This is a genomic window from Marinobacter sp. ANT_B65 (genome assembly GCF_002407605.1).
Classification (GTDB): domain Bacteria; phylum Pseudomonadota; class Gammaproteobacteria; order Pseudomonadales; family Oleiphilaceae; genus Marinobacter.
On sequence record NZ_NXGV01000005.1, the window covers coordinates 1 to 114265 of the forward strand.

Below are 114265 nucleotides of genomic sequence, written 5' to 3' on the forward strand. Positions count from 1 at the left end.
GGACCGGAGTGGACGAACCGCTGGTGTTCCAGTTGTCTCGCCAGAGGCATTGCTGGGTAGCTACGTTCGGACAGGATAACCGCTGAAAGCATCTAAGCGGGAAGCCCCTTCCAAGATGAGATCTCCCTGAGGCCTTGAGCCTCCTGAAGAGCCGTTCAAGACCAGGACGTTGATAGGTCGGGTGTGTAAGCGCTGCGAGGCGTTGAGCTAACCGATACTAATTGCTCGTGCGGCTTGACTATATAACACCCAAGACAATTGCGGATTTCGCAACGAAAAAATCATTATTACTGTTCTCTCTCATCCCCCAGTGATCGACCGTTTTGTCTGACGACCATAGCGGCCTGGTACCACCTGATCCCATCCCGAACTCAGAAGTGAAACAGGCCTGCGCCGATGGTAGTGTGGCATTGCCCATGTGAGAGTAGGTCATCGTCAGACTCTTAATACCAAAAACCCCCTGCGGAACACCGCAGGGGGTTTTTTTTGTCTTTTTATCGTTCTTGGCCATTGATGGCTTTGGCGCTACACCGGTACCCCAACCCGATAGACCACTCGTGGTTTGTCAGAACCTGGCGGTTTACCGGGGGGGCAACCTCGCTATATATTGAGCTTTATGGTCTGAGGCCGTCACCAGAGTTAAGGTTTTGCATCAACCCTGAGTAACCCTCTCTGATCCTCCCACTTCACTTGTACCTCATCCGGGCTGAACTGATAGAGGTAATCAGGAATGTCTCGACCTTCAAACTGCCGCTGGACAAAGTCGTATACCTGAGGCTCCAGAATGGGGCCGGGATAGAGATAGCCGTGCGGCGCTCCCTGTTTAACGAAGAGTACAGAGCGAGGCGTGGCAGCGACGTTAAGCTCGATCGGAAGTGCGGGGGTGGCTGCCTGTGAGTTCTGAGTAAAAAAGGCCCAGTTGTCACCAGCGGAGGCGGCGAAGTCGTTAAGGTAATAGGCGAAGTCGCCATAGGCCTCATCGGTGTTGCCTGGGTTGGGGTTGAGGGTAACTACGATGGCCTTGCCAGAGACCCAGGCTTCCGCCATTGACTGGCTGGAGGTGCCGGCCGACGCGCAGGCGGATATCAGGAGTGCCAGACCCAGAGTGATTGATGAACGTAGCAGTTTCATGGTCATTTCAGGCTCTTTAACGGGATAGGCAGATTGTTGGAAATGGTGCGCTGATTGAAGAAAAACTTGAATTCGTAAGCAAGCCCGTAAGGGTCCAGCCGTTTGTCGAAGTGGGGGGTGTCCGGATTAGAGAAATCTCCGCCCCAGCGAAAGCCAGCAGCTTTCAGATCGCTGATAAAATTGGTGGCTCCTTCGGACTGGCGACCGGCGGCAAAAGTGCGACTGTTGTTCCAGTTGCTACCGTCAACAATGTTGCAGTCGATGGCGTGGCCAATCAGGTGTTGTGAGCGGGTTGCAGGAGGAACCACTGATCCGGAAACTGGAGCACCGTGCACCCGGAAGGCCTGATTCAGCACGATTTTCACCGAGCGTTCTCCGGCTTTCTTGTTGGCAGTGGTAAGCAGGTCTACGGCGGCTGCCGCTATTACCACATCGTCGTCACGAACCGAGGCGTGGCTCAGTACCCGGAAGCCGTCGCCAACCTCAACGTGGTCGAGTTGTTTGCTGTCCAGCCTTACAAGATCGCCGGTGCTGGTGTATCCCTGTTCTCGCCAGCGGCTGAGTTCTCTGGATGTCTGGGTATCCAGGCGCCCGTTCAGAGCCTGGGTCACCTTTTGGGTGTCGGTAACCAGAGATTGATTGAATCGTCTGTAAGAATGTGCAGAGAGACACCACTGGAACATTTTGACCGCACGTTCAGTGCCAGGGCCAAATTCCCCATCCACGAGGGTCAGGGGGATGTCCAGTGCCTGAAGAGCTTCCTGCAATGAGGTTATATAGGTCGCGACGTTTGGGCGTTTATGACCGCCCCAGATCTGTTTTTTGTCGCTGTCACCATTTTTGAGCTCGAATGGGCCGAAGGGTGAAGGTGTTGCCATTGGATATCCTTATCTGTCTTCAGATCAGAGGCAGAGTCCGCCAGTGACCGGGTCCGTGGAGTTTCTGTAGGGAGTTGCACCATGACCAGCAGGAAAGAGGCGGTTTGGTGAGATCACTCCGTGTGATCGGGGGCAGACTCCTGCGATGGACAATAGGGGGCACTCTCAAGGCTGTCAATGACGTTTTAGGCTGCACATTACTCACTAATAAAAAATAACTTCTCCAACAATTGACACCCGATTCAACCTACACTAACGTTGATTTTCAAATTAGCCAGGAAGGCGTCACGTTCAGGGATCAGGAACATATAGTCACTTTCGGTATGCCGTGAATAAGGTTGAAAGTGCCCCGTCTTGAAATGCCAATGTTCTTCATCTGCTGACTCTGTGCCTTCTTTTCCGGGACGGTGTTGTCGTGCTTAAGCGCTTCTGTATTTTGTCCGTTATTGTATTGGCCGCCTCGGTTGCGACGGGAGTCTACGCTGGTATGTTTGGATTTCTTAAAAAATATGATGTTCACCTTTTCCCCCCTGTTGAGGGGCGCCTCTTGCAGAACGGTAAGCCTCTGGAAGGTGTGGAGGTTATCAGGGAGGCGGCATACGACGAGGTGGAAACCGAAACGGTTATTACCGATGCTGATGGGCGTTTTTCCTTTTCCGAATGGACCACTCGTTCGAGTACCCCAGGCAAGCCCTTGATTGAAGCTCGGCTTCGTCAGGTGGTGGCGGCAAAGTATCAGGATGAATTTTATATATTGTGGCAGTACACAACAGATCAAGTTGTGCCGGAACCTGTGATTACGGCTCTTCTGGGGGCTCTTGATTGCGATATTGCTAATGAGGAAACTGATCATTATTTTCCGATTCCGGACAATCCCGGTTTTGAGCACATTATCGGTAGTATATGTAGGTGGGAAATTAAACCATAAGGACATGATATGCTGGCACTTTCACCACGCCTTGCCGCAGAGTTGGCGGATCTGGTATACGAAATTCAAGCTCCAAGCACTATTCCGAATCTTGGCCTGAAAAAGAGCCAAGAGCTAAAAGCCTCCTTTGATATTGATATCTCCAATGGGCCAGTAGCCGGCACTACGGGGGGCTTTTTCGGGCTGTTTTCAAAAACGTCGGGCTTTGCTTTGGTCGGTCATGGAAAGGGTCGCTTTCAGGGGCATCAGGTAGTAGCCATACGTGGCACTCAGGATGGTCATGATTGGTTGACCAACGGCAATGTAGGGTACTCAACCTGCTCAAGTGGCTCCACTGTGCATGCAGGTTTTAATACAGCTTTTGAGAGTATGCGGTCCGGTATTGAGTCGAGGCTGGCTCCACAAATGGCTTCAAGCGGAGTGCAGGGCGTCCACTGTGTTGGTCACAGTCTTGGTGGCGCGCTTGCCTCTCTGACTGCGGACTGGATTAAAGATCATTATCGCAAGCCGGTTAATTTGTATACTTTCGGGGCGCCGAGAGTCGGACTTGATGGATTTGCTCAGCGCTCTACTCATGCAACGGCTCGAATGTTTCGTTGTACTCACGGTGCGGACCCTGTGCCCAATGTGCCGCTCTGGCCGTTTATTCATGCACCTGTAAATGGTTTTGAATACCGTCTGGATAACGGTTCAGGGATCAGTGTTGATGCTCATGGGATGGGTAAAAGCAAGCGGCCAGGCTACAGGAATACTGCCAACACCCATGATTGGTCTCGGCTTCATCAGAGCTCACTGGACTATTTAAAGCAGCCAGTTCGGTTGGATTATGAGCGTCGCAATGAGGCTTCATTTTCGTCGTACTGGGCTGAGCGTATCTCTGCAGCACTGATTACCCTTTTGAAAGACGCGGGCTACTATGGTGCTGTGCTGGCACAGGCTGCGATCAGTTCAACCCTTACGTTCTACGATCTACTTGCCAGAACTATTCAACAGATTGCAGCAGCGTCTCAGAAGTTGGCAGATCAGGCTCGTGGCTTATTAGGGCATATGCTGGCATTTGCTCGGATGCCCGTAAACACCGTGGGGGAGCTAACCTTCACTTTTATTCGCTGGGTTTTTGATAAAACTGTAATGGCGCTCTATCGGGCTGTTCAGAGCGCCCTGCGGGGGACCTGGGAATAATTCTATGTCGTTAGATGATTCGTTCTATTTGCGTAATGAGTTGAATCAGACAGTCGTTTTCACGGCTACACCTAGACTTGATGAATCTGGCGCGCCGGAAAGTGAGGCATTCTTGCCTCACGCCACTTATGCCAGGGAAGCATTGCGTGCGATTCTTGATGCACAGCAGGACCCCTTCGCCAATCTGCTGACGGAGCTTTGGCTGTACGTCTACCAAAAGCCTTGGGCTGTGCCGGATACTGTGGACAAGTTAATCGTGGATATTGCAGACAAAATTGAGTACAGAGAGCTGTTCGTATATCTGGATTGAACTGTGTTTTATTGCGGGGGTAACTTGAAATTTCGGGCACAAAAAACTCAATAACAGAGTTATTTGTGCCCGAAAGCTTTATTTCAGTTTCGGACCGGCAGCTACAATTGCGTCGGAAACATCAAATTTCTTGAAGTTCTCCACGAACTGAGTGATCAGTTCCTTGGCCTTGCCATCATAGTAGTCGGCGCTGGCCCATGTATTACGTGGGTTCAGCAGACCTGAGTCTACGCCCGGTATGTGCTTGGGCACATCTACGTTAAGGGTAGGCAGGTGCTCGGTTTCCACATCGTCCAGGTCGCCGTTCTGAATCGCGCTGATGATGGCGCGGGTTGTCGGGATGCTGAAGCGAGTACCTTCTCCGTGCGGGCCACCTGTCCAGCCAGTGTTGACCAGGAAGACCTTGCTGCCGTATTCATCGATACGCTTCATGAGCAGCTCGGCGTATACGCCGGCCGGACGTGGGAAGAAGGGCGCACCAAAGCAGGTGGAAAAGGTAGATTTGAGTTTGGATGATGACCCCATTTCCGTAGAGCCAACCAAAGCCGTGTAGCCACTCAAGAAGTGGTATGCGGCGCCTTCGCGGCTCAGTATGGACACGGGAGGCAGTACTCCGGTCATGTCACATGTAAGGAAGACGATGTGCGACGGTTCGCCGGCCCGGTTTTCCAGAACGCGCTTTTCTACGTGCTCAAGCGGGTAGGCGCAACGGGAGTTTTCGGTCAGGGATACGTCGCTGTAATCCGGCTCGCGGGTTTCCTGATCAATGGTTACGTTCTCAACAATTGCGCCGAAACGGATCGCGTCCCAGATGATCGGTTCGTTCTTCTTGCTGAGGTCAATGCACTTGGCGTAACAGCCACCTTCGATGTTGAAGACAGTGCCGGGGCCCCAGCCATGTTCGTCATCGCCAATCAGGAAGCGATGGGGATCAGCAGATAGCGTGGTTTTGCCAGTGCCGGACAGGCCGAAGAACAGGCAGGTTTCGCCATCTTCGCCTACGTTGGCTGAGCAGTGCATTGGAAGAACGTCTTTTTCCGGCAGCAGGAAGTTTTGCACGGAGAACATGGCTTTCTTCATCTCACCGGCATAAAGCATTCCGGCCAGAAGCACTTTGCGACGTGCAAAGTTGATGATCACGCAACCTTCACTGTTGGTTCCGTCGCGTTCCGGCACGCATTCGAAATTGGCGGCATTCAGAACCTGCCATTCCTGTTTGTCTGCCTGGTTGTAGACTTCCGGGCGGATAAAAAGGTTACGGCCAAAAAGATTCTGCCAGGCAGTCTCGGTGGTCATTTTGACCGGCAGATAATGTTCGGGGTCGGAGCCGACGTGAACCAGGGAAACAAAGCTGTCTTTTTCAGCGATGTAGGCTTCTACGCGATCCCACAGGGCGTCGAATTTCTCGGCGTCGAAAGGGCGGTTGATCGGCCCCCAGTGGATGTCGTCAGAGGTGCTAGGCTCTTCAACGATATAACGATCCATTGGGGATCGTCCGGTACGTTTTCCGGTTTTTACAACCAGTGAGCCGTTGGCAGCTAGCTGGCCTTCGTTACGCGCCAGTGCTTCTTCGACCAGCCGTGCTGTACTCAGATCATTATAAGTGTTGCTCACTTCGACCTCGCCCTCGGGATGTCTTAGTGATTGCTCAGACCTCCCCCTGAAAGCTGGCGGAACACTGAACAATCGGGTCAATTCAGGCGCGTAATTATGCCAGATGCGCCGGTAAAAAACGACTGCTCCAGAAGCCGCGTGTTTGCAGGCTTCTGTGCGAATGCTTAGTCAGCCTAGTGTAACGTATGGCCAGTAAAAAGGTGGTCGATATCATTTCTATCGAACCGATAGTGTGCGTGACAAAACTGGCAATCCATCTCTATGGAGCCCTGTTCCTCCAGTATGCTGTAGCACTCTTCCTTGCCAATGGCTTCAAGCGCGTTGAGCGTTCTTTCTGTGGAGCAACTGCAGTGAAAAGCCACGTTTTCAGCATCAAAAAGTCGTACGGTTTCTTCATTGAACAGGCGGTGCAGCAGGGTTTCGCTGTCCAGTTCCAACAGCTCATCTGCTTCTACAGTGCGTGCAAGGTGATTAACCCGCTCCCAGAGCTCATTATCTTCGTCAGTTGCTCCGGGCAGGCGCTGAAGCATCAGGCCGGCGGCGCGATGTTCACTGGAAAACAGGAACAGGCTGGTGGGAATTTGTTCTGAGCGCTCGAAATACTCCTCAATGCAGCCTGCGAGGCTGTCGCGCTCCCGGGGGACCACTCCCTGATAGCGGTTGCCCTGCTGCGGGGTAATGGTGATGGCCATGCGTCCGTCGCCCAGCAGGTTGTGAAAGCTTTCCTCGCTTATTGCATGCTCATCAAATCGGGCCAGGCCACGAATTTTCCGGTCATGGCTGCATTCCGCCATCAGTGTCCGTAACGGGCCTTCTCCTTGTGCCTGAATGGACAGGGTGCCTTCAAATTTCAGGCTGCTGCTCATCACAATGCTTGCCACAAGGGCTTCGCCGAGCAGGCCCCGTATGGACTCCGGGTAAGGTGCCTGGCTGGTGATTTCACGATAGCTTTCGTCAAGCTGCACCCAGGCTCCGCGCACCTGGCTGTGTTCAAATATAAAACGCTGGAACTGATCGCGGGATGCCATGCTGGTTCTCCTGAAAACTGGGTGCTTGCATCGATAAATGACGGCAGAACTGTCTGTTCAGATACCGTTTTGATCACGGAATCGTTGAATATTGCGACGATCTTTCTTGGAAGGTCGCCGGGCTGGTGGCAATTGAGCCGCTTGCATGGTTTTACGCTGCCACGAAAGGTCTTCCCGTTTTTTAATGCTATCTTCAGTTTCGTGGTAAAGCTTTTGTGCTTCAGGTGCGCCGCGCCGGCGTTCACTTACATCGTCAACGACAACAACCTTTTCAAGTAACCCCAGGCGCAGGGTGAGTGTTGCGCCGGGCTCCACCAACCGGCCAGGTTTGCAACGCTGGCTGTTGTAGTGGACTTTGCCGCCTTCTACAGCTTCTTTGGCCAGGGAGCGGGTTTTGTAAAAACGTGCGGCCCAGAGCCATTTATCGAGCCTTACCCGTTGATCGTCTGAAGTAGATGCCGTCATGTCTCCTCACCTGATGGGCGTATGTCGGGATTATAGCGCTCTCAGCCTGCAGATGGCAGAGGGCTTTTCTGGGTAGGAGGCCTCTGCTGGTCCAGGGGTCTTTGCTGAAGGATGGAGCCCAGGATTTCGTTAAAGTGATGGATGCAGGGTATGTCGGGATGGGTTTCGCGGGGGTCTTGTTTGCTGTCCGGTGCCAGAATGCCCAGGCATTGGGCTATTCCGGCGGATCGGGCACTTTCCAGTACCGGGAAGCTGTCATCTACCATTAACGTTGTCGCGGCCCTGTAGGGTGCCAGTTGCTGCAGGTCTTTCCAGAACTCTACGTCTTCTTTGGGTTTGCCGAGTTGATGGCTGGAAACAATGCTGTCCACGAAGCCGTCCAGGCCCGTACGTTGCAACTTGAGTTTTAGTGGATCCGGGTGGCAGTTGGTTACGATCACGGATTTCAGGCCGGTTTTCCTGAGTGCCTGGAGAAAGTCAGCCACATGAGGGCGATAGCCGATGCGGTCGCCGACCTCAGATTTGAGTCCGGTGATGTCCATGGCAAGCCGTTCACTCCAGTAGTCGGTGCAATACCAGTTTAGAGTACCTCTCTCGGCCATAATCATGTTGATCAGCTGGGTTCGGGCTTCTCCAGGATGCAGGTCATAGTGTTCGGCGTAACGCTGGGGCAGATGTGTCAGCCAGAAATGATTATCAAAGTGCAGATCAAGCAGTGTTCCGTCCATGTCAAGGAACACGGTATCGAGGGATGTCCAGTTAATCATAAACAAAAACAGCCTGGGAAATTTTCTTCAGGCTGCCGCAGATCCAGATCTGAGGCAAGTCTGGATGTTACTGATTCTCTGCAATACCAGGGTCGTGTCTTGAAGCCCGACCCCTGGTTTCACACTTTCTTTAAATGGGATTTTCGGTTCAGGCCGCGTATTCCAGCGTGGTTTGGGGGGGTAGTACGCAACTATCGCTGGCAGCGGGAGCAGTAAACCGTGGACCGGCTGCTCAGGCGGATTTCTTTCAAGGGTATTTCGCATTCAGGGCAGGGCTCACCGGCCCGGCCATAAACCAGTAATGACTGGGCGAAGTAGCCCGGCTTCCCGTCGCTGTTCACGAAATCCCTGAGGGTGGTTCCGCCCATCAGGATTGCGGCGCTCAGAATTTCCTTGATGCCCTCCGCAAGCCGGTTATAGCGATCCAGACTGATCCTCCCGGCTTTACGGCGGGGGTGGATCCCGGCTTTGAACAAGGCTTCATTGGCGTAGATGTTGCCCACTCCAACAACCACGTGGCTGTCCATAATGAACGATTTTACCGGAGTGTTTTTGCTCCGGGATAACCGGAACAGCATCCTGCCGTTAAACTCAGGTGACAGCGGTTCGGGTCCGAGACTGGCGATCAGCGGATGGGTTTCTGCTGCGTCAGTCCAGAGCCAGCAACCGAACCTGCGAGGGTCATTAAAGCGCAGAATGACACCGGAATGTAACAGAAGATCGATATGATCGTGTGTCTGAGCCGGGGTGTTGTCGGTGATGATGCGAAGACTGCCGGACATACCGAGATGAATGATGGCTGTGCCCTGGTCCAGGTTCAGGAACAGGTATTTTGCCCGTCGATCAACAGTGCGGATAACCCGGCCTTCCATATGCGCGGCTATATCCCCGGGCACTGGCCAGCGCAGATTTCCATTGCGCACCTGGATCCGGGTGATGGTTTGTCCTTCGCAATGGGGTGCTATTCCCTGTCTTGTGGTTTCAACTTCGGGTAATTCGGGCACTCAGCCTGTCTCCGGTCGGGTTTGTGGCGTGTGATGGCGCGTATGTGTGAACAGTAACAAAATTGAGCTTAAGGTCTGTTGTTTTAGCTAACACCTGTACGCTAGAGTAAGGCTGTTGGTGTCTTTTAAGTCGCCACAGATTCCGAATTGAGGATTAAATATGTGGTTTAACGGTCTCCTTGACCTGTCGGTGATGCAGCTCGTTCTGGTAACTCTGGGCATGACGCACATCACTATTATCAGTGTGACGCTCTATCTGCATCGCCATTCGGCTCACAACTCACTGGATCTGCATCCTGCTCTTAAGCACTTCTTCCGCTTCTGGTTGTGGCTGACTACTGCGCAGAATACCAAAGAATGGACAGCGATCCACCGCAAGCATCACGCCAAATGCGAAACCGCTGAAGATCCACACAGCCCGGTAGTGCTCGGGATAAAAAAAGTACTTTTTGAAGGCGCCGAGCTCTATGCCTCGGCAGCTACGCCCGAGACGCTTGAGCGGTATGGCCAGCGGACTCCGGAAGACTGGATTGAGCGAAAGGTATACAGCCGCTACAAGATGTTGGGCATTGTATTGATGGCGGTGATTAATCTGGCACTTTTCGGAGTGCACGGAATCTGGATATGGGCAGTACAGATGGCCTGGATTCCTTTCTGGGCTGCCGGTGTAGTAAACGGTGTCGGCCACTGGATGGGCTACCGGAACTTTGAGTGTGCAGATAATGCCCGCAATATTTCGCCATTCGGGTTGCTGATTGGCGGTGAGGAGTTGCACAACAACCACCATACGTATCCGAATTCGTCCAAACTTTCGCGCCGCTGGTATGAAGTGGACATTGGCTGGGGGTACATTCGGCTGTTCCAGCTGTTTGGCTTGGCGAAGCCCAAAGGATACCGGCCAATTGCGCATTATATTCCGGGAAAACAGGATGTGGATGTGGAAACGGTGCAGGCCATTGCCAATAACCGCTTCGATATCATGCGCCAGTATCGCAAGCGGGTAACGGAGCCGGTGCTGCGTCAGCAAAAGAGCCTGATGGAGGAAGAAATCCGTTCCGGCTACGGCAAGTTAAAGCAGCTTCTGTCACGTGAAGTAACGCTGATCAAGCCGCGCGAGAAGGAAACTCTGGAATCGGTTCTGGAGAGTAATGCGGTTTTACGCCAGATTTATGAGAAAAGTCATGAGCTGCAGGCCCTTTGGCGCCAGCGTGGACTCAAGCCTCAGGACAAGCTGCAGGCACTGATGGAGTGGTGCAAAGAGGCTGAGGCCAGCGGCATCCGGTATCTGGAAGACTTTGCTGCCCACTTGCGGGCTTACTCGTTGCGTCCGGCGGCCTGAGCTACCCGGTATAAACAGTAAGTAACCTGGCCAGCAGTTTTCTGACGGTGCAGGTGCCAGGTGGAAGGCGCATCCGGTGCCTGGATTTCGCTCTCATGTTCTACGTAGACCCAGCCGCCGGGTTTTACCCAGCCTTGAGTGTCCAGCAGGGGAAAGAGGGTGGGCAGCCAGCCCTGTCGGAACGGTGGGTCCATAAAGATGATGTCGAACGGTTGCCGGTTTCGCTGGCTGAGGTAGGCGTCCACACCAGCGCATATCACCGTGCCTGCATCGGAACCAAGCAGCCGAAGGTTGTCCCGCAGAGCTGTTGCGAGGGCCGCATTGTTGTCAACAAGCGTGGCTTGTGTCGCGCCTCTGGAAAGCGCTTCCAGCCCCAGTGCTCCCGAGCCGGAAAACAGGTCCAGGCAATCGCTGCCCGCCAGGTGAAATGAAAGCCAGTTAAACAAGGTTTCCCGCGTGCGCGCCGGCGTCGGGCGCACACCGCCGGCATCGGGAAACCGGAGTTTCCGGCTGCGCCAGTCACCGCCGATTATGCGCAGTTCCCCCGCTGCGCTCTGATTTTGCTTCTTCCCCCGGGCGATTCCCTTTGGGTGGGTGTTTGGGGGCCGCGGGCCGGCGGATTTTCTGCGGGTCATCTTGTTAACTCCGGAAGCGGATCACGTTCACTGTGTGTGGTGTATCTTAGCGGAAACCACGCCGCCCATGACAATCTACGCGATCCTCACTTCCCGCAGACTCTCTGCTAGAATGTGCGCTCTAATTTGTCCCGCCCATTCAGACTGATGGTATGACTTTATGATGGCAGAGTGGATTTCAGTCGGCCTCCTGGCCCTTCTTGTGTTCGTGTTTGTTCTGGATATCGCCAGCAACCGTCGCCGTGTGCCGCGGCCGAAGCCTGTGCCCCAACGCAAACCGGAGGCCGCGAGAGGCCCGGCGCCTGCGGCACTGGCTGAGAAGAAAACCGCAGAAACCACCCCTGAGCCCGTGCCTGAGGAAACCGTTGAAATAACGGCAGCGGTCGAGCCAGAGGTCAGTCCCGCACCAGAACCTGAGCCGGAAAAAGCTCAGGAGCCTGAATCTGCGCCTCAGTTGAGTGTTTTTGAGCGGATAAAGCAGGGGCTGGGAAAAACCCGCGCAGGTCTGACCGGCGGTATGGCAGATCTGTTCTCCGTTGGTAAGAAAATTGACGAAGATCTGCTGGAAGATATTGAAACCACGCTGCTGATGGCGGATGTGGGTGTTACCGCAACCTCGGAAATCATTGAGTCCCTCACAGAAAAACTTCAGCGCAATCAGCTCAAGGACGGCGAAGCCTTGCGCAAAGCCCTGCGAGATGAACTCCAGGGACTGCTCAAGGACGTTACAAAGCCGCTGACTCTGGACTCGGCTGAAAAGCCATACGTGATTCTGATGGTTGGTGTGAATGGAGTCGGTAAGACCACGACTATTGGCAAGCTCACCAAAAAATTCCAGAGCGAGGGCAAGTCAGTAATGCTGGCGGCTGGTGACACTTTCCGTGCGGCTGCCGTTGAGCAGCTCCAGGTATGGGGGGAGCGTAATAATGTTCCTGTCGTGGCCCAGCACACGGGGGCTGACAGTGCTTCGGTGATCTTCGACGCGATTCAGTCGGGTAAATCCCGCGGTGTGGACGTGGTGATTGCCGATACTGCTGGCCGATTACAGAACAAAGACAACCTGATGAGCGAGCTGGAAAAGGTTGTCCGGGTAATGAAAAAGCTGGATGAAACCGCCCCCCACGAAGTGATGCTCGTGCTAGATGCCGGCACGGGGCAGAATGCCCTGAGCCAGGCTCAGGTTTTCCAGAAAGCTGTCGGCGTTAGTGGGATTACCTTAACGAAACTGGACGGCACCGCTAAAGGCGGTATCGTGTTTGCGATTGCCCGCCAGTTACAGCTTCCCATTCGTTTTATCGGCGTTGGTGAGCAGGTTGATGATCTGCGCAGTTTTGACGCTGAAACCTTCGTTGATGCGTTGTTTGCCGAATAACCCGGCTTTGTGGAGCAGTAGCCCGCTATGATCGAATTCCGTCAGGTGACCAAGCGGTACGACAGCGACCATACTGCGCTGCGCCAGGTGAATTTTCACCTGGGGCGCGGTGAGCTGGCATTTCTGACCGGGCATTCCGGTGCGGGCAAAAGCACCCTGCTTAAACTGCTCATGGTTATGGAGCGACCCAGTGCTGGTGAAGTGGTTGTCGGTGGACAGGTGCTCAATAGCCTGCCAAGGCGCCAGATTCCCTATATTCGCCGGCATATTGGTGTGGTGTTCCAGAACCATCAGTTACTCTTTGATCGCACAGTGTTCGATAACGTAGCCATGCCGCTTGAAGTAATGGGTGCGTCTCCCCGTGATACGGGCCGGCGGGTGCGCGCAGCGCTCGATAAGGTTGGCCTGCTTAGCAAGGAAAAAATGAACCCCTTACAGCTCTCTGGTGGAGAGCAGCAGCGCGTGGGAATTGCCCGTGCGGTGGTGAACAAGCCGCCCTTGCTACTGGCCGATGAGCCGACCGGAAATCTGGACCCGAAGCTGTCTGCAGACATCATGAACCTGTTTGCCCAGTTCAGTCAGGTGGGTGTAACCGTACTGATTGCCAGTCACGATATTGCCCTGATCAACGAAATGGGACGGCGTATATTGACGCTGGACCACGGCAATCTGATTGCAGGCGGGAATCCGTTGCAAGGAGGTTCCGGTGGCCGCTGATCCAACGCTCAGGTCGCGCAAACCGGATCCTGCCCGTGGGGCAAGGGTCTCCCGGTCGCCATGGCGTGAGCAGGCAGAATCTTATTTCGTCCATCATCGTAAAGTGGCCAGTGACAGTGCTGTGCGCATGTGGCGCACGCCGGTAGCAAGCTTGATGACGTGGGCCGTTATGGGTGTTGCACTTGCGTTGCCTGTGGCCTTGTTATTGCTATTAACGAGTCTTCAGGGGGTGAGTGCCGGCTGGGAGAGCAGCGCCCGTGTAACCGCTTATATGCAGCTGGATTCAAGCCTTGAGCAGACTCGGGAGCTTGCCAGTGAGATAGGGTCGGATGGCCGTGTGGCCGGGCTGGAACTGATAGACCGGGATCGGGCGCTTGAAGAATTCCGGGCTTCATCCGGCCTTGACGAAGCTCTGGATTACCTGGATGAGAACCCGTTGCCACACACCTTGCTGATCACCCCCGAGGAGAATGCCCGGTCTGCCGAGGGTGTTGCTGCGCTGGTGACCTTTATTGAAGGAATGGGCGGGGTCGAAAGGGTTCAGGTGGATCTGGGTTGGCTGCAGCGTCTCAATGCCATGACTGACCTGCTTGCGCGAGCTGTATGGGCCCTGGCAATACTGCTGGCTGCGGCTGTAGTACTGGTGATTGGCAATACCGTAAGGTTGTCCATTGAAAGTCGCCGTGATGAGATTCTGGTGGCCAAGCTGGTTGGCGGGACTGACGGTTTTGTGCGTCGGCCTTTTTTGTATACGGGCGCCTGGTTTGGTTTGGGCGGTGGCGTTGTTGCATGGATACTTCTGCAGCTTTCGCTGTGGTGGCTGAGTGGTCCTGTCGAACGTCTGGCGGGGCTGTATCGCAGTGACTTCTCGCTCAACGGTCTGAGTTTTGACGGTGGGCTTGCATTGATTATTTCAGCGATGCTGCTAGGCTGGCTGGGCGCCTGGGTCGCGGTAAAGCGCCATCTGGATGACATTGAGCCGGGAGAAATTGCCGGCGGCTGATGATTTGAATTGTGACAATATTGTATTGAAATTGTGGTAATACCGTATTGAATAGGAAGCTTGTTTTGGAGTAGTTTCTTATCTATAGGAATAGCCATGGTGAATTTCCCATTTTGTTGATTTAAAACGTTTTATTGGGAAATTTTGGAACTTTTTAGGTTCTTGGCGGTCTAAGACCTATTCGCATGCTCTATGCGATCGTCAGGTTCGGAGGTTAAAGCATGAGTACGAGCTTACAACTTATTGAAAGACTGGTTCCGGGCGCAAATCTCGAGGCCTATATACAGGCCGCGAGCCGTATTCCGGTATTGACCGTGGATGAAGAGCGGGAATTGGCGGAGCGCCTCCATTACGATGAAGATGTGGATGCTGCGCGTCAGTTGGTTTTGTCTCACCTGCGTTTTGTTATTCACATTGCCCGTAGTTATTCCGGATATGGTCTTGCACAGGCAGACCTGATTCAGGAAGGTAACGTAGGCCTGATGAAGGCCGTCAAGCGTTTTAATCCGGAATACGGTGTCCGGTTGGTTTCTTTCGCCGTGCACTGGATCAAGGCAGAAATTCACGAGTTCATTCTGCGTAACTGGCGCATTGTGAAAGTGGCAACCACCAAGTCACAGCGTAAACTGTTTTTCAATTTGCGTAGCCAGAAGAAAAAGCTGGCCTGGTTGAGTCACTCTGAGCTGCACGCAGTAGCGGAGGACTTGGGTGTCGAGCCAAGAGTTGTTCGGGAAATGGAGGGCCGTCTGTCTTCCCATGACACCGCTTTTGATGGTCCTATGGATGATGACGACGACAGTGCTTACAAGGCGCCGGCGCATTATCTGGAAGATCACCGTAGCGACCCGGCTGTTCAGCTTGAAAACTCTGACTGGACGGAGGACTCTAACGGGCGCCTGATGCAGGCATTGGAAACGCTTGATGAGCGTAGCCAGGATATTCTGCGTGAGCGCTGGTTGTCTGAAGGTAAAGCAACGCTGCATCAGTTGGCTGATAAATACGGTGTATCCGCAGAACGTATTCGCCAGCTCGAAAAGAATGCGATGAAAAAAATCCGGTTGCAGATGGTCGAAGCTGCCTGACCCGTCGATTTATCCTGAAGTGCTCAGAAAAGCCACCGCCGTTCAGGTTGGTGGCTTTTTTGTTTTTATAGTGTGTAATGAACACTCACGTTATAGAGGCGGTCGGGCTGGCCCGGTCGTCTCCTTTACTGATGCTGAATAGAGTTTCACTCCTATGACCAAAAAACTTCCTCATATCGCGTTCCTCGGTATTGGCCTGATGGGTGCTCCGATGGCCCGCAACCTGCTGGATGCAGGCTTCCCGATGACCTTGTGGAATCGCACTGCCGGCAAATGTGAGCCATTTGCCAGTGCGGCAACCGTTGCCGGCACTCCCGCTGAAGCTGTGCGAACTGCAGATGTTGTTATCACCATGCTTGAAAACAGCGATGTGGTGGAGCAGGTGATGATTGAAAGTGGAGCTATGGATGCCATGACGCCAGGGGCCCTGGTGATCGATATGAGCTCCATCCAGCCTTCAGTGGCTCGTCGTCACGGGGCACTTGCGGCTGAGAAAGGTCTGGGTTATCTGGATGCTCCGGTTTCCGGTGGCACCCTGGGAGCGCAGGAAGCTCGCTTGAGTATTATGGCTGGAGGCTCTGAGGAAGATGTATCCAGGGCTCTGCAGGTGTTTGACAGGTTGGGCAAGTGCACCAGGATTGGCCCTGTGGGTTCCGGGCAGCTGGCCAAGCTGGCTAATCAGGCAATTGTCGGGATAACCATAGGGGCGGTCTCTGAAGCCCTGTTGCTGGCCGCCAGGGGTGGCGCGGATCCGGCAGCAGTTCGCGAAGCCTTGATGGGTGGGTTTGCTGGCAGTCGGATTCTGGATCTGCACGGTCAGCGCATGATTGACCGGGATTTTGCTCCCGGTGCACCTGCACGCATTCAGCTAAAAGACATGCGGATGATTCTGGATGAAGCTCGCGCAGAAGGTTTGACTCTGCCGCTGGCGCAACAGGTGCATAATGAATACCTGTCTCTGGTTGCCAATGGTCACAGTGATGCAGATCACAGCGGCCTGCTTCTGGAACTGGAGCATATTAACAGTACCCGACTGGGGGCAAATGTCTCCCCCTTAAAATCAGATCGAAAGGAGTGAACTGTCATGCCGCGTTTTGCTGCCAACTTGTCGATGCTGTTTACCGAGGTTCCGTTTCCCGAACGTTTTGCCAAAGCGGCCGAGGCGGGATTCTCGGGTGTAGAGTTCCTGTTCCCCTATGAATGGCCTAAAGATGTGCTCAGTGGGGCCCTGAACGATAATGATCTTACTCAGGTATTGTTCAATATGCCTCCCGGTGACTGGGACGCTGGAGAGCGCGGCATTGCCTGCCTGCCAGACAGGGTTGATGAGTTTCGTGACGGGGTATATCAGGCCATTGAGTACGCCCGCGCGCTGGGTTGCAAGCGGCTGAATTGCCTGGCCGGACTAAAGCCGGTCGATCTGGATGAAACAACGGCCTGGCAGACATTGGTAGCCAATATTGCCTGGGCGGCTGACAAACTGGCTGCCGAGAACATTACACTATGCCTGGAGGCGATCAATTCGCGCGTCGATATGCCCAGATTTTTCCTTGATACGTTGGGTAAGGTCATGGCGCTGATTGAAGAAGTTGATGCGGATAACCTGCGCCTGCAGTACGACATCTACCATATGCAGATCATGCAGGGTGACCTTTTGCGATCTATGGAGTGTCTGTTGCCCTGGATTGGCCACATACAGTTTGCCGATAACCCTGGCCGACATGAACCGGGAACCGGTGAGATTAACTTTTCGAATGTTTTCGCTGCCATAGATAAAATGGATTATGACGGCTGGGTAAGCGCGGAATACAAGCCCTCAGGCGCTACCACGGAAAGCCTGAACTGGCTTCCGGTATAAGTCCGACCGTCGCCATTGGCGACACCCTCTTACAAGATCGTAACTGGCCGGTGTCACGAGTTATTCGTACTCTGTTGTTAATGTAATCCGTTATTGGAGGGGATCCGGTGAAAGCACTGGTAATCGAAGACGATCAGGACGTAGCAAATTATCTTGTCAAAGGTCTGAAGGAATCAGACTTCGTAGTCGATCATGCTGCTGACGGCAAGGAAGGCATGATGATGGCCGCCAGTGAAGAATACGACATCATGATTGTCGACCGCATGCTCCCCGGGATGGACGGGCTTTCAATCATCAAGACAGTTCGTGCCACGGGCAACCAGGTGCCGATTCTGATTCTGAGCGCGCTGGGCGATGTAGACGATCGGGTTGAAGGCCTGCGGGGCGGAGGTGATGATTACCTGACCAAGCCTTTTTCCTTCACTGAACTTCTTGCACGGATTGAGTCGCTGGTACGCCGGAACCGTCAATCTGCGGAAACTGAAACCGTGTTGCGTGTAGCTGATCTCGAAATGGATCTGCTGGCCCGAACAGTAAAGCGTTCCGGCCAGAATATTGATGTTCAGCCCCGGGAATTCCGGTTACTGGAATATCTTATGCGTAATGCGGGTCAGGTGGTTACCCGGACCATGTTGCTGGAGAAAGTATGGGACTATCACTTTGATCCCCAGACTAACGTGATCGACGTGCACATCAGTCGTCTCCGGGCAAAAATCGACAAGGAATTCGAGACACCCTTGCTGCAGACCATCCGGGGTGCAGGGTACATGTTACGTGAAACTGCTTAGCCAGCTCAGGACATCGTCCTTTCAGCTTGCCCTGCTGTACATGGTGGTGTTTGCCACCTCGGTATTTTTATTACTGGCCTTTATTTACTGGCGTACAGCGGGATTTATGACCGCTCAGACCGACGAGACCATTGAAGCGGAAATTGCAGGGTTGGCGGAACAGTATAGGGGGCGTGGTGCAAACGGCCTGATCACGATTATCCGTGAGCGGGTGGCACGTGATCCTAATGCCAAAACTGTTTATCTTCTGACTACCGAGGATTTCCTCAAACTTGCCGGCAATATTGAAACCTGGCCGGAGGGTTCCCGTTCAGAAAGTGGCTGGATTAATTTCACGCTCGGTCCGGCCGTTGGGTGGACAGGTTCGGAGCGGCTCGCTCGCGCCCGCATTTTTGAAGTTCAGGGCGGTCTGAGACTGCTGGTTGGTCGTGATGTGGACGAGCTGACCAACCTCAAGAGAGTTATTGAAACTGCCATTAACTGGGGCATGGGGATTACCCTTGCACTGGCGTTGCTTGGCGGTTTTCTCATGAGCCGAAGTACAACCCGCCGTATTGAAATTATCAACAATACCTCCCGCCGAATCATGAATGGGCACCTCTCTTTGAGGATACCTACCCGTGGCACAGAGGATGATTTTGACCAGCTCGCGGAAAATCTGAACCAGATGCTGGACCGGATCGTTTATCTGATGGAAGGGATCCGGCATGTGTCTGACAGCATCGCCCACGACCTTCGTACACCTCTTACACGGCTGCGGAACCAGCTTGAAAATACTCTGATGTCCGTAGACAACGACGAGGCCCGGGAGCAGGCCGGCCGCGCTGTTGCTGAGGCAGATCAGCTGCTGGCAACCTTTAATGCCCTGTTGCGAATTGCACGCCTTGAAACCAAAGGCAATTCCGCGGATATGAAGCAGGTCACCCTGGATGCACTGGTATCCGACGCCTGTGAACTATACGAGGCGCTGTCTGAAGATAAAGAGCAGACGTTTGAGCAGTCGCTGGAAGAGGGGGTCATCATTGAGGGTGATCGTGATCTGTTGTTCCAGATGATCAGCAACCTGATTGATAACGCCATCAAATATACGCCGGAACACGGCACCATTGGTGTCGCTGTCCGGAAAGAAGGCGATGAAGCGGTATTTGAAGTAAAAGATAGCGGTATCGGTATTCCCGATGATGAAAAAGATCAGGTATTCCAGCGTTTCTATCGGGTTGGAAAGAGCCGTTCACTTCCGGGGAACGGCCTGGGGCTCAGCCTGGTGAGTGCCGTTGCAGACATTCACCAGGGGCAGATTGTGCTTAGCGACACCTCTCCGGATGAAGTACCACCCGGGCTGACGGTGGCTGTGCGGATGCCCGCCTTTACCCGTTTACGCAAACGTATCAAAGCTGCATCGACTGATCAGTCGGCAGACTCGTCTGACGGCGACGCACAAGCCCCTGCTGAAGCCGGCCGCGCCTGATTTTCAGTGGTTCGGGCGGAACCGGTTTACCTGTGACTTTATCGGGCCAATCAGTGCGTCGGTGCGTGCTTCAATCTGCTGTGTAATCCGCTCAAACTGTGAACGGCGTAGGTTGAGGCGAACCTGAATGCTGTCCCACTCACCTTCCAGGTGTTTCTGTTCTGACATCAGAAAAGCAGCCAGGTTATGGCGGTTAATCTTTCCGGTAATGCCCATCTGGTCGAGGCGGTAGCCCAGAGCGTCGACGCCTTCAAGAGCCTTGTTCAGGAGCTTTTGTGTGTTCATTCTGCTATCTCCGTAGCTGGCGGATATAAGGTTTGATGCGCGAAAGCTATCGACGTTCCCTAGAGTGTGCAACCTAATTCGCTGAAAGAACTGCCTGGTTCACTCTGACCAAAAGGTAATCCATCGGCAAGGGCGCGGTAATAACAGGTGTGGAGAATAGGTATTGTAGACAGAGGCAAGCATCAGTAGCCGCTTGTTTCTTCCTCCAGCACAGCGCTAGCCTTACCCCGTTTTTACGGGGTTTTTTTATACCTGATTATTAAAGCCCGAAGGAAGGATTCTGCTACCTTGGCTACGTCACGTATTCGATAGCGTTGATATACCAGGTCACTGTTCCGGCCTTGGTTTTCACTTCCGCTTCATCACCTACTTCTTTTTTCAGCAATGCCCGGGCCATCGGTGAGTCGATGGAAATATAATCGGTGCGATTGAATATCTCGTCATAGCCGACGATTCTGAACTTCAGTGTTTCGCCGTCATCATTTTCGACATCTACCCAGGCACCAAAAAAGACCTTTCCTTCTTGCTCCGGGCGTTGATCAACCACTTTGAGGTTGTCCAGGCAGCGCCTCAGGTAGCGAACCCGGCGGTCGATTTCACGGAGCCGCTTCTTGTTGTACTGGTAGTCAGCATTTTCACTTCGGTCACCCAGACTTGCCGCCCAGGTCACTTTTTTTGTGATTTCCGGGCGTTCAAACCGCCAGAGCTCATCAAGCTCTTTTTGCAGGTCATCGTAACCCTGTCGCGTAATAAGTGGTGTCTTCAAGACAGAGCCTGCTATTGCCAGGAGGTGTGTTATTTAAGGGCTTCGAGTTTGTCGATGTACTTCTGCATGGCTTCGTCTGCTGACATGCCTTTGCACTTTTCCCAGGCGTCATACTTGGCGCGGCCAACAAAATCCATCATGCCCGGGCGTTTACCGGATACATCGCCTTCAGTCCCCTGTTTGTAAAGGGCGTAGAATTCCAGCTTCATTTCGTTGGAGGGTTTGAAGTCACCTTCCGCAGTCTGGATATAGTTCACTGCTTCGTCGAACCTGGTTTTCAGGTCGCTCATATCAGATTCCTTCTTGGTCAAGATGATAATGCCGTATGGCTTCGTTAAGGTTTAGAGGAGTATAGCTATGGCATTGCTTGCCGTCATTGACCGATTCCCGGGTTGTTGTTGTCTGCAGGATACAGGTATGAACTTGTGGCCTTGTGCGTTTTATATAGCTGTTCTGGCGAAATTTTCCTGCGTATACAATCCGCTGACTTGCTTGCCGGCTTTTGCCTGAAAAGCGAGAATTATCTGGACTGAGGTCTGACGCTGCCTGCCAGGAAGGCGGGCGTCAGGATTGAATAACTGCAAATGAATTGCTCAGGGAGAGAGCCATGTCGTCTACAGACAATTCTGTCGTGCAGAATAAACGAACCAATATCAAAAATGCCCCCGCTACCTCTCATGAAGGCCAGTCGCTTATCACGCAGACTTTGTTGATGCGTACGAAAAGCAGGGAAGGAATACAGACATGCCAGGTGTGGCGGGCTTTCAGCCTGTTGCTGGCGATTATACTGCTGACCCTGGTGCGCGTAGCGCAGGCGAGCCCGCCGCCAGTGCCTCTGGCCAATACCTATCAGCAAGGAGTCCGGCTGCAGGAGTACTGGGTCAGTGAGAAGCTTGATGGTGTCAGAGCATACTGGGACGGCGAGCGGTTATTATCACGCAAGGGGAATGTCTATCGGGCTCCGGCCTGGTTTGTTGCAGATTTCCCCGGTATTCCCCTGGACGGTGAACTCTGGATGGGGCGCCAGCGCTTTGCAGAGCTTTCCGGAGCGGTGCGTAAGAGGGTGCCGGTAGACAGCGAATGGCGTGAGATCCGCTTTCATGTGTTTGATCTGCCTGCCCCCGGACCTTTTCACTCCCGGTATGAGCAGCTGAAGACTTGGGTAGAAAAGGCGGATTCTGCTTATCTGAAGCTGGTTGAGCAGGAGCCCGCAACCAATCATGCTGCACTGATGGCACGCCTGGACAGGATGGTTGCAGACGGCGGCGAAGGATTGATGCTCAAACGGCATGAAAGCCGTTACGAAGCTGGCCGCTCTGATGACCTGTTGAAGGTGAAAGCCTTTGAAGACGCCGAGGCAGTCGTGGTTGCACACGTTGCCGGGAAGGGACGTCTGAAGGGGCTGATGGGAGCTCTGCAGGTGGAGTTGGCGGATGGTCGCCGTTTTCGGATAGGGTCCGGGTTCAGCGATGAACTGCGTGCCCGGCCACCGGCCCCCGGAACCCGTATAACCTTCAAACACTATGGTTTCACGGCGACTGGGCTGCCTCGTTTCGCAAGTTTCTTGCGTGTGCGTGACGATGAACCGGAGCAGTCAGAGGGTAAGCTCTGAACAAAGCCACCGTGATGTCTGGGAGATCTGTGTACAGTTACGAACTCCTGGTGCTGTGCTAGAGTGTTTTTGAGCGGTTGTGCAGGCCAGGTTATATCAGACCTGGGCTGGCCGTTGTCGAATGAACTCAGGAACCGATCAGGAGACAGCTCATGGAAAAGCAAACTGCAAAAGGTGATTATGACCACGTCAAAGAGGACCTTCAGTTACTTCGGGAAGATCTTGCAGCGTTGACCAAAGCGGTTGCGGAAGGCCAGAAGTCCAATGCCAACAGCCTGAAAGATGAAATAAGCCGTGAAACTCGTGCGGCTCTGGAACAACTCCGCAAGCGCGGCGACGCAGCTCTTGCCCGCGCTACTGAGGCCGGATCACAGACCGTTGAGAGCGTAGAGCACAAAATTGAGGAGAAGCCGTTTCTCAGTATTATCCTCATGTTCCTGGCCGGTATCATCGTGGGTAAAATGCTTGATCGCTGATGCTGCCTGATTCCGCCACTATCCAGAGTACTCTTCGCAAGGCTGTCGCGGCTATTACCGGGATAGTCCTGGCGTTGGTGTTGCTCACTGCGTTGCTGATCACCGGCTTTTATCTGCTGGTCCATGCAGCGACCCTGGCCCTGGCCCCCGTTGTGGGTAAGCCGGGCGCCATGGCAATCATCGGGTTAGCCTGTTTGTGCCTGCTGGCCCTGTTTTTTTACCGCATGACCCGTCCGGCCAGAAACTTGCGGGATACAGAGAGCAAATCGTCCGCTTCAGGCTCTGGTTCCCCTGTTAACGCCTTACGCTCGTTGATTACCCGTAACCCGCTGGAGGCGGCTGTATTGGCATTTGCTGTTGGCATAGCAGAACAGGGCGACCCGAGGTTGAAAAACCTGTTGCTTCAAGGGGGAATGACTCTGATGCGGCAGTCATCTGGCTCTGGTAATCCGGATAGCAGTGAATCAGAAGATGCGCCTGCGCGCTCTGCGGATACCTCTCCCACCGAATAGTCTTTTACCTCCTGATAACTCCGTTAATTTTGTTTCTGCAAGCCTGGCAGCTTCGCTGTCTCTGGTATAGGTGTGCGTAGAACATGGAGTTTTAATTTGCTGATAGTAATAGGTTTTTTTGATTATCCAGCGGAAAGTTAAGAGAAGATGAAGAGATTTTAGTCCGGATGTAACCCAAACCCGGGGGCAGAATCACTAGGGTAGTGGCACGTGTTTCGGGGACAGCAAGTAATCATCTCTGTGCCCCTGGGAACGCAACGATGAATGGAACCTTTACTAGCGAGGAAGAAGCATTATGAACTCTAACTCTCGTATTGCATTAGCAACTGTTTTGTCCGCCAGTGTCTTTGCTGCTCCTGTAGCTTTTGCTCAAGGCTCCACAGATCGTGATTCATCTGGCCCCTACATTAAAGGTAGCTACGGTGGATATAAGTCTCACGGTGGAGACTTTGATGATTCCAACGATTTGTACGGCGCAGGCCTTGGCTACCAGTTCAATGAATTCTTTGCTCTGGAAGCAAACTATGTAGACTTTGGCAATTTTGGTAAGGATGATGTTGACGGCAAGCTTAAAGGTGGAGCTGTGGTAGCCATTGGCCGCCTTCCGGTAACCGAGAGTTTCGGCGTTTATGCCAAAGCCGGTGCTTTTGCTGCAGCACTCGACGTGGATGCATTTGATGAGGATGAGACCTACGACGATGTAAGCCCTGTTGTTGGTGCGGGCGTCGATTTCCGGATTACCGAACATCTGACCACGTTTCTCGAGTACAACCGTTACAACGTCGATATAGATGAGAACGATTTCAATGGCCAGCTGAATAACGATGGCCCGGACTTTGATACTGCGCAGGTTGGCCTGAAGTTTCAGTTCTGATCTTTCGTAGTCTGACCCCTGAAAAAGTGCAGAGGTCATGCCTCTGCACTTTTTCATATGCCCTTCCTGATAGCTCCAGTGCAGCCTGTCCAGATATACTGTCGCCCGATTCGCCTCCAACGAGCTCGCGCATAAATCTGTAAACAGCTGAACAGGAACATAATTTATGTCTGGAAATGAACCTTTTGACTGGTCATCCACGCCCGCCGCAGTGTGGCGCCGCCATCGCTCAGGTCTGCGCGCAGTGCGGCGCCTTGACCCGGTTCAGTGGAGTGACCTGACCGGCATTGATCGTCAGCAGCAGGCGCTGGCACGTAACACTGAACGCTTTCTTGCCGGAGATCCTTCAAATAATGTGCTGCTTTGGGGGGCGAGAGGAACCGGCAAGTCATCTCTGATCAAGGCTTTGCTGAACCGCTATAAAGAACGCGGCTTGCGAATCATCGAAGTGGACAAGGATGATCTGGTGAACCTGCCAGAGATAGTTGACGATATCTGCGATTTACCGTTCCGCTTTATCATTTTCTGCGACGACTTGTCCTTCGATGCGGGCGAAACCGGTTACAAGGCATTGAAGACCGTACTTGAAGGCTCGCTGGAACTGCCGCCGGAAAATGTCCGGGTTTACGCCACTTCTAACCGTCGACACCTGATGCCGGAGTTTATGTCCGACAACCTCAATACCAGGGTTCAGGACGGAGAACTCCATCCTGCGGAGGCGATAGACGAACAGGTTTCTCTGGCCGATCGCTTTGGCCTGCAGCTTTCTTTCTACGCATTTTCTCAGGAGGTCTATCTGCAGGCGATTGATGACCTGTTTCCGGATGTTGCGGAGCGTGAGGATCTGCACCGCGAAGCCATTCGCTTTGCAACCTCCAAAGGTGTGCGTAATGGCCGTACTGCGCAGCAGTTTTTCCGCCAGTTTTCCGGAGATGATATTACGCGCTGAGGTTCGTTTTATTGCCGTTTTGCCATGCGTATAAAGTGGTGGTGGACAAATCGTATGCTCAGATACACCAGTGCCAGAGTGGCAGGAATGGCAATACCCAGTGTCAGGGTTTTGTTAAAAATGATCCCGGCTTCGTAAACTGAATCCAGAACCAGCTTGAGAAGGCCTATCAGGTAATAGGTAATAGCGACAACGGAAAAGCCTTCAACAGTGTGCTGCATCATCAGCTGGATTTTGGAGCGCCTGTCCATGGAGCTCAGTAGCTGTTGGTTCTGACTCTGGATAGCGAGTTCTACCCGCGTACGCATCATATCGGAAGCCCTGTCCACCCGTCTGGACAGGTCTTCGAGTCGCTCGCTGACTGCTTCGCAGGTTTTTACCGCTGGTGTCAGGCGGCGGGTCATGAATTCTGTGAGGGTGAGGTGCCCGGAAAGCTCATCTTCCCTGAGTTCCTCCAGTCGCGTCAGTACCAGGCGATGGTAGGCGCGAGTGGCAGAAAAGCGGAAGGTAGCAGTGGCCCGGAATGCTTCGATGCGCGCGGCAATATTGGTTAGCTGAGCAAGCAGCGTCTGTTCGTCTACATCGTGCTCATCCGCCAGTGCCTGGGTGATGATCGCCAGCTTCTGATCCATTTCATTGAGAGTGGGGGAGATTTTCCGGGCAACAGGCAGTGCCAGAAGAGACATCAGCCGGTAGGTTTCAATCTCCATCAGGCGCTGGGTCAGACGGCCGAGCTGGCTATCCGACATGTTGTGATTTACCACCATAAAACGCCCGAACCCGTCTTTGTGCAACCTGAATGTGCTCCAGACTTTTGCTGCGCCTTCTTTGGGACTGCTGCCCACCAGTCGCAACCCTTCGAAGTGCTGGCGTATGTCTTCAGGATCACCATTAACCCCGTATTCAGCAGGCAGAATGTCCAGATGAAAGGCTGCAACCACTGTGCCTGGAAGTTGCGCAAGCCAGCCTTCCGGCAGGGGGGTTATACCGGTATCAGCAAAGGGCTCTGAGTCGCTGGCTGTCAGGTTGATGAAGGTGTAAGAGGCGAATTCCATGTGCATTTCCCTGCGTACCCGCAGGGTGCCAAACGTCTGCTCGAAACAACCAACTTCCTGTTCCGGAACCGGGCAGCCCATCTGCCGGGAAAGCAGTTGCAGGTGCTCAAACTGCTGCTGGCGCTGCTCCGGCGTTGTCAGCACCGCAATATGAGTCACCCGGGCAGGGGAGGGAATAACCTGAAAAGGCCGGGAATGCAGCTCGTTGTACAGATCATCTCTGAGAGGGTGAATCTCGAGAGACTCAAGTAGCGCGCTCACGGTAAGGGCCTTCCTGTAGTTAAAAATGGGCAGCTGGAATCATAACCCGGAAGCAGACACCTTCAATACTGCTTTGGATCCCATTTTCTGCTTCTATGCGCCCACCGTGAAAATCGGCGATCAGCTGAACAATCAGCAGGCCCTGGCCGAGATGGCCTTCTTCGCTGCCCTCCCTCACTGACACGAAGGGGCTGAAAATACTGGTGTCCTGGCTGGCTGGTAGCTCTGACCCTTCGTTGAAAACAGACAGGCAGATCTCGTTCCCGGTATGTTCCAGGCCCGTGATGATCCGGCCATTTGGCGGCGTAAAGTCCCTGGCATTATCCACCAGTTTGTCCAGTAGCTGTACGATCAGTTCCGGGGAGCCGGTCAGACTGACACCGGAAGCCGGGCCGGTGTACTCAAACCGGTGATCTTCATCCAGCGACTGGTAAGCCGCAGTTGCCTGGCCAATGACTTCGGCAAGATCAAACACTTCTTTATCTGCGTGGTCAAAGCTCTGCTCCAGACGCGTAGCTTCGCTCATGCCATGAAGGATCTGGCGCAAACGTTCCGTTGCTGCAGTTGCGCGCCCGATATACTGGGAACGTTCTTCTTCTGTTTTGCTGTGTGGCAGGTTTTCCAGTGAGGAGCGTACAACGGCGACCGGTGTTTTGAGTTCATGGGACAAGCGCTTGGAAAAGCTCTCAAGATACCGGTTGTAGCCATGTAGCCTGTCAGCCATCTGGGCGAAGTGGTTTTGCAGTTGGCCCAGCTCATCCCTGGCTCTGGCGCCAGGCAGAGTGGCAATAGTGCCGATAATCCGGCCATCCTGATCAATGCTGCTGCTGACAGCGCGCTGTAAACGAGTAATACGCCAGGATAACCAGCTCGCATAACCCAGTAAAACCAGAGTCAGGCCGATAATCATAATCGTACTGCGGGCAATAACGGAGCCCAGGGTAGAGCCTGACAATGTCAGCAGCTGATCCAGAGATTGCTCAAGCACCAGAGTCCGTCCACCAAAAACCGGGTGTGTAGTCATCAGCCAGATGCTGTCATCTGTATGGCGGACAATGCCGTCTTCCGGTAAAGCACTCATTTCAAGCCGGTTCGTGCCCATTGCCAGGGTCGCTGGTCTGGGTTGATAAAACTGTACCAGAGCCCGCAGGGCATTGAGGCTGATATGCTCAATAACCTGCAGCGGACTGAGCCCTTCAAACTCTGGCTGTTGTTGCCGGGATGGCGTTGACTGTTGTGCAACCACCCAGCCCGCCGGCTCAATCAGTCGGGCTATCTGCCCTCTGCCCATTCCCGGAGTGAGTTGCCGTTCGAGTTCGGGTTTGCGTTCAACCAGTATCGGAAGCGGATCTGTAGATGTTGAGGTATGTGTTGCTTCCGGGTTGTTGTTCCACAATGCGGCAAACCCCAGCCGGCTGCCCTGGGATGGTTTCGGCAGTTGCAGTTCAAGCTGCCAGCCATTGCCTGCCGGCTGCCAGATTCCGCTAACCCGATAATCCGGCTGGTGCTCAGTTCCTCCTGCGTTGGCATAAACCCTGCCGGGTGCAGGTGTGCGAATCATCCAGGAGGTAACCCGGTTGTCCGGATTCAGGTTGCCGTCCGCAGGCTCGAGCCAGAGTATGAGCTGATCGTGTGGTTGTTCAGGCGCGCCGGGATTGAAGAAAATGGGCTGGTGGTTACTGACGCGTATCAACAGGTACAGGTGACGCTGATCGGTTGCCGCTTGCCAGTGCATGGTGGGAGAACCAGAGGTTTTTTCGGGCGACTCAGGATGTCCGGCCGTCTGCCAGGGCTGGAACTGTTCCGCCTCGTCGTAACCGGGCCAGTCATCACTGTACCCGTCCAGATTGAGAGGGCTGCTGATGTTTTCCACATAAATGGCTGGCGCCTGTGATGCCACGGAGGGAAGCCCAAGGCTGAGGTCCCCGGCGGTCTGTGCCAGCCGTTCAGCCTGGTCCTGCAATTGCTGGAGTGCCTGTTGTCGCAGAGCATGATCGAGTTCCAGTACGAACTGCAGGCCGGCCCAGGGGATCAGCAGCATCAACAGGCTGGCAACGAAGAGCTGGCGTTTGAGTGTCACGAATCAGAGCTCACGGGCATTCCAGCGATAGCCCATGCCATAGGCGGTCTGGATGCTGTCAAAGGTATTGTCCAGTTGCAGGAATTTGCTCCGGATGCGTTTGATGTGGGAGGTCACCGTATTGTCGTCCAGAACCGTGCTGGCTGCCTCCATCAGTTGCTCGCGACTGCGCACGTGGCCTGGATGCTGTACCAGAGCATGAAGCATCCAGAACTCGGTCACGGTGAGGTCTACAGCAGCCTGATCCCAGGCGGCCGTCATACGATCAACATTGAGGTTCAGGCGGCCACGGCTTACCACTTCGTCAGGTTTTTGCCGGGCTTCGGCCCATGCATCGGCGCGTCGCAGCAGGGCAGTGACCCGCGCCAGCAGGTGCTCCATGCTCATATCTTTGGTGACGTAGTCATCAGCACCCAGGCGCAGGCCGTGGACGGAGTCTATGTCACTGTCCCGGGCTGTCAGGAAAATGATAGGCAGCGTTCCGGACAGCGAGCGCAAATCCTGGCACAGGGTAAACCCGCCTTCTGGCTCGTCCCCCAGTCCAACATCAATAATGGTGAGGTCAGGCAGGTTCTGACGTAACACCTGCCATGCGGATGCTCGGTCACCGTATGTGGATACATGATAGCCCCGGCGCTCAAAGGCCGCGCGGTAGTTATCCCGGATGGCGGGTTCGTCCTCTATCAGGACAAGGTGTTTTTTCATGTTTCTGGCTGTTATCCGTGGGCGATGAAGGCCTATTAAAACATGGCAGGCAGTAAGAGCAAGGTTAGCTCAGGGTGTTGCCATAATTCATCATTTTTTGTGGGTGGAATGTTTGATTCTGCCACGGGAGCGCCTTTTCGGATTGTTCAAATGGTCAGGTCTTTTTGAATCATGTAGCTCAAGGATCTTGCCATGATGTTTTCCGCAATATTGTCTAAACACAGTGCTTCATTGTTTTGTCCGGCTTCGCCATCCAAGGCTTTGCACGGTTACAGAAGGGCTTCCGGCCAGATGGGCGGGCTCAGTGCGCGCCGGGAGTCTCGGGTCCAGAGCATTATGGAGGGCGTCAGTCTGTGGCTGGCGGTCTTGTTGATGCTGTTTGTCCAGCCTCTTTATGCCGAGGCCAGCACCGGCAGTGAAGATTCAGCGGGTGTGCTGCACTTTGTGAATGCCAAAGGGCAGTGGCAGGAGCCAGCATTGGTTCTGGGCAGCGATTTCGATGTGCGGGTCAGTGGGCTGATTGCCGATAGCCGTCTGGTGCGCACCTTCAGGAACACCAGCGACCAGTGGCGCGAGGGCGTGTTTGTGTTTCCACTTCCGGAGACGGCCAGTGTATACGGGCTGACCATGAAGGTGGGGGAGCGCACCATTGTGGGGGAAGTTCAGCCCCGTGAGGAAGCAAAGAAAACCTATGAGAAAGCCAGGGATTCCGGGCGTCATGCAGCGACGGTTGAACAGCAGCGGCCGAATCTGTTCACAACCCGGGTGGCGAATATACCGCCTGGAGCAACGGTGAGTGTGGAGTTGAACTACCAGCAGTTGGTGGACTATCAGGACGGGATTTTTGAACTCAGTGTGCCGACGACTCTGACGCCGAGGTACATGCCGGGCGAGCCTCTGGCTACGTCGTCACAGCAGTGGGAAGGTGGTTGGGCGGTACCCACCACGGAGGTTCCGGATGCGGATTCCATCAGCCCGTTCACGGTGGATGTGGCAGACGTGGCTGCTGACAGCCACCGGGCTTCGCTCAGGTTCATCATTGATGCCGGGCTTCCGTTGGCTCAGGTGTCGAGCCCCAGCCATCAGCTTGCAACTGAGCAGGATGGCGGCGTGGTGACGGTTAAGCCGCAGGCGGGGACTATTGTGATGAATCGTGATTTTGTTTTGCGCTGGCAGCCTCTTGCCGGTCAGGAACCCGGAGCTGCTGTTTTTCAACAGCGCTGGGAAGGAGAGGACTATCTGTTGGCTATGGTGGTGCCGGGACGGGCTGGTAAAACCCGTTTGCCGCGAGAACTTACGTTTGTGATTGATACTTCCGGTTCCATGGCAGGGGAATCAATCCGGCAGGCGAGGGAAGCTCTGCAAATGGGGCTGGAGACACTGGCACCCGGTGACCGGTTCAATGTGATTCAGTTCAACTCCCAGCCCCACGCCCTCTTTGTACAGCCGGGAATGGCAACGCCCAACAACCTGGCCCGCGCACGCCATTATGTAAGCCAGCTACAGGCCGATGGAGGCACGGAAATGGCGCCGGCGCTGTCTATGGCTCTGCAAAGCCATGGCCGGGACGCGGGTGAACTTGCGGAAGATGCATCACCAAGAGTACGGCAAGTGGTATTCATGACTGATGGTGCGGTTGGTAATGAGTCTGCATTGTTCAGCCAGATCCGTCGTCAGCTTGGCGATCAGAGGCTGTTCACCGTAGCCATAGGTTCAGCACCTAACAGACATTTTATGCGTGAGGCTGCGCGCTGGGGTCGAGGCAGCTATACCGCAGTACAGGATCTTGCGGATATCAGCGGCCCTCTGGCCAGACTGTTCACGGCTATGGAAGCGCCGGTACTGACGGATATTGAGGTGAATTGGCCGGGTCAGTCAGCATCTACGCAGGAAGACAGTTTTCCGCTACGCCCAGGGGATCTGTTTCAGGGTGAACCCCTGTTGCAGGTGGTGCGAGGTGTGCCTGCAGCCGGAGAGCTGAGTGTTTCCGGGCGTTTGCCGGGTGGTGGTAAATGGCAGCGAAGCCTGGATTTGCAACAGGCGGCCATAGGTACGGGGCTGCACCGCTACTGGGCACGGGAGAAGATCAACAGTTTGCTGGATGAGGCGCGGGTTCAGGCGCAGGAGCCGGACAAGGAGCAAATCACCAGACTGGCAGTTGAACACAGCCTGATGTCGCCCTACACCAGTTTTGTGGCGGTCGATACAACGCCGGCCCGTGATCTGGAAAGCGCTTTGTTAAAAGACAATCTGCCGACGCTGTTGCCTGCTGGCTCCCAGCCCGGTATGGCACGCTACCCACAAACGGCTACCGCAGCGCCTTTGCTTGTTGCTCTGGGGCTGTTTGGCCTGATGCTCTGCGTCGCTATCGCTATGATGCAAAGGCGGTCGTATCCATGAGCCGCCTGCTTCTGTTGCTCATAACAAGCTCTGCAACCCTGCTGGTCTTCGGGCTATGGATTCCTTTAAAGGCTGTGGTTGCTCAGGAGTTGCTGGAGATTGCCTGGGCTGAAAGCCAGACGCGGCAGACAGCATCCCGGCCGTGGCCCTGGGCGGATACCTGGCCTGTCGCAAAACTGTCCATGCCGGATCTGGGCGATTCCATGATTGTGCTTGCGGGTGTCCACGGGGAAAGCCTGGCCTTCGGGCCAGGGCAGATGATGGGGGCCTCTGATCCCCACGGCGCCGTCATAATTGCCGGACACAGGGATACACATTTCCGGCCCCTGAAGTACCTGGAACCCGGTAACGAACTTCGGCTGCAAAGCCGGGACGGCAGGTGGCAGAGCTATCGGGTGCATGAAACCAGAATCGTGGATAGCCGCTCGGAGTTTATTGATACCCGGCAACTGCCTGAGGATACCCTTCTGCTGGTTACCTGCTATCCGTTTGACAGCATGGATCCGGGCGGCCCCCTCAGGTATGTGGTTGAGGCCCGGTTGCAACAAACTGATACTGTTGCAGGCCTATAAACTTGGCGTACACTTGTGCGCCAAAATCCTGTTGCAGAGTTTTCCTCATGGGTGCTTTAAGAAATGTTCTGGCCTGGTTCAGTGTTCCGGTGATCTGTATGTTCGCCCTGCCGTTGTATATTTTCAGGCCGTTCAATCCCGATAATAACCGCCTGCTGGCCATAGCACTGGCTAGGGTTGGCCGCGCCATACTGGGCATGAAGCGCCCCGTGGAGGGTGCTGAGCTTATGCCTCGGGATCGCCCTGTGGTTGCTATCGCCAACCATCAGTACAACGATGACCTCTTCGTTATGGGTGATCTGGTGCCGCCACGCACTGTAACTGTAGGTAAATCATCACTGATCTGGGTTCCGTTTTTTGGCCAGGTATTCTGGCTTGGTGGCAATGTGATGCTGAATCGCGCCAGGTCACGCAAATCCATAGCGGCGATGCAGTCGACCGGTGATGCAATCACCCGTGATAACAAGAGCCTCTGGGTTTTTGTGGAGGGCACGCGGAGCAAGGGGCGTGGGCTGCAGAAGTTCAAAAAAGGGGCTTTTTACGCTGCGGTAACTGCCGGGGTGCCCATTGTTATGGTATGCAATGGGGAGTATCGCAAAAAGACTCTGGGCTGGTGGGGCAAACGTGAGCCTGTCACTATCCGGATCCTGCCTCCGGTGGAAACCACAGGCCTCACCGCTAAGGATGTTCCCGCTCTGATCGAGCGCTGCCATAAAGCGATGGCGGAAGCTATCTCCAGTCTCTGAGTTGCAAGGGATCTCTGGTTTGGTATGTCCTTGGTGTGGTTGAACCATCAGTAAAAACAGGGCAATCTTTGTTGGCCTTGGTTATCTGTGCAAGAACGCCCTCAAAAGTCCCCTGAAGAGAGTAAAGCGATGAACCTGATTCTGTTTTTGATTATCGGTGGTGTTGCCGGCTGGCTCGCCGGCCTGATCATGAAGGGCCGTGGCTTTGGCGTACTGGCCAATATCGGTATTGGTATTCTTGGCTCGTTTATCGGCGGTTTTGTTTTTCGCCTGTTAGGGTTAGCTGCTCAGGGTGCTATTGGTGAGCTGGTGACGGCTACCGTAGGCGCGGTTTTACTGCTGGCGATTGTCAGCAAAATCAAGAAGGGCTGAAGATGATCGTACCTGTTACCGGAGTGTTTGCTGCTGTACTTGGGATTCTGTTGTTGGTGCTGTCTGTTCAGGTGGTGAAATTCCGTCTGAAGTTCAAGAAGGGTATGGGCACTACAGGTGATCGCGATTTCGAGGCCGCCGTTCGTGCTCACGCCAACCTTGTAGAGTATGCACCCCTGGGTCTGATCATGCTGGGTATTGCAGAACTGAACGGTGTTGCCAGCGGTCTTGTTTACTGGACGGGCATGGCCCTGGTCGTCGGCCGGCTCCTTCACGCCTGGGGTATGATCAATGGCAGCGGCGGGCCACATAAAGCCCGAATGATCGGTATTTTACTGACCTGGCTGGCCATTCTGGCTGCTGCGGTTCTGTTGTTATGGAATGTATGGCAGGTATACGGCTGATCGTACGCTCAGCCTCTCCGCTCTCCGGGGCCACACCCATTCTGGCCCCATATATTTCCCTTCTGCTGTGCCTTTGGCATGCCCGGCCGGCCTAGAGTGCTCTGGCCATATCGTGGGTCAGGTATTCCAGTTCTATACGGCGATTGGCTGCCCGGTCGTCAGGCGTAGCCAGCGGGCGGTCTGATCCCCAGCTGGAGACCAGAATACGGGACTCGGCAATACCTTCGTCCATCAGAAGTCTCGCGACAGAGTTGGTCCGCAGTCTGGACAGGAAACGGTTATAATCCTCTGCACCAAAATTATCCGAGTGGCCATGAATCCGGACGTTGATGGTTGGGTGTTGCCTCAGGTACACAGCATGTTGGCGCACAATCACCTTGTCTGAACTGTCCAGAGAGTGCTTGTTGAAACCATAATGAAATCTCATCCGGTGTGGGCGCCTGCCTTCAGTCATAAGGGTGGCCGCATTAAAGCCGGATGCTATAGCGGCTTTGGCAATCAAATCCGGGTTGTCCAATACGAGTACGGTCATCTGCAGTATCCTTGTTCCAGGTCTCTGGTTTTTCTTGTTATTCCTGCCCACTATTGGCCGGGACAGAAATAACAGCAATTGGCGGATGGTCGACATGACATTCACGCTACAGACCATTTAAGCGCGAAAATAAGACACTGATATGATAAAAAGCATTTTTTCAGGGACAGATTATGATGAATTGTGACCGCCCATGCTGATTATTCCTGCTGAGAACGCAGTTAACTGGAAGCGCCCACCCTGGGTTACCCTCGGATTGATGCTTACCTGTGTCCTGGTTTTTCTTTTTTACCAGGCAGGAGACTCCCGCAAGCTTGAAGAAGCTGTTGATACCTATGTAGATTTCGGTTTGCCGTTACTGGAGGCTCCCGCCTATGAGGATTATCTGCAGCGGAAGATTCGCTTTGAAGGTGACGATGAACTGGTTTTTGAACTTCAGAGGTTTCAGAAGCTGAGGGAGGATGGCGAGGACTTCTGGCTTGCAGGCAACCTGCTTATGGACCGTGAGTTCTACCAGTATCTCCTTCTGAACAGCGATGTTATCTGGACTCCGGCAGACCGGGCGCGGTGGCTGGAACAACGAGCGATCATAGAAGAAACCTATATCCAGCGCCTGAGCGCTTTGCAGCTTGGTCTGATTCCGGCACAGCTGTCGCTATACACGCTGGTTACCTATCAGTTTCTGCATGGTGGCTGGGGGCACATTATCGGTAACCTGGTTTTCCTGTTCCTGCTTGGCTTTACCGTTGAAAAAGCCCTTGGTCCCGGGCGCTTCCTGCTCGCTTATCTTGTCTGCGGAGCACTGTCTGGCGTTGTTTTCACCGCCTTCTCGTTGGGTAGCCATATCCCGCTTGTGGGTGCGTCCGGCTCTATATCGGGGCTGATGGGTATGTACGTGGCAATCTATGGCTTACAGAAGATCCGCTTCTTTTACTTCATTGGCGTGTATTTCAACTATTTCCGGGCGCCCGCTTTAGCGATATTGCCGGTTTGGCTGGGCAAGGAAATCTACGATTACTGGTTTGCTGGTGCTACAGGTGTTGCCTATATGGCGCACGCTGGGGGACTGCTTGCCGGTGCAGGGTTGGTGTGGCTGCTGGGCAAAAGCTGGTTGCAGGTGCGCGAGGAATTTTTTGAGCCAGAAGAGGCTGAACGGGATGATCGCTTCACAACGGGTTATGCTCAGGCCATGGCAAGCCTGGGGCGTATGGATTTTGACGTGGCGCGGCGACAGTTCGAGGCATTGCGAGAGCGGTACCCTGACAGGCCGATCCTGTTGCAGCACTTGTATAACCTCGCAAAACTACGCCCGGACCTGCCTGAATACCTGTCTCGTACCCGCGAGCTGATGAATGATGCCCTGCGCCGCCGCCAACCGGACCAAATGATAGCTATATGGCAGGAATACCTGAGCAAAGGGGAGAGCTGCCACCCCCTTGAGGCGGAAGATCACAACCGGGTGCTTTTCGCGTGTCTTAGACAGCATGATCTCAAGGCTGCAGAGAAAGCTTTTGAGCGCCTGCGCAATGCTGATGCTCCCTTGCTGACCGCTGAGGCCTGCCGGTTGCTTGCAGAAGAATTCGAGAAGCTGGAGATGGCGCCCAAGGCACGTCACTATCGGCAGTTGCTTCAGGTGAGGTGATGGTGTCCGGGCAACTGCGGCGAGGGTGTTCCAAAACTCGCTGTAAATACTTCCCTGTACGCTCGGCTCCGCCATCCATGGCTCCGCACGGTTTTGAACACCCTCCCCACACTTGCCTTAATCCGGTGTTACAAACGACGCTTTGGGGCCTTTAAGAGGTTCCCGCTTTCCCGCCTGTTCCAGAAATATAGGGACTTGTTCGTGCAGGGGGTGTTTAACGCACCGCTTCTGGATAAATGTAAGAAAGGCTGTCGCCTTTTCCCACTGATCCATTCCGTTGGCAAGGGTTTGTGCAACCAGCAGATAGGCAGGAGCTAGCTGCTCGCTGTCCGGAAAGCGCTTGTGGAAGTCCTGCAGCAGCCGCAAAGTCGGTTTGAATTGTTGCCGGTGATAAAGGCAGCGGGCACAGCGGACGGTCAGATCCGGGTCGTCCAGCCTGAAACCAGGCTCCTCCTGCTCAAGCATGCCAAGAACAGACGCAATGCTTTCCCCATCATTCCGGTCGGCCAGCCAGCCCAGAATCCGTGGGTGGTACTGGTAAAGCTCTGCCGAATCGTTCTGTGCTATCAGCATCTGGTAGAGCTGGCCAATGCGCAGCGGGTCGTCCCTATGTCTTTTCAGCGCCTCTTTCAGCATGCCCAGAACACGGTCATAGTTGCCGTCTTTCAGGTTCATATCTATGTCTGCGTCGAAACGGGTGCTGCGGTCCCGCTGTTGCATATCCACTTCAGGCGACTCGTCCTGAATGTCTGACGCGAATCCCAGCTCTTCCTGATACTGGAAAAGCAGGTAGCCCAGCATATGGAACAGAATCAGCGTAAAGGTACTGTTCAGGAAGCCCGACAAAGGTTGTGAAAGCCAGAACGGAAACTGATTGATAGCGAAATCCTGCGCAACACCGGATGCCAGAGTGAGCAGGATCAGATAGCCGTACAGGAGAAAATAAGGTGTGCCGATGCGGGAAATCAGGACAGCCAGATTCATCGGGTTGACCGCGGCCCCCACAGATCGCTCCATGGCCAGAACCATGATGCTGGCAGGCAGTGCCAGTACCACGAAAGCCAGTGCCAGCATCATCAGTAAAGGACCGCCCAGCATAGCGGCTGCACCAACCAGACCGCCCATCAGAATAAAAACCAGCAGCTGAAGAATAACAATGCTGAACCCGCTGCCGGTAAAGGCGACGGATACCGAAGGCGGTTTCAGGTGGCCTTCGGCTGTGTGGTTGATGACTGCATAGGTGTACTTGAACAGGGCCAGAGCCAGCACCAGCCAGATCAGGATTCCGATCAGATTGGCTGGCGCAATAACGGGCACCAGTGTGCAAATAGCGATAACCATCAGCGGATCAGAGTGGAACGGATAACGAAAAAAGGCCCCGAGCCGGTTCCAGAAAGGCACCACTTCGGTCGCGGCGCCCAGATAACGCATGGCTTTGCTGCATCTTGGGCACAGCGCCTGGCGGCGGCGGATATCAGCATCGGGCATGCAGCGGGTGCAGTAGTGCATCTGGCACTCACCACAGTGCCATTTGGCAGGTTCGCCCGGATGGTAGTGGCAATCGTGTTTCATTGTGGAAGCAGATCCTGCCTGGAAAGTAATAGATGTTTATGATCGCAAAAATAAAGCCTAAAGAATACGCCAGGGCGGCCGTTTACTGCCGTAAGGATCACCATTGGCGGAGAAGACTCGTCATAATACTTGAGGCATGATGCCGCTATGAAACCCGCCTCCTTCATTTTTATTCTGATCGCTTTGGTGCTGGCTGTGGCTTTGCCGTTCGCGCAGGGTCTTTTGAACGAACTCGATGGGAAATCCGGATTTTACGGTTACAAGACGGATGTGTCTGTGCCCTCCCTGCCGGGAGCTGAGGTACCCGGGTCCGGGTTGAACCTTGTGTTTTTCGGTTACCGGAGTTGCGGCACTGTCTGCCCACTGCAGTTGGTTAATCTGAAATCCTTACACGATCGCTGGCACGACTATCCTGTGCAGTTTGTATTTGTGACTCTCGATCCTGAAAACGATAGCCAGGAAGAACTGAACAGGGTGATGGCAACAATGGGATCGAACTTTCGCGCTGTACGCCCGGCAGACTTCCGGCAAGCGCAGGAGCTCGCCCGCCAGTACGGTGATTTTTCGGCCCGCGAGGGTGGTGTGAGTCGGGAAATCAACCATGGCGCACGAATTTACGTAGTAACAGAAGATGACCGACGGCAGCTTTTGTACGCCTCGCCCGATCTGGATTTAGAGAGGGTGAGTGCTGATCTTGAGCGTCTTATGGAACATGCCAGAGGCTAAAAATGCCTGGGCGAACATGTAGTTTAATTGGTGGGCAGAAAGGCTCGAACCAGGTTTAAAAATGGAGCGTCATCGTGGGTTCAACGGATAATATTCAATATCTGCAACAGCAGGAATTACTCAGTACAGACCTCAACATGCTCTGGCTGTTACTGGCTCATGTGCCGGTAGTGGCTTTGATTGTGCCCTGGGGCTATGGAACCTACAGTTTTGCAATTACCGCATCTCTGGCCTTAGGTATTCTGGCCATCGCCGGTTACAGCATGTTGCGGGGTACCCGCGCTTGCGGTGTTCTGTTCAGTATGTGCCTTATGCTGTTCTCGGCTACCATGATCCAGGCTCAGCTTGGGCGCATCGAAATGCATTTTCATATTTTTTCGGCACTGGCTCTTACCATCGCCTACCGCGACTGGTTGCCCGTTCTTGCAGCTGCTGGCCTGATAGCTGTGCATCACCTGGTGCTGACGGCATTACAGCTGTCTGAGGTCTCTATCGGTGGCATGCCGGTGATGCTGTTCAATTACGGCTGTAGCTGGTCCATTACCGCAGTACACGCCGCCTTCGTGGTTTTCGAGGCAGGGATATTGTCATTTTTCGCGATCAAAATGGCCGCTGAGCAGAAGCGTTCCCGGGAAATTATTGCGCTGGTTAACGCCTTTGATCATGAGCGCGATTTGCGTGGTCGCCTGAATAACGCCAAGGGCGATCTTGCTGCTACCGCCTTTAATACCATGATGACCCGCTTTGCAGAGTTGATTGATTCGGTTCGTGGGCTCTCCGGGCAGCTGCATACCAGTGCCTCGGCCCTGACGGCTGCGGGCACCACTACCTACCGGATCATAGATGCTCAGCAAGCCCAGACTGACCAGGCAGCTGCAGCAACCAATCAGATGACAGCCACCATTCAGGATGTAGCCCGCAACGCACAGTCTGCGGCTGAGTCATCGAACCGCTCTACCGAGGCGTCAGCTGAGGGTGCTCGCCACATCCAGAGTGCGATTGCCATGACGGAAGCTACCAATTCTGCGCTGGCGGATTCATCGCACATGGTCTCTGAGCTGGTAGATAAAGTGCAGTCTATTGGTGCATTTATCGCTTCAATCAATGACATTTCAGATCAGACCAACCTGCTTGCCCTGAATGCGGCCATAGAAGCTGCACGTGCGGGTGAGCACGGGCGTGGCTTTGCCGTAGTGGCTGATGAAGTCCGCAATCTGTCGCGGCGCACACAGGACTTCACAACTGAAATCCGTGCCACGATTGATGGTCTTGCCAATGTTTCCGAAGCGACTCTGGCCGCTATTGAAATGGGCCAGACCCGCTCGCGGGAAACCCTGGGCGCAATGACTCAGACAGGTAAAGCCATTGCGGACATTGAGGCAGCAATTGCCCAGGTAAGTGGGATGAACCTGCAAATAGCCTCGGCTACAGAGCAACAGGCTGTGGCATCGGGTGAGATTAACCAGAGTGTTCAGCAGGTTGCCGAACAGAGCCAGGAGGTCGCGCAGGAAGCGGCGAAATCCCAGGCTATGGCTGGAGAAATCAGTCGTATGATCGCAGAAGTAGACGCGCTGATAACTGAGTACAAAACACGTTAACAGCCCTGCGGGGAGCTGCTTTGTCCGGGCTCCCCATTCACAGGCTGAATAGTGAACATTGATGGCTGTGAGTTGAAGTCTGCCAAAACGATGCAATAGTAAAGGGATCTCTACTCATCGTAGGAGGCGCACCATGTCGAGTGACACTCACAGTCAGGATAGTCTGAATACCTTCAGCAGTCTGCAGGCAGGCAACCGTACCTACCATTATTATAGTTTGCCGAAAGCGGCTGAATCACTAGGTGATCTCAGCCGCCTGCCTTTTTCACTGAAAGTGCTACTGGAAAACCTGTTGCGCAACGAAGACGGCGTAACGGTTGACCAGACCCACATCAAAGCCATGGCCGCGTGGCTGAAAGACCGGCACTCCGATACCGAAATCCAGTTCCGCCCTGCCCGTGTTCTGATGCAGGACTTTACCGGTGTACCCGGTGTGGTTGACCTGGCCGCCATGCGAGAGGCCGTGAAAAAGGCGGGTAAGGATCCCGCGCTGATTAACCCTCTGTCACCTGTGGATCTGGTGATTGATCACTCGGTGATGGTCGACGAGTTCGGTACAGCTACTGCTTTCTCCGACAACGTAGCCATAGAAATGGAGCGTAATCAGGAACGGTACGAATTCCTGCGCTGGGGTCAGCAGGCCTTTGATAATTTCCGGGTAGTGCCGCCGGGAACGGGTATCTGCCATCAGGTAAATCTTGAGTACCTGGGCAAAACCGTGTGGCACAAACAGCAGGACGGTAAAACCCTGGCCTACCCGGACACTCTGGTTGGAACAGATTCCCATACCACCATGATCAACGGCCTCGGCATTCTTGGCTGGGGTGTTGGCGGAATTGAAGCCGAAGCCGCCATGCTCGGGCAGCCAGTGTCCATGCTGATCCCGGAAGTTGTGGGCTTTAAGGTTTCCGGAAAGTTACGCGAAGGTATTACTGCGACCGATCTGGTGTTGACTGTAACCGAAATGCTCCGCAAGAAAGGTGTGGTTGGCAAGTTTGTGGAGTTCTACGGCGATGGTCTCAAGGATATGCCTGTGGCAGACCGCGCCACTATCGCCAATATGGCGCCGGAGTACGGGGCAACCTGTGGTTTTTTCCCGGTGGATGAACAAACCCTTAATTACCTGCGCCTGACCGGTCGCGAAGACGAGCAGGTAGAGTTGGTAGAAGCCTATGCCAAGGCTCAGGGGCTTTGGCGTGAGCCAGGCCATGAGCCGGCTTACACTGCCACTCTGGAACTTGACATGGGTGAAGTTGAAGCCAGTCTGGCTGGCCCGAAACGGCCCCAGGACCGGGTTGCGTTGAAGAACATGAAGTCGACCTTCGAGTTGCTGATGGCAACTGCCGAGGGCGCACCGGATGCCAGTCAGATCCGTGAGGGCAATCTTGAGTCCGAAGGCGGCCAGACCGCGATAGGGGTGGATGACAGCTACCACCACCCGTCGAGTCAGCATCTGGAACTCAACGGCGAGCAGACGCGACTTGACCCTGGCGCGGTGGTTATTGCCGCTATTACCTCATGTACGAACACCTCCAACCCCAGCGTCATGATGGCAGCGGGTCTGGTTGCCCAGAAAGCGGTTGCCAGAGGGCTTGAAACCAAGCCCTGGGTGAAGACTTCGCTGGCTCCCGGTTCCAAAGTGGTAACCGATTACCTGCGGGTTGGCGGTTTTCAGGATGACCTGAACAAGCTCGGGTTCAATCTGGTGGGTTACGGTTGCACCACCTGCATTGGTAACTCCGGGCCGCTGCCAGAGGCAGTGGAAAAAGCCGTTATTGATGGTGACATCACCGTAGCCTCTGTTCTCTCTGGCAACCGCAACTTTGAAGGCCGGGTTCACCCTCTGGTGAAAACCAACTGGCTGGCATCGCCCCCTCTGGTTGTAGCCTATGCGCTGGCGGGTAACGTTCGGCTGGATCTGGATAAGGAGCCTCTGGGAATTGATAAAGACGGGACTCCTGTGTTTCTTAAAGACCTCTGGCCCAGCCAGCAGGAAGTCGCCGAAGCGGTACAGAAGGTGAAAACCGACATGTTCCATAAGGAATATGCGGAAGTGTTCGATGGCGATGACAAATGGAAGTCAATCAAGGTGCCTGAGAGCAAGGTTTATGAGTGGTCTGATAGTTCAACCTACATTCAGCACCCGCCTTTTTTTGAAGGTATGGGGGAAGAGCCTGAGCCGATTGAAGATGTACAGGGGGCGCGCATTCTTGCGCTGCTGGGTGATTCAGTAACCACTGACCATATCTCTCCGGCTGGATCATTCAAGGCGGACTCTCCTGCAGGCATATACCTGCAGGAACATGGCGTAAAACCGAAGGACTTCAACTCTTACGGCTCGCGCCGGGGTAATCACGAAGTGATGATGCGCGGTACTTTCGCGAACGTGCGCATTCGCAACGAAATGCTTGAGAATGTTGAGGGCGGTTTCACGAAATTTGTGCCCACCGGGGAGCAAATGCCCATCTACGATGCCGCCATGAAATATCAGGAGCAGGGAACACCGCTCGTTGTGATTGCCGGTAAAGAGTACGGAACCGGGTCCAGCCGTGACTGGGCTGCAAAGGGTACGCGCCTGCTCGGTGTCCGCGCGGTGGTTGCCGAGTCCTATGAGAGGATTCACCGCTCAAACCTGATCGGCATGGGAGTCATTCCTTTGCAGTTCGCAGAAGGCACGGACCGCAAGAGCCTCAGGCTGACCGGTGAGGAAACCATCAGTATCAAGGGATTATCCGGAGATATAGAGCCGGGCCAGACACTGAGTATGACGGTAACCTACAAGGACGGTGTCACTGCAAGTTGTGAGCTGATATCGCGGATCGATACTGCCAATGAAGCGGTGTATTTCCGCCATGGAGGCATACTGCACTATGTGGTGCGGGAAATGCTCAAGTCTGCCTGAACCTCAGCTTGGCTGATTCTGGAAAAAGCCGGCGGCCTGTTAAAGGCTGCCGGTTTTTTTATGACTATTCGCAGGTCGCCACCGGCAGGCGTATCCAGAAGTTGGCACCCTGCCCCGGAGGGGACTCAAAGCCGACCTCACCATCCATGGCTGTAACCAGTTCCCGGGTAATGGCCAGCCCGAGGCCAGTCCCGCCCTGGCTGCGGGTGTTCGAGCAGTCGGCCTGGGCGAAGCGCTGGAAGATCTGACTCCGGAACGCCTCGGGAACACCCTCTCCGCTATCCTGAACGGCGATGGTGACAGCAGGATTTCCTTCGCCTGCCTGCAGTCGGGCAGAAAGGTCAACGCGGCCATTATCCGGAGAGAATTTTATCGCATTGGATATCAGGTTATTCAGTGCCTGCAATAGCCGCTGTTCGTCTACGCATATTTCTGTTTTCGGCACTCCGGGAGCAAGGTGGATGGTAATTCCCCGTTGTGCACCATAAGGCTGATTGATGCTGACGGCCTGTTCCAGAAGAGGTTGTAGTGGCTGCTTCTGCATGTGGATGTTCAGTTTACCCGCGACCAGTTTTTCAATGTCCAGAAGGTCATTGATCAGAGTAGTCAGTTGCCGGGCATTGCGCTCGGCAATGGACATCATTTCCAGCGCTTTGGGTGGGAGTGCTCCGGCAGCGCCTCCAGCCAGAAGTCCGATGGCTCCTGCAATGGAGGTGAGTGGTGTTCTTAGTTCGTGACTCACCGTAGAGACAAACTGGTTTTTCATGCGCTCAACTTTTTTGCGCTCGGAAATATCATCCACCAGCACCCAGAGCCGTTTGTGGCCTGAAGCATCACGAATCAGCATGCTGTGAATAATTGCCGGATAGCTGTCGCCTTTGCAGTCGACTATTTCCTGTTCAATGGGGCCGAAATATCCATTTTTCGTTAACTCTTCCAAAACTCTGGACCGTAATGATGTATGCCTGGGGTTGAGTAACTGGCGATGGTTGAGTTTCAGGAATTCACTTTTGCGATAGCCCGTCGACTTCAGCATGGATGCGTTTACATCAATGAAGGCGCCGGAGTGATAGTCGACGAGAATGATACCGCTGGGCGCCAGTTCGAACAGGCGCCGGAGCTGCTGTTCACTTTCCTGCAGCCTCAACTGCGCCCGTTTCTTGTCGTCGATATCTTCCAGATAGCCGTGCCAGATAATGCTGCCATCTTCGAGCTTTTGGGGGGTGGAATGGCCCTCAATCCAGTGAGGTCGCCCGTCTTTTCCGTATGCCCGGAACTGGCCAGACCATGTGCTGAGTTGTTTTGCCGATTCTTTGATTGAGTTCAGGACCGTCGGGTAGTCTTCGGGATTGACCAGCATTAAAAGCGTATTTGCATCCTCTCTGGCCTGTTGTCCGGTTACGCCGAAAGAGCGCTCGACCCCCTTGCTGGTGAAGGGAAAGCTCATGCGGCCATCCGGATGAAGACGGAACTGATAGAGGCCGCCGGGTACAAGATCGGCGAGCTGTTCGAGCATAAGCAGGGATTGGTTCTTGTCACGCAGCTCCTGTTCACGATAGTGGATGGCCAGTTCGCGGGCGCTGATCTGCTCTTCGGCGCAGTCGGCAAGATCCCGCAGGGACTGATGATCTGCTTCGGTCAGTGTACGTGGCACCCGGTCAATAACGCACAGGGTGCCGAGCGCGAGGCCATCCGCGCTGTATAACGGTACACCCGCATAGAACCGGACGCCCGGGTCGCCTGTTACCAATGGATTATCGTGGAAACGTTCATCTTCCCATGTATCGCTGACCACCAGAGGCTGCCTGTTAACTATGGCGTGACTGCAGAACGAAATGCTCCTGGGAGTTTCGCTGAGATCCACGCCGACACAGGATTTGAACCACTGGCGATCGCGGTCCACCAGGGAGATCATGGCAATGGGTACATCAAGTATTTTTGCAGCCATTCGCGTGAGCCGGTCAAAACGTGCTTCCGGAGGCGTATCGAGAATTTTCAGTTGATCCAGTGCAGCCTGTCTGGAGCTTTCATTATCCGGCAATTCTGGTGTTTTCATGATTTCTGCTCCCGGTCCGCATCCGGTTGGCGGACGGGGAGTTCTACCCAGAAATGTGCTCCTTCATTGTTGTAGAAACCAACCTCGCCATTCAGCAGAGTGGCCAGTTGTCGGCAAATGGCCAGCCCAAGACCGGTTCCGTTGGTGGCTCTGGCTGTCCCCACTTCTGCCTGGGTAAAGCGCTCGAAAATCCGGTCCTGGAAACTGTCAGGCACACCTTTGCCCTGATCACTGACAGTAATGCGTAACCGGTCTGTCTCTTTTTCTTCTGCGTGAATTACGACCACACCCGCAGGTGGCGAGAACTTGATGGCATTGCTGATAAAATTATCCAGGATTTGCGTTAGCCGGTGTCCATCGGTTGTCAGGCACAGTTGGGGAATGTCTTTGGCAATTAACGAGACAGAATGGTCACTGGCCATTAACTGATTGCTGACAACAGACATTCTGATTAATTCTTCAATCTGCACGGCTTCGAAGTTTACGCGCATTTCACCCACTGACAGTTTGTTGAAATCCAGCAAGTCCGCGATGAGTAGCTGCAGGCGTTCACTGTTACGCAGGGCAAGGGTCGTCATTTTTTGAGCGCTTTCAGGCAGTTCTCCGGCTGTTCCTGATTCAAGAAGCCTGAGTGCACCGTTAAGTGAAGTGAGAGGGGTGCGCAACTCATGGCTGACGTTGGAAACAAAACCGTCTTTGAGCTGATTGATGACGTCCCGTTCATCCAGTAACTGGTTAAACGCCTGAGCCAGATCCCGCACCTCCGGCGCGCCCTGTTCTTTAAGGCGGCGTGAGGATTCCGGTTTCCGGATCATGGAGCGTATCCGCCGGGTCATATTGGTAAGGGATGCTGTTGTTGACCTGAGCGCCAGGTATGTCAGCAATAATATGCTGAGGGTTAACCCCGTGCTGATCAGAAAGAACCGGACAAAAGCCTGCTCGGCGGGCGCGGTCGCCAGGGATTTGGGAACGGCCCGGATAAACAGCCATCCGAGACGCGGAAGGTGGCTGGTTGCATAGATCAGTGTTTCTCCGGATTCAGCTTCAACCTCACCAAAACCCGTGCCGGAAAGGGCGGCGTCGATCAGTAAATTCTCCCCGGGATCTGGAAGGCTCTGGATAGCTTTGTCTTCGCCGGAACCTTCTACAAACAGGAAGTTCTCTGTATCTATCACCAGGAAAACAGCATCTTTATTGGCATTGTTTCGTATGTGGTCCGGTATCAGGAACGACCGGTCCATTTGCAGTGTTCCGCTGAGAAAACCGAGGAGTTTTCCATCATCACTCTCAATCGGCGCGATAAAAACCATCAGCGGAACGCCCGTTGCCCGGCCTATAATAGGGCGGCTGATTACCGGGCGACGGGTTTCAATGGCCGCTCTCCAGTGGGGCCGGTCAGCGTAATAGGTGCCAACCCGCCCTGGAACGAAAATATTTTCAGCGATCAGTGTGGCGTTTGGAGACAGAACGGTCAGGCTGTGGGGGAACAACTCACTGAGTTTTTTCTGTTTTTTCAGGAGCGTTGAAAGCTGCTCCGGAGGTAATAACTGATCATTGTGGCCCAGCATAGTGGCAAACTGGGCCATCACACTTATACGAAGCTCCAGGTCCTGGCTCACCAGGTTGGAAATGTGGGCTGTTTCGTTTGCCTGTTGTGCCGTGAGATTGCTTTCAAAGTCCTCAAGCAATGCATCGTATGCGGCATAGATAACAAAGCCTACGGTTGCCAGGCTGCCAAGAATGATTATCACGGCAAGGCGAGTTCCCAGAGATAAATGACCCAAAACGTGCTCCTGTCTGGCTATTTGCCGAAAAACTTGCTTTGATTGAACATCAATTGAAAGAGAATTCACAGCGTTTACACGCGTTAATCAGCAAGAGTTTTTATGCCTCAAAGTCCTTCGTCCGAGGTACGGAAAAAACTGGAGACACTTCGTAGTCGTTTTCGGGATAAAACGATACGTGAACTTGAGGAGTTGGTCTCCAGTATTTCCAGTGCGTCCCGGCATTCCGAGTCGATTGGAAAGCTGGTTGGTGCCTACCAGTTATTCCACCGGCTGGCAGGCTCGGCAGGTACTCTTGGGTTTACTCAGCTGGGTGAGCAGGCCCGCAAGCTCGAGATTGCCATAAAGCCTCTGGCAGATCAGGTTACCGCCGGGGATAACAGCGAACGCATCCGTATTCAGTTACAGCAGTTGCTGGCGGCTGGTTATGAAGATGATATTGCTGGTCTTGGTGATCTTTTGGGCGCGGCCGAGCCGGTATCAACCGGCTGGCATCAGTACCGGCCAGCAGACGCCGGCAATCGGTCTGTGTTGATGCTCATGGAGCCTGACAAAGAGCTTGCAGGTCTGATATCACAGGGGCTGGCTCTGTATGGACACAGGGTGCGAACCCTGAGCGCAGGCCCGCAGTGGACAGACAGCATGGATGATGTTGATCTGATCATGGTCCGGGATACACTTTTGCAGGATGAGGAAGCGGACTGGTTGCCCAGACTGTCCAGCCTTCCGGTTATCTGCTTCAGTGAGGCTCATGATTTTGCCACCCGTTACCGGTTAGCCGGCCTGGGAGTTGATGCCTGTCTGGAAGAACCCCAGGATATTCCCGCACTTGCGGACCGGGTAGAGCAACTTCTGGCTGAAGGTCTGGCAACGCTTACGGGCCGGGTGATGATTGTGGATGACGACCGTGAGCTGCTTGAGCACTACCGGTTGGTTCTCACCAGTGGCGGGCTGCAGGTGCGGACTCTCGACGACCCGGCAGGCCTGCTGTCAGAACTGGCGGAATTCCGACCGGACATTCTGCTTATGGATGTGCAAATGGGACGTTACGAAGGCCCGGCATTGGCGCGGATGCTGAGATTTCAGGCTGAATGGCTCAGCCTGCCCATTATCTTCTTCTCATCTGAAGAGGATCGGGATCTGCAGCTGGATGTTCTTGCCCGTGGCGGCGATGATTTCGTGACCAAACCCGTATCTGACGAGTTCCTGCTGCGCACGTCGAGGATACGCTGCTACCGTGCCCGGCAGCTTGGCAAGCTGGTATCGCTGGACAGTCTTACCGGTCTGTTGAAGCACGCACTTGCCAAAACAGAATTGAGTCGCGAATTCGCGCGTTGTACCCGCACAGGGCATGATTCTGTGGTAGCCATGCTTGATCTGGATAACTTCAAACAAGTCAACGACACCTATGGCCACGGAACAGGCGATATGGTGATCAAGGCTTTGTCCAACCTGCTTCGCCACAGGTTGCGGGATACAGATATTATCGGTCGTTATGGCGGCGAAGAATTTGTAATTGTGTTACCGGAGTGTTCGCTGGGCAAGGCAGTTGAGGTGCTTGAAACGCTCTGCCAGGATTTCTCCCGGCTGGTGTTCAACGGTGGAAGTGAAGAGTTTTCAGTAAGCTTCAGCGCCGGTGTTGCCGCATTGAATGCTTATGAGTCGGGTGAGCAGGCTATTGAAGCAGCGGACAGGGCACTATTCGAACGTAAACGTTCGGGGCGCAATGGCGTTAGCGTGGCACCCGAGGGTGGTTGTGACCGTTTAACTGAAAATTGAGACCGCCAAGATGTATGTATTGATTCTGGATGATGACGAACTGATGGGGGACCTGTTGGAAACCGTCGTGGCGAGTGCCTGCCCTGGCGCGAGAATCCAGGTTTTTGCCCAGTTGCAGCCTGCACTCCTCAGCTGGGAGAAGCAGCCTGCGGATCTGGTTATCGCAGACTGGAACCTGCCAGATGGCTCAGGCCTGGACCTGGTTCGTTCGGTAAGAAAGACCGGCGGTGATATTCCTGTGCTCATGATCAGTGGCCGCACGGACCGTGATTCCATTCTGGCGGCAGCCCACCTGGGTATCAATGGCTATGTCAGCAAGCCGTTTCAGGTAGACGTGCTGCACCAGAAGCTAACAGAGCTGGTTTCAGCTTCGACCATTCATGGGAAAGGCAGCGGTACTCTGGATGAGAAAATGGAGGCGGCCTGTAACTCGGCGATTCAGTTACCTGGCCAGATTGATACCGCCGAAGTTCTGTCCCTCATGGAAAAACGTGACGAGCTGGACGCCATTGCACTTGCGCAACAATGGAAGCGGGAACCCGGGTTAAGTGCCAAGTTGCTGGATGTTGCGAACAGTGCTTCATTCCGGCGTTCCGGAACGTCGGTTAAAACGCCAAGAGAGGCGATCAGCGTGATCGGTGTTTGGATGGCTCTGAACCAGGCACTTGCGCTGTCGCTGGATATTGCCGGAAAGCTTTCGTGCCCGCGACTGGCCGAGCGTGCGCGCCTTGAACAGGAACAGGCGGTACGGGTTGCGGAGTCTGCCGGTGCGCTGGCCAGAAAGGTTGGTGATAACCCTGCCGTCTATTATACGGCGGGTCTCTTGAGCCGGGCCGGTGAGCTGGCAGCCTTGAAGGTGTTGCAAAATCATTGCGACCAGATCGGTGAGCTGCTTGAGGTTGAGCAGATTGATTCAGCCATTACCTGCTGGGCGGAAAAGCTGGGGAATCAAATCAAGGTGCAGTGGCGTTTACCTCTGGATCTGAGGGAGCTGATTGGTGCAGTGTATGTGTTGAGCAGGACCAACGTCAGTCGGTCAAAGCTGGTAATGCGGACGGCTGCTTTGCTGGCTGCGGAGCAGGCTGAAAGCCCGGAATGTCGCACACTGTTGCGCAGGCTGGGTATCGAGCACAAGGACACGGAGAAAAGTGATGCCAGACCACAGCCTTAAACGCATTCTGATGGTTGAAGACGAGCCGGATATCCGCACCGTAGCTGCACTGGCTCTGGAGTCCATTGGCGGGTTTGTACTGACGGCCTGTGACTCCGGACAACAGGCGCTGGAACAGATCGGAGAATGTCAGCCCCAGCTGATCCTTCTCGATGTCATGATGCCAGGCATGGATGGTCCGGCAACTCTGGAAGCAATCCGGCGTTTACCGGATTATGCTACGACCCCCGCTGTGTTTATGACCGCAAAGGTTCAGAGTGATGAGGTTCAGGGTTATCTGGCGCAGGGTGCCGCTGGCGTTATTCCCAAACCCTTTGATCCGCTCTCACTGGCAGACCAGATAAGGGAAATCTGGAACGAGGCATGTGCAATCGGTTAAGCTCTTGCCGGTTTTTACTGTCACTACCTGAAAAGGCTGTCATGTCGTCCTCTTGTAATAATGATGAAATCAGAACCAGGCTTAACCTGGAAACCTCCCGTATCCGCTGGCATGAACTTCAGACCTACTATGCTCGCGGGCAAGTAGTGCTGGTAGGTAATGGTCTGGACCTGCTGGATGTGGCCTCCGAGCTGACTGCGGATAACCGCACCCTCTTTGAGCACTGGCTCGCCACTGGCGATGTTGGCGATGTTTCGCCCGACATCGCACGGGCCTGGTACGACTGCGATGCCGAACTATGGGCTGTGGTTGTAGCGCCCTGGGTGCTGGTTCAGGATCGTCCTGACGCGCCGGTGCACTGATGCTGACCGGTGCCTTGCTGATTCTTGCTCCATTGTTCATGGGGTTTGCCTTACCGCTGAAGAACCGCAGGCTGATGACTACTATTCATTACCTGGTTGAAGCGCTGGTGTATTTCATTCTGGCGTTGTTAGGGCTAGGCCTGGGCCAGATGGAGGGCCTGGTGAATCAGCTTGGAACCATGGCGGGCCAGGTATCGGCTCTGGTTGTGGTTCTGTTCGTCGCCAACATGGCTGGCCTGTGGTTGCTGCACCGGCACTGGCCAATGGTCCCTGAGCCTCGGGACGTATCGTCAGGCGGAGTGGGTTACCTGAGATTGTTCATGGCAGCGTTGAAGCCTCTGCTGGCGGTGTTAGTGGGCCTGCTGGCGGGCTATTACCTGCTGCCAGTCATACCACAGGCGGAGCAGCTGGCTACCTGGTCCCTGATGTTGCTCTTGTTTCTGATTGGTCTGCAGTTGCGTAATGCCGGGCTTTCATTGCGTAAGCTGCTGATGAACACTCAGGGGCTGGGTATTGCTGTGGTGCTTGCGCTCAGCTCTCTACTGGCTGGCGCGTTGCTGATTCCTGTACTGGGGCTGCCCTGGAATGATGTGCTCGCACTCGCTTCAGGGTTTGGCTGGTATTCCCTTTCGGGCATTGTGATCGGTGACGCTCTGGGGCCTGCATGGGGAGGCGTCGCCTTTCTGAATGACGTGTTTCGCGAAATCATCGCACTGGCTATTATACCGCTGGTTATAGGCAGCCGGCCTGCCATGGCCATAGGTTATGGTGGAGCAACCGCTATGGATTTCACCCTTCCGGTGATACGCAGTAACGGCGGTCTGAGTTGTGTGCCGGTTGCTATTGCCTCCGGCTTTCTGCTGTCTTTTCTGTCGCCGGTTCTGATGGGTATTTTTCTGGCTCTCGGCTAGAGAGGTTCAGGAAAGGAACTTTCGCACATCAATCCTGTACTCGTCCGGGTCAACGGAGCGCAAAATACGGTCCTGACTGGAGGGTTTCGAGAGATCAATGGTTGTAAGGGTAATCGGCATCCGGAACTTTGTATGGTACATCACCCGTACAATTGGCAGCCGTTGATCTTCCTCGTTGATTTCAACCACAACTCCAAGCCGACCACTGTCCAGAAGAACCAGGGAGCCTACAGGGTACAGGCCGATACATCGGATGAACTGCCTCACCAGGGCAGGGTCCAGATGGCTGCCGCTCCATTCCAGAAGTTTCTTGAGCCCCTGTGTGGGGGTCATTCCCCGGTGATAGACGCGATCGGCTGTAATCGCATCATAGACATCGGTAATGGCGACCATGCGCCCGTACTCAGAAATTGCCTCGCCTTTGAGGCCTTCCGGATATCCGGTGCCGTCCATCCGCTCGTGATGCTGTGCGGCAGTGATTACAGTGAGCTCGCCGATGCCCTCCGTTGCAGACAGAATGTCACGGGAGTGCCGGGCATGAAGCTTCATGACTTCATACTCTTCCGGTGTCAGGCGCCCGGGCTTGTGCAGTACCTCATCGGGAGTCAGGATTTTGCCGAGGTCGTGGAGAAGGGCCCCTACAACAGTCTGGTGCATTACGTCTTCAGACAGTTTTCGATATTGCCCGAAAATACTCATCAGAACGCTCAGGTTTACTGAGTGTTCAAGCAGGTAGTTGTCCTTTTCACGAATTCGGCCCAGGCAACCCAGTGCATTGGCATTGCGCGTGACCGAGCTTTGCAGCTCGTCTGCAAGCTTGTGGATTGGAGCCACGTCAATGGCAGCGCCGATCTTGGCGCTGTTCATGAAATTTCCAACCAGTTCCTGTGCCTCAGAATGAATGCGCAAAGCAGCCACCATCTCTTCGGGAAGAGACACTCGTGGTGCAACGCCGGGCTTTTGTTCTCCGGCTTTTTGCAACGCCTCTTCATTGCGCTCGTCTACGGCTGCCGCAGTCTCTGAATCCTGGGTGTCCGCGCCTTTCACAGCATCGATATAGACAAACTGCACGCCCATTTTGCGGATTTTTTCGATGGTTTCTTCACGCTTGATAAGCCCACGCCGGCGCTGAGTGTTGTGGGGAATCCAGTCGTTGTTCATGTCGGTGATATACATGCCGACTTTCAATGCGGATATAGGGATGCGCTTGATCATTACGCTGGGAAAAACGTTTGCAGGCTGTTTTTGTAGGTCTGCACAATTACGTCTTCCAGGGGCAGTTCTTTTACATCTGCGATCTTTTCTGCAACGAATGGCAGATAGAATGGCGCATTCTCCCGGCCACGGTAGGGTACAGGCGTGAGATACGGTGCGTCAGTTTCCAGAAGAATCTGGCTGATGGGGGCCATTCGAACAATATCCCGCACGTTCTCTGCCTTGTTGAAGGTCGTAATGCCATTAAACCCGAGATTCCAGCCCTGATCCAGTGCATATATTGCAAGCCCGGGGCCGGACGTGAAGCTGTGAATGACCCCACGACGTTTGAGAGACAGCTCAAATTCCTTGAGGATAGCGATCATGTCGTCGTCTGCCTCACGGCTGTGGATAACCACCGGGCGGTCGTTATCGCAGGCAATCTGGAGCTGACGCCGGAAGACCTCACGCTGAACAGTGCGGTCTGCTTTGTCATAGAAGTAATCCAGCCCGATTTCGCCAACTGCGACGATCTTGTTGTCCCGGATGTGAGCGCGGATTTCTGTTTCAACGGCGTCGCTGTAGCTTTCCGCCTCATGGGGATGAATGCCTTGAGTTCCGTAAAGCCACGGAGCTTTTGTGCTGAGCTCGCGCACCTGCGCCAGGTTGCCCGGTGCCACAGCAATGGTAATCACACGCTCGATATTAACCCTCTGCGTCTGTTCCAGGGTTTCCTCCAGGGGGCGGTCCTTGAGGTAATCCAGGTGGCAGTGAGTCTCAATGATCGGATGGTCGAATACGGGAATCTCGCGACGTTTTTTGCTCATGGACTGATGCTAGGCTCCGATACAGGCTGTGATTCCGATTGCTAATCCGGGATCTGAAGTTAACAAGTTTACCAGTTGTCCGTTTGTTGGCCTACAGTGACTGATAAGGGCTTTCCTTGATGCGGATCGTTCGCTGGTTTCACTATGGCAGGAGGCGCAGATGCACGTTGTTGTTATTGGTGGTGGCGTAGTGGGTGTTACTACGGCGTGGGAGCTGAGCCGTCGTGGTCATCAGGTTACGGTGCTTGAACGCCACGGTATTGCGGGCAATGAAACCAGCAAAGGTAATGCTGCACAGCGTTCCTATGGTGTGGTTTATCCCTGGGCAGACCCAAAGATGGTATTCAAGGCGCTGCCCTGGTTGCTCAAACAGGACGGGCCTCTGAAGCTGCGGGTGCCGCCTTCCCTGAACGCTGTGCGGTTCATGTTTTCTACTTTGCGTTATGCCTGGTCACCGGGTCTGTTCGGCTTTAACAAGCGTGCCATGTTGCGCCTTGGTATACATAGCCGGGAGCGTTTCCTGAATCTGGAGGACGAATTAAACCTGGCATTTGATGGTGGCCACCGTGGGCTGCTGCATCTTGCCAGTACTCCAGAAGAGCTGGAAGGGTACCGGGGTACGCAGCGGGTACTGAACGAAATGGGTATAGCTTCCCGTTTGCTGACCCCGGATCAGGTGTACGAGGCTGAACCGGGAATGGCCCGGAGTGGCCCGCTTTTTGGCGCCTTGAGTTATGACACAGATGGTACTGGTGATTGCCATCTGTTTTCTCAGGAACTGGCGAGGGCCTGTGAGGACAAGGGCGTTCGTTTCCGTTACAACGTTCAGGTCGAGCGCCTGGTGGATAGCGGACGGACTGTCGAGTCGGTCGTTCTGTTTGACGAAAACGGCCAGAAGGAGACCTTTTCTGCCGATGCCTTTGTGGTCTGCGCGGGTTGCTGGTCTCCGGAGCTGGTAAGGCCTTTGGGCCTTGAATTGCCGATATATCCGGTCAAGGGTTATAGCATTACTGTACCCCTGAAAAATCCTGATAATGCGCCAGTTTCTACTATCCACGATGACAATTACAAAGTCGTGTCCACACGCCTGGGTGACCGTTTGCGTGCAACCGGGTTTGTGGAGTTGGCTGATTTCAATAGAGACATTCCGGAAGCGCGCATCACCACCATCCGGAAATCCGTCGAATCCCGCTACCCGGGATGTGCAGATCTGGACGCCGCCGAAACCTGGACCGGTTTCCGGCCCATGACCCCGGATGGCCCTGCCATCATAGGCCGTGGCCCCCGCGATAATTTGTACCTCAACACCGGCCACGGGACTTTCGGCTGGACATTCTCAGCGGGCAGCGCGGATGTGATTGCGCAGGTGATCGATGGTGAGGAGCCAGCGGTGTGTCTGGATGCGTTCCGCCCCGGGCGCTATCAGGAGTAGGTGTTGAGCGCCCTGTACCAGGGTGGTCAGGGTTTGCGGTGCTCTACTCGCTCCACACATCCGTCTTTGAAATAGACATAGGTCAGTTCATAGAGGGCACCGTAATAGCGAGTCTGATAAATCCACACTTCCCGGGGCGCGCCGTAGGTTTCTGGCGGGTTGCCAAATGCTTTGCGGACATGCTCCCGGGTCATGCCTTTGACTACTTGTTCCCGGATCAGATACCGGCGCAGATCCGTAGAGTTGATAAAACGACAGGTCCCGGATTCTGATTCTTTTCGGGACGCCCCGGGATTGTTTTCTTTAGCTCCTGATTCAGGAGTTTCAGGGGGTGGCAGGTTCAGGTTGAAACTTCCACCTATATGGTTTTCCCTGATCTGAATGGGCTCTGCATTCTCGCCACAGGGCGTGTCGGCATACATAGTGTTGCCCATTACGTCTTTACAGCGGAATACCTGAGCCTGAGCTGGAGTGGCAAGTGTGAGCAGAAAGGCCAGACTGGCCAGTAATCTGAGCATGAAACACTCCTCTCATCAAAACAAAGCCGCCAAAAAGAAAGGCGCCCGAGGGCGCCTTTCCTGACTTCACTTACTTCTTTGTGCGCTCAGGCCGTATTAACGAATAACCTGAATGCGGGCTTCAACGCGGCGGTTTTCTGCACGGCCAGCAGCCGTATCGTTAGAGGCAACAGGCTCATTTTCACCATAGCCTTTTGCGCTCACTTTTGCAGGGTCGACACCGAGCGCATCAGTCAGGCGTTTTGCTACTGCTTCAGCACGACGTTGTGACAGGAGCTCGTTGTAGCTTGCTTCGCCCCGGTTGTCAGCATGGCCGGCGATTTCCACAACAGTGCCCGGGTTTGCCTTGAGGGCATCTGCAACACGGCGGATTTCCGCATCGTAGGCGTTGCTGATCACGGAACTGTTAGTCGGGAACTGAACCTCAATGGTAAAGGTATCGATGGTTTCGGTGATGCCTTCACAACCGGTTTCATCTACTTTTGCGCCAGCAGCAGTATCCGGGCAAAGATCCTGACTGTTGACGACGCCGTCATTGTCGCTGTCGAGTTCGCAGCCGTGGCTGTTAACTTCTGCGCCGCGCGGGGTGTCAGGGCATGTATCGCGTACATCGGCTACGCCATCGCGATCTGCATCCGGCTCACAGCCAGTGCTGTCCACCGATGCGCCAGCAGGAGTGCCAGGGCATTGATCACGGGAATCGGGTACACCGTCATTGTCGGTGTCTGTCGGAGCCATGGGTGCTGCACTTCCAGCCGTACGGTTGAATGCAAAGCTGATTCCCAGAGAAACCTGGGTATCAAAGGTGCTTTCGTCGATGCCGTGGAATTCGCGCAAGTCACCACGCAGGGAGATCGCGTCGCTTATGTTGTAGCGCACACCGGTACCCAGGTTAACGCGTGTTTCGTCGTGGTTGGTCCCGGCGGTACGGACACCGCTGGCATCGTTTACGCCAAAGTCAGCATGGCCGGCTCCCAGAGAAACGTACGGGTTCCAGGCTTCATCCTGAGGAGCGAAGTAATAAGTGCCATCTACGCGGAGTTCTTCAAAGTCTGATGAGCCGGAGACGTATTTGCGGTCTGCATCGGCCCGGGAATACATTGCCTCAATGGCCCAGTTTGGCCTGAACCGGTATTCCAGACCGAAGCCAAACGTGCCCGTTTCACTCAGATCACGGTCGTCGTCAAAAAGCTGATAGGCGGCGAAGGGATTGATATAAACCGTTTCTGTGCGTTCAGCCAGAGCTGGAGCCGCAAAAGTACTGGCGATGGCAACCATCGCGATCGGACGCATAATGTTCATGCAGAACCTCCTGTTCGATTATCGTTGTAAAACTGCTGCTGTATCGTTTAAGTGGCCTAAATGCACACTGCGCGCAAAGTAAACGAAAGAGTCACAGAAAATAAAGAATCGATGAGCAATGTTACATTGGGAATTATACGTGCCCATCTCTTTGTTTGCCCAACTTTACTTGGATTTATGTGGATGGAACGCTGAAATAGAGGTGGGCGCTTTTTTTGCTGAAATTCATTTTTTCGCCACTGGCAAAATGAACCTCGAAAGAACTTTCATCTTCTGCGACCACTGTGCCCACGCCGAAAATAGCGTGATTGAGGCGCGGCTGATGCCACAAGGGTGATGTGGTGCTGGTGTTTACCTGAACTTCGCCCTCCAGGGTAATACCTTCCTGTGTCGCGTAGCGTGCACTTACGGGTGTCAGCGGCGCGCCAAGAGCCACTGATGTGCTGCTGTCCGGCGACCGTTCATCCAGCCACCGCCCGAACTCGTCGGCCAGTTCAAAACAGCATTCTTCGATAAAACGACTGGGGCCCTGATCGCCATCCAGGTGAGGCTGTTTGCTTACCGGCCTGGTGATCAGATGCAGCGTCTGCCGGGTGCGCGTCATGGCGACGTACAACAAACGCCGCTCGCTTTCCAGGGTTGCGCGGGCATCATCCTGGGATCGAGGGCTGTGAGGCAGATATTTTTCCTGCAACCCCGGAATGATCACTCTTGCCCATTCCAGCCCCTTCGTGCGGTGAATGGTAGAGAGCAGAACGCCTCCGACGCCTGGTTGCTTTGCGTCGGCCTGCTGCCGCAGTGCCCTGAGGTGAGCGAGGGTGCTGCCTGCGTCAACATCGAGGCTTTTCAGGTACTCGCGAAACCCGTGAATTGTATCAATCCGTTCCTCGGCACTGTCATAAGTCAGAGCCAGGCTGCGAATACCTTCATAGAGGTCGGTGTGTTCTGCGTAAACTGTAATCAGCCCTGCTACCGGGCCGGAATAGCCTCGCAACTGCTCCAGAACCTCACCCAGCTTGCGCAGTTTGCGGGCCGCCATGGGCGCCAGTGCACCAAAATCCAGTGCCAGCAGATGTTTGTGCCAGTCGTTGGCGAATCCGGCAAGGAATCGCGCCAGCTGTTCCAGTTCTGGCTCCTTGAGGCCAACGTGAGGAAAACGCAGGAGCTGTCGTGCCAGTTCCAGCCGGTTGTCCTCCGCGTGCTTTTCCAGTTGCCCTGTAACCACTGTCAGCAGCGCAGTGATGGCCTGTACTTCACGGCTGAACAGAGCGCCTTTGCCTGCATCAATCCGATAGGGAATCTGCCGGGCCAGCAGCTTCAGTTCTATGGGTACACTCTGGCTCCAGACCCGGAACAGGATTGCCGTATCCTCCGCAGGGCCTGCGGCTTTCTCCAGAGACGTACCTTTTGCTTCGGGGCTCAGGATCTGCAATATGGTATCTGCATCATTCTCGGTTCGGTGCAGGGTAATTTCTGTCGCCGGCGTCGAAGGATGTGAGTGACATAATACGTCCTTGCGCCCCGTATTGTGGCAGATCAGATGGTTGGCCAGTAAAGCTACACGGTGGCCATAACGGAAGGTGTAACTGAGTGTCTGCTCCAGTGGGCTTTCATACTCATCGCTGAAACGTTTGAGAATGAACTCGGGCTTGGCACCCCGGAATTCGTAAATAGTCTGATCCGGGTCTCCCACCACTGTTACCCGGGCCCGGTCGCCCGCAACATAGCGCAGGAGCAGATGCTGAATTTCGTTGGTGTCCTGATACTCATCCACCAGGATCAGATCCATCTTGTTGCCCACCAGTCGCTGCAGGGGCTGGTTCTGATGAATTGCCATTACCGGTTCATATAGCATGTCCGCAAAACTGATCCGGCTTTGTCCTTTACGCCATTGCTCAAAGCTGTGAAACAGGTCTATGAGGTAGCGATGCTTCTCCGAGTAACCCAGCTCCTCAAACACAATCTCTGGGGGAGACAGAGTGGTTTTTACCAGATCAATGAACCCAGTTGCCGCCTCCACAAAATCTTTCTTGTTTCGTCGAATTTCGTCTGCCAGATCTTCCGGCGCCAGCCGTCGTGTCAGCAGCCAGACCTGAAAGCTTATCTCCTGCTCTGTCAGGATCTTTTCGGAGAAGCCTGGCAGGTAGCCCTCACGGACAAAGCGCTTGTACAGCCGCAGCCCCATGGCGTGATAGGTGCGAATCTCCGGCAACGCCAGACCGCTCTGGTGGCATGTCTCCTGCAGTTTTCGTTCGAAATCCATCCGGGCGCTGCGGTTGAACATAAGTACCAGTATTCGGCTGGGGTCATGGCCCTGTTGCAGCAGATAGCGGATACGCCAGGCAAGTGTGGACGTTTTGCCACTACCGGCTACTGCCGTGATCACCGAATGTTCGTAGCCAGCGGTAATAATTGCCCGCTGTTCGTCGGTGAGAAAGTCGGGCAGATCGAGAGCGGGGGATCCGGGGGTTTTGTTTGGCATAGGTGCTATTGTACGGGCCAACTGGAAGCGGGGGTACCTGTCCCGTTAACATGAATGATTAACATATCGAATCCACCTCAAGAGATGGAGATCAACAAGGCAGAGTCTTATCCAGAATCGTGCGGAGCCATGGATGACGGATCCGAGCGTACAGGGATGTATTCACAGCGTATTTTGGAAAAGACTCTGCCTTGTTGCCAGCTCCCGAAGCCAGAGAAAATGACTATGCAGACTGAAGAATCAATTAATGTCCTGGGTGAAAAACTGGAATCCTGCAGCACCGATCCGGAAACAGGCTTTTATCGTGATGGCTGCTGCAACACCGGCCCGGATGATCATGGGTCGCACACTGTCTGTGTCGTAGTGACGGATGAGTTTCTGGAATTCTCCAGGGCTCGTGGCAACGATCTGAGCACTCCTGTGCCTGATTTTGGATTTCCGGGTTTAAAGGCCGGGGACAGCTGGTGCCTTTGTGCTGCGCGCTGGCATGAAGCCTTTGAAGCGGGCTGTGCACCCAGAGTAAGGCTGCGCGCTACCCATCGGGCCGCACTGGAACATTGTGCTCTGGATAACCTGAAACGCCACGGTGTAGATCTTAGCTGATGAGTTCAGGAATCCTGGCTTCTGAGCCTGATACTGCTGACTGGCGCTCATTACAGGCTGGCCTTGCGGCCCGGGGCGAACGCCGGCTGGTGTTGCTGGAAGGAGCGCGTGATCTCTCCATACAGTGGCTGAAGGCACTGATGCCGTCTCTTGAACTGGACGGGGGCCTGTGGGTTGGCGTGGCAGCCGATGCACCAGACGACCGCCTGACCGCAATTGAACCCGTAAAAGCACGACAATGGCTTGGCCGGGAAACGTCGCTGGTCGCATGGGATGGCTGGCAGGGTAATCCTCCGGATGCTTTTGCGGCTCTGGCCGGTACGCTTAAAGCAGGCGGATTGTTGTTCTGGCTGATGCCTGAGCTGGAGAATTGGGGGAGTTTTCCCGACCCGGATTATGGGAGAACCAGCCTGGATCACGGTCAGGTTCACCCTTTTGCCGGACGCATGGCCAGAATTCTGGAGGCGGATTCTTCGGTGATCCGGGTGAACCCCGGTGTGCCTGCCGCGACGGCTCTTCCAAAACTGTCCATACCGGCATCTGAGTTTGAGGTTGCCACGACATCCGATCAACAGGATCTGATCCGGAAACTGGTGGCGTTTGGGTTGGGACGCCGGCGCAGGCCGCTGGTGGTAACCGCTGACCGGGGCCGGGGTAAATCCGCAGCGCTGGGAATGGCCGCAGCGCAACTGCTGCAACAGGGGCGGCGGCAGGTTCTGGTGACTGCCCCGTCCATTGAGAATGTTAATGCCCTGTTCCATCACGCCCGGGAAACCCTTGGCGCCGAGGTAACCGATGCCAGTGACGACTGGCTGGAAACTGTATCCGGCGCAAGGCTACGTTTTCTCTCCGTCCGGGATCTGTTGCGGGAGAAACCGGAAGCTGAAGTGGTTATGGTCGACGAAGCTGCAGCTGTTCCGGTGTCTCTGCTGAAACGTGTTCTTATGGGCTGGCCCCGGGTGGCTTTTGCGTCCACGGTTCATGGGTACGAGGGTGCTGGGCGCGGGTTTGCCATTCGTTTTCGTCAGATTCTTGATCAAGCCACGCCGCAGTGGCAGTCACAAACGCTTTCCCGGCCGGTGCGCTGGGCCCGGGGGGACCTGCTGGAGCCTCTGATATCCAGCTTGTTTCTGCTTAGTGCCGATCATAACCCGGGTGATGTTCCGGAAGCTGCGGCTGGTGACGTGGTCATCGAGCCCTGGTCGCCTGCCCGGGCTTCCGGGGCGGAGCTTGCTGATGCATTTGGCCTTTTGGTGGATGCTCACTACCGGACCACGCCTGCAGACCTTCGGCAATGGATGGACGATCCCGCCGCCAGAAGCTGGCGAGCCCTTGTTCACGGAAAAACAGTGGGTGTGCTCTGGGGCGCCGTGGAAGGCGGGTTGAGCAGAGATCTGGCAGAGCAGGTGGCAAGTGGAAAGCGCCGGGTGCGCGGGCATCTTCTGCCCCAGTCTCTGGCCAGCCACAGCGGGTTCCCGGAGGCGGCAAGCCAGCGTGGATTGCGAACTATCCGTATAGCCGTCACCGCAGGAGCAAGACGTCTGGGTATCGGGCGCAGTCTGGTTGCTGCCGCAACTGCTGGTGCAGCAGAGGAAGGGCTGGATTATACCGGCACCAGTTTTGGGGGCAGTTCTGATCTGTACGCTTTCTGGGGCTCTTGTGGTCTGGAACTTGCGCGCATTGGGTTGCAGCGCGAGGTCACCAGCGGAGAGTATCCGGTGCAGATGGTTCATGCCCTGAATGCTGAAGGAGCAGTTTTGCTTGAGCAGGTGCGGGCGCGGCTGGCTCGCCACTGGCTGGTACTCGTGCCTCTGAACTGGAAGCATCTGGATCCCGGACTGCTGGCAGATATGACATCCGGACTGCCACCGACGTGCAGGCCGGATGCAGCGGATATCCGGGATTTGCAGCACTACGGTAATGGCTATCGGGGTTTCCGGCTGATGGTTCCGGTGCTGCGGGATTTGAGCCTGGTCCGCGGGGTTATGAGCTGGATGAGGGGGCATGCAGAGGCGCACCTGTGGTGCCGGGCCGTGCTGCAGGGGTGGAGCTGGCCAGAGCTGCAGGAAGAGGGGCTGTGCTCTGGTCAGCGTGATGGCGAGGACCGTTTGCGCGGCCTGGTTCGGGAACTCCTGAAAAGCTGGCAGGAGGTGTGACCCGCTTCATTCCAGCTGCATGGGATCTGTCTGATCATTCCATACGGGCAGAAAGTGGGCATCAATAACCGCGTCGGGTACGTCTTCGATGCGAGAGAAAGACCATTGCGGGTTCTGATCGCGATCAATCAGCCTGGCCCGGATGCCTTCAGTCAGGTCCGGCCGGCGCAGGCACTCCCAAACCATTGCCAGTTCCATTCTGAATACATCTTTCAGTGACATCTGCTGGGCCTTCCAGAGCTGATTCCAGATCAGCCATGCTGATACCGGACAGCCTCCCTTCAGTGTTTTCATGCTGGCCTGCCACCAGTCACTGTCTATGCGGGCTGTCAGCAGCTGATCGACGATCCGGGGTAAGCTGGAGCCGGCACACAGCTTTGCAATATCCCGTTCGTGCAGCTCCAGTTGGCTGGCGGGCAATGCCCGGTAATCCTCGAGCTCATGTTGGTTCAGTATGCTGAACAGGCGGCTGTCATCAGCCTCTTTGTGCCCACTCCAGTGCTCCTCCTGTAACCGCGACAGCAGGCCTTGCTGGTCGCTGGCCGGGAGTGCCATATCAGCCAGCCCCACTCTTAGCGCATCCGAAATATTCAGGCGACAGCCTGTCAGGCCCATGAATAATCCCAGGCGCCCGGGCAGGCGATTAAGAAACCAGCTTGAGCCTACGTCGGGGAAAAGGCCTATGGTGATTTCCGGCATTGCCAGAGTTGCGTCAGGCGTGAGCAGCCGGTACCGGCAGGCAGAAAAAAGGCCCAGGCCACCTCCCATGATAATTCCGTGTCCGATACCGACAACAGGCTTGGGAAATCTGTGCAGGGTATAGTCCAGTGCATATTCATGGCGAAAAACACTGAATGCCGCTTCGGGATTTGCCGAACCCGTTAATGACTGATACAGGTCCCGGATATCGCCGCCTGCGCAGAAGCCTTTTTCTCCAGCACCCCGAATAACGACGATGCAGATGCGTTCGTCGGAGGCCCAGCGCTCCAGGCTGTCGCTGATAACGACAATCATCTCCTGGGTGAGGGCGTTCACTGTGGCGGGGGAATTCAGAGTCAGCAAGCCTATATGGCCTTGGCGACAGGGGATTTCCTGGACCTCTACGGACATTAAAGGTGTCTCCGGGCTGTAAAATAATCTCTGATTCGGATTTTATACGTAATGTCTCTTTAACTGGGTGGAAGTTATAGAGGACGAACGTCGAAACAATCGCATTGATCTATAGCATTTGCGCGACTGCAAGGCTGTGCTATAAGTTTCAGCCAGTTATTGTCCGGTTCAGAATACCGGTTTGGAAAACTTAAAACGATGATGAGAGGCCAATTATGATGAAACTTAAACACTATGCCATTGCCGGGCTTTTTGCTCTTGGCGCAGCAGTTCCTGCAGTATCTTCTGCCGCAGGTGATGCGGCAGCGGGTAAGGCAAAAGCTGCAGTCTGTGCAGCTTGCCATGGTCAGAACGGAGTTGCTCAGATCCCGATGTACCCGAATCTGGCGGGTCAGCACGAGCAGTATCTGGTCTCATCCCTCAAGGCTTACCGGGACAAGCAGCGTAATGGCGGCATGTCAGCCATTATGCAGGGCCAGGCCGCAGCACTGAGCGATGCCGATATCGACAATCTGGCGGCTTATTTTTCAAGCCTGCCAGCCGGCGGCAAGTAAGCAATCTGTATCAGCACAGCAGCTCAGGCTGCTGTGCCAACAATACGGTAACTCGGGCTGTAAGCCGAAGTCCCGGGCAGTTTCATGCGGTTCTGGATTACGAATTGCTCCAGCATGGCCTCCAGAGGCTTGATCAGGGTCGGGTCGCCGGATATCTCAAAGGGCCCTTTTTCCTGAACCTTTCGAATCCCCCCTTCTTTAACGTTACCCGCAACAATGCCGCTGAATGCTTTTCTCAGGTTGGCTGCGATCAGATGCACTGGTTGATCACGATGTAATTCCAGAGCGAGCATGTTCTCGTGATCGGGCTCGAAGGGCTGTTGGAATACCGGGTCGATTTTCAGCACCCAGTTAAAGTAATAGGCGTCCTGCATGGCGCGGCGGAAGGTTTCAACTTCCTTCATGCCTCTTTTCATGGCCTGAGCTACCCGAACCGGGTCGTCTATGATGATTTCATATTTGCTGGCGGCTTCATCTCCGAGGGCGTTACGGATGAACTGATCGATCATTTCGAAATATTCGGCATTTTCCGGCCTGCCGGTGAAAACCACAGGAAAGGGCAGGTCGGCGTTGTCCGGATGCAGAAGAATGCCAAGCAGGTAAAGGATTTCCTCAGCAGTGCCCACGCCACCCGGAAAGACAATAACTCCATGACCGCAGCGGACAAAGGCTTCCAGGCGCTTTTCGATATCTGGCAGGATCACCAGTTCATTAACAATAGGGTTGGGGGCTTCTGCGCCAATAATGCCCGGCTCGGTAATGCCGATATAACGGCCATTTTTTACCCGCTGTTTTGCGTGACCTATGGTGGCGCCCTTCATTGGCCCCTTCATGGCGCCAGGGCCGCAACCGGTGCAGATGCTGAGCTCGCGAAGGCCAAGCTGGTGGCCCACTTCCTTACTGTACTGGTATTCCTTATCGCTGATAGAGTGACCTCCCCAGCAAACAATCAGGTCCGGTTGCCGGCCAGGTTGCAGAGCTCTGGCGTTGCGCAGGATGTGAAACACCATGTTTGTAAGGTCGTCCGGCTCGTTGCTCTTCATGATCCGGGCAAATTGCGGAGAGGAATGGGTATAGACAATATCCCGCAATACCGAGAACAGATGCTCGCGAATGGCCCGGAGCATTTCGTCATCCACAAACGCATGTGCTGGCGCGTTGATCAACTCCAGCTTCAGGCCTCTGGGCTGGGGTATCAGGCGTATATCGAAGTCCCCGTGCGCTTCCATAAGACTCTGACAGTCATCGGTCACAACGCCGGTATTCAGAACCGCAAGGGCGCACTGCCGGAAAAGCCGGTACAGGCCTCCTTCGCTTCTGTCCTTGAGCAGATTGACTTCGTGGTTGGAGAGTATTTCCAGGCTGCCCTCAGGTGATACGAGGGCATTGATGGTCGGTGCGGTCATGAACGGAAAAGCTCCTGAAGTGTTGCGGTAATACCCGATTTTGAGGCATGGCGCCAAAACGTTACACTAAGCGCCTTTCCTATCATATACCATCCGACAAAACGCCGATTTATGAAACTGCTTATTCGTCCTGCCCCGGAAGTTGCAATCAAGAGCAAGCCTGTTCGTCGGCAACAGATGCGTCATTTGCGCCAGAATGTCCGTAAACTTCTGGCTCGCCTGGATCCCGAAATTATTGTGGATGGTAGCTGGGACAGGGTGGACGTGGATGTTCCCGAAAGCAGAAGTCTGGAGGGGCCGGTGGTTGATGCGCTTTTACGTATTCCCGGTATTTCCACCATTCAGGAAATTGTGGCGTTTCCGTTTCTCAGTCTTGATGATGTAGCAGACAAAACCGCTGCAGCCTATACAGGTCGTCTCGACGGCAAAACCTTTGCTGTCCGGGTCCGGCGCAATGGTAAACATGATTTTCGCTCAATTGATCTGGAGCGTTCGGTAGGTGCTGCTCTGTTGCAGGCATCTCCAGGTGCCCGTGTCGATTTGAAGTCACCTGAAGTGCTGGTTCGTATCGAAGTACGGGATGATCAGTTCCACATTGCCCACCGCAGGCACAGTGGCCTGGGCGGTTATCCTCTGGGTAGTGCCGAGAACGTACTGACATTGATGTCAGGAGGTTACGATTCTTCAGTAGCTGCTTACCTGATGTTGCGACGGGGCATACGCAGCCACTTCCTGTTTTTCAACCTGGGTGGTGTGGCCCACGAGGTGGGTGTTCGGCAGGTGGTTCACTATCTGTGGGATCGCTACGGAGCCTCTCACGGCGCAAAGTTTATTTCCGTGCCTTTTGATGGTGTGGTGGAAGAAATCATGGGATCCGTCAGTCATCGGCACTGGGGTGTGGTGCTGAAGCGGCAGATGCTGAAGGCGGCCAGTGAAATTGCGCGGAATAACAATGCTTCCGCGCTGGTGACGGGTGATGCTGCGGGCCAGGTGTCGAGCCAGACCCTGACCAATCTGAACGTAGTGGACCGGGCGAGTGATGAGGTAGTTCTGCGGCCCTTGATTGTCATGGACAAGGAAACCATCATCGGTATTGCCCGGGAAATTGGTACAGAATCTTACGCTCGTACTATGCCCGAGTACTGTGGAGTGATATCCCAGAAGCCCGCAACCCGGGCCCGCCTGCACCGGGTGGAGGAAGATGAGGCGGCCATGGACCCCGAGGTTTTAGTCCGTGCCATTGAGGCTCGTGAAGAAACACCCGTCAGTGAACTGCTGGAAACCACGACAACGCCAGAGGATGTAGATCTGGTAAAAACGCCGGGCGTCAGGGATGTCATTATTGACGTGCGCCACCCGGCAGAAGGCGAGCAGTCTCCGCTGCAACTCACGGGCAACGAGATTCTGACGATTCCGTTTTACGAACTGAGCCGGAAGATGCAGGAGCTCCCCGCCAACCGGCAATATTTGCTGTATTGCGACCGCGGCACCATGAGTCGCATGCATGCTGTAAATCTGAAGGCTGAAGGGCACGGAAACATCAAGGTTTACGCGCCCGGTTCATAAAACGTCAGCCGGCCAGTCCTTTGAAGAATTGCTGAACGTTCTCACTCAGCATATCCAGATCGTAGCCGCCTTCCTGAACCACCAGCATCGGCAAGCCTAGCTGACGCATACGGGTGCTGAGGCGAGAGAAACCTTCAGAGGAAACCGATACCTTGGCCTGGGGGTCGTCTTTATAAATATCGAAACCCAGAGTCAGAATCAGTGCATCTGGCTGAAAAAGCCGGATAGCTGCCATGGCCTCATCAAGCTTCCCGAAAAAATCTTCTTCGGATGAACCGTGGGGCATTGGCAGGTTGATGTTGTAACCATACCCTTCGCCTTCGCCGCGCTCATTTTCAAACCCGGTAACGACAGGATAGAAATTGGTCGGGTCGCCGTGAATGGAGATATAGAGCACATCGCTGCGGTCGTAGAAGATTTCCTGAATGCCCTGGCCGTGGTGCATGTCTGTATCCAGAATGACCAGTCGGGGAAAGCGGGATTTCATGTGCTCGGCAGCAATAGCCGCATTATTGAGATAGCAGAAACCGCCAGCTGAATCCTTGCGGGCGTGATGACCTGGGGGCCGGCAGACAGCGTAGGCAGTGCGATCACCTGCCATCAGTGCATCAGCAGCACCAAGGGCCGTCTGGGCCGACCAGTAAGCTGCGTGCCATGTGTGCTCTCCGATGGGGCTGCTGCCGTCTGACTGGTATCGGGCAGCTTCTGCGAGAACCCCCGTCAGATGATTCGGAGAGCGGACAAAAATATTGGACATCACTTCCTCACCCCAGTCGTCCATTTCCTTCCAGCGGCGGTGAGCTGACTCAAGGAATCGCAGATACCCCAGATCGTGCACTCTGGAAATCGGCCCTGCCCCGTGATCAGAAGGTTGCAGTACCGGGATGCCGGTTTTTTTCAGGCCTTCCAGCATCTGACTGGTGCGATCTGGCACCTCCTGAGGCTGGCGCATCTGGCCCCTGGTAAAATAGGTGAGGGGCGTATGCTTGTCTTGAGCGGGATGGAAAAATGCTTTCATTATCCGAACTCCTGAATTTCTGGTTCTCCGAGTATAGGCGCCGACGGAGGATGGTCAAAAGCCGGTTCACCGACTTTACAGGTAGAGATTCAGCATCCACTATGGAAGACATATTCAACCGACGCAATAGTGCACCTTATCGGGTGCCGTTACTTACAGTATAGGAGCCGAAATGATCGAGTCACCATTGCTGGAGAAGCTGACTGGCTACATCGGCGGTCGCTGGACTGACAACGAACAGGGCCGCACCTTTGATGTTTATAACCCCGCAACGGGCAAGGTAATTGCACAGGTTGCCTCCATGTCTGAAGGCGAGGTCTGGGCTGCGGTCGATGCAGGTAAATCTGCACTGCGACTGACCAGCCCTTACTCTATCGAAACCCGTAAAAAGTGGCTTGAGGATATCCGTGATGCGCTCAGGGCGAACAAGGATGAAGTCGGCCGGATTCTATGCCTGGAGCATGGCAAGCCACTGAATGAAGCTCAGGGGGAGGTCGATTACGCTGCAGGATTTTTTGACTACTGTTCGAAACACATTCAGGCGCTGGACGCTCACACGCTTCCGGAAAGCCCCAAGGATTGCAGCTGGACCGTACATTACCGGCCAATCGGCGTTACCGGGTTGATCACACCCTGGAATTTCCCGATTGGCATGATTGCCAAAAAACTCTCAGCGGCTCTCGCGGCAGGCTGTCCTTCCGTGATCAAGCCGGCCAGCGAAACGCCGCTGACCATGATTGCTCTTTTCAAGCTGATGGATAAACACGTCAACCTGCCTGAGGGTATGGTAAATCTGGTGATGGGCAAGGCCAGTGTAATCGGTAAGGTTCTGTGTGAAAGCCCGGATGTGCCCATGTTGAGCTTTACCGGATCCACGGAAGTGGGCCGGAAACTGGTTGTGGATACTGCTGAGCAAATTAAGAAACTGGCTCTGGAACTGGGTGGAAACGCTCCGTTTATCGTGTTTGACGATGCGGATCTGGACGCCGCAGCCGACAATCTGATTGCCAATAAATTCCGTGGTGGCGGACAGACCTGCGTATGTGCCAACCGGATTTTTGTGCACGAGGCGGTTATAGATACCTTTGGTAAGAAACTCGCAGAACGCGTGAACAAAATGACCGTAGGCGATGGAATTGCCGGCGATGTGGATCTTGGCCCCCTGATTAACAAGGCGGGATTCGACAAGGTGAAGCGTCATCTGGAAGATGCGCTCAACAAGGGAGCTTCACTGGTTGCTGGCAAACAGCCAGGCGATCTGGGTGAAGGGCACCTGTTCTTCCCGCCGACGGTTATTTCTGGCGTAACGCGGGATATGTACTGCTTCCGGGAAGAAACCTTCGGGCCCTTGGTGCCTATGGCAAGCTTCCGGACTGAGGCCGAAGTCATTGACGCTGGCAACGATACCGAGTTTGGCTTGGCTTCCTATGTGTTTACCGCTGATGTGGAGCGAGCTCAGAGAGTCGCCGCCGGTCTGCGATTTGGCCATGTGGGCTGGAATACCGGCACAGGGCCAACGCCGGAGGCCCCGTTTGGCGGCATGAAGGCTTCGGGAATCGGCCGTGAAGGCGGGCATGACGGTCTGTTTGAATTTGTTGAAGCGCAGACTGTGCCCCGCGGATTCTGATACCCCGGAGGTTTAATCAAAGAAGGCGAGCTACGGCTCGCCTTCTTTGATTTCTGTGCAGGAAAGCAGGCCTTCATCAAGGCTGATATACTTCCAACCTGTTCATTTAACCAGTAGCGAAAGTGTTCCCTATGGATGTCTCTCACATTATCGATTCCCTGAATGATGCCCAGCGTGAAGCGGTTACGGCCCAGAACGATCATTTGCTGGTGCTGGCCGGGGCCGGGAGCGGTAAAACCCGGGTTCTGGTGCACCGGATTGCCTGGCTGATGCAGGTAGATCGTGTCCCACCTACGGGAATTCTGGCGGTTACTTTTACCAACAAAGCCGCTAAAGAGATGCGTTACCGCATCGAAGAGATGATGAACATTCCAAGTCGGGGCCTCTGGTTTGGCACTTTCCATGGTATAGCCCACAGGTTGCTGAGAGCGCACTGGAAAGATGCCGGATTACCAGAGAACTTTCAGGTGCTGGACAGTGATGACCAACTGCGGATGGTCAAGAGGGTGATGCGGGAGTCACAGATTGATGAAAGCCAGTTCCCGCCCAGGCAGGCTCAGTGGTTTATCAGCAGTCAGAAAGATGAAGGCTTGAGGGCAGACCATATTCAGGAAAACCCTGGTGATCACTTTACGTCTACGATGCTGAAGGTGTATCGCCGTTATGAGCAGCTTTGTCAGCAGAGTGGCCTGGTTGATTTTGGTGAGCTGCTGCTCCGTTCCCATGAGTTATGGCTGCACCGTCCGGAAATACTGAGCCATTATCAGCAACGTTTTCAGCATATTCTGGTGGACGAGTTTCAGGACACCAATACCATTCAGTACGCCTGGCTGCAGGTGCTGGCCAGCAACCGGGTTCCGTTAACTGTGGTGGGAGACGATGACCAGTCCATATACGGCTGGCGTGGGGCAAAAATCGAGAATATCCAGCAATACCAGCGGGACTTCCCCAATTCCCGGCTTGTGCGGCTGGAGCAGAACTACCGTTCCACTCAGTTGATTCTGAAAGCTGCCAACTCAGTGATTGCCAACAACCAGGGCCGGCTGGGCAAGGAGCTCTGGACAGACGGTGCTGAAGGTGAACCCATCAGCCTCTATGCCGCGTTCAACGAGCAGGATGAGGCCAACTACATTGCCGACAGCATCTCGGCCTGGGTTAACGAAGGCAATCTGCGCAGCGAATCGGCCATTCTGTACCGCTCCAATGCTCAGTCCCGGGTACTTGAAGAGTCCCTGATGCGTCAGGGTATCCCGTACCGGGTATACGGAGGCCTGCGCTTTTACGACCGTCAGGAAATCCGTAATGCCCTGGCTTATCTGAGGCTGGTGCATTATCGCCGTGATGACGCAGCATTCGAACGAGTGGTGAACATACCGGCCCGGGGAATCGGGGCCAAGAGCATGGCGGACCTGCGAGCCTATGCCAGTAGCCAGAGCATATCCCTCTGGGAATCGGCGGAGCGGCTATTGGAAGCCGGACAGGTCAAGGGGCGGGCGAAAACCGGCTTGCAGGCGTTTATCGGCATCATTGAGGAATTATCGGCCATGGCCGAGGATGCATCGCTTCAAAGTCTTATGAAGCAGACCATTGAAGCCAGTGGTTTGAAGGATTACCACGCCAGTGAAAAAGGAGAGAAAGCCCAGGCCCGGGTTGAAAACCTTGAGGAGCTGGTTAATGCGCTGGCGGATTTTGAAGTAGAGCCTGGTGTTGACCCCCTCTCCGAGTTTATCGCCCAGGCGGCGCTGGATGCCGGTGAATCCCAGGCAGGGGATCATGAAGACAGTGTTCAGCTGATGACTCTGCATTCTGCAAAAGGCCTGGAGTTCCCGCTGGTGTTTCTGGCCGGTGTTGAAGAGGGGTTGTTCCCACACAGTATGTCCCTGGAAGAACCGGGGCGGATGGAGGAAGAGCGTCGGTTGGCCTACGTAGGCATCACCCGGGCCATGAAGAAGCTGGTGATTACTTATGCCGAGTCCCGCAGGCTATACGGTCAGGAGAAATTCCACGCTTTATCGAGGTTTGTACGGGAAATTCCTGGCGACTGCCTGCAGGAAGTGCGGTTACGTAATACGGTCACCCGTCCGGCAATGCTTGAGCGACCAAATGAAGGCCTGTTCAGCCAGGATTCCGCAAAACAGTCCGGTTTCAGTCTGGGCCAGCGGGTTCGGCATCCGAAATTCGGTGAAGGTATAGTTTTGAACGCCGAAGGCAGCGGGCACCATACGCGGGTGCAGGTGAACTTCGATGAAGGGGCCAAGTGGCTTGTTCTTGCGTATGCGCCTTTGGAGGCCTGCTAGCGTGTATTGAACGTGATTTTTTCTTGTCAGGCGTTGTTTGATCGTTTAATGTGCACAAACGCATAAATGTGCATATGTGCATGTAACGATCATTTTACGTTATTGAAGGAAAGGTTATGGACAAGAATAGCTGGGCGGTCGCCCTGGATGAGTTACTGCATGTGGGCGGTGCTCTGGTTCTCATTATTGCCGTGGTTGCGGTTCTGACAGGCATCATCCGGGAATACATTCCCCAGGAAAAACTGCAGAAAAAACTGGCCAGGAATGAAAAGCGAGGCCCTCTGGTTGGCGCCTTACTGGGAACGCTCACACCATTTTGTAGTGCATCCATGGTGCCAGTGGTAATGGGGATGATCGAAATGCGGGCATCCATGGGCATGGTGTTCGGGTTTCTGATTTCCGCCCCTCTGTGTAATTTTGTTGTTGTTGGCCTTATTGTTGCGGTGTTTGGCTGGCAAGTGGCGCTTGTCTACCTGGCACTGACTCTGGGTGGCGCCATACTGGCGGGCTACGTCATTGGCTGGACGCCCTTGAAAAATGCCGTCCGCCGTATTGAGGAAGTTCCCACAAGCGCAAGCGGGTGTGGCAGCACGCCGGCCTCTGCCTGCTCAGCGTCAGCACCCGTATCCGCCTGTTCTGCCCCGGCTCCCGCCGCGACAGCGTGCAGCGCAACTGCCATGCCCAGCTGCAGTGCAGAGGCAATGGCAATAGAGCCGCCGTCAGGACAACTGGATGAATGTATAGCCACCGCCTGCGCCCCCTTCACCAGTACCGCCACCGTGGCGCACAAAGAACGAATGAAACTGGCTATGCGCTTCGCCTGGGCACTGTTCAAGAAAATTATTCCCTATGTATTGATTGGTGCCGTGATCAGCGCCCTGTCCGCAGCCTTTCTCCCTGCGGAAATCGTCGAGCAATACATTGGTGCAGACAGCTGGTACGCCATCCCCGTAGCTGCCGGCATTGGCGTGCCCCTGTATCTGCGTATCGAGATGGCTCTTCCCTTGCTGCAGGTGCTCATTGCCAAAGGTATGGGGATGGGGGCTGCCATGGCATTGCTGATCGGTGGGACAGGTGCCAGCTTGCCTGAAATCGCAATTATTTCTTCCGTGCTCAAGCCCAGAGCGGTGGTGGCTTTTGTGATTACCGTCATCACACTCGCCATCGTCGGTGGGGTTGTTTTCAGTGTTGTCTTCTAGAAACCCTGGCCGCTGGCAAGGCGCACAACAACGGCCGGCTCGTGTCGGCCTGTTGTTGTGCGGAGATGTTCATGACGCCCTGCAATCGAGATTTGGTGACTACACCCAGTGTCTGGTCAAACGGCTCCGGCTCGACAACCCGGGAGCTGAAATCAGGACCTGGCGGGCATGGAAAGGTGAACTGCCAGATGACGTTCGGGACGCTGATGCCTATCTGGTAAGTGGCAGTCCTGCCAGCGTGTTTGACCGTGAACGCTGGATTGAGCGGCTGGGACGTTTCATTCGGGGCGCACATAGCGCGCACCGGCGACTGTTGGGGATCTGCTTCGGCCACCAGATGATTCATCAGGCTTTGGGAGGCCACGTTGAACGTGCTGCAGGCTGGGGGTTGGGAATCTACCCGGTACACCTGTACCAGCGGATAGCCGGGCTCCCCGATTCAAGGCCTGTTGCTCTCTACGCAATGCACCGTGACCAGGTCGTTACGCCGGCTGAGGGTTTTGAGCTTCTGGGCGGCAGTAAGTTCTGTCCTTATTACCTGATGCGTCATACAGGCAGGGTTCTGACCATTCAGGGACACCCGGAGTTTACGGGTGATTTTTTTCACCAGTTTCTGAATGTAGCCGAAGCCAAGTTCGATGGAAAAACACTGGCTCAGGCTCGCAGGGGAATGCGGGACTCTGACGATGGTGACGTAACCTGCCAGTTGCTGAATCATTTTTTACTGGGGATCAACGCGACGGGGAGGGAAGCGTGGGAAAAGTCAGGCAGGTTTTAGCAAATCTATGCGCCTACACACATTTATGGCGGGTGGTCAGGGGGCGCAGACTACCCTCGTCTGCCAGACCTGGTTTTTCTATCGCACTGCTGGGACTTTTCTGCCCCTTTTTTTGGATCGCCTTGTTTACTGGTGCCAGTAAAGCGGAATTGATCTTCCATGGCTGCCATTCCGGGCTGGTGTTCTGTATAGGAGTTGTTCTGATGCTGAAAGGACTCGGCCAACACCGAAAATCGCCTGAACAGGGTGGTTGCCGTGTTCCTGATTGCCGGCCTGGTAGTAATCACTTAAGATCCAGACCAACGGAGGTTTGGAAATAGAATGATAGATGCCTGTTATACCGATGCGTTAAAGGCTATTTCGGACACGAATCGCTTGCGGCTTTTCTGGCTGTTAGTGCATATCGACGAGCGAATTTGTGTTGCCGAAGCAATGGATGTTCTGGGCGAAACCCATTACAACGTTTCGCGGAACCTGAAGATTCTTCAAAAAGCGGGGCTGCTGACCGCACAGAAAGAAGGAAAGTGGGTTTTCTATACCCTTAATCGCGTAGGGTCTCCTTTCCATATGAAATTGCTGGCGGCGGTGAAAAGTATTCCCGAGCAGGAGTTGGACGCCGAAATCAGGAAATGCCACCTGCGTCTTGAGCTGCGTGAGGGCGGGCAATGTGTGGTCGGGCCGGACAGTACCGAATGGGCCGATATTATTGAACGCCAGGGCCTCAGCGAAAGCGGCGACGCATGACGCTGACGGGTGCCCGGCATGAGGTCAAAGCTCACATCAGAACTGCGTAAATAACCCCGGCCAGAGCAATGCGGTAGATAACATAAGGCCACATGCCCACCTTGTTAAGCCACTTCAGGAAGAAGTGGATAGCTGTAATGGCCATCAGGAATGATGTTACCCCGCCAATCAGAAAACCATTCCAGTCGACAATGATGTCTGACGTTGCGACTTCCAGTAATTTTACTCCCGATGCCAGTACGATGATGGGGATGGCCAGCAAGAACGAGAACCGGGACGCGGTTTCACGACTCATGCCAAGGAACAGACCGGCGGTGATGGTAACGCCGGAACGGGAAGTGCCGGGTACCAGGGCCATGGCCTGGGCGATGCCGACCAGCACAGCATCTTTCCAGTTAAGGGTATCCATGGCGCGTTGGCGTTTGGGTAGCCAGTCTGCAATACCCAGGAGTAAGCCGAAAATCAGGGTTGTGAAGAAAATGACTTCTACTGCCCGCAGTTCGTTGTCGATCATGTCCAGTAGCGCGAGGCCAGCAAGGCCGGCGGGGATGGTGCCTATGACCAGGTACCAGGCCAGTGCGCCCTGACCGATGATTTTGCGCCGGGCAGCGGAGATCAGACCGTCTCGGGCTATGCTGAAAACATCACGGCGGAAATACAATACAACCGCCAGCAGGGTTCCAATGTGCACCGAAAGGTCAAAGCCTACACCCTGATCAGTCCAGCCAAAAAACGCCGGGGTCAGAATCAGGTGGGCAGAGCTGGAGATGGGTAGAAATTCGGTCAATCCCTGAAGGAGGCCAAGGAAAAGGGCCTGATAGAAATCCATAGTATGGGTTCCGTCTGGATCAGCGATTGCTGTTCAGGATGATAAGAAAGATGAGCGGGATATTAGCAGGGTGGCCGTTGGCTGAACAGTTCCCCGGCCGGCCATGGAAGCCTGGGCCGGAGAACAGGAGGCTACGACAGGAATTTATCCCGGGTGTTATTGGCAATGCGTACCAGAACCAGCATTAAAGGTACTTCAACCAGAACTCCTACCACCGTTGCCAGTGCGGCACCGGACTGCAGGCCGAACAGCGCAATAGCGGCCGCCACTGCCAACTCAAAGAAGTTGCTGGCACCGATCATGGCTCCGGGAGCTGCGATGCAGTGGCGAACTTTCCATAGCCGGGCCCAACCGTAAGCCAGGAAGAAGATCAGGAAGGTCTGGATGATTAGCGGCACTGCAATCAGCACAATGTGCAGAGGGTTATTCAGGATCACCTCGCCCTGGAAGGCAAACAATAGTACCAATGTGATAATCAGTGCCGCCGGGGTAATCGGGCTGAGGCGTTTCAGGAACACGTCGTCATACCATTGCTGACCATGGCTGGCGATCAGTGAGCGGCGGGTCAGGTAACCGGCGGCCAAGGGTATCACTATGTACAACACCACCGACAGGATCACCGTATCCCAGGGAACCTGAATGTCGGAGATACCGAGCAGAAACACCACAATGGGCGCAAAGGCAAACAGCATGATAATGTCGTTCAGGGACACCTGTACCAGGGTATAGGCGGCGTCCCCCCTGGTCAGATAACTCCAGACAAAGACCATGGCCGTGCAGGGGGCAGCACCTAACAAGATGGCGCCAGCCAGGTATTCGTTTGCCAGTTGCGGTGCAATTAATGGCTCGAACACCACCTTCAGGAAGAACCAGGCGATGGCGAACATGGTGAAAGGTTTGACCAGCCAGTTCACCACAGTGGTGATGAGCAGGCCTTTGGGTTCTTTCCTCACGTTCACGATGGAAGTGAAATCAATCTGGGCCATCATCGGGAATATCATGGCCCAGATCAGAATCGCGATAGGGATGGATACCTGAGCGTATTCGAAGCGGGAGAGTATTTCGGGTACCGAGGGTGCCAGCTGGCCCAGAGCCACGCCAACAGCTATGGCCAGCCCCACCCAAACGCTCAGGTAGCGCTCAAACAGGCCCATTCCGCCGGAGGAGCTGTCAACGGGAGTGACATTGGTCTTGCTGTTCATCGCTTTTCTCTCAGATGGATCGCTGGTTTACGCGTTTTGACAGATCTTCTGCGCTTTCTTTGCGTTCGGAGTAGCGGTCCGTCAGGTAGTCGCTGCGATCACGGACCAGCAGGGTAAACTTAACCAGTTCTTCCATGACATCCACGATGCGGTCGTAGTAAGGCGACGGCTTCATTCGGTTGTTGTCATCAAACTCCATGAAGGCTTTAGGTATTGATGACTGGTTCGGGATGGTCACCATTCTCATCCACCGCCCCAGTACCCGTAACTGATTGACTACATTGAAAGACTGGGAGCCACCACACACCTGCATCACCGCCAGGGCCTTGCCCTGGGTGGGGCGAACGGCGCCCATAGACAAGGGAATCCAGTCTATCTGGGTTTTCATGATACCGGTCATGGCGCCGTGGCGTTCCGGGGAGCACCACACCATACCTTCCGCCCACTGAGCCAGATTCCGCAGTTCCTGAACTTTGGGGTGCGAATCCTCCTCGGCATCAGCCAATGGCAAGCCGCGAGGATCGAAGATGCGTGTTTCTGCGCCCATGGCTTCCAGCAAACGGGCTGCTTCCTCAACTGCCAGGCGGCTGAAGGAGCGTTCACGGAGCGAACCGTACAACAGCAGAATGCGTGGTGCGTGGCTTGAGGGCGCAGTTTCGAATACATGCTCTGCGCTCGGGGCCTGGAACAGGTCGGCGGTGATGTTAGGGAGTTCTGTCAGCTTCATAGTGCGGTTTCGATTCCTGAAAAATAAGATTAAGCCGAGTGCTTTCGATGCTGGTCTTTGTTGTGGCTGTCATATTGCTGTCTTTACTTTGTAACCTTCCGCACCTATTATCGCAAAAAACGAATATATGGCAATTCGAATATGCGGAAATTTATATGAAGAGGAAAGTTCTGTTCATCTGCACAGCGAACAGCGCCCGCTCATTGATGGCCGAAGCCTTACTGAGGCACATGGCGGGAGACCAGTTTGAAGTAGCCAGCGCTGGCACTCAGCCTGCCGGGCCCCATCCCCTGGCTTTGCAGGTTCTGACGGAAGCCGGAATTTCCACTGAGGGATTGCGCAGCAAGGCACTGGTGGAGTTTCAGAATGAACGCTGGGATTACGTGATCACTCTTTGTGAAAAAGCTGCCAGGGAATGTGTGGCATTCAGCCAGGGTGCCCAACAGATTGCCTGGGACTTTCCGGATCCCGCCGCCAGTAACCGCCATGCCACTTTTGTTCTGACACTGAAAGAGCTTAAAGAGCGTATAGGCCTGTTCACTCTGGTGCATCAGAAAGAAACCGGCATGAAGCCCAAAACTTATGACCCTGTGACTATTTTCAAGGTTTTGGGCGATGAGTTGCGTCTGGCGGCCCTGCTGCTGATCCGGGATCAGAACAAGCTTTGTGTATGTGAACTGACAGAGGCATTCGGAGTGGCCCAGCCGAAAATCAGCCGTCACCTGGCCACTTTGCGGGATGCGGGGCTGGTCGAAACGGAGCGTCGTGGCCAATGGGTCTATTATTATCTGAACCCCCGGCTTCCAGCCTGGGTGTCGCGGGTTCTGGATGAAACTGCACAGAGCAATCCTGTGCTGATCGAGACGCCGCTGGTTCGGTTGCAGGCTATGGCTGAGCGGCCGGCAGCATTATGCCCCTGATCATGAATCGTATACGCAGACTAAAAATCTTACGAGGAGATCGCCATGAACAAGATCAAAGTAGGCATTAATGGATTTGGCCGCATAGGACGCCTGGCTTTGCGGGCTGCCTGGGGGTGGCCGGAGCTGGAATTTGTTGCCATCAATGATCCGGGAGCCGACAGCCACACTCTGGCACACCTGCTGAACTTTGACAGTGTTCACGGTCGCTGGAACTGTGAGGCCGAAGCCAGTGGCGGTGAGATGATGATTGGCGGCAAGCGGATAAGTGTCACCCACAACAGGGCTATTGGTGACACTGACTGGTCTGGCTGCGATCTGGTGATTGAAGCCAGTGGTGTGAACAAGACGGTAGCTGTGTTGCAGGCATACCTGGATCAGGGGGTGAAGCGCGTAGTGGTCACCGCCCCGGTGAAGGAAGAGGGGGCCAGAAATATCGTACTGGGCGTGAACGAACACATTTTCGACCCGGCCAGTGACCGCATAGTTACCGCTGCATCCTGTACCACTAACTGTCTGGCGCCTGTCGTCAAAGTCATTCATGAGAAGCTTGGCATCAAACATGGCTCTATCACTACGATCCATAGCCTGACCAACACTCAGACCATCCTGGACGCCCCCCACAAGGACCTCCGCCGTGCCCGGGCCTGTGGCAGTTCGTTGATCCCCACGAGTACAGGTTCTGCCACCGCAATTATCGAGATTTTCCCGGAGCTGAAAGGCCGGCTGGACGGGCATGCAGTGCGGGTACCTTTAACCAATGCCTCGCTGACCGACTGCGTATTTGAAGTGGAGACGTCTACGGATCGCGACACAGTAAACCGGCTTCTGAAAGAGGCTTCTGAGGGCGAACTCCGGGATATTCTGGGTTACGAGGAGCGCCCACTGGTGTCCATCGACTACAAAACTGATCCGCGATCGTCCATTGTTGATGCTCTTTCTACCCTGGTGGTTAACGGAACCCAGGTAAAGATCTACGCCTGGTACGATAACGAATGGGGTTACGCCAATCGCACGGTGGAACTGGCGCGTAAGGTGGGTTCTGCCTGATATGTCTGCTTCCGTCCGTCAGTACCTTGTGATTACCGGTAATTACTGGGCTTTTACCCTGACGGATGGTGCCTTGCGGATGCTGGTGGTTCTGCACTTCCACCAGTTGGGGTACTCGCCGCTGGAAATTGCCTTGCTGTTCATTTTCTATGAATTTTTCGGGGTGGTGACGAATCTGGTGGGAGGGTACCTGGGTGCGCGAATTGGCCTTAACCGCACCATGAACCTTGGGTTGTTTTTGCAGATTCTGGCTTTGGCGATGCTCGCAGTTCCTGTTGCCATGCTGACCGTGCCCTGGGTGATGGCGGCTCAGGCCATGTCGGGTATTGCCAAAGACCTGAACAAGATGTCCGCGAAAAGCGGAATCAAGCTTCTGGTGCCGGAAGGCGAGCAGGACCGGCTCTACAAGTGGGTAGCGATTCTTACGGGTTCGAAGAACACTCTGAAAGGCGTCGGGTTCTTTCTGGGCGGCGTGTTGCTGATGTCAGCTGGCTTTACTGGTGCTGTGATCATCATGGCAGTGGTTTTGGGCCTGGTCTGGCTGGCGAGTCTGTTTCTGCTCAGGCAGGAACTGGGCAAGAGCAACGCCAGGCCGAAGTTCAGTGAGATTCTGTCAAAAAGCCGTGCTATCAACGTGCTGTCCGCTGCGCGGATGTTTCTGTTCGGTGCCCGGGACGTCTGGTTCGTGGTGGCCCTGCCGGTCTATCTCCATACGGTGTTTGGCTGGGATTTCTGGAAAGTTGGTGGGTTCATGGCCTCATGGGTGATCGGTTATGGCGCCATTCAGACGATTGCTCCACGTATTACCGGGAATATGGAGAGTAAGGGGCCCGCAGTGCTCTGGGCCGCGGCGCTCACGTTGGTCCCTGCTGCGATTGCAACTGGCCTGATGCTGGGCTGGTCGCCCAGGTACGTGGTTGTCGGCGGCCTGCTGCTCTTTGGTGTACTGTTTGCTGTCAATTCCTCCTTGCACAGCTATCTGATTATCAGCTACGCAAGGGGGGATGGTGTGTCTCTGGATGTGGGTTTTTACTATATGTCCAACGCCGCAGGCCGCCTTCTCGGGACAATCCTGTCAGGCTGGGTTTATCAGGTCTACGGGCTGGTGGCTTGCCTGTGGATTTCTGCGGGGTTGCTGGCCACGGCCGCGTTACTGTCGCTGATGCTCCCCCGCAGGCATGAAGCCGCTGTCTGACGGTGGGAAGGTGTCAGAAGCGCAGCACTATACCGGCGCCAGCTTCAACCTGAAGGTACCCGTCGCTGTTGTATCTGAGCTCGCAACCACCGGAGCAGAACACGGAACCACCGGAGTTCAGGGCAGTGTAAATACCGCGTAAGTCGAGCCTTAGCCGCAGTTTGTCATTCAGCAAAAACTGATAGCCGCCACCCAGCGACAGGGCGGCACGGTGGTGGGTCTCAAACTCCGGGCTGTCCGGTTCCAGCCGGGTAACGCCGAAAACTCCGGAGATGAACCCGCCACTGGTTTTACCTCCGGGAAAGTAAAGGCCACCGAACTGGAGTTGGTAGATGGTGAGGTCAATTGACCGGGTATCCGGTGCAAACAGGCCATCGCTGAGCCGGGCAGATGTGCTCTGGCGTCCGAAGTAGATTTCTCCCTGTTTGCCGGCTTCGGGCAGATCAAAATTTATCACCAGGCCCTGACTGACGGAGTCCCTGAAGCGGATCTCACTGTCCGTACCGGCACCGGCGGATTCAATATCCACCGAACTACCCATGCGAAAACCTGCAAACGGAGAGATGCCAATCTCAGCTGCTGCGGGGGAAGCCGCCATAGTCAGGGCGACTATCACTGCACTTAATCCTTGAACGTTCATAGGGCCCATCGCTCGATGACTGGTTGCTGGCAAGATGGATGTAATGGTGTAACCATTACAGATTCTGCGGGGCCTTGCCAATAGCCATGGGCATTCGTGCCCTGATCAGGGCTGTGGGTTGCTCCTGGTGGAAAGCCAAACATAAGAGATGTGTCATGCCCGAACCCGGATGGATTATGAGTGCCGGCGCCAAGCGTTGCATTGGCCTGGAGAGGAACTGGTGATCTGCTTTTGAAAGGACTGCGGCTGGAAAATGTCTGCATTGGCCGGCTGGACCGGGTATCTCTGGCTGTGCCTGACGGCCAGGTGGTTTGCGTGTCCGGGCCTTCTGGCAGTGGAAAAAGCCGGTTGTTGCGAGCGATTGCCGATCTGGAACCCCACAGCGGCCGGATTTCCCTTGATGGCACAGATCAGCTCGCCGTCTCTGCCCACCAGTGGCGCAGCCAGGTGATGATGGTTCCCGCTGACAGTCAGTGGTGGTTTGACAGGGTGGGAGAGCACTTTTCTGATGGGGCCGGTGACAGGCTGCCGCCGGCCCTGGGTTTTCCACCTGACGTGATGGATTGGTCGGTCAGCCGGCTGTCATCTGGTGAACGGCAGCGCCTGGCATTATGGCGGGCTTTGACTCTGGAACCCCGGGCCCTGCTGCTGGATGAACCCACGGCCAATCTGGATGGCGATGCTACAGTTAGTATTGAAAACTGGTTGCTTGATGAGATTCATCGCCGGCAGCTTGCCACCTTGTGGGTGGCCCACGACCTGGCTCAGATTGGCCGCGTGGCGGATGCACACCTACGGATAGCAGGAACCGGACTGGAGCCTGATCATGGAAGTGATTGATCTTGCCTGGTGGAAGCTGGGGCTGGCGACTCTACTGATTCTGGCGCTGGCAGCCACCAGCCACCTTTCCCGTCTGGGTATTGCCCGCAGTCTGTTAACAGCCACGGTGCGTACCATCATCCAGTTGGCTTTGATCGCTCTGGTGCTGGAAGCGCTCTTTGCTTCGTCGGCATTTTACTGGATTGCACTGATGGCACTGATCATGCTGTTGGTTGCAGGAAGGGAAGTAGTGGTCCGTCAGGGCAGGCGACTGCGGGGCTGGTGGGCATTCGGGATCGGTGCCGGAGCGATGTTTATTTCGTCATTCACCGTGACCGTGATGGCGCTGATCGTGGTGATTGGCCCTGAGCCCTGGTACGCGCCGCAGTACGCCATTCCGTTGCTGGGTATGATGCTGGGAAATAATCTGACCGGTATCAGTCTGGCTCTGGACCGGTTGAACGAATCAGTCTGGAGGCAACGGGCGGTGATCGAGAGCCGGTTGATGCTGGGTCAGACCTGGCAAGAGGCACTGGAAGACATCCGCCGCGAATCCATGCGCAGCGGTATGATGCCATCAATTAACGCCATGGCTGCTGCTGGCATCGTCAGCCTGCCAGGTATGATGACGGGGCAGATCCTGGCGGGTAGCCCACCAGCGGTGGCGGTGAAATACCAGATTCTGGTAATGCTGATCATCACCGCAGGCACCGGGTTTGGTGCTGTGATGGCTGTCAGTTGGGGCAGCCGGCGACTGTTTGACGAGAGGGAACGCCTGCGCCTGGACCGGCTGCTGAAGCCCTGATTACTGATGCTGCTCTGGTACTTCCCGGATGCGGCCCTGTTCATCGATTGCAACGTACACAAACCGGCCTTCGGTAACCTTGCGCGGGTTTTTGGCGGTACGGTCAAGGGTCCAGACTTCGACATTGATTTTCATGGAGCTGCGGCCGATATCTACCAGTTCGCAGTAGCACCCGACTTGAGATCCTACCCTCAGTGGTGAGAGAAACTCCATCCGGTCCATAGCCACTGTGGCATTGCGGCCCAGAGAAATTCGCCCGGCCATAGTGGCAGCGGCAATATCCATCTGTTTTACAAGCCAGCCCGCAAACACATCGCCATTGGCGTTGGTGTCTTGAGGCAGGGGAACAATCTGAAGGACCAGATCGCCACGGGGTTTGGGTTTGTCATCGTCATACGCAGTCATGGAGGGAGCCTTTTATCAGTTCTTGAATTATTTTCCTAGCATGGTAACGGGCTGGTGGCGCTCTGCAAGGAAATTTGAGCAATGACGTCTATATTTCATCAGTTGTAACAAAGTTGTCATGTGGCGCTCTTAGGATGCATTCATCGGTAAAGCACATCCGACACAACGTCCAAACCTGATAACGGAGACTCGACGTGATGAATCTGAACAAAGCATTCGCAACAGTTGCGCTGGCTGGCACCGTCGCCGCAATGTCTGCACCGGCAATGGCTCGTGACACTATCAGTATCGTGGGTTCCTCCACGGTTTACCCGTTCGCTACTGTTGTGGCTGAGCGTTTTGGCTCTAACACTGAGTTCTCCACGCCGAAAATGGAATCCACAGGTTCTGGTGGTGGCATGAAGATCTTCTGTCAGGGCATTGGTACCCAGAACCCGGATATCACCAACGCTTCCCGTCGTATGAAGACCTCTGAGTTCGAACTTTGCCAGAGCAACGGCGTGAAAGACATTGTTGAATTCCGTATTGGTTCTGACGGCATCGTGATTGCGAGCTCCAAGGAAGCGGAGCATATGGATCTGACTCTTGAGCAGCTGTTTCTGGCTCTGGGCGAGAAAGTTCCCCAGAATGGCAAGTGGGTGGCTAACCCGAATAAGACCTGGAGTGACGTTGATTCCAGTCTGCCGAACAAGCCAATCCGCGTAATGGGACCGCCTCCGACATCCGGCACCCGTGATTCATTCAACGAACTGGCGCTGGAAGGTGGTTGTGATGAACTTCCTGAAGCGGCTAGCCTGAGCAAAGACGAGCATAAAGCTATCTGCCAGAGCATTCGTGAAGATGGGGCCTTTATTGAAGCGGGTGAGAACGACAACCTGATCGTTCAGAAGCTCATCGGTGACAAGGATATGTACGGCGTTTTCGGATACAGCTTCCTGGAAGAGAACGGTGACCGTTTACAGGCCGCTGCCCTCAACGGTGTTGAGCCGACACAGGAGAATATCGCGGAAGACAAGTACCCGGTTGCCCGTTCCTTGTTCTTCTATGTGAAAAAGGCCCACGTAGGTGTGGTGCCGGGTATTGTTGAGTATGCTTCCGAGTTCGTCAGCCCGCGTGCCATGGGCTCAAACGGCTACCTGAAAGATGTCGGGCTTATTATTCCGACTCGTGCTGCCCTGATGGAGCTTCAGGACAAGGTTGAAAACATGCCTAATCTGACTCTGGAAGAGCTGAAATAAACCGGAATTCTTCGGTTAATGCAGGGTGTGGGCTTATAAAAGCCTGCACCCTTCTGTGTAGTTGAAGACAGGAATCCTCATGCAACCGTTAAACCTGCTTTTATTGACGATGGTGCTGGCCGTGGTCGCCTATGGACTGGGCTATGCCCGGTCCCGCGCGCTGGCAATGCCCCTCGGCGGTGTGCGCCACCTTAAATCGTTACCCGGCTATTACGGCGTTCGCGCGGCCATCTGGTGCGGAGTGCCTGCGCTGATTATTCTGGCCTTTTGGGCGGCGTTCGAAGGCAAAGTTATCCAGTCGATCGTGGTCGGCACCTTGCCCGACACCATGATTCCTGATTCGGCGGGTGAGGCCAGCCTCCTGATGAGCAAAATCGGCAACGTCGCCAATGGATCCTTGCCCTCTGGCTTTGTTGAGGAGCCTGTCGCTAAAGCGGCTGAATTGCTGCAGGCGCTGCAGGTACAGAGCAAAATCTATATGACAGGTCTGGTTGTTGCAGTTGCGCTGCTGGCCGGATTTTTGGGGTGGATACGTATACGCCCGCTGCTGAATGCGCGGGAGCAGGTAGAGGCGGTTCTGCGCTGGTTCTTTTTTGCCTGCGCCGGCGTCGCAGTTCTGACCACCGTAGGTATCGTCTTCTCGGTGGTATTTGAAACCATTCGGTTCTTTGAGCAGGTGCCATTCTTCGAGTTTTTCTTCGGCACTTCCTGGAGCCCTCAGCTGGCCCTGAGAACTGATCAGGTTGGCTCGGAGGGAGCGTTCGGGATGATCCCGTTGTTTACCGGGACTCTGCTGATTTCATTTATTGCGATGCTGATTGCAGCGCCCGTCGGCCTGATGTCGGCAATTTATCTTTCTGAATATGCCAATAAAAGGGTTCGCAGCATCGTCAAGCCTCTGCTGGAAATGCTGGCAGGTATTCCGACAGTCGTGTACGGCTTTTTTGCCGCCCTGACGGTCGCGCCCTTTATCAGTGATCTTGCCAGTGCGGTGGGTGTGGAGGCCTCTTCTCAGAGCGCTCTCGCGGCAGGGCTGGTCATGGGTATCATGATCATCCCGTTCGTTTCCTCGCTTTCGGATGATGTTATTAACGCTGTGCCCCAGACCCTTCGTGATGGCTCCCTGGCTCTGGGTGCGACCCAGTCTGAAACCATGAAGAAGGTTATATTTCCGGCGGCCCTGCCGGGCATCATGGGCGGTCTTTTGCTGGCAGTGTCCAGAGCCATTGGTGAAACCATGATTGTCGTTATGGCGGCGGGTCTGGCTGCCAATCTGACTGCAAATCCTCTGGAAACCGTCACCACCGTAACCGTGCAGATTGTTACCTTACTGGTTGGTGATCAGGAGTTTGACAGTGCGAAGACTCTGGCTGCGTTTGCACTGGGTGCGATGCTGTTCATCGCTACGCTGCTGCTCAACGTTATCGCTTTGAAAATTGTCCGGAAATATCGGGAACAATATGACTGATCATACTTCACAAGCGGAATTGGTTCGCCGGTCCCTCAAACACAGATACCGCAAAGAACGTCGTTTCCGTGCTTATGGGATCCTGGCAATTGCCATAGCCCTTACGGCCCTGATTACTCTGTTTACCGATATTGTCGGTAAAGGGTACACAGGGTTTCTGAAAACGACGATTACCCTTGAAGTGACCATGGATCCGGACCTGATGTACCTGGACGATCCCACGGATTCAAAACAGGTGCGCATGGCAGACTTCGTGGCGCCACTGGTAGCTGCTGTCGATGATGCTCTTCCGGGTGCCACTGCGGATGATCAGGATGCCTTGCGCCGGTTGATCAACCCATACGCTTCCAATGAACTCCGGGATGCGTTGATTGAGAATCCGGAATGGATGGGTACAACGCGAACCATGTCCTTCCTGGCGCACAGCAACGTCGATGTTTACGTGAAGCATAAGGGCGATTCGGCCTATTCCATCAAGCTGACGGAGCAGCAGCAGTCCTGGGTGGACGAGCTCAGAGAGCAGGGCCTTGTAGAAACCAGTTTCAACGACGTTTTCTTCACTAATGGAGACTCCAGAGACCCTGCGAAGGCGGGCGTGCTGGGGGCGATTGTCGGGTCGTTGCTGACCATGATCATCACTCTGGTGCTTGCGTTCCCCATTGGCGTTGCTGCAGCGATTTACCTGGAGGAATTTGCCCCCAGGAACAGACTGACGGATTTCATCGAGGTTAATATCAATAACCTGGCTGCGGTTCCGTCAATAATATTCGGGTTGCTGGGTCTTGCGATCTTCATCAATCTGTTCGGCATGCCGCGCTCGGTGCCGGTGGTGGGTGGTTTGGTACTGACTCTGATGACTCTGCCTACAATCATTATTTCCAGCCGTGCTGCAATCAAGAGTGTGCCGCCCTCGGTGCGCGAAGCTGCCGAAGGTATCGGGGCCTCAAAAATGCAGGTAGTGCTGCACCATGTACTTCCGCTGGCGTTGCCTGGCATGCTGACTGGCTCGATCATTGGCATGGCTCAGGCACTGGGCGAAACCGCACCGCTGCTGTTGATTGGCATGGTGGCGTTTATTGTTGAAGTCCCGGAAGGAGTTTTTGATGCCGCAACTGTTTTGCCTGTGCAGGTGTTTCTGTGGGCAGGCAGCCCGGAGCTGGCGTTCATTGAACGTGCTTCAGCTGCAATTATGGTTTTGCTGGCTTTTCTGATGACTATGAATGCAATGGCCATTTGGCTCCGCAAACGCCTTGAGCGCCGGTGGTAAGGAGAACAGTGATGAATACCATGAGTTCGACGAGAATCAATCAAGTGCAGGCGCCCGAGGAAAAGGTTATGCCGGTAACAGTGGATAAGCCGGAAAATACGGTTATGGAAGAAGGTGTTACAGTCGGAACGCCCTTCACTGACGACGCGAAGTTCAAGTTGCGTAATGTGGAAGTTTTCTACGGCGACAGCCCGGCTATCAAGAACATCAGTCTGGATATTGCCCGCAATGAGGTGATCGCGTTTATTGGCCCATCCGGGTGCGGGAAATCAACCTTCCTGCGTTGTCTGAACCGAATGAACGACAGTATTGATGTCTGCCGGGTAAAAGGACAGCTGCTGCTGGATGGCCACGATATATACGATGCCAAGCGCGACGTGGTTGAGCTGCGTGCCCGTGTAGGTATGGTGTTCCAGAAGCCCAACCCGTTTCCCAAATCAATTTATGACAATGTGGCCTATGGCCCACGTATTCATGGCTTGGCGAACCGTAAGTCGGAGCTGGATGACATAGTGGAGAACAGTCTGCGCAAGGCGGGGCTGTGGAACGAGGTCAAGGATCGTCTTGATGCCATGGCGACCGGCATGTCAGGTGGGCAGCAGCAACGGCTGTGTATTGCCAGAGCCATTGCCGTCAGCCCGGAAGTCGTATTGATGGATGAGCCCTGTTCGGCACTGGATCCTATTGCCACGGCCAAAGTTGAAGAGCTGATTGCAGAGCTGTCCGAGAGTTTTACGATTGTGATAGTTACCCATTCCATGCAGCAAGCTGCACGGGTTTCTCATCGCACAGCGTATTTTCACCTGGGTCACCTGGTTGAGGTAAACGAGACCAGCAAAGTATTTACAACGCCTGAACATCAACTCACGGAATCCTATATTTCCGGTCGTTTTGGCTGATCCGGCTAAACAGAACAAGGGAGAAAAATATTATGGTTCCGAATAAGGATGACGTATACGGGGATCACATCTCCAACAGGTTTAACGATGAGCTTCTGGCACTGAAAACCCGCTTTCTGAAAATGGGAGGACTTGTGGAATCCCAGATTGACAGTGCCCTGCAGGCCTTGATTGAAGGCAACGGCGAACTCGCGGAAGAGATTCGGTCCAACGATAGACTCGTGGACAGGATGGAGATGGATATTGATGAGGAAGCCATGCTCATCATCGCCCGCCGTCAGCCCACGGCCCGTGACCTGCGGTTGGTGATTTCAGTGATCCGGATGGTTGCGGATCTGGAGCGGGTTGGTGATGAAGCCAAGAAAATTGCCCGGTTTGCGATCAAGCTGACCGAGGAAGGGCAAGCGCCCCAAGGCTATGCGGAAGTGCGCAACATTGGCGCCCACGTTATGGGAATGATTCATGATTCGCTGGACGCATTCGCCAGGCTGGATTCCGAGCAGGCTCTGCGGGTAATGAAAGAAGACAAGCGCGTAGATGAGGAGTATCAGTCCGCAACCCGCTCCTTGCTGACCTTCATGATGGAAGACACCCGCAATATCACTCACTGTATGTCCGTGATGTGGGTTTTGCGGGCCCTGGAACGGGTGGGCGATCACGCCTGTAACATTGCTGAGAACGTGATTTTTATGGTGAAGGGTGAAGACGTTCGCCACACGCCGATGGAAGAAGCTGAACGGATAGTGGGGCGTTAAGCCCCGCTATATCACGCCTCTGGTAAGTTCAGGCCTGCTTCATTTTATCTGTATAAGGGGGCCAGCCGAAGGGCTTTCCTGCCAGCAGATGAAGATGAATGTGAAATACGGTCTGGCCTGAATTTTCACCACAGTTCATCACGGTGCGGAACCCCTCTTCGGCAAACCCCATCTCTTTTGCGAGTTTGGCGGCTACCCAGTACAAGTGGCCAAACAGCTCGCGATCCTCTTCTTCCATGTCATTGATGGTCGCAATTGCTTTCTTCGGGATGATCAGCAGGTGCACCGGTGCCTGCGGGTTGATATCGCGAAAGGCCAGGCTGGTGTCGTCTTCATAGACGATATCTGCCGGAATCTCCCGGTTTATGATCTTGGTAAAAATAGTCTCGGACATTTGGACTCCCTGTTGTTACCTGGTTGTTGAGTGATTTAAAGCTGCTTCAGGCCTGGCAACCTTGATGCCAGCTGCCGGATTGCTGCGGGTAGTTCATCGTCTATGCCCATGGCATAGCGGGCCACCTGATTACGGGCGAAAGGCAGGGCACGTGCAGTTCCAAGGCCGAGGTTCCGGAGCAGGTGGAGCGGAGGAACACGGTTGCTGAACAGATGATAGAAAGCGTCCATGGTGAGCATCATGCGGCGATTTGCCGGGCGCCGTAGCTGCTCGTAGCTGGCCAGCCTTGAGGGGTTCGCCAGGTCCTCGCCTGCCCGCCGGGCCTCCTTCAGGATGCTCTGCAGGCATTGTGCATCCTGAAAGCCGAGATTGACGCCCTGGCCCGCAAGGGGGTTAATGGTGTGAGCGGCGTCTCCGGCGAGCACGATGCGTCCTGCTGAATACTGTTTTGCGTGCTGCCGGGCGATGGGGAAGTTAGCACGGTCTTCAATATGGGTGAGGTGCGGCAGTTCTGTCGGAAAATTCGTCTGTATTTCCGCCATCAGCACTTCGTTGCTCAGACTCTTGAGGCGGGCAATTTCCTCCGGCGAGTCGTACCACACCAGTGAGGCGAGGCTCTCGCCCGGGTATTCAGGGCCGGCGCTGTATAGCGGCAAAAAGGCCCTTGGGCCAGAAGGGTAGAAGCCCTGCCAGGTGATGTCCTCTACCTGGCCCTGATAGCGCACGGAAATTACCATGGCCTGCTGGCCATACTGATTCCTGGTAACACCGATGCCTGCCATGTCTCTTACCCGCGACTGCGCGCCATCGGCGCCAATAACCAGTGCTGCGGTCAATTGCTGGCTGTTCTCAAGTGTAACTGTGGCCTGTTCATCTGTCCGGGAAATGCCGGAGACACCGTTGCCGGCCAGTATAGTCACCGAAGGTTCTGTTGCAGCTGTGTGCCACAGAGCGATCTGTGTGATTGAGTTCTCAACGATATGGCCAAGATGGGGTGTGTTCAGCCCGCAGGCATCGAATTCTACCCGGTTTGATGTGCGAGGGAGCAGGTTGCGTAGCGGATGCGATGTCTCATCCCATACCGCGAGCCGCCGATAGGGTGTAGCGCGCATGTTGAGGATGTGATCCCAGGCTCCCAGATTCTGCAGGTAGCGCTCGCTGCCCGCACTCAGGGCAGATACGCGTATGTCGGGCGCCGCCTCCGGGTTAAACGCCGGAGCAGGGGCGCGGTCAACCATCGCTACGTTGAAACCCTCTCGTCCGAGACCGGTGGCGAGGGCGGCGCCTACCATGCCAGCGCCAACAATCACAATATCAAAAGCTTGAGTCATATCGGATTCCTGTCTGATGCCCACAGTTTACGCGATGGCAAAGATCAGACAAGCAACGGGTATCAAGTCGGTTGTAAAAGCACTAGCTAAGCCATGCCGGATACCCGTTGCCCGGGTTCCTCTTCATGTGAATGACATGTTTTCAGGAGCCAGGCTGGCTTCCGGCCACCAGGCTTGGTGAAACCCCGGTTAAGTACGACTGGCTGCACAAGGTTCAGGAAATCCCGGGTGTTCATGTGCAGGGTTTCGGTGTGACTTCCTGCGGCAAAGGCAAGCTCCGGTTGTTCTGTTAAGGATTCCGAGCAGTAGACGGTCATGCCGAACAGGTTGCCGAAAGGCGGCATGGCTCCAACTTCGCAATCCGGGAAGCGGTCAGCGAACGTTTGTTCATCGGCAAGATCGACGAAATCCGTATCAAGGATGTTGGAAAGGCTATTCCAGCGAACGCGCCAGGTTGCCGGCATAACCAGCATCGCCATTTTTCCATCCAGTTCGATAATGACGGTTTTGACGACTTTGTCACCCGCAATTTTTACGTGGTGAGCAAGTTCCTGAGCGGTAAATGCGGGAGGGTGAGTGAGGCTCATGTATTCAACATTCGCCTCATCAAGAAACTCTTTCAACTGCTGTATCGGCATAGTGACAGGCCCCTACCAACAACGACAGCAATCCGGAGCGGCGGATTAAGTGCTTGTCCTGCTCCGGCGATGGCCTGGCGGGGCTGTTTTAGCCCCGCCATTAATGGTCAGCTTAGCTGAGGTTGTGCAGTTTGCGAGTAACAGGTTGTATCTATGGGATACGGATTGCTATTTCACTCGGTTTTGTACATGTGTATGTCGCGCTGGGGAAAGGGAATCGAGATGCCTTCTGCATCAAACGCCTTTTTCACGCGTTCCTGCATATCCCAGTAAAACGGCCATACATCGCCTGATTTGGCCCATACACGAACGGTAAGGTCAACCGAGCTTTCACCAAGACCACCTACTACGACCAGAGGCGCAGGGTCTTTCAGTGCGCGCTCATCTTCTTCAATCAGGCGTTTGCAAATGCTTTTGGCTTTGTCGATGTCATCGTTATAGCCGATACCAAACGACATGTCGCAACGACGGGTTTCGTAGGCACTGAGGTTGGTCAGGCTGGAATTGGACAGGTCGCCATTGGGGATCACAACCCGACGGTTATCGAAGGTATTGACGATAGTGTAAAGAATGGAAATTTCGATGACCGACCCCAGATATCCCTGAGCTTCGATAACATCACCGACCTTGAAGGGTTTGAACATCAGAATCAGAACGCCGCCCGCAAAGTTACCCAGGCTGCCCTGAAGTGCAAGGCCGACCGCCAGGCCTGCGGCACCGATAATGGCAACGAATGAGGTAGTGGCAATGCCAACCATGGAGGCAACAGAGATGAGCAGCAGGATCTTGAGAATCGCGCTGACCAGACCACACAAGAATTTGTTCAGAGTAGGGTCTTTTTTACCAAGCTTTGAATCCAGCAGTCTCACTAAGCGATTGATCAGCCACATGCCGATAATCAGCGTGACAATGGCAAGCAAAACTTTCGGTGCATAGGTCATGATCAGCTCAATAGCCTGATCAATGTATCCCGAGGCGCGTCCGTCAGCACTAAGTAGATCTTCCATATGAGTTTCCTTGTCAATTTCTGGTTTTTTTATGTATTGCGTCGTTATTATCTATTTACTGCGTTTTCATTATAGGTCTGAAACCTCTGTATGTAAGCAGGGGTTTATACGACGCATAGTGCGACAAGGTGTTTCCTGCGCCGGAATTAAAATAGGTGGTGGTTATGCAGAAGTATTGTTTCTGGCCCAGTCAATCACAGTATCCGGTCCGCCCCGGACAAATATTTCGCCTTGTTTCTGGCTGAGCTGATAGTCGTACATAGGATCGTAATAATCCTGAAGCAGTGACTGAATCCAGGCGTCGTGGCCGTGAACGTCTCCGCTGCGCTCCTGTTGTTCCAGCGCCTGCGACATGGAGTTACGTAGTTGATTGTGACGTTCTCCGCCCAGGCGCTTGCTTATGCGGTCCAGCGCGCCAAGAAGGTAGTCCCGGAAATTCAGCCAGCCAGCTGCCTCACCGTCACGCCTCGCATAATCAGCCAGCATTTTTTCCACATAGTCTTCCCGGATGATGCGGGTGCGTTCTTCCAGCGGTTGCTCGACAATAAGCAGCGGTGCATGAGCAATCTGGTTTTTCAGGGCGTCGGGGATGGCGCAGCGGCCAACCAGGCGACTTTCGTCTTCCAGATAAATGGGCCCTCCTTTCAGGTGGTGGGCCTTTAGCATGGCGACAGCGAGGCGGTTTTCGAAATCTATCTGTGATGGCTGGGGTGTTACCTGCCGTCCGAAGCTGGATCCCCGGTGATTGGCCAGACCTTCCAGGTCTACCGGGTTTGGCAGGTGCTGCAATACACGGGTTTTTCCGGTTCCTGTACGACCGCTTATAATGCGGAACTCACTGGACTCAATAAGATTGTCCAGGCTGTCGATAAGAAACCGGCGCAGGGCCTTGTAGCCGCCCTTGATGAGGGGGTAATCAATGCCGGCTTCCCGTATCCACTGCTGGGTGAGCCGGGATCGCAAACCACCCCGGAAGCAGAATAGATAGCCTTCAGGGTGACTTGCTACAAACCGCTTCCAGGCCTCAATACGCTGGGCTTTGATATCGCCGGAAACCAGCTGATGGCCCAGCCGGATGGCTTCATCCTGACCTTTTTCCTTGTAACAGATACCTACCCGGTGTCGTTCGTCGTCGTTCATCAGGGGCGCATTTTCAGCCCCGGGGAAACTGCCTTTGGTGAACTCTACTGGTGCCCGAACGTCCATTAACGGGATGTCGTTCAGGAACAGGGACAGAAAGTTATCGGTATCGGGTCTGCTTGCCATTTCGGGGCTCAATCGCATGTCAGAGTCAGGCGGCAGTATAGCGGATGTGAAATTTTCCTGCTTTCTGGCCGTAATTTTCCGGGTGGGATCAGATTACTGGTCAGGCAAAAAAAAAGGCAACCCGAAAGTTGCCCTTTATAAGATGTGGTCGGCGCGTCCTTGCGCTGAGTGCAACAGCCCTGTTGCGAGTCCTTCTGCCTCTCCCTGGTGCCGGCTTCCGAGCCAGCGATCCGAATACTTATCCCTTAAGCGAGGTGTCCCTGTGTCCCTGCTTCTCCCTGCATTCCATGCCGGGGTGCATCCAGTGCGTCGTCCTTTTCCATGCCATCCCTGACAACATCACTATACCTGTTTGAAGTCGGGAAACGTGTGGACCCCGCATGCTTGGGCGACGGTGTTTTCGGTATGTTTTGGGGGTGTACAGAATATGCCTTTATATATCATTGGGTTGAGCGTTTTTGGGCGCGCCGGAATGCCGTCGCGCACGCAAAGTCACCGTAAGATCGCACAAGCTTGTGCGAAATATCTCACACGGATTCGGGCGAATCTCTCACAACCGTTTTGTCGGTCCTGCGCAGACCGGGCCAGGGCAGAAGCCCTATCAGTACTCCTGTTCCGTCGGCAGCGATATCCGCCAGAGAGAAATCCCGGTAGGGCAGGTTGGCCTGAGCTGCCTCAATGCTGACTCCAAACCCCAGGAGTACAGGAACAAACCAGATGACACGGAGGTTGGGCCATGACAGGCGAACCAGCACCGTGAGCTCAACAAACGCAATGATGTGGTTCACTTTGTCGCTGGGTGCCGAAGGAATCGGGTAGTCACCGCTTGTGGTCGCCAGGAAGCCAATGGCAACCACCGATAGCAGCAAAGCGAAGCGCCACAGTGGTCGAAAGCGCAGCAGGGTTATCAGTTGGTGTTTCAATGTTGCCATTGGTGAAATCCGTCAGAGTTCTCTGGCTGTGTGAAGGTTTTCAACATGATATGCTTTGCGCCCCGTCACTGTCATTGAAGCGGAGTGCTAATCAGCAATGCTCAGAGGTAATTTTTTTCGTGGACTGGGCTACCTGGGTGAGGGTTTCCACCTGATACGTCAGCCCGGTTTGCGACTGTTTGTGATGATCCCTCTGGTGATCAACATTCTGCTTTTCGGGCTATTGTTCTATTTCCTGGGTGAAGTTTTCAGTGGGTTGATCGTCGCTGCAATGGCCTGGTTGCCGGACTGGGCCTGGTTGCAGGCGCTGGACTGGCTGTTCTGGATCTTTTATGGCGCAGTGATTCTGCTGATGCTGGCATACGGTTTTGTGATCGTAGCCAACCTGATTGGTTCCCCGTTCTATGGTTATCTTGCTGAGCTGACCGAAAAGCATCTCACGGGGCAGGAGGTCAGCCCCGATGACAGCTGGGCGACGATCATCAAAGATACTCCCCGGGCTCTCTGGCGCGAAGTGCAGAAAATCGTTTATTACCTGCCGCGGGCCATTGGCCTCTTTATTATTGGTTTGATCCCGGTGGTTAATCTGGTCGCAGCTGTGCTGTGGTTCCTGTTTAACAGCTGGATGATGGCGCTGCAGTATGTAGATTACCCGGCAGACAACCATAAGGTGAGCTTCAAGGCTTTGCGGCAGCTGCTTGCCGACACCCGACTGTCTGCACTGGGCTTTGGGCTGCCGGTGGCACTGGCAGCCATGGTACCTGTTCTGAATCTGGTCGTGGTTCCTGCAGCCGTATGCGGTGCTACCGCCTATTGGGTGCGCGAAAACGGCGCAACACGAAATTAACGAGTCGGGAGGCTTTTTGGACGCATCGGAATTGGTTATTGGTCAACGCTGGGTAAGCCACAGTGATACTGCGCTGGGGCTGGGCATAGTGACAGAAGTTTCCGGCCGGAGGGTTACCCTGGGGTTTCCTGCGGCGGATGAAGAGCGCACTTATGCTATTGATAACGCGCCACTTTCCCGAATAGTTTACCAGGTTGGTGAGGAAATCGAGACCTTCGGCGGAGACAGGTATCTCGTGCGTGCGGTGGAAGACGTGGGTGGTGTTCTGATGTATCACGCAGCCAGTCTTTCCGGTGACGATGAGTCAGGTGATGGCGAGAAGCTTGAACAGATATCCGAGGTGAAACTCGCGGGCTCCGTAAATTTTTCTGCGCCCCACCAACGCCTTTTTGCCGGCCAGTTTGATCGTAATGGTGCTTTTCGTCTGCGTTATGCCACCGTTCAGCACCTGGACCGGTTGCGTGCTTCCCCTGCCCGCGGCCTGATTGGTGCGCGTACACAGCATTTGCAGCACCAGATTTACATTGCTCATGAAGTCGCTAAGCGCCATGCGCCACGGGTGCTTCTGGCGGATGAGGTCGGCCTTGGTAAGACCATTGAAGCGGGCCTTGTACTGCATTACCAGTTGCAGACTGGCAGAGCCAGACGCGCCCTGATCGTGGTGCCTGATTCTCTGATTCATCAGTGGCTTGTGGAAATGCTGAGGCGGTTTAACCTGCGCTTCTCCATTGTAGACCAGAGTCGCTACGACGCTCTGGCAGAAAGCGAAGATGAAGTGGACGCGCTGGTTAATCACATTTTCGGGGACGAATCTTCTGTTAACCCCTTTGAAAGCGACCAGTTGGTGTTGTGCAGCCTTGATTTTCTTGTTGGTAGCAAAAAGGCCAGAAAGCACGCCCTGAGCGCCGGGTGGGATCTGATGATCGTGGATGAGGCTCATCACCTGGCCTGGAGTCCTGAGAGTGTCAGCCCTGAATACCAGATTGTGGAGGAGCTTTCGGCGGCCAGTGAAGGTCTGCTATTACTGACAGCAACGCCGGAGCAGGTGGGCGTGGCCAGTCATTTTGCCCGTCTGCGCCTGCTCGACCCGGCCCGCTTTCATGACTTGAAGGCGTTTCAGGAAGAAGAGCAGCAGTACGAAACGATTAACAGCGTAGTCCGGCGTTTGCAGGATGAGAGTTCCGGGATTCATGAAGAAGACCGGATGGCCCTGGAGGCCTGGTTAGGCGATGAGCTGGAGCAACTGTTAAAGGGTGATTCGCCGCGCCAGGCTGTTATTGACGCACTGCTTGACCGCCATGGTACAGGGCGGGTGTTGTTCCGTAACACCCGTGCAGCGATACAGGGCTTTCCCGAGCGCCGCGTTAATGCTGTTGCGCTGGAATGTCCTGCCATGTACGAGAGCCAGGAGTTCGGTTTGACGGGGTTGGCGCCAGAGCAGCTTGTGCCTGAAGAGCAGTGGCTGGCGGATGACCCGAGGGTTGCCTGGCTGGAGAAAAAGCTGGCGGGACTTCGCCCCGCTAAGGTCGTGGTTATCTGTGCCATGGCCGAAACCGCCATGGCACTTGAACACTACCTGCAGCTTCGTGCAGGCATTCGCAGCGCTGCATTCCATGAGCATTTAAGTCTTATAGAGCGTGACCGCGCTGCGGCCTACTTTGCTGACAATGAACAGGGTGCTCAGGCGCTTATCTGTTCTGAAATTGGCAGTGAGGGGCGCAATTTCCAGTTTGCTCACCATCTGGTGCTGTTTGATCTGCCTGCCAACCCGGATCTGCTTGAGCAGCGTATCGGGCGTCTCGATCGTATTGGCCAGACTGAATCGATCGATATTCATATTCCCTATCTGCTGAACACCTCGCAGGAGGTTCAGTACCGCTGGTTCCACGAAGGGCTGAACGCATTTGCTGAAAGCTGCGCTGTTGGTGTGGCTGTGCAGGAAAAAGTAGGAGAACAGTGGGAAGGTGCTGTTGCCGGTGATACCGGCTTGCTGGATAACCTGGTTGAAGCCTCTGCCGCCGAAACGACCCGCCTGAAAACCTTGCTGCAGAATGGCCGCGATGCGCTTATTGAGCTCAATTCCTGTCGCAGCGATATAGCCGATGTGCTGATCGCCGGTATCGAAGAGGAAGAAGGTTCTGTTCAGGTGCGCGACTACATGATGGAAGCTTTCGATATTCTTGGGGTGGAGGTCGAGGATCACTCTGAATATGCCGACATTCTGCGCCCTGGCGAGCAATATCAGGCCGGCCATGTAGCCGAACTGCCGGAGGACGGTGTAACCGTAACCTGGGATCGCCAGCATGCACTGGAGCGTGAAGACATTGCGTTCATGAGCTGGGAGCATCCGATGGTAACCGGCGTAATGGACTCGGTAACCAGTTCAGGGCTGGGCAAGGCGGCGCTGGCCAGCTTGTCAGTCAAGGCACTGCCGCCGGGCACTTTGCTCATGGAGGCCCTGTTCACAGTGCATTGCCCTGCGCCAGAAGCCTTGCAGCTGACCCGGTATCTGCCGGTCTCGCCCTTGCGTCTGCTGGTAGATGTCAACGGTAAAGAGCTTTCGGCGGCGCTGCCTCATGATCGTCTGAACGATCTTTGTTCAAACATCCGGCGGCGCACTGCTCAGGCGATTGTGCCGCAGATCCGTCCTCAGGTTGAAGCGATGGTGGATCACGTTGAACGTTTGTCCGCGCCACATCTGGAGCCGATGAGGCAAAAAGCGCTGGAGCAGGTGGCGGCAAATTTTGAACCTGAGATCCGCCGGCTGGAGGCTTTGCAAAAAGTGAATCCGGCCATTCGCGAGGAAGAAATCGATTACTTCCGGAATCAGCTTGGCGCTGCCCGTGAGGCCATAGGGCATGCCAGTCTGGCTTTGGAAGGTATACGGGTTATTGTCACAGCCTGAGAAAGTCTGGAGAGAAACGGCTAACCCTTGGATGCGGCGGCGCTTGCTGGCCAGTATTCATCTGATGCGATACCGTTGACGTAATAATTTGAAGTCTTATCCATGGATAGCGGAGAGAACTTATTATGATGACCTTTATTCTGTTTCTGGTGGCATTGGCGGGCCTGTTGGTTGTCATGCGGCGGGAGTCCGGTGCCAGGCCGGCCATTGGTGTGATGGTTGTGGTTGGCATTCTGTCTGTGATCTTTGCATCAGGATGGCTGGCCCTGCTTCTTTTTGCCGGTGCTGCGGCTACGGCTGCAGCCGGGTTGCCTGCGTTGCGCCAGAGTTGGCTCACACCGCGGGTTTTTGCCATGTTCAAAAAGGTTGCGCCGAAGGTCTCCGACACTGAAAAAGTTGCGCTTGAAGCCGGTACAGTAGGGTGGGACGGTGAGCTGTTCACCGGTCAGCCTGACTGGCACAACCTGCTGATCAACCGTCATACGGGACTGAGCGAAGAAGAGCAGGCCTTTGTGGATAACCAGTGTGTTCAGGCTGTCTCCATGTGTAATGCCTGGGATATCGCCGTCGAACGCGCCGATCTTCCGAAAGAGCTTTGGGATTACCTCAAAAAAGAGAAGTTCTTCGGGATGATTATTCCCAAAGAATATGGCGGCCTGGGCTTCTCGGCTAAAGCCCAGACAGCGGTTCTGCAGAAGATTGCTGCCAACGAAATGCTTATGGTGTCTGTAGGTGTGCCCAATTCCCTTGGGCCGGGTGAGTTGCTGGTCAAGTACGGTACTGATGAGCAGAAAAACCATTATTTGCCTCGCCTGGCCGATGGCCGGGAAATTCCCTGTTTTGGTCTTACTGGCCCCCGTGCCGGCTCGGACGCCACCTCATTGCCGGATGCCGGCATCGTGTGCAAGCGGGAAATAGACGGCAAGGAAGTTGTTGGTATCAGACTCGATTTTGAAAAGCGCTGGATTACGCTTGCGCCCATAGCAACTGTTGTCGGTCTGGCATTCCGAATGTTTGACCCGGATGGCCTGCTTGGCGAGACAAAAGACTATGGAATTACCTGTGCGCTGATACCCCGGGATACCAAGGGTATGGAAATCGGCCGCCGTCACTGTCCCATCGGGAGCCCGTTTCTCAATGGCCCGATCGTTGGCAAGGATGTATTTATCCCTCTGGATTACATTATTGGTGGTCTGGAGATGGCAGGGCAGGGCTGGCGTATGCTGGTTGAGTGTCTTTCTGTCGGCCGCTGTATCACTCTGCCCTCCGGTGCCGCAGGCTCCGCAGCTTATGCAGTAGGCACTGCCGGTGGGTTCACCCGCATTCGCCGGCAGTTCAATACGCCGGTGGCAGACATGGAAGGCGTGCAGGAGCCTCTGGCCCGTATTGCAGCCAAAACGTACATTGCGCAGTCGGCAGTCAATCACACTGCGAACATGATCGACAAAGGCGAAAAGCCGGCCGTTCCGTCAGCTATCCTCAAGTATCACCTGACCGAAATGCAGCGTGAAATACTCACCGATGCCATGGATGTTCATGGTGGTAAAACAGTGACCCTTGGCCCCCGCAACTATCTGGGGATTGGTTACAGCGGCTCGGCGGTATCGATCACGGTTGAGGGTGCGAACATCATGACCCGCAGCCTGATGATATTCGGTCAGGGGGCTATCCGTTGTCATCCCTATGTACTCAAAGAGCTGGCGGCCAAGGATAACGACGATATCAATGCGTTTGACGATGCCTTCTTCGGCCATGCCGGCCTGATTTTCGGAAACGCGGCGCGTGCCTTTACCCAGGCACTGAGTATCGGTCGGGCCGACGTTCCATTTGATAGTGCCAGCCGCAAGTATGCTCAGGCTGTTGCGCGCTTCAGTGCTGCCTTTGGTTTGTGCTCGGATGCGGCCATGACCACACTTGGCAGTGAGCTGAAAATGCGAGAGCTTATTTCTGCCCGCCTCGGGGATATGTTGTCCAACCTTTACCTGGCGTCCATGGTGCTTAAAAACTGGCATGAAACACAGCCGGTTGAAGGTGAAAAGGAAATCATGCAATACAGCCTTGGCTTGTTGCTGCACCGTACTGAAGAGGCTCTGGATGCATTTCTCCAGAACCTCCCCAACAGAGCGGTAGCTCTGGTTCTGCGTGCAGTAACACTGCCCCTGGGCCGAAGCTGGGGCAATCCTCATGACGACCAGGCTCGCAAGCTTGCACGCTTTATCTCGACCGATACGCCTATACGTCACAAGCTGCTGGCCAGTACCTGGACCACAGAGGGTGAAGGCGAGGTGGAAAATCCTGTGGCCCGTTATAACGACTTGCTCAAGGACTACGATAAGGCTGAGCAGTTGTACCGCAAATCGACCAAGGCATACGCCAAAGGTGAGCTGCCCATGACAGCGCTGCATCCGGAGGAGCGCTTTGAGGCGGCGCTGGAAGCGGGTATCTATACTAAAGAGGAAGCGGAGTTCATGCGCGAGTATGAAGCAGTGGTGCTTGAGATGCTTACCGTGGATGATTTCCCGTTCGATGAATTTGCCCGTAACAAGGAAACCGTGATTGACCATAACCCCGCGTAACAGGATGACAGATTGCCATGTGGCTATCGTTCCTTGCCGTTAGTGTTGGTGCCGTTATCGGTGCCAACCTGCGCTGGATGTTGGGGTTGTGGCTTAACGCCAGCTACCACGTGATTCCATTTGGCACCCTGGCAGCCAATCTCGGCGGAGGTTGGCTGGTTGGTTTCCTGCTTGGCTATTTCAGTCATGACAGCACACTGGCGCCTGAGTGGCGCCTGTTTGCCATCACCGGGTTATGTGGTGCACTTACAACCTTTTCGACGTTTTCTCTGGAAATGTTTGCAGCGATTCAGGACGGCAAGTGGGGCATGGCTATTACCGGTGTTCTGGTTCATGTCCTTGGCTCTATCCTGATGACTGCGGTGGGCATTTACACTTTTACTCTGGTAAAAGGTTGATGGATGATATTACCTGCACAATTTATTTTAAATATGCTTGGCAAGCCGGTGCTTGAGGAGTAGAGTGTTTGTTGAAGGAAAGATTCAGTAAAGCAGTTCATGAATAAGACGTACTCCGCAGTTAGTAGTGACCGTCCTGTTTTTGATTCCGCGAGTTCTGTATTTCCGTAAAACGCTGACCATACACATTCAGTGAATGGCAGCAGATAATATGATTGATTTCAGGAAGTTTAAGTATGTCTACTACTACCGGTACTGTTAAGTTCTTCAACGAAGCAAAAGGCTTTGGCTTTATCACTCGTGAAGGCGGCCCGGACGTTTTTGTTCACTACAGCGCTATTCAGGGCAGCGGTTTCAAAACTCTGGCAGAAGGCCAGCAAGTTGAGTTCACCGTTACCCAGGGCCAGAAAGGTCCTCAGGCGGAAAACGTTACTCCTCTCTAATCCCATTCGGATAGAGTAGTAACCGCCAAAAAGGCAGCTTCGGCTGCCTTTTTTCGTTGTAAAAGTTCTGTTTTTTTCCTGCTCCGGGGTGTCAATGTGGTACATTTCAGCCAGACACAAAGTATTACTTGGGTTATACAACCGGAGAGTTTATGAAGCTGATTGGATCAACTACCTCGCCTTACGTACGGCGCATCCGCATCCTGCTGGACGAAGAGCATTATGACTTCGTTAACCTCGATATATACGGCGCAGACCGTGATGAAATCAGACGTAACAACCCGGCGCTGAAAATACCCGTGCTGGAAAGCGATGGTCAGGAGATCTATGACTCGCGGATTATTTCCCGTTATATCAGTGCCAAGCAAGGCCGGGACCCTCTTACCTGGGATCAGCAGAACCAGCTTACCCTGATTGATGGTGCTAACGACTCCGCTGTTACCCTGCTGCTGGCAAAGCGCTCCGGTCTTGATGTAGATACGCCGGGCGTATTATTTTTTGATCTTCAGCGTGAGCGTATTATGACCACCATGCGAACACTTGCGGCGCAGGTTGAAGATGGACAGTTTGAGCAGTGGAATTACCCCGCCATGTGTCTCTATTGTCTGGTCGACTGGCTGGATTTCCGCGATCTTGTAGATTTCTCTGGTGTCGAAAGCCTGCTGGCATTCCGTGACAGCCGGAAAACCAACCCCTGGGTTGCGGAAACAGATCCCCGCCTGTCGTAAGCATCAAGTCCCGGAACGCCCGGCGTGCCGGGCGTCTGCTTATCTATGTTCCACCCTGCCCATTGGCTAAAGACCGTCAGGACAAGGCTCGGGTAATCAGAACCGGGTCGCCGCGGCCTTCCACAGCTGCCAGTTCTGCACTGGATAACCACTCGCCAGGGGGCCTGTCCAGAACACTGGCACAGGCAGCGAGAGCGTGGCCCCAGGAACACTGGTTCGCAAACAGCATGCCCGCTTCATTCAGTGTGCCTCCCCTGTTGATATAACCCAGAACTCTGCTGTGCTCCGGATCCGGGAAGAGCGGGTGCAGGTGCCCCCGAAATACTTCAGGCCGCATGTGAGTCAGCGCTACTCGCCGATGTAGCCGGTTTGGCAGTAACCGTTCGCGCTCAAGTTCCGACATGCAGCTTTTTGCTTCCAGAGAATCCCTTGGCTCCCGGAAACGCCCCGGCTCCTGCATATAGACCAGCCGGAATGATGTGCCCGTCTCCCGCAGGCGCAAACAGGCGCGGATGGCTTCCGACAGTTGGTAGGCGCCGTTAGCAATCAGCAATATGGGTTCTCCCCCGGATGTATCTTCGTCAACGACCAGAGCGCCGTGTCGGGCAAGTGCCTGCGCTTCGTTGACATCGAAAACGCAGGGGCGTTCACGCTTCGGAATTACCATGCAACTGATTTCCCCCCGCCCTTTAAAGACTGAAGGGAGAACTGACAGGGTGCTGTTGTAGTCAGCGGGGAAGATAACCCGGGACCCGTCTCCCATTTCGCCCAGCATGGCCTCACAGAAGGTGGTGTCCTGGTGGGACTGCTCGTTCTTGCCATTTTCCCAGGTATGGGACGTAGCAATAACTGGCAGGCCAAGCCAGCGAGCAGGGCGGCCAAGGGCTTTCTGGTGGCGGGCGAAAATAAGTTCCTGTCGGATGGCGCCGAGCATTTTCACGCAGAAGGCTTCATAGCTGGCTACCAGGTTGATCCCGGCCTTGTTTGCCAGACAGGCAGAAACGACGGCTTCTTCGTTGAGCGCAGTGATGATGTTGCCGTGTACTGACTCGAGTGCGTTCTCGGGGTCATTGACCCTGTGCTTCAGATCTTCCAGAACGCCGGTCAGGCGATTGCTGGCAAGCTCGTCGGGATTGCCAACACGGACTCGCAGGTCGGGGTTTTGCGCAACCAGACAGCGAAAGAAGTTGTCCACCGCCAGCATCGGCGAAACCTGGTCGTGGCGTGGGGGAATGGCTGGAATAACAAGGTCTGAAGGGTTTCTTCGTGCCAGTGAGTGATCGCGTTCCTTCGGGCGTGATTGCAGTTCGTGTTCCTTCAGGTTCAGTACGCTTTTTGCAAGCTCGTCTGGTGCGACCCACAGCCGGGATGCGTGCTCCTGAAACAGTTCCCGGGCGCGGATATCCACACGTGGGTTTCCCGGTAGTGGCAGATTGTGGGCGGAGTTAAGGCCGGCGCCAAAGAAACCGAAACCTTTAACGGTTTCTGCTATACCATAGGGGATACGAACCGGGTACTTCAGGTCGCCTTTCAGAGCCTGCTCGCTCCTGTATTGGAGTGAACACTCCATTTCCGCCAGAGCGCAGACAAATGCGGCCGGGTCGCGGCCATCAAACCGGAACGGATCAAACCCGCGGGCTGCAAGGTGCGCCTCGAATCTTTCCAGCCCTTCGCGTGTGCCCAGTTCGGTCCGTTGTTCAATGCGGCGGCCGTTGGCGATCATCACGGGTGACACCAGACCGCAGTCCGTTGCCCTCCACCAGCGTGGAATCCAGTCGCTGCCTCGCTGTTCTTCTGCTGCGCCGTCTGAAAGAAATGCCACCAGTGATTCGCCGGGAAGCGGCATGTGGGCATACTGAAGCTCAGCAAAGCCCAGATAGCCACCCTCAATAATGCCGCCAGCAGTGTATGGGTTAACATGACTGCCCAGGGGAGCGGCCATGCTGCCATCTGCCTTTTGCTGGTAGCTGTAAAAATCCGCAACCATTCGTGACAGTCCGTCTGTTCCGGTGTAGCGTTCGTGCTGTTCCGGATGCAGGTTGCCTGTCAGCACGTTCAGTGCGTCGATGGCGGCCACGCAATGTCCCTGGCCCATCAGCCAGCTTCTGGTATGCGCAGTCAGATTATTGAAAGCCATATACGCCGCGTAAGCGGGCACCATATTCAGCGCGCCTCCGGTATGGCCTTCAGGGCTGACTTTGAAATCCCGGGCAGCTAGCGGGGCACCAGATGTATCAACGCGATTTGCATAGGTCATGTGTACAACCAGCCACAGGCCAGCGCTTGTAAGCCGGTCCAGGTCTGCCAGCTTGCTGTAAACCGTCGCAGTATCAGGCTGATGACCGGCGACAACAAGACGGGAGGCCAGAGCCTGTACATGATCGCAGGTGGTCTCCGTATGCTGGACAACACCATAGCCCTGGCGCCAGCGTTCGTACTCGGGACAAACCGTTGATGGCAAAACGGGTGATGACATGAGGTGTCTCCACAACTCAATTATTTTAAGCGATTGTAAGGCTCATCGATGGAATGCCGTTTGATGCAGGTCAGTCAGACCGGTTTCTGATCGTCACTGGAGCCCCCCATTGCACTGGTCGGCGATGGCTATACAATTACTGTTGCTAATAATACGGTTGCAACTGTATTGCGCTGGATGCCTCTGAGTAAGAGTTGACGCAGTTGCTGATTTTCTCTGAAGCCTTTAAGACAGCGTTCAATAAGAGTGTGATAGATGTATAGAAAGAGCATAGCGGGTCTGGTGTTGTTGCTGATTTTCAGCTTGCCGGTAGTAGTTCATGCGGCCCAGAAAGGTTCAGGCAACGTTGATGCGGACATTCAGGGGCCGAACCTGGCATCCGTTAATGCGGCGGTAGCCCTGGCGGGTAGTAATGATCTGGTATTCGGAAAAAACGCCGATCGCTCTGTCCCTATTGCCTCCATTACCAAGGTGATGACGGCGCTGGTGGTGCTGGAATCCCTGGCTCCTCTGGACGAATGGCTGGTATTTCAAAAGCGCCATACGCCTGCTGCGGCCAATGCATACAGCCGCATCAGGATTGGCTCGCAGATGCGCCGCGCCGATGTGCTGCGCATTGCTCTGATGTCGTCAGAGAACTTTGCTGCCTATACCCTTGCCCGAAGCCATCCGGGTGGTTTTGATGCCTTTATCGAAGCCATGAATGCCAAGGCAAAATCCCTTGGCATGACGGGCACGCGGTTTGTAGATCCGACGGGCCTTTCGGCGGAGAATCTCTCAACTGCAGGGGATCTGGTGAGGCTTGTTAATGCGGCGTCAAAGCATCCGGAGATACGGGAGTACTCCACAACCGGTTATTTTATTGGCCAGTTCCGCAAGCCCGGATACAGTTTGTCCTTTGGTAATACCAACGCCTTGGTACACCGCGAAAGCTGGGGCGTGGGGCTTAGTAAAACTGGCTATCTTTCGGAGGCCGGTCGCTGTCTTGTGATGGTTTCCAATATGAATGGCAGGCAGGTAGTTACTGTTCTTCTCGATTCTCTTGGCACCCGCTCCCCAATGGGTGATGCCGGACGTATCAAGCGCTGGCTGGATTCCGGCGCTAAAGGGCAGGTGGCAGAAGCAGCTCGGCAATACGCGCAGCAAAAGAATGCGGCCTATAACTCAGTAGCCCATAGCACCCGGGCGGCTCTGGATTAAAGTGTACGCTCAAGGATGTACATAAAACCAAGCAGGGTGGGAATGTCATGATCCGGATATTTACTACAGGCGGCACCATCGACAAGGTGTATTTTGATGCTAACAGCGAGTTTGAAATCGGTGAGTCTCTGGTACCGGAGCTATTGGCAGAATCCAATATCCACAAGGGCTACAGCCTGAAGGGGCTATTGCGAAAAGATAGCCTGGAGATGACTGATGAAGACCGGAGGCAGGTTCTTGATGCCGTTGCGGCCTGTGAATGCAGCCGGATTCTGATTACCCACGGTACTGACACCATGGCTGAAACCGCCAGAGAGTTGTCGTCCCTCAGTGACAAGACCATTGTTCTTACGGGAGCGATGCAGCCTGCCCGAATGCGTCGTAGCGATGCAGTCTTCAACATGGGGTTTGCCTGGGCGGCAGTGCAGCTTTTGCCGCCCGGAGTTTATATCGCCATGAACGGGGAGGTGTTCGAGGCTGGTGCTGTGCGGAAAAACCTGAAAGCCCAGCGCTTCGAACGTACCTGAAGCACTTTCGATTCAGCCTGCCGACGCGATTTCCTGTTCCGTCAGTTCCCGGTAGGCGCCGGGCTCCAGTGCCGGGTCGAGAATAATGTCGCCAATACTTTGCCTGTGCAGGGTCTCCACGTGGCTTCCTGCTGCTGCCAGCATGCGCTTGACCTGGTGGTAGCGTCCTTCTGATATGGTTAACTCAATAAGATCCGGCTCCAGAACGTTTACCTGCGCAGGCTTTGTGGGCACAGGGTCGTTTCGAAGCATTACACCTGCTCTGAGACTCTCAATAGCCGATTCTGAAAGGGGAGTGCTCAGTCTTGCCTGGTAGGTCTTGGGGCAGTTCACTTTGGGTGAGGTGATCCGGTGAGACCATTGGCCGTCAGTTGTCAGCAAAAGCAAGCCGGTGGTGTCGGCGTCCAGACGACCGGCGATGTGAAGATCGCGGGTCAGTTCTGCCGGCAAAAGGTCCAGTGCCGTCGGGTGCTCGCTGTCGCGGGTTGCGCTGACTACGCCGGAAGGCTTATTGAGCATCAGGTAGCGTTCGCCCTGCAGTGTCAGCGTTTCTCCTTCCAGTACTACCTGGGCTCCTGCCGGAATGTGTTTGCCGGTATCTTTCCAGATCTCACTGTTTACTGTGACACTGCCAGCGTGAATAGCTCGCCGGGCCTCTTTGCGTGAAAGTAGTGAGCTTGTGGCAATAAACTGATCAAGGCGCATAGTTATAGCGCTCCATGCTGGCTATTGGTGTGCAAGGAGCGGCTAGAGTGTTTGAGTCCATGAGTCCCGTATAAGTGTTGGAAAGTGGTGATGAGTATTATGCGCGGATCGGGAGATCAAATCACGGAAAGCGGGAATTGAGAAAGGCAGGAGCTTAAACGGCCAACACCCCGGGCTGGATTGCGGCGCAGGGTGTCGGTCTGGTACATCTTGTTACTGCGGGCGCTGGCAAACTAGCCGGTTAACGCGCCAGCCGGTCAGGCTTTGCGGCGACGAGCCATGCCAAGACCAGCGAGCCCCAAGCCGAGCAACGCAAGGGTGCCGGGCTCGGGAACGGGTAGGGCTGTTGCGTTAAGCCTGGCATACAGCTCGTAATCACGTTTAGTACTTTCGGGCGTGCTGCCGTCGGCGGCCAGGCCAATTAGTTCCAGAGAGTACTCGAAACCTCCGAGAATAAAGCTGGAGCTTGTGACCGATGCACCGGTTTGGGCAATGATGTCGTCAACCGGGCCATTGTTTTCATTCCAGCACCAGATCAAAAAGCATTCCCGGTATATGGCGTTGTCCACTGTTTCGTTATGTGAAAACACAAATGTACCTGCTGCGGTACCTGTGTCACCAAAGCCGGAAAGGCCAAGTGTTATTGCAAGGTCGGTCGATGTCAGCACCGGGCCGGCGACTTGCCTGTTTTTGTGGGTCAGTGTACCTAGGCTGAAAATCGAATCATCGACGATCTGTATAGGCAGAGGGCTCGCATCAGTGAATTTGTAGCTGCTTTTTGGGCCCTGTCCCCAACTGATGAAATTGGTGCCGTCACCATTAACGCTGCCACCGTTGGTGTTCAGTGTGTTTTCAAATGTGCCTTCAATCGACGTTATGTCAACCGGAAACGCGGCTACACTCATGGCGGCTGTCAGCAGCAGCGCACCGAAGGATCCTTTCGCCAACATCTTCATGGCATTACTCCTGACCTTAATGATGAGATGACATAATTCATTTATGTCGCAAGTTACTACCATTAAGCCAGTTTCGTGCCAACTATAAAATGCTATTTATAACAATGAGTTGCGGGCCCGGTTTTTTTGACCTGTAAACAAAGCTGACGGTGTCAGCCTGCACTGATCTCAAGCCCGTCAAACAGCTCTTGTCCAGGGTAGCCATCGGCTATCAGGCCTGAATCATGTTGATATTTCCGGATAGCGGAACGGGTTGCCGGCCCGAGAATACCGTCGGGTTTGCCTGCGTTGTATCCGCGCTCGTTGAGAGCAGACTGGAGTGCCATTATGGTGTCACGTGACAGCGCCGGAGTGTCAGTCGGTGGCGGGTTCTGGAGTACGCCGGCACCAGCGATGCGGTCGGCCAGATGGCCGACTGCTATGGCGTAAAACTCCGAACGGTTCCAGCCCATAATTACCTTGAAGTTGTGATATGCCAGAAAGGCCGGACCGCGATGTCCGGCCGGAACGACCAGTGCAGCATTGATCTCTTCCCGGGCGAGCGGTTTTCCAAATGCATCGGTAATGCCTAATTCGCGCCACTTGTTCAGTGTAAGTCTCCGGCCGTCGGCCAGTGAGTAGTCAAAATTCTCAGGCAACTGCACTTCCCGGCCCCAGCGGTACTCTCCATCCCAGTTCATGGACTGAAGAAAGCGTCCGGCAGACATCATCGCATCTGGCAGGCTGTGCCAGAGGTCACGACGCCCATCGCCGTCGGCGTCCACTGCGTGCTTGAGAAACACGGTGGGCATGAACTGTACGTGGCCCATGGCTCCTGCCCAGGAACCTTCCATTTGATCTGCCGGGATAGCGCCCTCATCAATGATGCGCAGCGCAGCGATCAGCTGCTCGGTGAAAAAAGTGCTGCGACGTGCGTCGCAGGCCAGCGTCGTCAGTGAATCTGGTACTGACATTTTCCCGAAGTAGCTGCCAAAGTTTGTTTCCAGCCCCCAGAAGGAGACCAGATAGGCCGCAGGTACGCCGGTTGCTTCGGTAACCCGTGCCAGTAATTCACTGTGCTCTTTGATCAGTTCACGCCCCTTCGTCACCCGGTAGTCATTCACCCGGCGGTTGAGATAATCGGCGAATGTAGTGGTGAACTCGGGTTGCTTGCGGTCCAGTTCGATGACACGGTCTATATGTTTGACCCCTGTCATTACTTCCTGGGCCGTCTTGGCACTGACTCCGGCCGCAATGGCTTTTTCCTGTAACTGCAACTTGCACTCTTCGAAGCCGTCGGGGGTTTCAGGGATAGCTTCACTTTCTGCAAAGGCAGGCAGCGTAGACGTAGCCAGAAGGGCTGATAGAGAAAGACGGCATGCCATATGCCGGTTGGGCAGAATCCTTGCAAGCTTGATCAGCACGTGAAACCTCGATCAGGATAAAAGATGTGGACGATAACAGTCATGGTAGCGCGTTTTCATTCCAGGGAAACGCTTTACGGGGCTGCCAGGAGTGACAGTTCTTTAACCTGTTGGCTCCGAAGCCTTTTGAAGTGCCGTTTCTGTCTGTCTTCGTGTTTGAAGTTTGTGGTTTTTTGTAGTTTGCAGGTTTCCCTTGAGGGTCTTTGTTCTATAGTTGGACGATACATTTACGAGAGTTGGATGCATGGCAACGCTGAAAGCGCTGGTGGTTGATGATGCCAGTTTTGTAAGAGACCTGGTCAAGCGGACAATACGCCAGCGGTTTCCGGTTATTGAAACCACCGATGCCCAGAACGGCCGCAGGGCTCAGTCACTTATGTCCCGTGCGGAATTTGACCTGATTCTCTGTGACTGGGAAATGCCGGAAATGTCTGGTCTTGAGTTGCTGCAATGGATGCGCCAGCAACCTCAGTATGAGAAGACTCCATTCATCATGATTACCAGCCGTGGTGATAAGGATCATGTTATTGAGGCGGTGAAGGAAGGCGTCTCTGAATACCTTGGCAAGCCATTCAGTCCGGAAGGCCTGAGCAAGAAAATCATCAAGGTAATGGGGCAGACTCTGACAGCTGCCATGGGTCAGAGTGGAAAATCCATGGCGGGCCCGGCTGATGCGTTCAAAGAGTCGGCTGTTCTGCTTACGCAAAAACGTGAAACCCAGTCGCCACTCCCGACAGCCTCTGCGTCCTCGGTACTCTTGTCTCCGGAAAGTCCGAAACCGGCGGTGGCCAAAAGCAGTAGTATGAGTCTGGCCTCGATCCGCTTTGCAGAAAGTAGCCTGAAATCGGCGGTAAAAGACATTAACCTGACGGAGGTGAGGGTCATTGCAAGGCGGGATCAGGACTTTCCGGGCATTCTGGATCAGGCTGTTGTTGATATAGAGACCGGCGAAGGCCAGATGGCCAGGCTGAATGGTTATGTGCATCAGTTGCAGGCGGTTGATAAGCGCCGGGATACCGATTTTGTGAGCATCACTGTCCGGTTTGTGGATGAAGATCCGAAGAAACTTGAAGACCTGTCTCGTTTTATAGCGCGCTTCCGGGCCGGGAAGCGCTGAATTCTTTTTATCTCCCAGGCCCCATCCGGGAGTATGTTACTTTTCCGGGCCCTCTATCAGCCGATCTGCCGGGAAATGGCAGGTAAATTCGCTGCCTTTGCCGAGTTGGCTGCGTATTTCCAGGCTGCCATCATGGTTGATAAGTGCGTGCTTTACGATGGCCAGACCCAGGCCCGTACCGCCGGTGTCTTTATGCCGGCTGGGGTCGGCGCGGTAAAAGCGTTCGGTTAGCCTGGGGAGATGAATCTCATCGATGCCCGAGCCGGAATCTTTTACCGAAAGATGTCCGCCTTCACTGTTGGTGGACCAGAAGACGCTTACCTGACCCTTGGCGGGCGTGTATTTGACTGCGTTGAATATCAGGTTGGAGAAGGCACTGCGCAACTGGTATTCGTCGCCTTTCAGGAAGTGTGCTCCGGACGCTTCAAAGGTAATCTCGTGTTGCTTCTTTCCACTGAGTGTCCGGGCATCCTGGCATATCTGCCGGACAAGACAGTCTATGTCGGTGGGTGTATTGCTCTGTGTGTGTTCACTGGTTTCAATCCTGGAGAGCAGAATGAGATCAGTAATCAGTGCTTCCATGCGCGAGGACTGGGTGCCCATGGTATTGATTGCCCGCTGCCATTTGGCAGGGAGATCGCCAGCGTTGTCCGCCAGTGTTTCCAGATAACCGCTGATCACTGTAAGTGGCGTCCGCATTTCGTGGGAGACGTTGCTGACGAAATCCCTGCGCATCTGTTCAAGCTGGTGCAGGCGTGTAACATCCTTGGCTACAATCAGGCGATCATCATTTCCGAACAGGCTGATCTGGATCTGCAGGTGAATATGGGGCCTGGAGGGCGAATGGATTTCAAGGGGCTCGTGGTAGTTCTTGGCGTCGAAGTAGGATCTGAAGGCAGGTGTACGGATGAGGTTAAAGATGTACTGCCCCTGATCCGTGTTGCGCCGAAACCCCAGCAAATACTCCGCCGAGCCGTTCCACCACTCCATAGTACCGCGTGCGTTGGTCATAATGACCCCATCGCGCATGGCATTGGTGGATTCCTGTATGCGATCTATTCGTGCCCTCAGCCTGTCGAGGGTTTGCAGGTGATTCTGGTTGAGTTTATGCAGTTTTTCAAAAAGAATGCCCCAGATGCCGATGCTTTGAGGCGCTTCGGTTGTGTCATTCGGGGCCGCCAGCCATTGTGCCAGGCGATGAATCTGATAAAGATTCCAGAGCATATAGGCTCCGAGGCCTGAGATCAGCCCGTAAAGCGGATATCCAAGGTACAAACCAGCAAGGGTTGTGCCTGCGAGACTGGCAAGCGTGTAGCGCAGATGGCGCGACCAGTTATGCTGCATTAACGGCTACCCTGTATTGCTTTTGCGGTTTGTACCGGCCTTATCAGGCAGGCTGGATAGAGAAACGGTAACCGGCGCCTCTGACTGTCTGGATAAGATAGTCGTGGTGTTCACCCAGAGCCTTGCGCAGCCGCCGGATGTGCACATCAACGGTTCGCTCTTCAACGTAAACATTGCCACCCCACACCTGGTCCAGAAGCTGGGAGCGTGTATACACTCGTTCCTGATGCGTCATGAAAAACTGCAGTAAACGATACTCTGTAGGCCCGATGTTAAGCGAGCTATTGTTTGCAGTGACACGGTGGCTTGAGGGGTCCAGTGTCAGACCGTCAACTTCGATGGGGCTGTCGATACCAGGAGGTGTTGCCCGGCGGAGCACTGCTTTGAGCCGTGCGACCAGTTCTCTGGGGCTGAAGGGTTTGGTGATGTAATCGTCAGCACCGACTTCCAGGCCGCGGATTTTGTTGTCTTCCTCAACTTTGGCGGTCAGCATGATAATGGGGATGTTTGTTGTGGTCTCTTCTTTTTTCAGGCGCCTTGCGAGCTCTATGCCGCTGCTGCCCGGAAGCATCCAGTCCAGTAAAATGATATCCGGTTGTCTGTCAATAATCAGGGCATGGGCTTCACGGGCATCTGCGGCTTCCATGCAATCGTAATCGGCCATTTCCAGTGCGACTGCGATCATTTCGCGGATCGCGGGTTCATCGTCGACGATCAGGACGGTTTTTCCAGACATAATCTATAACCTGTTTCAGACCTTGATTTATTGCTGACCTATTACAACGTCCCAATGTTACAACTATGTGACAAGGTTAGCCCATTCTGGCGCGGGCTCCGCAAAGCGGCTTTCTCAGGAAAGGAAGAGGTCGATAGCCAGGCCTGTAAAAACAGAAAAACCGGCCCAGTTGTTATTCAGAAATGCCTTGAAACAGCCATCGCGGTCGCGATCTTTGGCCAGAAACTGCTGGTAGATGAACAGGCAGGCCATGGCCAGCAGCCCGAGATAGTAAAAGGTGCCCAGTTCGCTGCGGTGTCCAACGATGACGAGTATGAATATCACCATGGCCTGGAGCACGCCGATGATCGTACGGTCGGCCTCACCGAAGAGGATGGCGGTAGACTTGATGCCTACTTTGATGTCGTCATCGCGATCAACCATGGCATAAAACGTATCGTAGGCAACCGTCCAGAGAACGTTGGCGGTAAAGAGTAGCCAGGTAATCTGACTGAGTTCGCCGGCCTGGGCGGCCCATGCCATGGGGATCGCCCAGGAAAATGCGGCGCCAAGAAACAGTTGGGGCATGTGGGTGTAGCGCTTGGTGAACGGGTAGATAAAAGCCAGTGCGGCTCCGGCGAAGGACAGATAGAGCGTGAGGGTGTTAGTAAACAGCACCACCATCAAAAACGAGATAACACATAGTCCACCGAAAAGTGCGACAGCCTCCCGGGGCTTTATCCTGCCGGTTGTCAGCGGCCGGTCTTTGGTGCGCTCGACATGTTTATCCCAGTCACGGTCTGCAAAATCGTTGATGGCGCAGCCGGCGGCGCGCATGAAAAATACACCCAGAGTAAAGACAAGGATATTGCCGATGTCCGGGCTGCCTTCCCCTGCAAGCCACAGAGCCCAGTATGTGGGCCAGAGCAGGAGCAGCGAGCCAATAGGGCGATTGATACGCAGCAACTGTGCGTAGTCGGCAAGGCGACTCCGTATGTGTTCTGGCACAGCATCAGGCAACATGGATATATCCGTTTGGGGTGTTTTGAAAAGAGTGTCTGAAAAATCAAAGTATAAAGATTATAGCCAGTGCATGGGCACGGGTGAAAGTCAGAGTGTTTTGCTGTGGTTTGTCAGTTCGGGTCGTAAAGAACCGGCAGCAGGTATTCGCCCACAAGCAGGGCGCTCTTTTTGTTGCTGAACAGGGAGCGGCGCGCAATTTCAGGAGCCCGGGATGGCGATGAGCGGAGATTCAGGCGGTTGCAGAGCCCTGTTTCAATCGGCCCGCGTTGCCATTCTCGGCAACTGAACAGATAGGCTCCCAGCGGTTTGCTACCAAGGTGAATAAGGCGCCGGTCTGCACCTGACAGGCAGGCAAGGGGAATAACCGTGCGCGCGAGAACCCAGGGCTTCCCGTCTCCACACAGACGTACCTCGCGGATCCATGCCTTTTGGCGCAGAGGGATTCTGAGGCGCCGGGCTTCTTCAAGAGTAGGTGCAGCGTAGCCTTCCCGCTGAACTTCCACGTGAAACGCGCTTGCGCACTGCTTTTGCAGAGCCCGGGTAAAGGAGCCCTTTACCTGCAGCCATTGCCGGGCCGGGCCATGGACATCCGGATTGCGAAGCCCGGCTGCGGCGAGAGACTGATACCAATCTGTTGGTGGAATAATCAGATTGGTGCTGTCTGCGCAGATACCGATATCAGAGACCTTTGACGGCATAGATTCCGGGAGCGTTACGCCAGTAGCCTTTGTAGTCCATGCCGTAACCGAAGAGAAAGCGGTCTTCTACATCCAGTCCGGTGAAATCGGCTTTCAGGCCCGGACGGGCCTTGCGGTCATGCTGTTTGTCTACCAGTACCGCAGTCAGAACCTGCTTCGCGCCATGGGCCTGGCAGTAGTCAGCAATGGCGCACAGGGTGGTGCCTTCATCAAGGATGTCGTCAATAATCAGTACAATGCGATCTTTCATGTCAGCTTCAGGCTGAAGCTTCCATTCAAGAATGCCGCCGGTGGTTTCCTGGCGGTAGCGCGTTGCATGAAGGTATTCCGCCTGAACCGGAAACCTGAGCTGAGGCAGTAGTTGGCCGGTAAAGATCAGCCCGCCGTTCATTACACAAAACAGCAGAGGATTACTGTCTTTGAGGCGGCCGGTAATGTCGTCGGCCAGAGCACGAATAGCAGCCTGTACCTGTTGCTCACCAACCAGGCAATCTGCTTCTGCCATAACCTGGTTCATTTCGGCGACGGTATCGCTCATAACGGTCGGTCCTG

The 114265-nt window shown here is 54.6% G+C and carries 106 protein-coding genes and 2 rRNA genes; 62 read left to right on the forward strand and 46 right to left on the reverse strand.

Annotated features, from left to right (window positions below; all coding sequences use genetic code 11):
• Together CPA50_RS17380 and rrf are read left to right on the forward strand one after the other, a co-directional pair.
• Nucleotides 1-242 (forward strand): 23S ribosomal RNA (locus CPA50_RS17380); the annotation flags it as partial.
• Nucleotides 243-326: 84 nt separating this feature from the next.
• Nucleotides 327-441: ribosomal RNA gene (gene rrf / locus CPA50_RS17385) — 5S ribosomal RNA — on the forward strand.
• Between the two features lie 198 nt (nucleotides 442-639).
• Here the strand turns inward: rrf and CPA50_RS17390 are convergent.
• A complete protein-coding gene (locus tag CPA50_RS17390) occupies nucleotides 640-1137 on the reverse strand; it encodes a hypothetical protein (protein ID WP_096783813.1) in 498 nt (165 codons plus the stop codon).
• Entirely contained in the window at nucleotides 1134-2009 is an 876-nt protein-coding gene (locus CPA50_RS17395; protein WP_096783814.1) for a M15 family metallopeptidase, read from the reverse strand. The genes CPA50_RS17390 and CPA50_RS17395 overlap by 4 nt, the downstream gene beginning before the upstream one ends.
• A gap of 415 nt (nucleotides 2010-2424) precedes the next feature.
• On the opposite strand from CPA50_RS17395, the gene CPA50_RS17400 reads away from it, so the two are divergent.
• The 3 genes from CPA50_RS17400 to CPA50_RS17410 are packed head-to-tail and all read left to right on the forward strand — an operon-like array spanning nucleotide 2425 to nucleotide 4429.
• Nucleotides 2425-2937, forward strand: a complete 513-nt coding sequence (locus CPA50_RS17400) for a DUF6795 domain-containing protein (RefSeq protein WP_143750766.1) — start codon at nucleotides 2425-2427, stop codon at nucleotides 2935-2937.
• A 9-nt stretch (nucleotides 2938-2946) separates the two neighbouring features.
• A complete protein-coding gene (locus CPA50_RS17405) occupies nucleotides 2947-4119 on the forward strand; it encodes a lipase family protein (protein ID WP_096783816.1) in 1173 nt (390 codons plus the stop codon).
• Between the two features lie 4 nt (nucleotides 4120-4123).
• Nucleotides 4124-4429, forward strand: a complete 306-nt coding sequence (locus CPA50_RS17410) for a hypothetical protein (RefSeq protein WP_096783817.1) — start codon at nucleotides 4124-4126, stop codon at nucleotides 4427-4429.
• A 78-nt stretch (nucleotides 4430-4507) separates the two neighbouring features.
• Here the strand turns inward: CPA50_RS17410 and CPA50_RS17415 are convergent, their stop codons facing one another.
• The 5 genes from CPA50_RS17415 to mutM all read right to left on the reverse strand — a co-directional run bounded on the left by CPA50_RS17415 (nucleotide 4508) and on the right by mutM (nucleotide 9307).
• On the reverse strand, nucleotides 4508-6043 hold the full coding sequence (locus CPA50_RS17415) for a phosphoenolpyruvate carboxykinase (protein ID WP_096783818.1): 1536 nt from the start codon (nucleotides 6041-6043) through the stop codon (nucleotides 4508-4510).
• 173 nt (nucleotides 6044-6216) lie between these two features.
• Nucleotides 6217-7071, reverse strand: coding sequence for an Hsp33 family molecular chaperone HslO (gene hslO, locus CPA50_RS17420; RefSeq protein ID WP_096783819.1), 855 nt, complete (start codon nucleotides 7069-7071; stop codon nucleotides 6217-6219).
• A 57-nt stretch (nucleotides 7072-7128) separates the two neighbouring features.
• A complete protein-coding gene (gene hslR, locus CPA50_RS17425; protein ID WP_096783820.1) occupies nucleotides 7129-7536 on the reverse strand; it encodes a ribosome-associated heat shock protein Hsp15 in 408 nt (135 codons plus the stop codon).
• A gap of 41 nt (nucleotides 7537-7577) precedes the next feature.
• Nucleotides 7578-8303 carry a GMP/IMP nucleotidase gene (gene yrfG / locus CPA50_RS17430; protein ID WP_096783821.1) on the reverse strand — a complete coding sequence of 242 codons (726 nt, stop codon included), beginning with the start codon at nucleotides 8301-8303 and terminating at the stop codon, nucleotides 7578-7580.
• A gap of 191 nt (nucleotides 8304-8494) precedes the next feature.
• Entirely contained in the window at nucleotides 8495-9307 is an 813-nt protein-coding gene (gene mutM, locus CPA50_RS17435; protein ID WP_096783822.1) for a bifunctional DNA-formamidopyrimidine glycosylase/DNA-(apurinic or apyrimidinic site) lyase, read from the reverse strand.
• Between the two features lie 160 nt (nucleotides 9308-9467).
• Here mutM and CPA50_RS17440 point away from each other — a divergent pair, with 160 nt between their 5' ends.
• Complete coding sequence (locus tag CPA50_RS17440; RefSeq protein WP_096783823.1) at nucleotides 9468-10646, forward strand: fatty acid desaturase; 1179 nt, start codon at nucleotides 9468-9470, stop codon at nucleotides 10644-10646.
• Here CPA50_RS17440 and rsmD read toward each other — a convergent pair.
• The gene (gene rsmD, locus CPA50_RS17445; protein WP_096783824.1) at nucleotides 10622-11281 is read right to left on the reverse strand and encodes a 16S rRNA (guanine(966)-N(2))-methyltransferase RsmD; all 660 of its coding nucleotides are present in this window, start codon (nucleotides 11279-11281) and stop codon (nucleotides 10622-10624) included. The genes CPA50_RS17440 and rsmD overlap by 25 nt on opposite strands.
• A 160-nt stretch (nucleotides 11282-11441) precedes the next feature.
• Between rsmD and ftsY the strand changes: the two genes are divergently transcribed.
• From ftsY to CPA50_RS17485, 8 genes are all read left to right on the forward strand, one after another.
• A complete protein-coding gene (ftsY, locus tag CPA50_RS17450; protein ID WP_096783825.1) occupies nucleotides 11442-12653 on the forward strand; it encodes a signal recognition particle-docking protein FtsY in 1212 nt (403 codons plus the stop codon).
• 27 nt (nucleotides 12654-12680) lie between these two features.
• On the forward strand, nucleotides 12681-13370 hold the full coding sequence (ftsE, locus tag CPA50_RS17455) for a cell division ATP-binding protein FtsE (RefSeq protein WP_096783826.1): 690 nt from the start codon (nucleotides 12681-12683) through the stop codon (nucleotides 13368-13370).
• Nucleotides 13360-14373, forward strand: a complete 1014-nt coding sequence (gene ftsX, locus CPA50_RS17460; RefSeq protein WP_096783827.1) for a permease-like cell division protein FtsX — start codon at nucleotides 13360-13362, stop codon at nucleotides 14371-14373. Before ftsE ends, ftsX begins: the two co-directional genes overlap by 11 nt.
• Nucleotides 14374-14594: 221 nt before the next feature.
• A complete protein-coding gene (rpoH, locus tag CPA50_RS17465) occupies nucleotides 14595-15455 on the forward strand; it encodes an RNA polymerase sigma factor RpoH (RefSeq protein ID WP_096783828.1) in 861 nt (286 codons plus the stop codon).
• Between the two features lie 154 nt (nucleotides 15456-15609).
• Nucleotides 15610-16533 carry an NAD(P)-dependent oxidoreductase gene (locus CPA50_RS17470; RefSeq protein ID WP_096783829.1) on the forward strand — a complete coding sequence of 308 codons (924 nt, stop codon included), beginning with the start codon at nucleotides 15610-15612 and terminating at the stop codon, nucleotides 16531-16533.
• Nucleotides 16534-16539: 6 nt separating this feature from the next.
• Entirely contained in the window at nucleotides 16540-17313 is a 774-nt protein-coding gene (gene hyi / locus CPA50_RS17475) for a hydroxypyruvate isomerase (RefSeq protein ID WP_096783830.1), read from the forward strand.
• 107 nt (nucleotides 17314-17420) lie between these two features.
• Nucleotides 17421-18101 carry a response regulator transcription factor gene (locus tag CPA50_RS17480; protein ID WP_096783831.1) on the forward strand — a complete coding sequence of 227 codons (681 nt, stop codon included), beginning with the start codon at nucleotides 17421-17423 and terminating at the stop codon, nucleotides 18099-18101.
• A complete protein-coding gene (locus CPA50_RS17485; protein ID WP_096783832.1) occupies nucleotides 18088-19569 on the forward strand; it encodes a sensor histidine kinase in 1482 nt (493 codons plus the stop codon). Before CPA50_RS17480 ends, CPA50_RS17485 begins: the two co-directional genes overlap by 14 nt.
• Before the next feature lie 3 nt (nucleotides 19570-19572).
• Here CPA50_RS17485 and CPA50_RS17490 read toward each other — a convergent pair whose 3' ends face one another.
• From CPA50_RS17490 to CPA50_RS17500, 3 genes are all read right to left on the reverse strand, one after another.
• On the reverse strand, nucleotides 19573-19854 hold the full coding sequence (locus tag CPA50_RS17490; protein ID WP_096783833.1) for a hypothetical protein: 282 nt from the start codon (nucleotides 19852-19854) through the stop codon (nucleotides 19573-19575).
• 292 nt (nucleotides 19855-20146) lie between these two features.
• The gene (gene greB, locus CPA50_RS17495; protein ID WP_096783834.1) at nucleotides 20147-20620 is read right to left on the reverse strand and encodes a transcription elongation factor GreB; all 474 of its coding nucleotides are present in this window, start codon (nucleotides 20618-20620) and stop codon (nucleotides 20147-20149) included.
• 29 nt (nucleotides 20621-20649) lie between these two features.
• Entirely contained in the window at nucleotides 20650-20910 is a 261-nt protein-coding gene (locus CPA50_RS17500) for an acyl-CoA-binding protein (protein ID WP_096783835.1), read from the reverse strand.
• A gap of 422 nt (nucleotides 20911-21332) precedes the next feature.
• Here CPA50_RS17500 and CPA50_RS17505 point away from each other — a divergent pair, with 422 nt between their 5' ends.
• The 5 genes from CPA50_RS17505 (at nucleotide 21333) to CPA50_RS17525 (ending at nucleotide 25043) form a co-directional block, all read left to right on the forward strand.
• Nucleotides 21333-22232, forward strand: coding sequence for a DNA ligase (locus CPA50_RS17505; RefSeq protein WP_096784003.1), 900 nt, complete (start codon nucleotides 21333-21335; stop codon nucleotides 22230-22232).
• 152 nt (nucleotides 22233-22384) lie between these two features.
• Nucleotides 22385-22708, forward strand: a complete 324-nt coding sequence (locus tag CPA50_RS17510) for a hypothetical protein (protein WP_096783836.1) — start codon at nucleotides 22385-22387, stop codon at nucleotides 22706-22708.
• On the forward strand, nucleotides 22708-23220 hold the full coding sequence (locus tag CPA50_RS17515; protein WP_096783837.1) for a hypothetical protein: 513 nt from the start codon (nucleotides 22708-22710) through the stop codon (nucleotides 23218-23220). The genes CPA50_RS17510 and CPA50_RS17515 overlap by 1 nt, the downstream gene beginning before the upstream one ends.
• 295 nt (nucleotides 23221-23515) lie before the next feature.
• Entirely contained in the window at nucleotides 23516-24094 is a 579-nt protein-coding gene (locus CPA50_RS17520) for a porin family protein (RefSeq protein WP_096783838.1), read from the forward strand.
• Between the two features lie 166 nt (nucleotides 24095-24260).
• Nucleotides 24261-25043, forward strand: a complete 783-nt coding sequence (locus CPA50_RS17525) for an ATP-binding protein (protein WP_096783839.1) — start codon at nucleotides 24261-24263, stop codon at nucleotides 25041-25043.
• Between the two features lie 8 nt (nucleotides 25044-25051).
• On the opposite strand, the gene CPA50_RS17530 is transcribed toward CPA50_RS17525, so the two are convergent.
• Genes CPA50_RS17530 through pdsR form a run of 3 tightly spaced genes read right to left on the reverse strand, consistent with a single transcriptional unit; the run spans nucleotide 25052 to nucleotide 29144 of the window.
• A complete protein-coding gene (locus tag CPA50_RS17530; protein ID WP_096783840.1) occupies nucleotides 25052-26359 on the reverse strand; it encodes a DUF3422 family protein in 1308 nt (435 codons plus the stop codon).
• A gap of 19 nt (nucleotides 26360-26378) precedes the next feature.
• Nucleotides 26379-28439, reverse strand: a complete 2061-nt coding sequence (locus CPA50_RS17535) for an ATP-binding protein (protein ID WP_096783841.1) — start codon at nucleotides 28437-28439, stop codon at nucleotides 26379-26381.
• Between the two features lie 3 nt (nucleotides 28440-28442).
• Entirely contained in the window at nucleotides 28443-29144 is a 702-nt protein-coding gene (gene pdsR / locus CPA50_RS17540; RefSeq protein ID WP_096783842.1) for a proteobacterial dedicated sortase system response regulator, read from the reverse strand.
• A gap of 192 nt (nucleotides 29145-29336) precedes the next feature.
• Between pdsR and CPA50_RS17545 the strand changes: the two genes are divergently transcribed.
• The 5 genes from CPA50_RS17545 (at nucleotide 29337) to CPA50_RS17565 (ending at nucleotide 33638) form a co-directional block, all read left to right on the forward strand.
• Complete coding sequence (locus CPA50_RS17545) at nucleotides 29337-31544, forward strand: marine proteobacterial sortase target protein (RefSeq protein WP_227519712.1); 2208 nt, start codon at nucleotides 29337-29339, stop codon at nucleotides 31542-31544.
• Complete coding sequence (locus CPA50_RS17550) at nucleotides 31541-32116, forward strand: class GN sortase (protein ID WP_096783844.1); 576 nt, start codon at nucleotides 31541-31543, stop codon at nucleotides 32114-32116. Before CPA50_RS17545 ends, CPA50_RS17550 begins: the two co-directional genes overlap by 4 nt.
• A gap of 47 nt (nucleotides 32117-32163) precedes the next feature.
• Nucleotides 32164-32862, forward strand: a complete 699-nt coding sequence (locus CPA50_RS17555; protein ID WP_096783845.1) for a lysophospholipid acyltransferase family protein — start codon at nucleotides 32164-32166, stop codon at nucleotides 32860-32862.
• 129 nt (nucleotides 32863-32991) lie between these two features.
• Nucleotides 32992-33234, forward strand: a complete 243-nt coding sequence (locus CPA50_RS17560; RefSeq protein ID WP_096783846.1) for a GlsB/YeaQ/YmgE family stress response membrane protein — start codon at nucleotides 32992-32994, stop codon at nucleotides 33232-33234.
• A 2-nt stretch (nucleotides 33235-33236) separates the two neighbouring features.
• On the forward strand, nucleotides 33237-33638 hold the full coding sequence (locus CPA50_RS17565) for an MAPEG family protein (protein WP_096783847.1): 402 nt from the start codon (nucleotides 33237-33239) through the stop codon (nucleotides 33636-33638).
• A gap of 91 nt (nucleotides 33639-33729) precedes the next feature.
• Here CPA50_RS17565 and CPA50_RS17570 read toward each other — a convergent pair whose 3' ends face one another.
• Nucleotides 33730-34170: an OmpA family protein gene (locus tag CPA50_RS17570; RefSeq protein ID WP_096783848.1), complete on the reverse strand. Its 441-nt coding sequence runs from the start codon at nucleotides 34168-34170 to the stop codon at nucleotides 33730-33732.
• Nucleotides 34171-34363: 193 nt separating this feature from the next.
• Between CPA50_RS17570 and CPA50_RS17575 the strand changes: the two genes are divergently transcribed.
• On the forward strand, nucleotides 34364-35812 hold the full coding sequence (locus tag CPA50_RS17575; protein WP_096783849.1) for a rhomboid family intramembrane serine protease: 1449 nt from the start codon (nucleotides 34364-34366) through the stop codon (nucleotides 35810-35812).
• A 117-nt stretch (nucleotides 35813-35929) separates the two neighbouring features.
• Here CPA50_RS17575 and CPA50_RS17580 read toward each other — a convergent pair whose 3' ends face one another.
• Nucleotides 35930-37384, reverse strand: coding sequence for a hypothetical protein (locus CPA50_RS17580; protein WP_096783850.1), 1455 nt, complete (start codon nucleotides 37382-37384; stop codon nucleotides 35930-35932).
• 147 nt (nucleotides 37385-37531) lie between these two features.
• On the opposite strand from CPA50_RS17580, the gene CPA50_RS17585 reads away from it, so the two are divergent.
• The 3 genes from CPA50_RS17585 to acnA all read left to right on the forward strand — a co-directional run bounded on the left by CPA50_RS17585 (nucleotide 37532) and on the right by acnA (nucleotide 42610).
• The gene (locus CPA50_RS17585) at nucleotides 37532-38110 is read left to right on the forward strand and encodes an SCO family protein (RefSeq protein WP_096783851.1); all 579 of its coding nucleotides are present in this window, start codon (nucleotides 37532-37534) and stop codon (nucleotides 38108-38110) included.
• 74 nt (nucleotides 38111-38184) lie between these two features.
• Complete coding sequence (locus CPA50_RS17590) at nucleotides 38185-39708, forward strand: methyl-accepting chemotaxis protein (protein ID WP_227519713.1); 1524 nt, start codon at nucleotides 38185-38187, stop codon at nucleotides 39706-39708.
• A 133-nt stretch (nucleotides 39709-39841) separates the two neighbouring features.
• Nucleotides 39842-42610, forward strand: a complete 2769-nt coding sequence (gene acnA / locus CPA50_RS17595) for an aconitate hydratase AcnA (protein WP_096783852.1) — start codon at nucleotides 39842-39844, stop codon at nucleotides 42608-42610.
• A 64-nt stretch (nucleotides 42611-42674) separates the two neighbouring features.
• On the opposite strand, the gene CPA50_RS17600 is transcribed toward acnA, so the two are convergent.
• Both CPA50_RS17600 and CPA50_RS17605 read right to left on the reverse strand, forming a co-directional pair.
• Nucleotides 42675-44666: an ATP-binding protein gene (locus CPA50_RS17600; protein WP_096783853.1), complete on the reverse strand. Its 1992-nt coding sequence runs from the start codon at nucleotides 44664-44666 to the stop codon at nucleotides 42675-42677.
• Entirely contained in the window at nucleotides 44663-46450 is a 1788-nt protein-coding gene (locus CPA50_RS17605) for an ATP-binding protein (RefSeq protein WP_227519714.1), read from the reverse strand. Before CPA50_RS17605 ends, CPA50_RS17600 begins: the two co-directional genes overlap by 4 nt.
• Nucleotides 46451-46552: 102 nt before the next feature.
• Between CPA50_RS17605 and CPA50_RS17610 the strand changes: the two genes are divergently transcribed.
• From CPA50_RS17610 to CPA50_RS17630, 5 genes are read left to right on the forward strand one after another with little or no spacing between them, the layout of a single operon-like run.
• Nucleotides 46553-48229 carry a diguanylate cyclase gene (locus CPA50_RS17610; RefSeq protein ID WP_096783854.1) on the forward strand — a complete coding sequence of 559 codons (1677 nt, stop codon included), beginning with the start codon at nucleotides 46553-46555 and terminating at the stop codon, nucleotides 48227-48229.
• Between the two features lie 10 nt (nucleotides 48230-48239).
• On the forward strand, nucleotides 48240-49400 hold the full coding sequence (locus tag CPA50_RS17615) for a response regulator (RefSeq protein ID WP_096783855.1): 1161 nt from the start codon (nucleotides 48240-48242) through the stop codon (nucleotides 49398-49400).
• The gene (locus tag CPA50_RS17620; protein WP_096783856.1) at nucleotides 49381-49779 is read left to right on the forward strand and encodes a response regulator; all 399 of its coding nucleotides are present in this window, start codon (nucleotides 49381-49383) and stop codon (nucleotides 49777-49779) included. Before CPA50_RS17615 ends, CPA50_RS17620 begins: the two co-directional genes overlap by 20 nt.
• Before the next feature lie 41 nt (nucleotides 49780-49820).
• Nucleotides 49821-50141, forward strand: a complete 321-nt coding sequence (locus CPA50_RS17625) for a DUF2288 domain-containing protein (RefSeq protein ID WP_096783857.1) — start codon at nucleotides 49821-49823, stop codon at nucleotides 50139-50141.
• Nucleotides 50141-51052, forward strand: coding sequence for a lysine exporter LysO family protein (locus CPA50_RS17630; protein ID WP_096783858.1), 912 nt, complete (start codon nucleotides 50141-50143; stop codon nucleotides 51050-51052). The genes CPA50_RS17625 and CPA50_RS17630 overlap by 1 nt, the downstream gene beginning before the upstream one ends.
• Before the next feature lie 6 nt (nucleotides 51053-51058).
• Here CPA50_RS17630 and CPA50_RS17635 read toward each other — a convergent pair whose 3' ends face one another.
• Complete coding sequence (locus tag CPA50_RS17635; RefSeq protein WP_096783859.1) at nucleotides 51059-52267, reverse strand: HD-GYP domain-containing protein; 1209 nt, start codon at nucleotides 52265-52267, stop codon at nucleotides 51059-51061.
• Nucleotides 52267-53073, reverse strand: a complete 807-nt coding sequence (locus tag CPA50_RS17640) for a TatD family hydrolase (RefSeq protein ID WP_096783860.1) — start codon at nucleotides 53071-53073, stop codon at nucleotides 52267-52269. Before CPA50_RS17640 ends, CPA50_RS17635 begins: the two co-directional genes overlap by 1 nt.
• Nucleotides 53074-53233: 160 nt before the next feature.
• Between CPA50_RS17640 and CPA50_RS17645 the strand changes: the two genes are divergently transcribed.
• On the forward strand, nucleotides 53234-54505 hold the full coding sequence (locus CPA50_RS17645; RefSeq protein ID WP_096783861.1) for a D-amino acid dehydrogenase: 1272 nt from the start codon (nucleotides 53234-53236) through the stop codon (nucleotides 54503-54505).
• A gap of 26 nt (nucleotides 54506-54531) precedes the next feature.
• Here CPA50_RS17645 and CPA50_RS17650 read toward each other — a convergent pair whose 3' ends face one another.
• From CPA50_RS17650 to CPA50_RS17660, 3 genes are all read right to left on the reverse strand, one after another.
• Complete coding sequence (locus tag CPA50_RS17650; protein WP_096783862.1) at nucleotides 54532-55023, reverse strand: DUF4124 domain-containing protein; 492 nt, start codon at nucleotides 55021-55023, stop codon at nucleotides 54532-54534.
• A gap of 96 nt (nucleotides 55024-55119) precedes the next feature.
• A complete protein-coding gene (locus CPA50_RS17655; RefSeq protein WP_096783863.1) occupies nucleotides 55120-56325 on the reverse strand; it encodes an OmpA family protein in 1206 nt (401 codons plus the stop codon).
• Between the two features lie 175 nt (nucleotides 56326-56500).
• Nucleotides 56501-58807, reverse strand: a complete 2307-nt coding sequence (locus tag CPA50_RS17660; protein ID WP_096783864.1) for an ATP-dependent helicase — start codon at nucleotides 58805-58807, stop codon at nucleotides 56501-56503.
• Nucleotides 58808-59032: 225 nt separating this feature from the next.
• Between CPA50_RS17660 and CPA50_RS17665 the strand changes: the two genes are divergently transcribed.
• Both CPA50_RS17665 and CPA50_RS17670 read left to right on the forward strand, forming a co-directional pair.
• A complete protein-coding gene (locus CPA50_RS17665) occupies nucleotides 59033-59410 on the forward strand; it encodes a DUF2237 family protein (RefSeq protein ID WP_096784006.1) in 378 nt (125 codons plus the stop codon).
• The gene (locus CPA50_RS17670) at nucleotides 59410-61566 is read left to right on the forward strand and encodes a tRNA(Met) cytidine acetyltransferase TmcA (RefSeq protein ID WP_096783865.1); all 2157 of its coding nucleotides are present in this window, start codon (nucleotides 59410-59412) and stop codon (nucleotides 61564-61566) included. Before CPA50_RS17665 ends, CPA50_RS17670 begins: the two co-directional genes overlap by 1 nt.
• A gap of 6 nt (nucleotides 61567-61572) precedes the next feature.
• Here CPA50_RS17670 and CPA50_RS17675 read toward each other — a convergent pair whose 3' ends face one another.
• Entirely contained in the window at nucleotides 61573-62676 is a 1104-nt protein-coding gene (locus CPA50_RS17675) for an enoyl-CoA hydratase/isomerase family protein (RefSeq protein ID WP_096783866.1), read from the reverse strand.
• 218 nt (nucleotides 62677-62894) lie between these two features.
• Here CPA50_RS17675 and CPA50_RS17680 point away from each other — a divergent pair, with 218 nt between their 5' ends.
• Nucleotides 62895-63230 carry a c-type cytochrome gene (locus CPA50_RS17680; protein ID WP_096784007.1) on the forward strand — a complete coding sequence of 112 codons (336 nt, stop codon included), beginning with the start codon at nucleotides 62895-62897 and terminating at the stop codon, nucleotides 63228-63230.
• A 23-nt stretch (nucleotides 63231-63253) separates the two neighbouring features.
• On the opposite strand, the gene ppnN is transcribed toward CPA50_RS17680, so the two are convergent.
• Nucleotides 63254-64636, reverse strand: a complete 1383-nt coding sequence (gene ppnN / locus CPA50_RS17685; RefSeq protein ID WP_096783867.1) for a nucleotide 5'-monophosphate nucleosidase PpnN — start codon at nucleotides 64634-64636, stop codon at nucleotides 63254-63256.
• A gap of 111 nt (nucleotides 64637-64747) precedes the next feature.
• On the opposite strand from ppnN, the gene thiI reads away from it, so the two are divergent.
• Nucleotides 64748-66202, forward strand: coding sequence for a tRNA uracil 4-sulfurtransferase ThiI (gene thiI / locus CPA50_RS17690; RefSeq protein WP_096783868.1), 1455 nt, complete (start codon nucleotides 64748-64750; stop codon nucleotides 66200-66202).
• A 4-nt stretch (nucleotides 66203-66206) separates the two neighbouring features.
• On the opposite strand, the gene CPA50_RS17695 is transcribed toward thiI, so the two are convergent.
• On the reverse strand, nucleotides 66207-67220 hold the full coding sequence (locus CPA50_RS17695; RefSeq protein ID WP_096783869.1) for a histone deacetylase family protein: 1014 nt from the start codon (nucleotides 67218-67220) through the stop codon (nucleotides 66207-66209).
• A 172-nt stretch (nucleotides 67221-67392) separates the two neighbouring features.
• Here CPA50_RS17695 and CPA50_RS17700 point away from each other — a divergent pair, with 172 nt between their 5' ends.
• The 5 genes from CPA50_RS17700 (at nucleotide 67393) to CPA50_RS17725 (ending at nucleotide 73865) form a co-directional block, all read left to right on the forward strand.
• Nucleotides 67393-68847 (forward strand): NAD-dependent succinate-semialdehyde dehydrogenase, encoded by a 1455-nt coding sequence (locus CPA50_RS17700; RefSeq protein WP_096783870.1) that lies wholly within the window; start codon nucleotides 67393-67395, stop codon nucleotides 68845-68847.
• Nucleotides 68848-68978: 131 nt separating this feature from the next.
• Complete coding sequence (gene uvrD, locus CPA50_RS17705; RefSeq protein ID WP_096783871.1) at nucleotides 68979-71144, forward strand: DNA helicase II; 2166 nt, start codon at nucleotides 68979-68981, stop codon at nucleotides 71142-71144.
• A 116-nt stretch (nucleotides 71145-71260) separates the two neighbouring features.
• Complete coding sequence (locus CPA50_RS17710; RefSeq protein ID WP_096783872.1) at nucleotides 71261-72343, forward strand: permease; 1083 nt, start codon at nucleotides 71261-71263, stop codon at nucleotides 72341-72343.
• Complete coding sequence (locus CPA50_RS17715; protein ID WP_179397261.1) at nucleotides 72330-73121, forward strand: type 1 glutamine amidotransferase; 792 nt, start codon at nucleotides 72330-72332, stop codon at nucleotides 73119-73121. Before CPA50_RS17710 ends, CPA50_RS17715 begins: the two co-directional genes overlap by 14 nt.
• A gap of 321 nt (nucleotides 73122-73442) precedes the next feature.
• Nucleotides 73443-73865: an ArsR/SmtB family transcription factor gene (locus CPA50_RS17725; protein WP_096783875.1), complete on the forward strand. Its 423-nt coding sequence runs from the start codon at nucleotides 73443-73445 to the stop codon at nucleotides 73863-73865.
• A gap of 31 nt (nucleotides 73866-73896) precedes the next feature.
• Here CPA50_RS17725 and CPA50_RS17730 read toward each other — a convergent pair whose 3' ends face one another.
• The 3 genes from CPA50_RS17730 to arsH form a co-directional block, all read right to left on the reverse strand.
• The gene (locus CPA50_RS17730) at nucleotides 73897-74694 is read right to left on the reverse strand and encodes an undecaprenyl-diphosphate phosphatase (protein WP_096783876.1); all 798 of its coding nucleotides are present in this window, start codon (nucleotides 74692-74694) and stop codon (nucleotides 73897-73899) included.
• A gap of 131 nt (nucleotides 74695-74825) precedes the next feature.
• On the reverse strand, nucleotides 74826-75896 hold the full coding sequence (arsB, locus tag CPA50_RS17735; protein WP_096783877.1) for an ACR3 family arsenite efflux transporter: 1071 nt from the start codon (nucleotides 75894-75896) through the stop codon (nucleotides 74826-74828).
• A 10-nt stretch (nucleotides 75897-75906) separates the two neighbouring features.
• Complete coding sequence (gene arsH / locus CPA50_RS17740) at nucleotides 75907-76623, reverse strand: arsenical resistance protein ArsH (protein ID WP_096783878.1); 717 nt, start codon at nucleotides 76621-76623, stop codon at nucleotides 75907-75909.
• 155 nt (nucleotides 76624-76778) lie between these two features.
• Between arsH and CPA50_RS17745 the strand changes: the two genes are divergently transcribed.
• From CPA50_RS17745 to arsJ, 3 genes are read left to right on the forward strand one after another with little or no spacing between them, the layout of a single operon-like run.
• Nucleotides 76779-77543 carry a metalloregulator ArsR/SmtB family transcription factor gene (locus CPA50_RS17745; RefSeq protein ID WP_096783879.1) on the forward strand — a complete coding sequence of 255 codons (765 nt, stop codon included), beginning with the start codon at nucleotides 76779-76781 and terminating at the stop codon, nucleotides 77541-77543.
• A 45-nt stretch (nucleotides 77544-77588) separates the two neighbouring features.
• Entirely contained in the window at nucleotides 77589-78593 is a 1005-nt protein-coding gene (locus tag CPA50_RS17750) for an ArsJ-associated glyceraldehyde-3-phosphate dehydrogenase (RefSeq protein ID WP_096783880.1), read from the forward strand.
• Between the two features lies 1 nt (nucleotide 78594).
• Complete coding sequence (gene arsJ, locus CPA50_RS17755) at nucleotides 78595-79788, forward strand: organoarsenical effux MFS transporter ArsJ (RefSeq protein WP_096783881.1); 1194 nt, start codon at nucleotides 78595-78597, stop codon at nucleotides 79786-79788.
• Nucleotides 79789-79801: 13 nt separating this feature from the next.
• Here arsJ and CPA50_RS17760 read toward each other — a convergent pair whose 3' ends face one another.
• On the reverse strand, nucleotides 79802-80404 hold the full coding sequence (locus tag CPA50_RS17760; protein ID WP_227519718.1) for a hypothetical protein: 603 nt from the start codon (nucleotides 80402-80404) through the stop codon (nucleotides 79802-79804).
• A gap of 255 nt (nucleotides 80405-80659) precedes the next feature.
• Here CPA50_RS17760 and CPA50_RS17765 point away from each other — a divergent pair, with 255 nt between their 5' ends.
• Both CPA50_RS17765 and CPA50_RS17770 read left to right on the forward strand, forming a co-directional pair.
• On the forward strand, nucleotides 80660-81268 hold the full coding sequence (locus tag CPA50_RS17765; RefSeq protein WP_096784009.1) for an ATP-binding cassette domain-containing protein: 609 nt from the start codon (nucleotides 80660-80662) through the stop codon (nucleotides 81266-81268).
• On the forward strand, nucleotides 81255-82052 hold the full coding sequence (locus CPA50_RS17770) for an ABC transporter permease (RefSeq protein ID WP_096783882.1): 798 nt from the start codon (nucleotides 81255-81257) through the stop codon (nucleotides 82050-82052). The genes CPA50_RS17765 and CPA50_RS17770 overlap by 14 nt, the downstream gene beginning before the upstream one ends.
• On the opposite strand, the gene CPA50_RS17775 is transcribed toward CPA50_RS17770, so the two are convergent.
• Nucleotides 82053-82457 (reverse strand): acyl-CoA thioesterase, encoded by a 405-nt coding sequence (locus CPA50_RS17775; RefSeq protein WP_096783883.1) that lies wholly within the window; start codon nucleotides 82455-82457, stop codon nucleotides 82053-82055.
• Between the two features lie 194 nt (nucleotides 82458-82651).
• Here CPA50_RS17775 and CPA50_RS17780 point away from each other — a divergent pair, with 194 nt between their 5' ends.
• The 5 genes from CPA50_RS17780 to phoU all read left to right on the forward strand — a co-directional run bounded on the left by CPA50_RS17780 (nucleotide 82652) and on the right by phoU (nucleotide 88084).
• Nucleotides 82652-83695 (forward strand): substrate-binding domain-containing protein, encoded by a 1044-nt coding sequence (locus tag CPA50_RS17780; RefSeq protein WP_413772178.1) that lies wholly within the window; start codon nucleotides 82652-82654, stop codon nucleotides 83693-83695.
• 79 nt (nucleotides 83696-83774) lie between these two features.
• Entirely contained in the window at nucleotides 83775-85163 is a 1389-nt protein-coding gene (gene pstC / locus CPA50_RS17785) for a phosphate ABC transporter permease subunit PstC (RefSeq protein WP_096783885.1), read from the forward strand.
• Entirely contained in the window at nucleotides 85156-86430 is a 1275-nt protein-coding gene (gene pstA / locus CPA50_RS17790) for a phosphate ABC transporter permease PstA (RefSeq protein WP_096783886.1), read from the forward strand. Before pstC ends, pstA begins: the two co-directional genes overlap by 8 nt.
• A gap of 104 nt (nucleotides 86431-86534) precedes the next feature.
• Nucleotides 86535-87329: a phosphate ABC transporter ATP-binding protein PstB gene (gene pstB / locus CPA50_RS17795; protein WP_227519724.1), complete on the forward strand. Its 795-nt coding sequence runs from the start codon at nucleotides 86535-86537 to the stop codon at nucleotides 87327-87329.
• Nucleotides 87330-87361: 32 nt separating this feature from the next.
• Complete coding sequence (phoU, locus tag CPA50_RS17800) at nucleotides 87362-88084, forward strand: phosphate signaling complex protein PhoU (protein WP_096783888.1); 723 nt, start codon at nucleotides 87362-87364, stop codon at nucleotides 88082-88084.
• A 28-nt stretch (nucleotides 88085-88112) separates the two neighbouring features.
• Here phoU and CPA50_RS17805 read toward each other — a convergent pair whose 3' ends face one another.
• From CPA50_RS17805 to CPA50_RS17830, 6 genes are all read right to left on the reverse strand, one after another.
• Complete coding sequence (locus tag CPA50_RS17805; RefSeq protein ID WP_096783889.1) at nucleotides 88113-88478, reverse strand: histidine triad nucleotide-binding protein; 366 nt, start codon at nucleotides 88476-88478, stop codon at nucleotides 88113-88115.
• Between the two features lie 35 nt (nucleotides 88479-88513).
• Nucleotides 88514-89809 carry an FAD-dependent monooxygenase gene (locus CPA50_RS17810; protein ID WP_096783890.1) on the reverse strand — a complete coding sequence of 432 codons (1296 nt, stop codon included), beginning with the start codon at nucleotides 89807-89809 and terminating at the stop codon, nucleotides 88514-88516.
• A gap of 86 nt (nucleotides 89810-89895) precedes the next feature.
• Nucleotides 89896-90447 carry an aminoacyl-tRNA deacylase gene (locus CPA50_RS17815; RefSeq protein WP_096783891.1) on the reverse strand — a complete coding sequence of 184 codons (552 nt, stop codon included), beginning with the start codon at nucleotides 90445-90447 and terminating at the stop codon, nucleotides 89896-89898.
• Nucleotides 90448-90620: 173 nt separating this feature from the next.
• Nucleotides 90621-91454: a mechanosensitive ion channel family protein gene (locus CPA50_RS17820; protein ID WP_096783892.1), complete on the reverse strand. Its 834-nt coding sequence runs from the start codon at nucleotides 91452-91454 to the stop codon at nucleotides 90621-90623.
• 162 nt (nucleotides 91455-91616) lie between these two features.
• Nucleotides 91617-92720: a tRNA 2-selenouridine(34) synthase MnmH gene (gene mnmH, locus CPA50_RS17825; RefSeq protein ID WP_096783893.1), complete on the reverse strand. Its 1104-nt coding sequence runs from the start codon at nucleotides 92718-92720 to the stop codon at nucleotides 91617-91619.
• A 527-nt stretch (nucleotides 92721-93247) separates the two neighbouring features.
• Nucleotides 93248-93652: a VanZ family protein gene (locus CPA50_RS17830; RefSeq protein ID WP_096783894.1), complete on the reverse strand. Its 405-nt coding sequence runs from the start codon at nucleotides 93650-93652 to the stop codon at nucleotides 93248-93250.
• 97 nt (nucleotides 93653-93749) lie between these two features.
• On the opposite strand from CPA50_RS17830, the gene cysZ reads away from it, so the two are divergent.
• The 6 genes from cysZ (at nucleotide 93750) to CPA50_RS17860 (ending at nucleotide 101549) form a co-directional block, all read left to right on the forward strand.
• Complete coding sequence (gene cysZ, locus CPA50_RS17835; RefSeq protein WP_096783895.1) at nucleotides 93750-94499, forward strand: sulfate transporter CysZ; 750 nt, start codon at nucleotides 93750-93752, stop codon at nucleotides 94497-94499.
• Nucleotides 94500-94515: 16 nt separating this feature from the next.
• Nucleotides 94516-97404: an RNA polymerase-associated protein RapA gene (rapA, locus tag CPA50_RS17840; RefSeq protein WP_096783896.1), complete on the forward strand. Its 2889-nt coding sequence runs from the start codon at nucleotides 94516-94518 to the stop codon at nucleotides 97402-97404.
• A 125-nt stretch (nucleotides 97405-97529) separates the two neighbouring features.
• Nucleotides 97530-99980: an acyl-CoA dehydrogenase gene (locus CPA50_RS17845; RefSeq protein ID WP_096783897.1), complete on the forward strand. Its 2451-nt coding sequence runs from the start codon at nucleotides 97530-97532 to the stop codon at nucleotides 99978-99980.
• 17 nt (nucleotides 99981-99997) lie between these two features.
• A complete protein-coding gene (crcB, locus tag CPA50_RS17850; RefSeq protein WP_096783898.1) occupies nucleotides 99998-100378 on the forward strand; it encodes a fluoride efflux transporter CrcB in 381 nt (126 codons plus the stop codon).
• Between the two features lie 236 nt (nucleotides 100379-100614).
• Nucleotides 100615-100821, forward strand: a complete 207-nt coding sequence (locus CPA50_RS17855; protein WP_071265711.1) for a cold-shock protein — start codon at nucleotides 100615-100617, stop codon at nucleotides 100819-100821.
• 152 nt (nucleotides 100822-100973) lie between these two features.
• On the forward strand, nucleotides 100974-101549 hold the full coding sequence (locus CPA50_RS17860) for a glutathione S-transferase family protein (RefSeq protein ID WP_096783899.1): 576 nt from the start codon (nucleotides 100974-100976) through the stop codon (nucleotides 101547-101549).
• 76 nt (nucleotides 101550-101625) lie between these two features.
• Here the strand turns inward: CPA50_RS17860 and CPA50_RS17865 are convergent, their stop codons facing one another.
• Entirely contained in the window at nucleotides 101626-104025 is a 2400-nt protein-coding gene (locus CPA50_RS17865) for a xylulose 5-phosphate 3-epimerase (protein ID WP_096783900.1), read from the reverse strand.
• A gap of 255 nt (nucleotides 104026-104280) precedes the next feature.
• Here CPA50_RS17865 and pbpG point away from each other — a divergent pair, with 255 nt between their 5' ends.
• Both pbpG and CPA50_RS17875 read left to right on the forward strand, forming a co-directional pair.
• Nucleotides 104281-105225: a D-alanyl-D-alanine endopeptidase gene (gene pbpG, locus CPA50_RS17870; protein WP_096783901.1), complete on the forward strand. Its 945-nt coding sequence runs from the start codon at nucleotides 104281-104283 to the stop codon at nucleotides 105223-105225.
• A gap of 47 nt (nucleotides 105226-105272) precedes the next feature.
• Nucleotides 105273-105752, forward strand: coding sequence for an asparaginase domain-containing protein (locus tag CPA50_RS17875; protein ID WP_096783902.1), 480 nt, complete (start codon nucleotides 105273-105275; stop codon nucleotides 105750-105752).
• Between the two features lie 12 nt (nucleotides 105753-105764).
• On the opposite strand, the gene CPA50_RS17880 is transcribed toward CPA50_RS17875, so the two are convergent.
• The 3 genes from CPA50_RS17880 to CPA50_RS17890 form a co-directional block, all read right to left on the reverse strand.
• Nucleotides 105765-106457, reverse strand: coding sequence for a pseudouridine synthase (locus tag CPA50_RS17880; protein WP_096783903.1), 693 nt, complete (start codon nucleotides 106455-106457; stop codon nucleotides 105765-105767).
• Between the two features lie 257 nt (nucleotides 106458-106714).
• A complete protein-coding gene (locus CPA50_RS19495; RefSeq protein WP_179397262.1) occupies nucleotides 106715-107413 on the reverse strand; it encodes a THxN family PEP-CTERM protein in 699 nt (232 codons plus the stop codon).
• 152 nt (nucleotides 107414-107565) lie between these two features.
• On the reverse strand, nucleotides 107566-108816 hold the full coding sequence (locus tag CPA50_RS17890; RefSeq protein WP_227519719.1) for a lytic murein transglycosylase: 1251 nt from the start codon (nucleotides 108814-108816) through the stop codon (nucleotides 107566-107568).
• A gap of 244 nt (nucleotides 108817-109060) precedes the next feature.
• On the opposite strand from CPA50_RS17890, the gene CPA50_RS17895 reads away from it, so the two are divergent.
• Complete coding sequence (locus CPA50_RS17895) at nucleotides 109061-109933, forward strand: response regulator (RefSeq protein WP_096783905.1); 873 nt, start codon at nucleotides 109061-109063, stop codon at nucleotides 109931-109933.
• Between the two features lie 36 nt (nucleotides 109934-109969).
• Here the strand turns inward: CPA50_RS17895 and phoR are convergent, their stop codons facing one another.
• From phoR to CPA50_RS17920, 5 genes are all read right to left on the reverse strand, one after another.
• A complete protein-coding gene (gene phoR / locus CPA50_RS17900; protein WP_096783906.1) occupies nucleotides 109970-111277 on the reverse strand; it encodes a phosphate regulon sensor histidine kinase PhoR in 1308 nt (435 codons plus the stop codon).
• Nucleotides 111278-111320: 43 nt separating this feature from the next.
• Nucleotides 111321-112013 (reverse strand): phosphate regulon transcriptional regulator PhoB, encoded by a 693-nt coding sequence (gene phoB / locus CPA50_RS17905; protein WP_096783907.1) that lies wholly within the window; start codon nucleotides 112011-112013, stop codon nucleotides 111321-111323.
• Nucleotides 112014-112127: 114 nt separating this feature from the next.
• Nucleotides 112128-113015 carry a 4-hydroxybenzoate octaprenyltransferase gene (gene ubiA, locus CPA50_RS17910; protein WP_096783908.1) on the reverse strand — a complete coding sequence of 296 codons (888 nt, stop codon included), beginning with the start codon at nucleotides 113013-113015 and terminating at the stop codon, nucleotides 112128-112130.
• A gap of 110 nt (nucleotides 113016-113125) precedes the next feature.
• Nucleotides 113126-113713 carry a chorismate--pyruvate lyase family protein gene (locus tag CPA50_RS17915; RefSeq protein ID WP_096783909.1) on the reverse strand — a complete coding sequence of 196 codons (588 nt, stop codon included), beginning with the start codon at nucleotides 113711-113713 and terminating at the stop codon, nucleotides 113126-113128.
• A complete protein-coding gene (locus CPA50_RS17920) occupies nucleotides 113694-114251 on the reverse strand; it encodes a hypoxanthine-guanine phosphoribosyltransferase (protein ID WP_096783910.1) in 558 nt (185 codons plus the stop codon). The genes CPA50_RS17915 and CPA50_RS17920 overlap by 20 nt, the downstream gene beginning before the upstream one ends.
• Between the last annotated feature and the right edge of the window lie 14 nt (nucleotides 114252-114265).

Coding starts and splice junctions, on each gene's coding strand:
- CPA50_RS17565 (WP_096783847.1), top strand. CDS start 33,237: ATGATCGTACCTGTTACCGGAGTGTTTGCTGCTGTACTTGGGATTCTG.
- CPA50_RS17920 (WP_096783910.1), bottom strand. CDS start 114,251: ATGAGCGATACCGTCGCCGAAATGAACCAGGTTATGGCAGAAGCAGAT.
- CPA50_RS17600 (WP_096783853.1), bottom strand. CDS start 44,666: ATGAAAACACCAGAATTGCCGGATAATGAAAGCTCCAGACAGGCTGCA.
- CPA50_RS17915 (WP_096783909.1), bottom strand. CDS start 113,713: ATGCCGTCAAAGGTCTCTGATATCGGTATCTGCGCAGACAGCACCAAT.
- CPA50_RS17860 (WP_096783899.1), top strand. CDS start 100,974: ATGAAGCTGATTGGATCAACTACCTCGCCTTACGTACGGCGCATCCGC.
- CPA50_RS17820 (WP_096783892.1), bottom strand. CDS start 91,454: ATGGAAGATCTACTTAGTGCTGACGGACGCGCCTCGGGATACATTGAT.
- CPA50_RS17770 (WP_096783882.1), top strand. CDS start 81,255: ATGGAAGTGATTGATCTTGCCTGGTGGAAGCTGGGGCTGGCGACTCTA.
- CPA50_RS17815 (WP_096783891.1), bottom strand. CDS start 90,447: ATGCCGATACAGCAGTTGAAAGAGTTTCTTGATGAGGCGAATGTTGAA.
- CPA50_RS17645 (WP_096783861.1), top strand. CDS start 53,234: ATGCACGTTGTTGTTATTGGTGGTGGCGTAGTGGGTGTTACTACGGCG.
- CPA50_RS17525 (WP_096783839.1), top strand. CDS start 24,261: ATGTCTGGAAATGAACCTTTTGACTGGTCATCCACGCCCGCCGCAGTG.
- CPA50_RS17845 (WP_096783897.1), top strand. CDS start 97,530: ATGATGACCTTTATTCTGTTTCTGGTGGCATTGGCGGGCCTGTTGGTT.
- CPA50_RS17505 (WP_096784003.1), top strand. CDS start 21,333: ATGCGTACGAAAAGCAGGGAAGGAATACAGACATGCCAGGTGTGGCGG.
- ppnN (WP_096783867.1), bottom strand. CDS start 64,636: ATGACCGCACCGACCATCAATGCCCTCGTATCACCTGAGGGCAGCCTG.
- CPA50_RS17895 (WP_096783905.1), top strand. CDS start 109,061: ATGGCAACGCTGAAAGCGCTGGTGGTTGATGATGCCAGTTTTGTAAGA.
- arsB (WP_096783877.1), bottom strand. CDS start 75,896: ATGAACAGCAAGACCAATGTCACTCCCGTTGACAGCTCCTCCGGCGGA.
- pstA (WP_096783886.1), top strand. CDS start 85,156: ATGACTGATCATACTTCACAAGCGGAATTGGTTCGCCGGTCCCTCAAA.
- CPA50_RS17440 (WP_096783823.1), top strand. CDS start 9,468: ATGTGGTTTAACGGTCTCCTTGACCTGTCGGTGATGCAGCTCGTTCTG.
- CPA50_RS17560 (WP_096783846.1), top strand. CDS start 32,992: ATGAACCTGATTCTGTTTTTGATTATCGGTGGTGTTGCCGGCTGGCTC.
- rsmD (WP_096783824.1), bottom strand. CDS start 11,281: ATGACCCGCAGAAAATCCGCCGGCCCGCGGCCCCCAAACACCCACCCA.
- CPA50_RS17500 (WP_096783835.1), bottom strand. CDS start 20,910: ATGAGCGACCTGAAAACCAGGTTCGACGAAGCAGTGAACTATATCCAG.
- CPA50_RS17730 (WP_096783876.1), bottom strand. CDS start 74,694: ATGGATTTCTATCAGGCCCTTTTCCTTGGCCTCCTTCAGGGATTGACC.
- ftsE (WP_096783826.1), top strand. CDS start 12,681: ATGATCGAATTCCGTCAGGTGACCAAGCGGTACGACAGCGACCATACT.
- CPA50_RS17855 (WP_071265711.1), top strand. CDS start 100,615: ATGTCTACTACTACCGGTACTGTTAAGTTCTTCAACGAAGCAAAAGGC.
- CPA50_RS17570 (WP_096783848.1), bottom strand. CDS start 34,170: ATGACCGTACTCGTATTGGACAACCCGGATTTGATTGCCAAAGCCGCT.
- CPA50_RS17615 (WP_096783855.1), top strand. CDS start 48,240: ATGTATGTATTGATTCTGGATGATGACGAACTGATGGGGGACCTGTTG.
- CPA50_RS17625 (WP_096783857.1), top strand. CDS start 49,821: ATGTCGTCCTCTTGTAATAATGATGAAATCAGAACCAGGCTTAACCTG.
- CPA50_RS17865 (WP_096783900.1), bottom strand. CDS start 104,025: ATGTCATCACCCGTTTTGCCATCAACGGTTTGTCCCGAGTACGAACGC.
- CPA50_RS17695 (WP_096783869.1), bottom strand. CDS start 67,220: ATGAAAGCATTTTTCCATCCCGCTCAAGACAAGCATACGCCCCTCACC.
- CPA50_RS17830 (WP_096783894.1), bottom strand. CDS start 93,652: ATGGCAACATTGAAACACCAACTGATAACCCTGCTGCGCTTTCGACCA.
- CPA50_RS17635 (WP_096783859.1), bottom strand. CDS start 52,267: ATGATCAAGCGCATCCCTATATCCGCATTGAAAGTCGGCATGTATATC.
- CPA50_RS17405 (WP_096783816.1), top strand. CDS start 2,947: ATGCTGGCACTTTCACCACGCCTTGCCGCAGAGTTGGCGGATCTGGTA.
- hslR (WP_096783820.1), bottom strand. CDS start 7,536: ATGACGGCATCTACTTCAGACGATCAACGGGTAAGGCTCGATAAATGG.
- CPA50_RS17670 (WP_096783865.1), top strand. CDS start 59,410: ATGAGTTCAGGAATCCTGGCTTCTGAGCCTGATACTGCTGACTGGCGC.
- CPA50_RS17775 (WP_096783883.1), bottom strand. CDS start 82,457: ATGACTGCGTATGACGATGACAAACCCAAACCCCGTGGCGATCTGGTC.
- CPA50_RS17620 (WP_096783856.1), top strand. CDS start 49,381: ATGCCAGACCACAGCCTTAAACGCATTCTGATGGTTGAAGACGAGCCG.
- CPA50_RS17725 (WP_096783875.1), top strand. CDS start 73,443: ATGATAGATGCCTGTTATACCGATGCGTTAAAGGCTATTTCGGACACG.
- CPA50_RS17640 (WP_096783860.1), bottom strand. CDS start 53,073: ATGAGCAAAAAACGTCGCGAGATTCCCGTATTCGACCATCCGATCATT.
- CPA50_RS17610 (WP_096783854.1), top strand. CDS start 46,553: ATGCCTCAAAGTCCTTCGTCCGAGGTACGGAAAAAACTGGAGACACTT.
- rpoH (WP_096783828.1), top strand. CDS start 14,595: ATGAGTACGAGCTTACAACTTATTGAAAGACTGGTTCCGGGCGCAAAT.
- phoB (WP_096783907.1), bottom strand. CDS start 112,013: ATGTCTGGAAAAACCGTCCTGATCGTCGACGATGAACCCGCGATCCGC.
- arsH (WP_096783878.1), bottom strand. CDS start 76,623: ATGAAGCTGACAGAACTCCCTAACATCACCGCCGACCTGTTCCAGGCC.
- CPA50_RS17515 (WP_096783837.1), top strand. CDS start 22,708: ATGCTGCCTGATTCCGCCACTATCCAGAGTACTCTTCGCAAGGCTGTC.
- CPA50_RS17655 (WP_096783863.1), bottom strand. CDS start 56,325: ATGAACATTATGCGTCCGATCGCGATGGTTGCCATCGCCAGTACTTTT.
- CPA50_RS17555 (WP_096783845.1), top strand. CDS start 32,164: ATGGGTGCTTTAAGAAATGTTCTGGCCTGGTTCAGTGTTCCGGTGATC.
- hyi (WP_096783830.1), top strand. CDS start 16,540: ATGCCGCGTTTTGCTGCCAACTTGTCGATGCTGTTTACCGAGGTTCCG.
- pbpG (WP_096783901.1), top strand. CDS start 104,281: ATGTATAGAAAGAGCATAGCGGGTCTGGTGTTGTTGCTGATTTTCAGC.
- CPA50_RS17700 (WP_096783870.1), top strand. CDS start 67,393: ATGATCGAGTCACCATTGCTGGAGAAGCTGACTGGCTACATCGGCGGT.
- CPA50_RS17680 (WP_096784007.1), top strand. CDS start 62,895: ATGAAACTTAAACACTATGCCATTGCCGGGCTTTTTGCTCTTGGCGCA.
- pdsR (WP_096783842.1), bottom strand. CDS start 29,144: ATGAAAAAACACCTTGTCCTGATAGAGGACGAACCCGCCATCCGGGAT.
- uvrD (WP_096783871.1), top strand. CDS start 68,979: ATGGATGTCTCTCACATTATCGATTCCCTGAATGATGCCCAGCGTGAA.
- CPA50_RS17660 (WP_096783864.1), bottom strand. CDS start 58,807: ATGCCAAACAAAACCCCCGGATCCCCCGCTCTCGATCTGCCCGACTTT.
- phoR (WP_096783906.1), bottom strand. CDS start 111,277: ATGCAGCATAACTGGTCGCGCCATCTGCGCTACACGCTTGCCAGTCTC.
- CPA50_RS17875 (WP_096783902.1), top strand. CDS start 105,273: ATGATCCGGATATTTACTACAGGCGGCACCATCGACAAGGTGTATTTT.
- arsJ (WP_096783881.1), top strand. CDS start 78,595: ATGTCTGCTTCCGTCCGTCAGTACCTTGTGATTACCGGTAATTACTGG.
- CPA50_RS17550 (WP_096783844.1), top strand. CDS start 31,541: ATGAGCCGCCTGCTTCTGTTGCTCATAACAAGCTCTGCAACCCTGCTG.
- CPA50_RS17675 (WP_096783866.1), bottom strand. CDS start 62,676: ATGTCCGTAGAGGTCCAGGAAATCCCCTGTCGCCAAGGCCATATAGGC.
- CPA50_RS17810 (WP_096783890.1), bottom strand. CDS start 89,809: ATGACTCAAGCTTTTGATATTGTGATTGTTGGCGCTGGCATGGTAGGC.
- yrfG (WP_096783821.1), bottom strand. CDS start 8,303: ATGATTAACTGGACATCCCTCGATACCGTGTTCCTTGACATGGACGGA.
- CPA50_RS17710 (WP_096783872.1), top strand. CDS start 71,261: ATGGACAAGAATAGCTGGGCGGTCGCCCTGGATGAGTTACTGCATGTG.
- thiI (WP_096783868.1), top strand. CDS start 64,748: ATGAAACTGCTTATTCGTCCTGCCCCGGAAGTTGCAATCAAGAGCAAG.
- CPA50_RS17390 (WP_096783813.1), bottom strand. CDS start 1,137: ATGACCATGAAACTGCTACGTTCATCAATCACTCTGGGTCTGGCACTC.
- CPA50_RS17545 (WP_227519712.1), top strand. CDS start 29,337: ATGATGTTTTCCGCAATATTGTCTAAACACAGTGCTTCATTGTTTTGT.
- CPA50_RS17585 (WP_096783851.1), top strand. CDS start 37,532: ATGAAACCCGCCTCCTTCATTTTTATTCTGATCGCTTTGGTGCTGGCT.
- CPA50_RS17745 (WP_096783879.1), top strand. CDS start 76,779: ATGAAGAGGAAAGTTCTGTTCATCTGCACAGCGAACAGCGCCCGCTCA.
- phoU (WP_096783888.1), top strand. CDS start 87,362: ATGGTTCCGAATAAGGATGACGTATACGGGGATCACATCTCCAACAGG.
- CPA50_RS17630 (WP_096783858.1), top strand. CDS start 50,141: ATGCTGACCGGTGCCTTGCTGATTCTTGCTCCATTGTTCATGGGGTTT.
- ftsY (WP_096783825.1), top strand. CDS start 11,442: ATGATGGCAGAGTGGATTTCAGTCGGCCTCCTGGCCCTTCTTGTGTTC.
- CPA50_RS17490 (WP_096783833.1), bottom strand. CDS start 19,854: ATGAACACACAAAAGCTCCTGAACAAGGCTCTTGAAGGCGTCGACGCT.
- acnA (WP_096783852.1), top strand. CDS start 39,842: ATGTCGAGTGACACTCACAGTCAGGATAGTCTGAATACCTTCAGCAGT.
- CPA50_RS17410 (WP_096783817.1), top strand. CDS start 4,124: ATGTCGTTAGATGATTCGTTCTATTTGCGTAATGAGTTGAATCAGACA.
- CPA50_RS17650 (WP_096783862.1), bottom strand. CDS start 55,023: ATGCTCAGATTACTGGCCAGTCTGGCCTTTCTGCTCACACTTGCCACT.
- cysZ (WP_096783895.1), top strand. CDS start 93,750: ATGCTCAGAGGTAATTTTTTTCGTGGACTGGGCTACCTGGGTGAGGGT.
- CPA50_RS17520 (WP_096783838.1), top strand. CDS start 23,516: ATGAACTCTAACTCTCGTATTGCATTAGCAACTGTTTTGTCCGCCAGT.
- CPA50_RS17575 (WP_096783849.1), top strand. CDS start 34,364: ATGCTGATTATTCCTGCTGAGAACGCAGTTAACTGGAAGCGCCCACCC.
- ubiA (WP_096783908.1), bottom strand. CDS start 113,015: ATGTTGCCTGATGCTGTGCCAGAACACATACGGAGTCGCCTTGCCGAC.
- mnmH (WP_096783893.1), bottom strand. CDS start 92,720: ATGGCAAGCAGACCCGATACCGATAACTTTCTGTCCCTGTTCCTGAAC.
- CPA50_RS17580 (WP_096783850.1), bottom strand. CDS start 37,384: ATGAAACACGATTGCCACTACCATCCGGGCGAACCTGCCAAATGGCAC.
- hslO (WP_096783819.1), bottom strand. CDS start 7,071: ATGGCATCCCGCGATCAGTTCCAGCGTTTTATATTTGAACACAGCCAG.
- pstB (WP_227519724.1), top strand. CDS start 86,535: ATGGAAGAAGGTGTTACAGTCGGAACGCCCTTCACTGACGACGCGAAG.
- pstC (WP_096783885.1), top strand. CDS start 83,775: ATGCAACCGTTAAACCTGCTTTTATTGACGATGGTGCTGGCCGTGGTC.
- crcB (WP_096783898.1), top strand. CDS start 99,998: ATGTGGCTATCGTTCCTTGCCGTTAGTGTTGGTGCCGTTATCGGTGCC.
- CPA50_RS17750 (WP_096783880.1), top strand. CDS start 77,589: ATGAACAAGATCAAAGTAGGCATTAATGGATTTGGCCGCATAGGACGC.
- CPA50_RS17880 (WP_096783903.1), bottom strand. CDS start 106,457: ATGCGCCTTGATCAGTTTATTGCCACAAGCTCACTACTTTCACGCAAA.
- CPA50_RS19495 (WP_179397262.1), bottom strand. CDS start 107,413: ATGAAGATGTTGGCGAAAGGATCCTTCGGTGCGCTGCTGCTGACAGCC.
- CPA50_RS17510 (WP_096783836.1), top strand. CDS start 22,385: ATGGAAAAGCAAACTGCAAAAGGTGATTATGACCACGTCAAAGAGGAC.
- CPA50_RS17665 (WP_096784006.1), top strand. CDS start 59,033: ATGCAGACTGAAGAATCAATTAATGTCCTGGGTGAAAAACTGGAATCC.
- CPA50_RS17395 (WP_096783814.1), bottom strand. CDS start 2,009: ATGGCAACACCTTCACCCTTCGGCCCATTCGAGCTCAAAAATGGTGAC.
- CPA50_RS17470 (WP_096783829.1), top strand. CDS start 15,610: ATGACCAAAAAACTTCCTCATATCGCGTTCCTCGGTATTGGCCTGATG.
- CPA50_RS17805 (WP_096783889.1), bottom strand. CDS start 88,478: ATGTCCGAGACTATTTTTACCAAGATCATAAACCGGGAGATTCCGGCA.